Genomic DNA, 113,596 nt, shown 5'->3' with positions numbered 1-113,596 from the left:
AAGCCCCAGCACCACCCCCGGCAGCACGATCGGCATCATGAAGAATGCCCTGAGCGCGCCGGTGAGACGGCTGGAGGAACGGGTGAGAAACAGCGCCGCCATGGTGCCGAGCAGGGTGGAAATCACGGTGGACACCGCCGCCACGGCAAAGGATACGCCATAGGCCGACAGGAAGGTCGGCGAGGTCAGAAAGGCGATGACCCAGCGCAACGACAGGCCGTGCGGCGGAAAGGTCAGGTAATCGCCCGCATTCAGTCCGGCGAGAATGACGATGATCACCGGAATGAGCAGGATGGCCAGCGTGAAGCCGGAAATGACCTTGAAGGCGAAGGGAATGCCGGTTTCCTCGCGCATCAGCTTCTGCCTCCCGTGCTGAGCATGGCGGCGCGGTGGTAGACGGCCACCGCAATCAGACTGGTGATGAACAGCACGACGGCAATGGCGGCCCCGAACTGCCAGCGACCGGTTTCCGCCACCTGCTGATAGATATGGATGGGCAGCACCATCACTTTCCAGCCGCCCATCAGCGCCGGCACCACGTAAGAGGAAATGGCGAGCGCAAACACCAGCAGCGAACCGGCAAGAATGCCCGGCATCGACATGGGCAACACCACCGACAGGAAGGCGCGCATGCGCGAGGCCCCGAGCGAGCGGGCCGCCTCTTCCAGCGACGGGTGGATGGATTTGATGACGCTGATCAGCGACAGGATCATGAAGGGCAAGGTGATCTGCACCAGCCCGACGATGACGCCGAAGACATTATACATCAGCGGCAGCGGCGTCGAAATCACCCCGAGCCGCAACAAGGTGCCGTTGATCAACCCGTTATCGCCCAGCAACACCATCAGGCCGTAGAGCCGGATGACCATGTCAAGCTGCATGGAGGAAAGAACCAGGATCATCAGCAGCGTATTGCGGCCGGGATTGACGGTCTTGGCGATCACATAGGCCAGCGGATAGCCGAAAAACAGGCTGATGACGGAGACCGTGGCGGCAATGCCGATGGAGCGCAGGATTGCACCATAATACATGTCACGCGTGAAGATGCGGACGAAATTGTCGAAGCTGATCGTGCTGGACAGCGAAATCACACCCGCCACCGACTTGTTGAAGGCCAGCGCAAAGAGCGACACGGTCGGTACCACGAAGAAAATCAGGAAAAACAGGAAGGCGGGCAGCACCAGCCACCAGAAACCGGCATCCGAGAAACGCAGGGCCGCGCCGCCCCGAGAGGCGGCTTTATCGGCACTGGTCTCGATGTTGCGAACCGCCATCGTCACCTTCGTCTCCTTCATTCCGCCGCCACCGACAAGGCCGGGCGCAGCACGTCGTAGCCGATCAACTCCTTTTGCGGCGGAGCCGGAAAGGTGGTCTTGCTCTGGGTAAGACCGGCGCGCACCAGACCGGCGGCGATGTGAATGGCGGTCGGGATCGGATCGACCACCGGAACGTCAATGCCTTCCGCCAGAAGCCCCTGCCGGAGCGCGTCGGCACAGCCCATCAGGCCGGTGCAGCCGAAAAGCAGGGCCTCGGCGCCATTGTCCAGCACGGCGCGGCGCCCCTCCTCCACCAGCCGGGCAGTGGTGGCGGCAAGATCTTCCTCCAGCGCCAGCACGGGAATATCGACGCTGCGGACGGAGGCAAGCTTGGAAGACAGGCCGCACAGGGCTGCGGTGTTTTCAAAGGCAGGAATGAGCCGGCGCATGACGGTGATGACGGAAAACTTGTGTCCGAGCATGGCCGCCATATGCATGCCCGTTTGGCCGGGGCCCATGACCAGCATATCGGTGATTTCCCGGGCGGGCCTGAGACCGGGATCGCCCATGCAATCGATCACCACGGCCTGCACGCCTTCACGCTTTGCCCGCAACACCTGCGCCAACGTGCCGGGGACCGAAACCGCCGCCTCGAATTCGCTTTCGATCGAGCCAGGCCCGGTGGCGATTTCGGCATGGGAGACCAAAAGCCCCGGATGCTCCAGCGCCTTCAGATCGGCAAGCTTGCGAAAGCCCTTGGTGACGATGGGCGAGATGATGCGGACGTGGACATGATCATTTATGGGCATGCTCATAGGGCATAGGCCTCCAACCCCGCTTTCGGCGATACGCGAAGGTGCACCGAGAGTTGTTTTCTTAAAAGCCCCGAGGCGAGTAGTCTCCACCCTCATTTGGATGGGTGGTTTGGGGAGGTTTTCGCTCAACAACCTATCCGAATGGATAGGGATGACTGCGCAAAATCTGATCAAAACAACAGAAAGTCCAAATATTAATCATCAGAAAAATCTTGTAAAGGTTGAAAATCAACACTTTGGCGCGCCAAGACACAAGAGATGCAACTCTCACCATAAGACCCCACCCACCTCACCAAGCAGCAATGGGGAAAATATCGGACTTGATCATCTGTAAATTCTGCCCTGAACGTTCTGTTTTTCAGTACGCAAATGCATTAAGCGACCCAAGAGCATGAGATGCTCCTTATGAAAACATATTAATTTCAATTATTTAATATCACGTCCCTATCCTTTACATATCTTTTTTCGCAGGCACATGCTCACCTTTTAGGCAGCCAGGGAGCCTGCGGAAAACTATTGCAAAAAGCGTGCATTCCATGGCTTCATAAGGGGACGAGTAGAAGCGGTCTGAGAGCTGATCTCTGGACATTGCTCGATGGATTTTCTATCGAAGGATGACCAGATGACTGAAAGAATTGAGGTATTTCCTCCTTTTTCGGTTGAGACGGAACGTCTGGGCTGTTGTCCGGATAAAGGCCGGACAAGGGCTCGGCAATGCCGGAGCGAGGGCTGCATCCATGTCTCGCCCGCCTGCTTCGTCTTGAACAACACTCGAGATTTTGCCTTCAGTCCGTTCTCTCAAACAGAACAGGATAGCACCTGGACATGGCACGCCGTGCCGCCCTTCGCACCCACCCTTGGTTCTGCCGCATCTCTCGCCGGTCGGGTTCGGCCGCCCGGCAAGAGACTGCCTTAAGCTGGAAACCCTGCCCATGACGCTCAGAAAGCTTGCCTTCGGTCTTCTTGCCAGTTTCGCCTTTGCCTCCTCGCCGGTTCTTGCCGCAGACAAGGTCACGTTCCAGCTGGACTGGCTGCCGGGCGGAGACAAGGCACCGATCTATGTCTGTATTCACCATGGCTTCTGCAGCGAAGCCGGGCTGGACGTGTCCATCGCCTCCGGGCGCGGCTCCACGGATGCGATTTCACGGCTGGCTGCCGGGTCCTCGGATATCGGCGTCTCGGATATCGGCGCGCTCATGGCGGCCCGGGCCAATGAAAATGTGAAGGTGACGGCGGTTCTGTCGATCTTCAACAAGGGGCCGCATGCCTTTTACGTGGTCAAGGGCGGCAAGATCGCCAGCGTCAAGGATGTGAAGGGCAAGACCATCGCCACCTCGCCCTTTACCTCTTCCAATGTCTACCTGCCGCTGGTGCTGAAGGATGCCGGCATCGACCCCTCCGAGGTCAAGCTGATCAAGGCCGATCCCGGTGCGCTCGGACCCATGCTGATGACCGGCAATGCCGATGGCATCATTGCCTGGATGACCGATTTCACCCGCTACACCAATCAGGGCAAGCAGGCGGGCAAGGACATCGTGGCGCTGCCCTGGTCGGCGGCGGGGCTTGAGCTTTACTCCGCCTCGCTGATTGCCAGCGACAGCTTCCTCGAAAGCAGGCCGGACGTCGCCAAACGCTTTGTCGCCGCCTACAAGAAGTCGGTGGAATACACCAAGGCCCATCCGAAGGAGGCGAGCGCCGACGTCACAGCCATGGTCAAGGAACTGGGCGCGGAAGATGTCGAAGGCTCCGTCAACGACACGCTGCCGCTGATCTATAATGACGTGACAGCCAAAGATGGCCTCGGTGTCTTCGAACCGGACCGTCTCAAGGAAACCTGGCGGCGCGTCTCGGCGGCGCAGGGGATCGATCCGGCCAAGCTCGATCCGGAAAAGGTGGTGAACCGCAGCTTCATGCCGAAGGAGTAAGCACATGGCTGCTCCTGCCATTCGCTTCAATCGTCTCGGGCAGGTCTTCACCACCCGTTCGGGTCAGACGGAGGCGTTGCGAAATGTGTCCTTCGAGGTGGCTCGGCACGAATTTCTCGCCATTCTCGGTCCCTCCGGCTGCGGAAAATCGACGCTTCTCCGGCTGATTGCCGGTTTGCTGAAACCGAGCTCCGGCGAGGTCGAGGTATTTGGCCTGCCGGTCACCGAGCCGCGGGACGATATCGGCATTGTCTTCCAGAAGCCGACGCTGCTGCCCTGGGCCACCGTCGAGGACAATGTGCTTTTTCCGGCCCGCCACAAGCGCGGGCGGATTGCGCCGGAAGAGCGCGAGGAGGCGCGGCGTCTCCTCGCCATGGTCGGGCTTGAGGGTTTCGAAAAGCGCCTGCCGGATGAGCTTTCCGGCGGCATGCAGCAGCGGGTGGGCATTGCCCGCGCCCTGCTGATGGATCCGGACATCCTGCTGATGGACGAGCCCTTTTCCGCACTCGATGCGCTGACCCGCGAGGTGATGGGGTTCGATCTGCTGCGGATCTTTGCCGAACGTCCCAAGACGGTGGTGTTCATCACCCATTCCGTTTCCGAAGCGGCCCTTCTGGCCGACCGGGTTCTGGTGATGACCGGCCGTCCCGGCAGTGTGCTGACCGATATTCCCGTTCCCGTCGGCCGCCCGCGCGGCCCTGAAACCGCGAAGGACCAGGCGATCCATGAGCTCTCCTCCCATCTCCGCGACCTCCTCCTCCAGCGTCAGGCAGCGTGATCCCATGGGGAAAAAGCCGGACTGGCCATGGCGACGCCTCACCGACTTGCCGGGTCTGGCCGCGCTCTTCTCCGGTATTGCCGCGCTGCTGCTCTGGGAAGCGGCGGTTCGGCTCTTTGCCATTCCCTCCTATCTTCTGCCCGCGCCCTCGGCGATTTTCGATGCCTTTTCCGCCATCGAGGCCAGCCGGTGGATGGGCCATGTCTGGGCAACGCTGCGCGTGGCGCTGATGGGATATGCGCTGTCCATTATCATCGCCATACCGCTCGCCATCCTGCTCATCCGTTCGCCGTTTCTGTCAAAAACGCTTTATCCGCTGCTGGTCGTGGTGCAATCGACGCCCGTGGTGGCGGTTGCGCCGATCATCATCGTCGTGCTGGGGGCGGGAGATGCGCCGCGGGTGGTGATCACCTGTCTCATCACCTTCTTTCCGCTGGTGGTGTCCACCGCCACCGGTCTTGCCGCCACGCCGCCGGAGCTGATCGAACTGTCGCGCAGCCTGCGGGCGCCCGCCTTTCGCGAGATGACGCAAATCCGCCTGCCCTTTGCGGTGCCTTATATTTTCTCGGCACTGAAAATCTCGATCACGCTGGCCGTCATCGGCGCGGTGGTGGCGGAGTTCTGCGCCTCGGAAGCGGGCATCGGCTATTTCATCCAGTTCTCGACCTCGCTGTTCAAACTGCCGCAGGCCTGGGCGGGGCTGATCGTGCTGGCGGCGATGTCGCTCATCCTGTTCCAGCTCGTCGTGCTCGTCCAGCGGCTGTTCTTTCCCTGGAGCCTGCCGAAGCAGACCTAGAGCGCAATCCCGGAGTAGAAGCGGTCTGGTTTTTTAAAACCTGGACATTGCTCCTCAACAGCCGGTTCATCCGGCTTCACCACAGGAGACTGCAATGAACGCTCAGACCTATAACCTTGCAGAACTGAACAAGGAGACCACCATCGGCGGCCTCGGCACGACGGTGGAACGGGAAATCCCGGTGATCGATCTTGCCGATTTCGACACCCGCAAGCTGGAGATCGCCGATCAATTGTGGCACGCCGCCACCGAGATCGGTTTCTTCCAGGTCTTCAATCACGGCATCCCCCAGGAAGAGATCGATATCGCCTTCGATACGGCCTGGCGCTTTTTCGAGCTGCCGGCAGAGGTGAAGGGACAATATCCCATGCCAAAGGGCACCAATGCCGGCTGGGAGTTCAAGGCGCAGGTGCGCCCCTCCACCGGCACGCCGGACAATAAGGAAAGCTACCAGATCACCCGGCCGAACATGGAAAAGCTCTGGCCGAGCGAAGAGGAACTGCCCGGCTTTCAGGACAGGATGCTGCGCTTTGAGCGGATGAACTGGGAACTGGGCATGCGCATCCTCTCCTGCTTCGCGCTGAAAATGGGCTTTGCCGAAGATTTTTTCACCAAGGCGCATGATCCGGCCTCGGACCAGTATCAATCGACACTGCGACTCATCCATTACATGTCGATGGAAGGGGCGAAGCCCGAGGATTTCACCTTCTGGCGGGCAGGCGCCCATTCCGATTTCGATTGCCTGACCATCCTGCACCAGAAGGAAGGCGAAGGCGGCTTGCAGGTGTGCCCGGGCAAGGATGCCAGCACCGGCGCCTGGACGGATGTGCCGCCGAAGAAGGGCTATATCACCTGCAATATCGGCGACATGCTGATGCGCTGGTCGGACGATCAGCTGCAATCCACCCTTCACCGCGTGCGCATGCCGCAGCCCGGCGAATATATGGGCCGCCGCCTGTCGCTGCCCTTCTTCTGCCAGGCCAATCGCGATGCGGTCATGCAGGGGCCGCTCGGCACCTATGAGCCGATCACGGCGGGCGATTATCTGACCATGCGCATCAACGCGAATTTCAATAAAAACAAGATGTAACGTTGATGATACCCACCGGCAATGCCATCGTGGGCGGGGGAAGGCATCCCCCGCTTTCGATGAGGACGACCATGCTGCACGGACGCGCTTTGCGCTATATCGACGAGGTGGCCCGGCAGGGCTCCATCCGCAAGGCGGCCAAGGTGCTGCATGTGGCCCCTTCCGCCATCAACCGGCATATTCTCGATCTGGAGCTGGAACTGGATGCGCCGATCTTCGAACGGCTGCCGCGCGGGCTGAAGCTCACCAGTTCCGGCGAATTGCTGATCGCCCATATTCGCGACACGCTCACCGCCCATGAGCGCATGCGCACCCAGATCAAGGCGCTTCGGGGCTTGAGCCGCGGCGAGGTTGCCGTTGCCACCATGGCGACGCTCGCAGCGGGCCTGCTGGCGGATATCGTTGCGGCCTATCGCGAGGCCATACCGCAGATCAGCCTGTCCGTGGTGGTCAGCGACCGGGCCGGGGTGGCCGATCTTGTCGGCTCCGGCGAGGTGGATCTGGCAATTGCCTATAACCTGCCGGAGGATAGCCGGCTGCAGCGAGCCGGGGAATTTCACCACCGCCTCGGCGCGGTCATGGCGCCCGGCCATCCGCTGGCCGCCCGCAAGACGCTGCGCATTTCCGATTGCCTCGCCTATCCGCTGGTGCTGGCGGACCGGCGGCTGTCGCTGCGCGAGGTGGTGGAGACAATCGCCCCCAGCCGCGCACAATTGCTGCCGGTGGTCGAGACCAATTCCATGGAGCTGATGAAGCAGCTTGCCTATACCGCGCCCCACATCACCTTCCTGAACCGGGTGGATGTGGACCGCGAGCTTCGGGCCGGTGAACTCGCCTTCGTGCCGCTTTCCGGGGCCAATGGTGTGCAGCGGCTGAACATCCTGCACCGGGCCCGCGGCTCGCTCTCACCGGCTGCCAGCCATTTCATCCAGTTTGCCCAGGAGCGACTCAATTTCGTCGATGCCGGGTGATCACGCTTAGGAAAGAGACATGCACCCCGACCTGAATACCCTTATGGCCCGCCACCTGACCGGCCATGGCGTGACCCTGCTTGCCAATGCCCGCATTCCCGCAGCCCTGCTGACACCGGAGGCTTCCACGGGTCTCGCCCTTGACCGGGACGGTTCGGCCCTTGCCGATCTGATGATCGAGGGAAATGTCATCCAGGCCGTGCTGCCGCCGCAAACCGCCATGGCGGAGCGGCGAATCGATTTCGAAGCGCGGCATGTCTGGCCCCTGCTTGTCGATGTCCATGCGCATCTGGACAAGGGCCATATGGTGGATCGCGCGCCTGATTCCGGCGGCACCCATGCCGGGGCACGGGCGGCCACCACGGCAGACCGGCTGCAACACTGGCGGCGCGACGACCTGCTGAACCGGATGGAGTTCGGCCTCGCCACCGCCTATGCCCATGGGGTCGCCGCCATCCGAACCCATCTCGACAGCCATGAGGGTCAGGCAGACACCACCTGGGCGGCCTTTGCGGATATCCGCCAGCGCTGGCAGAACCGAATTGCGCTACAGCCGGTCGGTCTCGTGCCCATCGATGCCTATGCGGCAGACCATGGCCGGGCTCTCGCCGATCTCGTCGCGGAGCATGGCGGGCTGATGGGCGGCGTGACCCGCGCCTCCGGCGGCACGCATGGCGCGGGCCTGGAGGATATCGACGGACTGCTGGACCGGCTCTTTATCCTGGCGAAGGACCGCAATCTCGATATCGACCTGCATGTGGACGAGGCGGCAAAGGCCGATGCTCTGCCGCATGTGGCGCGCGCCACGCTGCGGCATGGTTATGAAGGCCGCGTCACCTGCGGTCATTGCTGCTCGCTGGCGCTTCTGCCAGAGGCGGAGATTGAAGAGATCATCACCCTGATTGCCAAGGCGGGGCTTTCCATCGTCACCCTGCCGACCGTCAATATGTACTTGCAGGACCGCAACCCCGGGCGCACGCCCCGCTGGCGGGGTGTGACCCCCGTGCAGGAATTGCGCGCCGCAGGCGTCACCGTGGCGGTGGCGGGCGATAATTGCCGCGATACATTCTATGCCTATGGCGACCATGACATGCTGGACACCTGGCGGGAGGCGGTGCGCATTCTGCATCTCGACCACCCTTATGCCGATGCGCCTTCCCTGGCCGGTCCCGTTCCGGCCTCCATGATGGGTCTTGCCGCGGGCAGTATTGGCCCGGGCCGCGCCGCCGACCTGATGGTGCTCGACGCCTGGACGATGGGGCAGGTGATCGCGCGGCCGCAGGCCGACCGGGTCATCATCCGCAAGGGCAGGCTGACGGAAGCCGCCCTTCCCTCCTATCGCAGTCTGGCTCTCTGAAAAGCGCTGAGAACTGCTCATATCACAGCCCGTGCGGGAGGTTCCTCAAAGACGACGCAGCCTTGGGATGAGCGCCTGCACATCCCCCCTGATTATCATGGAATGTTCAAGGAAATGAGAGCGAACTGTCACATGGCACTGTTAGCTCGGGTCTCGGCGCTGATCACCGGACAGGATGGTTCTTGAGATCGCGCCGGATCCACGGGCGTCAAATTCCGATCTGAAGGCCGGAAAACAGCGCCTCAACAGTTTCCTTTCGAGCCATGATTGCCGGCGCCTCCCGTGCCGCTGGCACCGTCATGCCCTAACGAGGCCCATGTCATGAAAACCTCTGCTTTGACCTCCTTCGCGGTTGGCCTTGCGTTTGCCGCCGCCTTCGGTGCGGCCCCTGCCCATGCCGAAAAGACCAAGTTTGAATTCTGGTACGGCCTGACCGGCGATCTCGGCGAGCGCGTGCAGGATGCCTGCAAGAAATTCAACGCCTCGCAAAACGATTTCGAGATCCTCTGCGTCTCGCAGGACGGCTACGATACGGTGCTGCAAAACACGATTGCCGCCTATCGCGCCAAGAAGCAGCCGGCCATTACCCAGATCTATGATGCCGGCACGCTGGACATGATGCTGTCCAAGGCCTTCGTTCCCGCCAAGAAGCTGATGGCCGACAACGGCTACAAGATCGACTGGAGCAACTACTTCCCCGGCATCGCCAATTATTACGCCACCGCCTCCGGCGAGCTTCTGTCCTTCCCGTTCAACTCCTCCACCGCCGTGATCTATTACAACATGACGGCGCTGGAAAAGGCCGGCGTGACCGCCAAGCCCGAGACCTGGGAAGACGTGGCCGATGCCGCCCGCAAGCTGAAGGCCGCCGGTTATGACTGCCCGCTGGGCTTCAACTTCGACACCTGGCCGCTGATGGAGCAGTTTTCCGCCATTCACGACCAGCCCATCGCCACGGAAGGCAATGGCTACAAGGGTCTTAACGCCGAACTGGTCGTCAACAAGACGAAGTTCATCGACGAGCTGAAATTCTTCAAGAAGATGCAGGATGACAAGCTCTTCGTCGTCAAGACCAAGCAGCTCGGCATGGACACGGTTCCCGCCTTCACCTCGCAGACCTGCCAGATCATCATGAGCTCGATTGCCGACCACGGCACCGTTGGCAAGACGCTGCCTGCGGATGTGAAGTGGGAAGTGGCCATGCTGCCGACCTTCAAGGGCACAGAGCGCAAGAAGAGCCTCGTGGGCGGCGCTTCGCTCTGGGTCATGGCCGGACGTCCGGAAGCCGAATACAAGGGTGCGGCAGCCTTCCTCAATTTCATCGCCCAGCCGGACATGGTGGAGTGGTGGTCGACGGTCACGGGCTATATCCCGGTGACGAAGACCGGTTTCGAAGCCATGAAGAAGAACGGCTTCTACGACAAGGCCCCCTATAAGGGCCGCGAGATCGCCATCGAAAGCCTGTCGCTGACCGAACCGACCGACAATACGCGCGGCATCCGCCTCGGCAATTTCACCCAGATCCGCAAGGAATATGCCACGGCCTTCGAAGCGATCTTCATGCAGAATGCCGATATCCAGCAGGAAATCGACAAGGCCACCGAACGCTCCAATGCCGGTCTGCGCCGCTTCGAAAAGACCTATGCGGGCGCCAAGCTGAACTGATGCCCTGATCGCATCCGGGGCTTGGCCTTCAAGGCGAGGAGGCTGACCCATCTTCGAGCCTTGTTAGAAGGCCAAGCCCCGGTCTGTTCTTTCATTTTCAGGCAGGACGGCCACGCCGCCTGCACCCGGGATAGAGTCATGGAAAAGCGCACCGCCTATAAAAGCACCTGGCTGCCGCTCCTCTTTGCTTCACCGCAATTGCTGCTGATCTTTCTGTTCTTCTACTGGCCGGTGTTTGCGGTCATCAACTGGGCCTTCACGCTGGAGCCGCCCTTTGGCGGTGCGGCAGAATTCGTAGGGCTTGCCAATTTTCAGGAGGCGCTGGCGGATCCGCTCTACTGGAATTCGGTGGTGATCAGCCTGATCTTTGCGATTGTCGGGCCGTTTTTCGCCATTCTCATCGGCCTTGTGCTGGCGCTGGCCGTGGACCGGCAATTGCCGGGCAGCGGTTTCTTCCGGGTGCTCTACATTCTGCCCTATGCCATTGCCGGTCCTGCCGCTGGCCTTGCCTTTCGCTTCATTCTCTCGCCGGAGCGGGGGCTCGCCGCCTCCCTCAACGCCATCTGGCCGGATCTCTGGAACCCGGCCAAATATGGCGGGCATGCGTTGGCGCTGGTCATCATCATCTTCATCTGGAAATGGGCGGGCTATACCTTCATTTTCCTGCTGGCCGGGCTTCAGGCCGTGCCGCGGGCGCTGACGGAAGCCGCCGCCATGGATGGTTCCGGCCCCATCCGCCGCGCCATCGACATCCAGGTGCCACTGCTCGCCCCCACCCTTTTCTTCCTGCTGGTGACGATGATGACGGAAGGCTTCGTCGGCTCCGACACCTTCGGCATCGTGCACCACACCACCGGCGGCGGGCCGAACCATGGCACCGAGGTCATGGTGTTCCGCATCGTCGATGAAGCCTTCAAGGGCCTGAACTATTCCGGCGCCTCGGCTCAGAGCCTGATCCTGATCGCCCTCATCATGGTCTTCACCTTCATCCAGTTCCGCTTCATCGAGCGGCAGGTTCATTACAAGTGAGGCGGCGATGATCCAGCGTACTCCCTATGCCGACGCCTTCACCTATGTCCTGCTGGTGATCGGTTTCCTGCTTCTGGTCGGCCCGTTCGCGGTGATCATTGCCGGCGCCAGCCAGTCCTTTCACGAGGTGAACAGCGTGCCGTTCAGCTTTATGCCGGGCCGCGAACTCCTGCACAATCTCGCTGCCGCCTGGACGCGGGGCAATCTGAAAGATGCCATGGTCAACAGCCTGATCATGGCCTCGCTGGTGACGGTGGGCAAGGTGGCGCTTTCGGCCTGCACGGCCTTTGCCATCGTGTTCTTTCGCTCGCCGCTCCGGCACCTGTTCTTCTGGAGCGTGTTCATTACGCTGATGCTGCCGCTGGAAGTGCGCGTCGTCTCCACCTATGCGGTGGCCGCCGATATGATGCATCCCTTCAGCCTGCTGATCCACGCGATCTCCGGCATCGATATCGGCATAGAGTGGAACCTGCTCAACTCCTATGCGGGGCTGACCCTGCCGCTGGTTGCCACCGCCACCGGCACCTTTCTCTACCGGCAGTTTTTCATGACGCTGCCCGCCGAGCTTTCGGAGGCCGCCCGCATGGATGGCGCGGGGCCGGTGCGTTTCTTCATCGACATGCTGCTGCCTCTGTCGCGCACCAACATGCTGGCGCTGACCACCATCATGTTCGTCTATGGCTGGAACCAGTATCTCTGGCCGCTGCTGATGGTCACCGACCCGTCCTACAAGACGGTGATGATGTCGCTGACATCGCTGCTTCCCGCCGATAATGGCACGCCGGACTGGAACGTGACCCTCGCCGGTTCGCTGATCATCATGCTGCCGCCACTCATCGTGGTCGGCGTCTTGCAGCGCTGGTTCGTGCGCGGCCTGATTTCCACTGAAAAATAAGGGGCTTCCCATGGCACAGATCGATATTCGCCAGGCGCGCAAATCCTATGGCAAGACCGAAACGCTGCACGGGATCGACCTTGTCTTTCCCTCGGGGGATTTCGTCGTCATTCTCGGCCCTTCGGGCTGCGGCAAATCCACGCTGCTGCGGATGATTGCCGGGCTGGAAGATATCACCAGCGGCGACATTGCCATTGGCGGCAAGGTGGTGAACCGGCTGGAGCCGCGCGAACGCGGCTGCGCGATGGTTTTCCAGAATTACGCGCTCTACCCGCATATGACCGTTGCCGGCAATATCGGCTATGCGCTGAAGGTGGCGGGCGTGCCGAAAGCCGAGCGTCTGCGGCGGATCGAGGAAACGGCAAAGATCGTCGGCCTTTCCGACTATCTCGAACGCAAGCCCGCCGCCCTGTCCGGCGGCCAGCGCCAGCGCGTGGCCATGGCCCGCGCCATTATTCGCGAACCGCAGGTCTTCCTCTTCGACGAGCCGCTCTCCAACCTCGACGCCAAGCTGCGCGTGGTGATGCGCGCCGAAATCCGCCGGCTGCATCAGCGGCTCTCCGCCACCTCGATTTTCGTGACGCATGACCAGGTGGAGGCCATGACGCTGGCCGACCGGCTGGTGGTGATGAACAAGGGGCGCGTGGAGCAGGTCGGCCAGCCTCTGGAGGTCTATCACCGTCCCGCCAGCACCTTCGTCGCCTCCTTCCTCGGCTCGCCCGCCATGAACCTGTTCGAGGCGAGCATTCATCCCGATACCGCCAGCATGAGCATCGGCAGCCAGAGCGTGCCGCTGTCGCGGGAACTGGCCTTCCGGCTCGGTCGCCGTGAGGTGATTGCCGGGATCCGCCCGGAACATTGCGTCGTCTCGAAGGACAGCGCCGGACTTCCCGCCCTGGTGGATTTCGTCGAGGAGCTCGGCTCCGGCCGCGTCGTGCATGCACAGGCAGGCGGCAATGCCTTCGCCACCGTTATCGATAAACCCGTCTCCGTCCGGCCCGGAGAATGGATCGACATCCACATGCCCATCACCGACCTGCATTTCTTCGATCCCGCAAGCGGCCAGCGCATCGCCATCGACGAGCCTGCCCCGCAGGCCGATGTCTTGCGTGGTCCGGTCGCAACGCCTGCCTGATCCCTCTCATCTCAAGGCGACATCGCCAATCTTCAAGGAGCCCCCTATGACCGAGATCATTTCCGCCATCGGCTTTTGCAACGCCACCGGCCTCGGTGACGGTTCGACGCTCGACGCCTCGCTGCGTCGTATTGCCGATACTGGCGCCGATGCCTGCGAAATCGGCATTTACGGCGAGGAAATCATTGCCGGTGGCCGGATCATCGAAGACCGGACCCAGCGCGTTGCCGAGACCGTCAAGTCTTACGGTTTCAAGCGTCTGTCCCTGCACGGCCAGATCAGCTCGAACTTCATGGACCGGCGACATCTCTCCCATCAGAAGAAGGTGGTCCGCGCCATGCTCGAGCTCTGCAACCGGCTCGGCGCCGGCGTTCTGGTGCATCACAGCGGCAGCGCCCAGCCGGAAGACGGGGTCACGGGTGCCGACCTCGACAGGATGGAGCGCGAAGCCCTGTTCGAAATGGCGGACATCGCCAAGGGCTATGGCACGCGGATCGTGCTGGAAAACATCTTCACCACCGAGCCCGGCCAATACCGCCAGACCCCCCGCCAGGTGGCGGAGACGGTGAAGGCCGTTGGCCATGACAATCTGGTGGCGCTGATCGATTTCAGCCATGCCTATATCGAATCCACCTTCAAGGGTCTGGATTTTCGCGACGAATTGCGCGCCATGGCCCCGGTGACCGGCCATCTGCATGTGCATGACAGCTTCGGCCAGCCCGACACCATGGTTCATTATTTCCACCGCGCCGAGGCGACCGCGCTCGGCCTTGGCGACCTGCATCTGCCGATCGGCTGGGGCGACATTGCCTGGGAGGAGATCTTTTCCGAACTGACCTTCCTGCCGGACACGACGCTGATCATGGAAATTTCCTCCGAGCGCTTCGCCGACCAGCAGCCCGCCTGCCTGGAACGCGCCCGGCACCTGGCATCGCTGGTTAACCAGCGCCACAAGATCGCCGCGGAATAAAGCGCGTGATTTTATGTCCGGCGGCAGACCTCCTTGCCGCCGGAATGCGTCTCAGAATCCCCCTTTCCAAGTCCGGCCCGAGGGTGCAAATCTGCACCGTATCAAAACTGTGCTGCAGGCCGGAGTGCGAACGTGCGAATCCTTCTTGTCGAGGATGACAATATTCTGGGGTCTTCGCTGAAGAAGGCCTTCGAGAAACATGCCTATGGCGTCGACTGGTTCCGGGACGGCGAAGCCGGGCTGGAGGCGACGCGTGACAATGCCTATGACGCGCTGATCCTCGATGTAAATCTGCCGAAGATGAACGGTTTCGACGTCGTTCGCGCCCTGAGGGGACGCGGCGACCGGCTGCCGATCCTGATGCTGACGGCGCTGGACAGCGTCAAGAACCGTGTCGAGGGACTGGACGAAGGCGCCGACGACTATCTGGTCAAGCCCTTCGATCTCGATGAATTGCTGGCCCGCATCCGCGCGCTGGTGCGCCGCCGCGACGGGCGGGCCGCCACCGTGCTGACATGCGGCCCCGTGGAGCTGGACCCCTCCGCCATGGTGGTGCGCCATCACGGGCAGCAATTGCACATGCCGGCCAAGGAATTTCATCTGCTCCGGGTGCTGATGGAACGCAGCGGCCGCTATGTCACCAAGAACGACATCGAATATGCGCTTTATGACACCGACTCCGTCAAGGAGAGCAATACGGTGGAGGTGGCGGTCTATAACCTGCGCAAGAAGCTGGGCTCGGAATTCATCAAGTCGATCCGCGGCGTCGGCTATATGATCGAGCGCTAACCCATGACCCTCAGCCAGCGGCTTTTCTTGAGAATCCTGCCGACGCTGATGATCACCATCGCGATCATCGGTCTTTTTGCCTATCGCAGCGCCACCCGCGAGATCAACAATATCTACGATGCGGAGCTGATCAACGACGCCAATACGCTCTGGGTGCTGCTGCAGCAGCCGCTGGAACGGCGGCATGACCGTCCCACCGTGCAGGTGCCGGATCTCGATTTCAACATGGAAAACCAGCTTGCCCTCAACGAGGACGCCGACGATTACGCCGATGCGCATTCCTTCCGCGTCTGGCGCGGAACGGAACTGGCCTTTGTCAGCAGCAATGCCTTTTCCAAGGACGTGGCGCGCTTCAAGGTCGGCTTTTCCAATTATCGCGACAGCAAGGATATCTGGCGGGTCTATTCCCTGCCCATCCCCAATACCGATATCGTCATCGAAGTGGCGGAAAATGTCAGCCTGCGCGATAATCTGGTCGCCAATATTCTTCTCAACCTGTTCCTGCCGCTGATCATTCTCATCCCCGCCATTGCCGGGCTGATCTGGATCGTCATCCACAACGGCCTCAGCCATATCCGCGAACTGGTGCGGCAGATCCGCTCGCGCAGCCCCGATGACCTGACCCCGATCTCGCGCGACAACCTGCCCCGGGATCTGATACCGCTTGCCGCCTCGCTCAATCAGTTTCTCGATAAGCTGCAATTGTCGCTGACACTGGAACGGCGGTTTTCCGATCTGGCGGCGCATCAGTTGCGCACCCCGCAGGCCGGCATCAAGCTTTTGCTGCAAATGCTGGAAAAGGCCGATAGCGAGGAGGAGCGGCGCGGGTTGATCGCCGATCTGGTGGCCAGCAATGAGCGCGCCATGCATCTGATCGAGCAGATGCTCAATCTGGCGCGGGTCAGCCATCAGGCGCTGCGCCTGGAAGAGATCAACCTTTCCAACCTCGCGGCGTCAGCCATCGCCGATCTCGGAACACTGCTGACCAGCCGTCACTTCCAGGTGGAGCTGGAAGCCGAAGACGAGGAAGCGATGATCCAGTCCGACAGCATGCTGCTTCGGATGCTGATCGACAATCTCCTCGACAATGCGGTGAAATATTCCCCCGATGGTGGCCGCCTGCTGTTGTCCGTGGTGCAGGCGGGGGCGAACTGGCGGCTGTCGATTTGCGATGAAGGACCCGGCATTGCGCCCGAACATCGCCAGGCCGTGTTCCAGCAATTCCACCGGCTCGACATGGACCAGCAGGGCACCGGCCTTGGCCTTGCCATCGTTGCCGGGATTGCCGACCGCCTCTCGATCGCAATTGAGCTCGGCACCTCGCCCTGGGGCAAGGGGCTGAGGGTGGATCTGACGATCCCACTGAGGGCGACGGGCGGTGTGGAGCATTGAAAACATTTATAATTCAGAACAATTATTATGATATCCGGATTTTTCCGGCCTGTTTTCCGATAAAAATGCGATAATTCATTTTCGCTTCATCTTCGCCTAATCTAGCCATCAGCCGGCAGGACTAAACCCTTCGTCAACGCAACGAGGGAGCCTGCCGATGAAGGCGTTCTGTGATTTTGACGGCACGATTTCCACCGAGGACGTGACCGATCTGGTGCTGGACCGCTTCGCCCTGCCGCAATGGCACGAGGTGGAAGCGCGCTGGGAACAGGGCGAGATCAACTCCCGCGACTGCATGAAGGCGCAGGTCCGTCTCATCCGCGCCACGCTTGACGACCTGTCGGATTTTCTCGACGGCATCGCCATCGACCGTGAGTTCAAGGCATTCAAGCAGTTCTGCGACCGCAAGGGCATCAGCGTCACGGTGGTCAGCGACGGTGTCGATTATTTCATCCGCCGCATTCTCGCCAATCACGGCATTCTGGACGTCGAGATCATCGCCAATCGGATGATCCGCACCGTCGAAGGCGATAACGAGCGTTTCGATCTTGCCTTTCCCCATGCCGCCGAGGGCTGCATGCCCGCCTCCGGCGTGTGCAAGTGCCGGGTCATCGGCGCCCATCACGGCCCGCATATCTATGTCGGCGACGGGCGCAGCGATTTCTGCGTCTCCCACAATGCGGAACTGGTGTTCGCAAAGGCCAAGCTTGTCGCCTACTGCGAGGAAAACCGCATTCCCTTCATCCCCTATTCCGGCTTTGCCGACGTGCTTTCCGCCGTCGACGGGCTGATCCGCAAGATGCCTGCCCCGCTTAAAACCCGCGCGGCGACAAAAACTGCCTGAGAAAGAGGAAACACATGGCTGCCATGCTCAAGCTTGCCGATACACCGGCACAGACCAGCGAGGATGAACTGCGCGCCCTGGAGCAGACCTACTGCTCCCACGGCGATACGGTTCACTACACGGAAAACCCGAAATTCTTCGAGCGCTGCGAAGGCTCCTTCGTCTTTGACAAGACCGAGACGCCGTTTCTCGACCTGCAAATGTGGTATTCCGCCGTCAATTTCGGCTATCGCAACGAGCGTCTGAACGATGCCGCGCATCGCCAGCTCGACCGGCTGCCACAGGTGGCCTCGCAATATCTGCACCGCGAGAAGGTGGAACTGGCGGCGCTGATCGCGCGTGATGCCGAAGCCAAGTTCGGCCACAAGGGCCGGGTGCATTTCAATGTCGGCGGCTCGCAGGCCATCGAGGATTCGCTGAAGCTTGTGCGCAATTTCACCGGCGGCAAGAGCCTGATGTTCGCCTTCGAGGGCGGCTATCATGGCCGTACGCTGGGCGCCACCTCCATCACCTCGTCCTACCGTTACCGCCGCCGCTACGGCCATTTCGGCGAACGCGCGCAGTTCATCGAATTCCCCTATCACTTCCGCGGCCCCAAGGGCATGTCCAAGGAAGAATACGGCCATTATTGCGTGCAGAAATTCGCCCGTCTGTTCGAGAGCGAATATAATGGTGTCTGGGATCCCAAGGCCGGCAAGTCGGAATATGCCGCCTTCTATATCGAGCCGATCCAGGGAACCGGCGGCTATGTCATTCCGCCGATGAACTTCTTCAGTGAACTGAAGAAGGTTCTGGACGATCATGGCATCCTGCTGGTGGTCGATGAAATCCAGATGGGCGTCTACCGCACCGGCAAGCTGTGGTCGATCGAGCATTTCGGCGTCTCGCCGGATGTGCTGGTCTTCGGCAAGGCCATCACCAATGGCCTCAACCCGCTTTCCGGCATCTGGGCGCGCGAAGAGATGATCAATCCGACCATCTTCCCGCCCGGCTCCACCCACTCCACCTTCGCCTCGAACCCGATGGGCACGGCGGTGGCGCTGGAAACCATGAAAATGGTGAGCGAAGCAGATTTCGGCGCCAGCATCATGGACAAGGGCGCCCGCTTCCTGGACGGCCTGAAGGAGCTGCAGAAGCGGCATCCGATCGTCGGCGATGTCGATGGCCTGGGCCTCGCGCTGCGCATGGAAATCTGCAAGCCCGACGGCTTCACCCCGGACAAGGCCACGCTCGACTGGATGTCGGACGAGGGCATGAAGGGCGACATGATCGTCGACGGCCAGACCTATGGCCTGGTGCTGGATGTCGGCGGCTACCACAAGAACGTCATCACGCTCGCTCCGAACCTGATGATCACCAACAGCGAAATCGATCTGGCGCTTGCCCTGCTCGACCAGCTTCTGACCCGCGCTGAACGGAGATAAACCCGTGCAACTCCTTCTTCTTCATCTCGATGATGCGTTGGAGTTGCAACCGGAATTCGTGCGCTCCTGCATGATGGCGGGCGCGCACGAAATCCATGAAAAACAGAGCGGGCGCGCGATCCGCCTCTGGGGCAAGGACGCCACGCTCAGTGCCCTGCATTGCAATCTCACCCGCAGCCGGGCGCTGTCGCGCGGCAAGCCCCGGCTGGTCTTCATGGGCTCGGGAGATTTCCACCATGTCTCGGCGCTGCTGCTCTCGGTGGCGCTGGAAGATTATAAAGGTCCGGTGACGGTCATCCATATCGACAACCATCCTGACTGGGTGCATTTCTCGGATGGCCTTCATTGCGGTTCCTGGGTCAACCGGGCTCTCGATCATGGTCAGGTGGCCCGCGTCATCACCCTTGGCGTCTGCAGCGACGATCTCGTTTCGCCGGAGCGCAAGGGCGCCAATCTGGATCTTCTGCGAGACGACCGCCTTCAGCTCTACCCCTACCGCCACGCCCCCAGCCGGGTGAAAGCCCATTACGGCGCGGGCGCCAGCTACGAGCAGAAGGCGGGCAGCCTGCATTGGCGCTGCATCAGCGAGATGGGCGAGTATAACTTCATCGACCGGCTGCTCGCTTCCATCGAAACGCCTGCGGTCTACATCACCGTCGACAAGGATGTGCTGGCGCGCAGCGATGCGCTGACCAACTGGGACCAGGGCATGATGCAATTGCCCTACGTGCTGAGCCTGATCAGCGAGATCGGCGCCCGCCACCGCATCATCGGCGCCGATGTCACCGGTGATTATTCCCGCCCCGATTATAGCGGCTCCCTTCTGACGCGGGCGCTGAAGCACGGGGAAATCCTGCTCGACCAACCGCTTGCCGCCCCGGACCGGGAAGAGACCCGCAATATCAACAGCGCCGCCAATCATGCGCTGCTCGACGTGCTGGCGGAGAACATGCAATGACGCCCGAACCCTTGAGTCTTTCCCTGCTGGCGCTGATCGCCTTCTGCGTCGCGACCGAAACCGGCCGGGAGATCTGTTTCAAGCAGGCGGCCACGGGCCAGACCGGCTGGCAGGCCATTTTTTCTCCGGTGACGGCGCTCGGCATTTTCTTCTGGTTTGTCGAGCTTTTGGCCTGGAGCCGGGTGCTGAGCCTCGTGCCCCTCTCGCTTGCCTTTCCCATCATGGCGTTGAGCTATGTCTCCATCGCCATGGCGGGCACCCTTCTTTTCAAGGAAAGCATCAACCTTCGCCACGCCCTCGGCATCTTCCTGGTGACGGCAGGCGTGGTGTGTGTCGGAGTGACCGGATCATGAAACTTTTTGCCCATACGAAATGGGATGCCGTTCCCGTTCTTTCTGCCTTTGCGCATCTGGCCTTCAATATCTATCTGATCGCCGGTTTCGAGAGCCGCCCCCTATGGCTCTCGGCAGCGCTGGGCGCGATCTATGCGATTTCCATTTCCTGGAACATCAACAGCATTTCGCATAATTTCATCCACACGCCCTATTTCAGCTATCGCTGGATGAATTACGGCTTCAGCCTGCTGGAATCCCTGGCCATCGGCTTTTCCCAGACCTATTACCACTGGGTGCATATGCGCCATCATTCCGGTAATAGCGACCGCCCGAATGAGAAGGGCGAGACCATAGACCCGCTGTCGATCTACAAGCACGGCAAGAATGGTGAGCCGGAAAATGTCTGGTCCTACACCTTCCTCAGCTTTTTCCGCGACGACATCGGCGATATTCACCGCGCCATCGCCAAGCGGCGGCCCTTCGTGGCAGCCTGGGGCCGTTTCGAACTCATCGCTTTTCTCGTGCTTGTGGCCGGTGCGCTGGTCTATGACTGGAAGGCGCTGCTGTTCTTCGTGCCCTTCTACTATCTCGGCAACTGCCTCTCCTCCCTCAACGGCTATTATGAACATCTGCACGGCGATCCGGACGAGCCGATTGCCTGGGGTGTCAGCAGCTACAAGCGCTTCTATAACTGGCTGTGGTTCCAGAACGGCTATCACGCCGAACATCACTATCGCCCCAAGACCCATTGGACCGAGCTTCACGCCCTGCATGAACGCATTCAGGAAGAGCAGAAGGCCTCCGGCACCCATGTGATCAGCACCTGCCATGCGCTCGGCTTCATGGCCAAGGAAAACTGGCAGTCGGGCATCAAGGACGGCAATCCCCATGAAGCTTGACAGGCTGGCCTTTCACACCGAAGGCACGAACGGGCTGGGCGTGCTGTTGATCCATGGCCTGACGGGCGCGCCTGCCGAAATGCGTCTGGTGGCCCGCCAGTTCGCCAAGCGTGGTTTCAGCGTCTACGCGCCCTTGCTGGCAGGCCATGGCAAGGATGCGGCCACATTGCGCCGCACCCGCTGGCAAGACTGGCTGGACAGCGTGGAAGAGGCTGCCGCCGATTTCCGCGCCGAGGTGAAGGACGTCTTTACCGCCGGTATTTGCGCCGGCGGCAAGCTGGGGCTGATGGCCGCAGACCGGCGGCCTGACCTGGTGAAGGCGGCGGCCCTTTATTCGCCCTGCTTTCACTATGACGGCTGGAACATCCCGCGCCACTACGCACTGATGGCGCGCCAGATCCGCTGGCTGTCGAAAATCCCCTTCATGGACCGGCTGAATTTCCAGGAAACCGCCTCCATGGGCATCAAGGACGAGCGGATCCGCAAAATGGTCTCGTCCATGAGCAATGAGGGGGTTCTGGAAAGCTTTCCCGGCCGGGGGCTGGTGGAAATGGAAAAGCTGGCGCGGGCGTTGAAAGCCCGTCTGCCAGCGCTGAAAACGCCGACGCTGATCGTGCATTCGCGCGAAGACGACGTCAGCAGCCCCGAACATGCCCGCTACATCGCCGAGCATCTGGGCGGGGAAAAGCAATTGCACTGGCTGACGGACAGCTACCACATGATCCATGTCGACCGGCAGCACCGGCAGGTGGCCGATCTGACCGCTGATTTTTTCGAGAAACACCATGCTGATGACCGCTCCTGACCGACATCCGCTTGTGCCCGCAACGCCGACCGCCATGCCTGCGGACGCCGTCTTTCGTGGCGAGGTGGTCTCCTCCCTGACCCGCATTGGCCGGGCGGACTGGGATGCCTGTTTCCCCGGAGAACCGGAAGCCTATGATTATTTGCTCAGTGTCGAAAAGGCGGGCATTGCCGGTTTTGAATGGTGCTATGCCGTTGTCCGCAGCGGCGACCGGCTTGTGGCGGCCATGCCAGGCTTTCTCTCGCAATATGCGCTGGAGACAACGCTGGACCCGGGGCGGCTGCGCGATGTAATCGGTCGCATACGGCACATCTGGCCGAAATTCCTCACCTTCCCGCTCGCCTGCCTTGGCTCGCCCTGCACGGAAACCGGCAGTCCGGGCTTTCATCCCGACGTGCCGGAGGCATTAAGACCGGCGGCCTTCGAAACACTGCTGACCGCTTTCGAAGCTTTTGCGCGTCAGCGCAAATCCGTGCTGGGAGCGCTCAAGGATGTTCCACAGCCGCTGGACCCGCGCCTGGCCGAGATCATCGCCGCCCATGGCTATGCGGAACTTGGCGGCATGCCGACGGCCTGGATGGACATCGATTTTGCTTCGATGGAGGACTATTTCGCCCGCCTTTCCGCTGGCACGCGCAAGGACATGCGCCGGAAGCTGAAGGTGCGCGACAAGGTGCGGGTGGAAATTTGCAGCGATGCCGGTGCGCTCCTGCCCCGGATCATGGAGCTTTACCATGATACCCGTACCCGCAGCGAATGGCAGTTCGAGGAACTGACGCCCGCTTACTTCGAGGGCATCCTGAAGAACATGCCGGGCCGGTCCTTCTGCACGCTGTATTTCGTGGATGACCAGCTTCTGGCCGCCAATCTGATGGTTCATGACGGCGCGGTGCTGGTGGACAAGTTTTTCTGCATGGATGCGGAAAAGGGCCGTCCCTACAATCTCTATTATCTGAGCTGGTTCACCAATATCGAGTACTGCCTGACCCATGGTCTGAAGCGCTATCAGAGCGGCCAGGCCTATTACCGCAACAAGGTGCGGCTGGGCAGCCAGCTGACCGCCAATGCCATGTATTTCCGGCACTCGAATGCGCTGGTGCAGCGTCTTTTGCAAAGGGTCGCTCCCTATCTTGCCGCCGACGATACGGACGGAACTGCAGCATGAGGGTCATGCATCTCACCTGGACGGCCATTCCGGCGCTGAACGTTCTGCAGCAAGTCTTCCTGAAATACAGCGCCGCAGCGGCCCCGGCATCCGATGGCGCGTCCTGGCTGATGCAGGTGTTGGGTTCGCCATGGTTCCTGGCGGCAATTGCGGCTGAGGCGGCCTGTTTTCTCGTCTGGATGACGGTGCTGTCGGAGCTTGATCTTGCCAAGGCCTTTCCGCTGTCCGCGATCAGCTATGTGCTGGTCATGGCAGCGGCCTGGCTGCTGTTCGGCGAGCGGGTGCTGCCTCTGCAAATCCTCGGCAGCGGCCTGATCCTCGCCGGGATTTTCTGCATCGCCACCGCAGGCCGGAAGGCTTAATCACCTGATTTGGCTGAATTCCGCTTTTCTCGAGACAATGCTCTCTGGCATTCAAAAACTGATCTGGAACGCCTTGGTCAGGCCGATGCCGAAGCTCATCTGATTGGCGCTGCCGGCCTGGGTGATCGGGCTATCGGCGGCATCCCCGACCAGCCGGTCGAGACGGCCATAGAATTGCACCGTCCAGTCACTGCTGATCTTGTAGGACGCCGAGGCCGCAACGCCGACGGATTGAAGACCGGCATCCGGCGTGAAGGCGGCAAGCTGCCCGCTGGCGGCAGATTCACTCTGGCTCACTCCGAAATAGCTGCGCATATAGGTGCCGTCGGCGAAGGATAGGCGCGGACCGAGAGAGAAGACCCATTTGTCGCCTGCGGTGGTGAAGTAATCCGTTCCGAGATCGACCTCCAGGCCCGTTCCGTTGCTGATGGCCTGACGCACCTCGACGCGCGCGCGCCAGACATTGGGAATGAACCAGTAATTGGCGAAAATACCGGCGTCGAAGCCGTTCTTGATCTCTTTCAGGCCCTTCAGGCTTTCGGAATCGCGCGCACTTCTGCTGTCGCGAAGGCTTACCACGGGGCCGATACTGAAACCCCGCCAGTCGAAAAGGCTGAAATCGAAATTGTCGTCGGCAGGCGAATATTCCTCGGGCTCACCCATTCTGCGCCAGTCGAAGGATGGCATGGCGGACAGATTGTTATGCGCGGCCCCAGGATAGCTTGCGCCGTAATTGAGATTGGCGCCAAGGGTGACAATGCCGGTGATTTTATTCGAAGATGACGCCCCATCGTCGTCTGCCTGAGCGTTCCCCACGAAAACCAGCAGAGCGGCGGATGCAAGCCATGCCACCGCCCCAGCGCTCCCGAGAGAACTGCGCCTGCCTGTGAGCGATTGCATCATGCCAGCCACGCAGAACTCCAATCGCTGCCGCCTTTTCATACCCTTATAGGCGATAGCGGCAGCGACCAAAAGTGCGCAAATGCGACAGGGTTAAATTCATCAACACCCATCAGCCAAGTTTGTGATAGGCACCGCCCTGATAGACGAGGGAGCGGCCACCCGTGAGGCGGATGGCATGAACCTTGCCGATCACGATCACATGGCTGTGGCGCTCGATGGCCTCTTCCACCGAGCAGTCGATGGCGGCGACAGCATCGTCCAGCAAGGGTGCACCGGTCACCGCACGGCTCCAGGCGAAGCCGCGATAACGCTCGGCGCCCTTCAGTCCGCCAACGCCCGCGAACTGGTTTGCCAACGCCTCATGGGAGGGACCGAGAATATTGACGCCGAAAAAGCCTGACTTTTCCAGCACAGGCCAAGTGGAAGACGTGCGATTAAGAGAAACCAGCATGCGTGGCGGATCGACCGAAAGTGCGGTGGCGGAGGTGACAGTCGCTCCGGTGCGGGCCTCGCCCTCACCCGTCGTGATAATGCTGACGCCGCCAGCCAGCGTGCGAAGCGCAAGTTTCAGGCTTTCAGCATCGCCGGGACGATCCTCGAATTCCGGCTTGTGATCGGCGGCCTTGAAGACCTCTCGGGCGAATTGTGTGGTCATCGCTATCATTCCTGTTCGGGTCTTGATGAATGTCAGGATAACAACGCTGAAAACCGCTCTCCAGATTACTGTTTCTTTTATCTATAGTTTTTGTAGAAATTTAAGCTCCCGGCAAGGCTCTCACCGCTTTGCTTTGCCAACACCGCGCCCACCTGATCGGCAACCAGCACGGCATGCTCGGTCACCTGCGGCAGGCCCATCAATTCGCCGAAGGTGCCACGCGCCAGCGGTCCTGCAATGAAAAAGCTGGGAACAATCTCTCCTTTTGCATCAATGGCGCGGGCCGTCAGATCGCAGGCGATGCCGAGACCCGTGCCGCAAAGGGTGAGCACCCCGTCCGCCGCCAGTGTCTCCAGAAAAGGCTGGGATTGCAGCACCCGGCCATGGGCAGGCCCGGTAGTGACGACGATGCGGTCCACGATCAGTTCGGAAACACCGCTGCCCTTTTGCGTGAGCGTGACGGTAAAGCCCTCTTTTGACGGTACGACGTTGCGAAGGGCTGCGGCACGAATAGACAAGACATTGTCGGCGATGGCATCGTCCAGCGCCTTTTCCACCTGCGGCGCGATCCGGAACCGATGCGCATCCCAGAAGGGCCGCGCAAAGCGCACGATTCGGCGGCGCTCCGGCAGCGGCAGCGCCTGCCAGATGGCAAAACCTTGCTGGCGCACGGCATCCAGCACGGCATGCCAGCCAATGCCCTGTTCTGCCGCCTCCCGCAGGCTCCTGCGAATACGGTGCAACAGGTGCGAGGCGCGGCGGGAGGGCGTGCTTGCAAAATCACCGAAGGGATCCTGCGCCACCGCCGGATGGCCGCGCGAGCGCAGACCACGCCGGGAGATCGCGGTGAGCTTGCCCCGATGGCCCCGGCTCCGCAGCGAGGCGATGACATCCGCCGCCGTCAGACCATTGCCAACAATCAGCACCCTTTCGTCGGTCCCGATCCCGTCGAGTGCGCCCTCGCGGGTGACATCGGTGATCAGGCGTGGGTCATCGCCCAGGGCCTTCAAGGGTCGTGGCAGATCGGGCGCGGGATGGGTGGCGGCCAGGACAACAATATCCGCCCGAAGCGCCGGGCCAAAGCCATCTTCGACCAGCCAGCCATCATCCAGCCGGGCAATCTCCCTGACCTTTGCCCGGCGATGCTCGATGGCACCGGAGGCGAGAAAGGGTTCAAGAACCGTGCGGGCATAGGTCCCGAACAGGCTGCGGGCGGGATAGGGCTGACCATCGGCTCCCAAAAGGTGCGGATCCGCTTGCGCTGCGGGGTGGGCCATGGTGAAGCGCAGGAAGCTTTCCGGGTCATCGGGGTCTATGGACATGCGCCCCGCCGGAACATTGACGCGATGGGCCGGATCTTTCGCGCTATAGGCAAGCCCCGCGCCCAACGTCTCCCGAGGCTCGAAGATAACGACCCTTGCCGCATCGCCATGCCGCTTCAGCAGATGAAAGGCAAATGCCGCTCCACTGAAACCGCCGCCGATGACTGCCACCACCGGCTTTTCTTCCCTGACAGGCATGCTGCTCTCCACCCTTGCATGGCATTTTGGACTGACGGCCACAGTCTTCTCCGCCGCAGGGGAGAGGTCAATATTCTCTATAAAATTACTATTCTTTTTGCGGCGCAGGATGCAGATATTTTCACTCGTGAAGCGCCGCCCCAGAGAAATCTCCTCCGCCAAGGGCCTGCGCAGTGCAAAACATCGTGCCGGAAACCGTTCTTCACGCAGGCGCACATTCTCATGTCCGACAATGAAAATAATCTACGGATTCTCTCAGATTTAGGTGGCTTTTCCTTAGTTTTCCGCGTCTTAACCCTCATATTGAGTATCCGGAAAAGACGATGAATGGCGTCATGCCGATGTTGAATAGCAGCCTATCTTTCGGTTTCTGTAAAAACAAAGATTTAGAGCGTTTCAATGTTTCCGTGAAGCAATGAAACGCTCTAGGGAGACAGTAGAATGGTCCAAACCCTGATCCTGCCCGGTCTGAACGGCTCCAGCGATGCCCATTGGCAACGGATCTGGGCAAGCGAGCGGCCTGACTGCAAGGTGCTGGAACAGAGCGAATGGGCCTGCCCTTCCCTGCCGGACTGGAAACGGCGCCTGGAAACCGAGCTTGCCGCCAGCCGCGAGGATGTCATTCTTCTGGCGCACAGCCTCGGCTGTATTCTCGCGGCGAGCCTGGCGCTTTCGCCGCTCGCCGCAAGGGTCCGGGCAGCGGTGCTGGTCGCACCCTGTGATATTGTGGAGGTGGAAAGACTTCATCCCTGTTGCGTACAGCTTGATCAGGTGCCCTTGGAAACCCTGCCCTTCGAAACCCTGATCGTGGGCAGTCTGAATGATCCCTATATGAACGTGCCATCGCTCTATCGCCATGGCGAAAAATGGGGAGCGAGCATCCGGGTGATTGGCCATGCCGGTCACATCAATGTGGCCAGCGGTTATGGCCGCTGGGTGGAAGGCTACCGGATTTTCGACCATTTCCTTGAAGATGCGCGCAATGATCGCCGGCGGGCCGTTTCAGTTCACACCAGGGCCGGAAGGGCGCCCGAAGCGGCGCGCTACAGCGAAACCCTTCTGGACTGACAGACGACTGATACGAAGAGACATTGAAGATGACTCTTCGTATTCCCTTTTCGAATATCTCAAGCCATTGACGCATTTGAGATATTCGAAATCTCTTCAAGGCGAGGATGCGTCAGCATCTTCGAGCCTTGTTATGAAAGACATTCTCAGCTTTCAAGCCAGCGCCGCCCTGAGGCGGTGAGATGCGCATGAATGGCGGCCTGCGCTGCTAGCGGATCGCGCACTTCCAACGCTGCCAGGATCGCCTCATGCTCGGCGAGCGCCATGGACCAGGTCTCGGGGGTTTCGAAGCGGCCGCGAATCCGGTCCGACATCGGGCTGTGCCGCTCATCGAACAGATTGGCGACGATCTCCGCCAGCACGGCATTGCCCGCCTGTTCGGCAATGGTCAGATGAAATTGCCGGTCCTGTTCGATCGGCTTGCGGCCCGCGCCGATTTCCACCCGTATGGTTTGGAGAATGTCCCTCAACGCTTCCAGCACGGTATCCGTCATGGCGGCAGTGGCGCGAAGAATGACCGCGCTTTCGATCACCGCCCGCGCCTGCATGAGTTCGGTGGGACTTTCTCCTAGAGAGGGTTCGTGCTTCATAGAAGCACGAACCCTCTCTAGCTCTTTGCTGTTACGTGTTTCCTGACGGAAAACCGGTTCCCACTTTTCCTGGAAACTCTTTTCGTTGTTACGGGCTTCCGGACGGAAAACCGGTTCCCACTTTTCCTGAAAACCCTCTGGCGACCGCGCCTCGATGGTAGGCCGCCCCGCCGCCAGCACATAGATGCCTGAGCCGATGCGGATCTCAATGCTTCCTTCGATTTCAAGCGCAATCAGCGCCTCACGCAGCGATGGTCGCGACACGCCCAGCATCTGCGCCAGATCCCGCTCCGCGGGCAGACGGCTGCCGGGCGGGTATTGGCCATTTTGAATCAACTGCCGAACCTGATCGGCAATCTGTTGATAAAGGCGTCTCGGCAAGGTCATGGTGGTCAGGCCAATTTAGGAAAAGCAGTGATTTTGTCCAGTTTAAACCTGAAAATTCGGCAATAACAAGCTTTTTGAAAAAATTGGCTTGACCAATATTCATCGCTCGGCCTAGCTTGCCCCTCGAAAGCCGGGGAGGCTTTTCGCGAGGAGGAGATCGCGATGGGAGGAATGCCGCAGGCGGCGGGCGGGGCAAAGGCCCCGGTTCCGTTGCTGAAGCTGGAGAATGTCTCCAAGGAATTTCCGGGCGTGAAGGCGCTTTCCGGCGTCAGTTTCGACCTGAGGCCCGGCGAGGTCCATGCGGTCTGCGGCGAAAACGGCGCGGGCAAATCGACATTGATGAAGATCATCAGCGGCGTCTACCAGCCGGATGGCGGCGCGATCCTGCTGAATGGCGAGCCGGTTCATTTTACCTCGACGCTGCAATCGGAAGCGGCGGGCATTGCCATCATCCATCAGGAACTCAATCTCGTCCCGCATCTGACGGTGGCGGAAAACATCTATCTGGCGCGCGAGCCACGGCGCGGCTTTCTCCTGGACCGGCGCAGGCTCCTGGCCGATGCCAGGCGCTGCCTTGACCGGTTGGGGGTGGACATCGATCCCGGTGCGCAGGTCCGCACGCTGTCGGTCGCCCAATGCCAGATGGTGGAGATTGCCAAGGCGCTGTCGCTGAATGCCCGCGTGCTGATCATGGATGAACCAACCTCGTCGCTGACCGAGCAGGAGGCACAGCTTCTCTTCAAGGTCATCCGCGACCTGAAGGCGGAAGGCACCGGCATCATCTATATCTCCCACCGGCTGGACGAGATGGCCGAGATCGTGGATCGGGTTACGGTGTTGCGCGATGGCCGCTACATTTCCACCGATGATTTCGCCCACATCACCATCGACCGGATCGTGGCGCAGATGGTGGGCCGCGCGCTGCAGGAGAAATTTCCCGAACCCACCCGCAAGCCCAGTGAAGAGGTGATCTTTTCGGTCTCGGGGCTCACCCGTCGCGGTGTCTTTGCCGATATCGGCTTTGAGATCCGGCGAGGCGAAATCCTCGGCTTTGCCGGACTGATGGGGGCTGGCCGCACCGAAGTGGCGCGGGCGATTTTCGGCGCCGACCCGCGCGAAAGCGGCAGCATCACGCTTGAAGGCCGCGAATTGGCCATCACCGATCCGCAAAGCGCCATCGAAGCCGGTCTTGCCTATCTTTCGGAAGACCGCAAGGCTGAGGGGCTGGCGGTGAAGATGCCGGTGGACGCCAATCTTGTCATGGCGCGGATGCCTGCGGTCAGCAACGGGCTCGGCATCATCGACCGGCAGCGCCATCAGGCGGTGAGCCAGCATTATGTCGATCTTCTCAACATCCGCACGCCCAGCCTCAGGCAGCCGGTTCGGCTGCTGTCGGGCGGCAATCAGCAGAAGATCATCATCGGCAAATGGCTGTTTCGTGAACCGCGCATCATGTTTTTCGACGAGCCGACGCGCGGCATCGATGTCGGCGCGAAATTCGCGATCTATCAGATCATGGATGAACTGGCGGCCAAGGGCATCGGTATCGTGCTCATCAGCTCCGAACTGCCGGAAATCCTCGGCATGACCGACCGGATTGCGGTGTTTCATGAGGGCCGGATCACCGCGACGCTGACAACCCGGGAAAGCTCGCAGGAAGACATCATGCTGTATGCGTCCGGCCGCCGCCGGCGCGGCGAACAGGGAGCCGATCATGGCTGACATCACCACGGGCAAACCCGCGCCGGAGGGCAGAGGAGCAGGACGGCTCAGCGACCGCCAGAAGGACCTGATCCAGAAATTCGCCGCCTTCGGAAGCCTTATTCTGCTGGCTGCGGTGTTTTCCTTCACCAGCAGCGCCTTCCTGACGGTCAATAACGGCATGACCATCGCGTTGCAGGTCACCTCCATCGCGCTGCTCGGCATCGGGGCCACCTATGTTATCATCACCGGCGGCATCGATCTGTCGGTGGGTTCCGTGCTGGCGCTGGCGGGGGTCGTTGCGGCCCTTGCCGTGAAGGAGCTTGACCTGCCGGTCTCGCTTGCCATGCTGCTCGGCATTCTCACGGGATCGCTCTGTGGTCTCATCAACGGCATCATCGTCACGCAATTGCGGCTTCCGCCCTTCATCGCAACGCTCGGCATGATGCTGATTGCCCGGGGCGTGGCCTTGCAGATCACCGGGGCGCGAGCCGTTTCGGGCCTCGGAGAAGCCTTTGGCGTGCTCGGCAACGGCTCGCTGTTCAGGGTCGAATCCATCGATGACCAAGGCTTTCCCGTCGTCAGCTTTCCCGGAATTCCCTATCCGGTGGTGCTGATGATCGTGATTGCGCTGATCGCCGCCTTCGTGCTCAATCGCACGGTGCTTGGCCGCTACATTTATGCCATCGGCTCGAATGGCGAAGCCGCACGGTTATCCGGCGTCAATGTTGCCCGCGTTACGGTCTTTACCTATGTGGTTTCCGGCACGCTGGCCGGGCTGACCGGCTGCGTGCTGATGTCCCGCCTCGTCACCGCCCAGCCAAACGAGGGCGTGGCCTATGAACTGGATGCCATTGCCAGCGCGGTGATCGGCGGCACGTCGCTGATCGGCGGCGTCGGCACGATCTCCGGCACCGCCATCGGCGCCTTCGTGATCGGCATCCTGCGCAATGGCCTCAACATGAACGGCGTCTCCGCCTTCACCCAACAGATCATCATCGGTCTCGTCATTCTGGTCACCGTCTGGATCGACCAGTTGCGCAACCGTCGCTAGAGCATTTTCAGGAAAAGTGGGAACCGGTTTTCCGCCCGGAAATGCGTAAAAACGAAAAGTTAGAGCGCCGATCTGATTCAATCAGATCGAAGAGTGCTCTGAACACCATCGGGAAGAGAGGAGACTTCCCCCGCCACGGACCCCGGCAGTGTCCGAACGATAAAGGAGGAGAGCATGCGTAAACTGGCATTGGCTTTGATGGCATCGGCAATGGCCCTTGCAGGAGCATCGGCGGCATCGGCGGGCGAGATTGCCGTCATCGTCAAAACGGTAAATTCCACCTTCTGGCAGAATGTGCAGAAGGGCGCGGATGCGGCCATCGGCAAGCAGAAGGGTCATAGCATGACCTTCCAGGGCCCAGCCGCCGAATCCGCCATTGCCGATCAAGTGAACATGGTGGAAAACGCCGTGAACCGGAAGGTCGACGCCATTCTGCTTGCGCCGTCCGATCCCGATGCGCTGGTGCCGGCGGTGAAGAAGGCCTGGGAGGCGCGCATCCCGGTGGTGATCATCGATTCCATGCTGGCGAAGGATGCGGAGAAATACTACCAGTCCTTCCTGGCCACCGATAACCGCAAGGCAGGCGAACTTGCCGCCAAGGCGCTGATCGACAAGGTCGGCACGGAAGGCAAGATTGCCGTCATGTCCTATGTGGCGGGCGCTGGTTCGGAAATCGGCCGTGTCGGCGGCTTTACCGATTACATCAAGGCCCATTCCAAGCTGCAGATCGTCGGCCCCTATTATTCGCAGTCCCAGATGGCGACCGCGCTGAACCAGACCACCGACGTGCTGGCCGCCAATGGCGATCTCAAGGGCATTTTCGGCGCGAATGAGCCGACAGCGATCGGCATGGGCCGCGCCATCAAGCAATCCGGCAAGGCCGGGAAAATCGTGGCGGTCGGCTTTGACGGCAATCAGGACCTGCAGGAATTCGTGAAGGACGGCACGCTGGAAGCAACCGTCGTGCAGGGCTCCTACCAGATGGGCGAAAAGGGCATCGAAACCCTCCTGAAGATCCTGAACAAGGAAAAGGTGGAGAAGTTCGTGGATACCGGCGTGGTGGTCGTCACCAAGCAGAATATCGACAAACCGGAAGCCAAAAACGTTCTTTACTGATTTGGAAAGCGCACGGTGGCGGCAGTTGCCGTGCGCATCCCAGGACATTTGACCGGACGGAAAATACCATGAAGGCCACACACAGGCGCAGACTGCGCAATCGCGACCTTTCCCTGACCGTGATGGGGCTTGGCTGCGCGCAAATGGGCAATCTCTATCGCTGGACCAGCCAGGAGGAGGCCCAGGGCGCGTTCGATGCGGCCTGGGAAGGCGGCATCCGCCTCTTCGATACCGCGCCCTTTTACGGCTATACCCGCTCCGAGCGGCGGCTGGGCACGATGATCACGGAAAAGCCGCGTGAGGAGTATGTGGTCTCCACCAAGGTCGGGCGGATCATGGTGCCGGATGACACGGTGGGCGCCGAGGAAGACAGCTTCGTGGCGCCCCTGCCCTTCCGCCCCGTCTACGATTACAGCCATGACGCGATCCTGCGCTCTTTTGAAGCAAGCCGTCAGCGGCTCGGCGTCTTCAGCCCTGATATTCTCTATGTCCACGACATCGGCCGCATGACCCATGGCGAGCGGCACGACCACTATTGGGCGCAACTGACCACCGGCGGCGGCTTCAAGGCACTGGGCGAATTGCGGGCGGCGGGTCTGGTCAAGGCCGTCGGTCTCGGCGTCAATGAATGGCAGGCGGTGTCGGAGGCGATGGATGTCTTCGATATCGATATCGCCATGCTGGCAGGCCGCTACACCCTGCTGGAACAGGACAGTCTGCCGCTGCTCGATCGCGCTGAAAAGGCAGGCGTCGGCATCGTGATTGCCGGGGCGTTCAACTCCGGCCTGCTGGCGGGAAACCGCAAGTTCAATTATGCGGATGCGCCCCAGCCCATGCTGGCCAAGGTGGCCGCCATCGAGACCGCCTGTACTGAGGCCGGCATTTCGCTGCAAGCGGCAGCGCTTGCCTTTCCGCTCCTGCATCCCGCCGTCGTCAGCGTCGTTTCCGGCGCGCGCACTGCGCAGCAGATCCGCGCCAATATCGGCTGGTTCGAGGAGGAAATTCCATCCTCCGTCTGGCAGGCCCTGAAAGAGCAGGGCATCATCGCCGCCGACGCACCGACGTCGTTTACAGCATCTGATGAGGTTGAACATGAGCAACACGCTTGAAGGCCGGATCGCGGTCGTGACGGCCGCAGGCCAGGGGATCGGCAGGGCCAGTGCGCTTGCCTTTGCCAAAGCCGGAGCCACCGTCTGGGCCACGGACATCAATGAAGAGACGCTGGCAAGCCTTTCCGGTGAGGCGGCGATCCACACGGCAAGGCTGGACGTAACGGACAAGGATGCGGTCTCCGCCTTCTTTGCCGCCACGGGTCGGGTCGATATTCTCTTTAATTGCGCGGGCGTGGTGCATGGCGGCACCGTGCTCGACGTAACGGAAAAGGATCTGAATTTCGCCTTCGACCTCAATGTCCGGGCGATGATCCACACGATCCAGGCAGCACTTCCCGGCATGCTGGAGCACAATGACGGGGCGATCATCAATATGTCCTCCGTCGCCTCCTCGGTGAAAGGCGTGCCCAATCGCTGCGCCTACAGCCTGACCAAGGCGGCCGTGATCGGCCTGACGAAATCCGTGGCCGCCGATTATGTCACCCGGGGCATTCGCTGCAACGCCATCTGCCCCGGTACGGTGGAAAGCCCTTCGCTGGAAGGGCGCATGCGCGCCCAGGGCAATTACGAGGAAGCGCGCGCCGCCTTCATCGCCCGCCAGCCCATGGGCAGGCTGGGCACGGCGGAGGAGATTGCCGATCTTGCCGTGCATCTGGCAGGCGCCACCTATACCACCGGCCAAGCCTATGCCATCGATGGCGGCTGGTCGATCTGATGACCTGATGGCGCTGCCATTTTTCCCGCAAGCGACATTGCTTTGAAAGGATAATTCCATGAAATTTCTTCGCCATGGTCCCGCAGGGGCCGAAAAGCCCGGCCTGCTGGCCGCAGACGGCACGATCCGCGATCTCTCCGGCCATGTGGCCGATCTTTCGGGGGCCGCCCTTTCACCGGAGGCGCTGGCAAAGCTTGGCGCGCTGGACGTGGACAGCCTGCCGGTGGTGAATGCCGCAACCCGGCTCGGCCCCTGCGTGGCGGGCACCGGCAAGTTCATCTGCATTGGCCTCAACTATTCCGACCATGCCGCGGAAACCGGCGCCACCGTGCCGCCGGAGCCGGTGATCTTCATGAAGGCAACGTCGGCCATCGTCGGGCCGAACGATGACGTTCTGATCCCGCGTGGCTCGGAAAAGACCGATTGGGAAGTGGAGCTCGCCATCGTCATCGGCAAGACGGCGAAATATGTCTCGGAAGCCGAGGCGCTGGACTATGTGGCAGGCTATTGCGTCAGCCATGACGTCTCCGAACGTGCATTCCAGACGGAGCGCTCCGGGCAGTGGACCAAGGGCAAGTCCTGCGACACCTTCGGCCCCATCGGCCCATGGCTGGTCACGAAGGACGAGATTGCCGATCCGCAAAACCTTGGCATGTGGCTGAAGGTCAATGGCCAGACCATGCAGGACGGCTCTTCCAGGACCATGGTCTATGGCGTGGCCTTCCTGGTGTCCTATCTCTCGCAATTCATGTCGCTGCATCCCGGCGATGTCATTTCCACCGGCACCCCGCCCGGCGTCGGCATGGGGTTGAAGCCGCCGCGCTATCTGAAGGACGGCGATGTGGTGGAACTGGGCATCGAAGGCCTCGGCACCCAGAAACAGACCTTCCGCGCTGACCGCTGAGACGAGAGCATTTCCAGGAAAAGCGGATCCCGGTTTTCCCTCCGGAAATTCTTGAACACAGAGAGTTAAAGCGCGTCCGGTCAACACCGTTTGCACAGCACAGGACGCAAAGCCTTCTTGGCTTTGCCGCCCCCTCATCCGGCCGCCGCCACCTTCTCCCCGCAGGGGAGAAGGTCCCGGCAGAGGGATGAGGGGGTGGCGGCACAGAAAAACCTGCGCGTCCTGTCCTGCACACCCATTCACCGGACGCGAAACCGGTTCCCACTTTGGCTGGGATTGCTTGAGGATAGAGCCATGACCCGCATCACCGATCTGACCGTCCATGACCTGCGTTTTCCCACCTCGGCAAGCCTGGATGGGTCGGACGCCATGAACCCCGATCCGGATTATTCCGCAGCCTATGTGATCCTCAACACGGACAGGCCGGGTCTTGCGGGCCATGGCCTCACCTTCACCATCGGGCGCGGCAACGATATCTGCTGCATGGCCATCGAAGCGCTCAGGCATCTGGTGGTGGGCGTGGATCTATCGGACATTCGCGCAGCCCCAGGCGCCTTCTGGCGCAAGCTGACCGGCGACAGCCAGTTGCGCTGGATCGGCCCCGACAAGGGCGCCATGCATCTGGCCACGGGTGCCGTGGTCAATGCGCTTTGGGATGCCATGGCCAAGGAAGCGGGCCTGCCGGTGTGGAAATTCATTGCCACCATGACGCCGGAGGAGATCGCCGATATCGTCGATTACCGCTATCTCACCGACGCGCTGACGCGGGACGAGGCGGTGGCACTGCTGACCAGGGCGGAAGCGGGCCGCGCCGAGCGCATCGCCACTCTGGAGCAGGAGGGCTATCCCTGCTACACCACCTCGGCGGGCTGGCTGGGCTATAACGACGCCAAGCTGCGGCGGCTGGCCGGTGAGGCAGTGGAACAGGGCTTCAACCACATCAAGATGAAGGTTGGCCGCGACCTTCAGGACGATATCCGCCGCCTGACCATTGCTCGCGAGGTGATCGGCCCGGATCGCTACCTGATGGTGGATGCCAATCAGGTCTGGGAGGTGAGCGAAGCGATCGACTGGATGAAGGCCCTTTCCTTCTGCAAGCCCTTCTTCATCGAGGAACCGACCAGCCCGGATGATGTGGCGGGCCATCGCAAGATCCGCGAGGCGATTGCCCCGATCAAGGTGGCAACCGGCGAGATGTGCCAGAACCGCATCATGTTCAAGCAATTCATCGTCGAAGGCGCCATCGATATCGTGCAGATCGATGCCTGCCGTATGGGCGGTCTCAACGAGGTGCTGGCGGTGCTGCTGCTGGCTGCCAAATATGGCAAGCCCGTCTGGCCGCATGCCGGGGGTGTCGGGCTTTGCGAATATGTGCAGCACCTGTCGATGATCGATTACATCGCCATTTCCGGCACGCGCGAGGGCCGCGTCATCGAATATGTCGATCATCTGCACGAGCATTTTCTCGATCCCTGCGTGATCGAAAACGCTGCCTATATGCCGCCTTCGCGCCCCGGCTTTTCCATCGAGATGAAACCGGCCTCCATCGAAACCTATGAATTCCAGGCAGGGGGCTGAGGATGAAGGCGCTTCTGTGCAGAGAACCGGGGGAATTGGCGCTGGTGGAACGGCCCGTGCCGGAGCGGCGTCAGGATGAGGTGCTGGTGCGCATCCGCCATGTGGGCATTTGCGGCACAGATTTTCACATCTATGCGGGCAACCAGCCCTTTCTCACCTATCCGCGCGTCATGGGCCACGAGCTTTCCGGCACGGTGGAAGAGGCCCCGCAAGGCAGTGCGCTGAAGCGGGGCGATCCGGTCTATATACAACCCTATCTGGCCTGCGGCGAATGCCGCGCCTGCGGCAAGGGGCTGACCAATGCCTGCCAGAGAATAGAGGTGCTGGGCGTGCACCGCGATGGCGGCATGGCGGACTATCTTGCCGTGCCGGAACGCAATGTGCTGCCCACCGGCGACATTGCGCTGATCGATGCGGCGATGATCGAGTTTCTTGCCATCGGCGCGCATGGCATCCGGCGCGGCGCGATCCGGCAAGGCGAGCGCGTATTGGTAACGGGCGCAGGCCCCATCGGCATGGCGGCCATCATCTTCGCCAAAGCGCGGGGCGCGGTGGTAACGGTCATGGATACCCGCCGCGACCGCCTGACCTTCAGCCTCGACCATTTGCAGGCCGATGAAGGCCTGCTGGCCGGCCCCGCCGCCGAAGCCGAGATCGCAAGGCTCACCGGCGGCGACGGCTTCGACATCGTCATCGACGCCACCGGCAATGCCGCCGCCATCGAACACGGCTTCCGCTTTCTGGGGCATGGCAGCCGCTACCTGCTGCTCTCCGTGGTGCGGCAGGACATTACCTTCTCCGACCCGGAATTTCACAAGCGCGAAGCCACGCTCCTTGCCAGCCGCAACGCCCAGCCCGAGGATTTTCAGGAGGTCATCCGTCAGATGCAGGCCGGCAAGGTCCCCACCCGGGCGCTGAACACCCACCAGGGCTCGCTCTCCGACGGGCCGGCCCTGTTCAAGGACTGGTCCCGCCCGGAAGCAGGCGTGATCAAGGGGATTTTGGAGCTGTGAGGGAAGCCCCGCGTGTGCGGGGAACACGTTGCCAGACGCATATGTCGGTCATTGTGGAGCGAGTGCCACTTTCGAAATCACGTCCAGAGAGTCCCGTGGGCGAGGTTGTCAAACCAAGTAGTTACCCTTATATTGGGATCAGATTAAATGTTTCAGAGCCAGACTAACCGGCGCACTCTATAATCCAGTTCAATAGATGAATGGGTCCAGATTGTGAGAGCTGTCTTGCCGTTTTGAGTGACCGCGCCTCATGACGACCATTAACGACTCGTTTCCGACAGTCGAACATGCGCAAAACAGATTCACGTTCGAACACCTTGTGCCGACATCCATATTCCTTGCTGGGCAGGGGGCTGGAGGGGCCGACATCAATATACGCATTTCCTATCAGACGCACGTATTCTCTCGGCGGCATGAAGGAGGATCCACTGCCTTTGCCTTGCAAGATGAGGCAGGACTTTTAAGGCAGTTTTGCGAGGAGCGTTACAAAAAATCTCTGACGCTTCCAGATATCTGCAAGAGGATGGTTGAGCATAATTACCTAACGTGGGAGTCTCTCGACAAAAATAAGGCAAGCAACCTTGCCGTTTCTGGCCCTGTCCTGACCTCTGGCCTTAATGATCTTGTTGTTTATTACCTTTTTCCGAGCAGGTCTGACGAACACAATGTCGAATTGGTGGTCAAAAGCGCCTATCAGAAAGAAATCGATTTCAACCACATCAAACGAAGGTATAACGTCCGCCAACTCATTAAAAAGGCTCACTTCCAACAAATAAGGGTGCCTTAGAAACAAAAAAGGCTCCCGACAGGAGCCTTTCCCATGGCGTTTCCGCCGAACGAGTGTGCCTTACCGTGGTGTACCGACCTCTAAGGGTGCACTTGCAACAGCGACCTTTCGGAAGCCTCGTTGTCTGCTGCTAAAAGCTATATAACTCGGCACGACGACTATTTCAAGACCAGTTCAGCCCCGCGTGTGCGGGGAACACCGAAGGGCGCTTCGGAACGGCTGGCGAACAGACGGTTCAGCCCCGCATGTGCGGGGAACACGGGTTATCTCGATCCCATACCCTTGCGCCTCACGGTTCAGCCCCGCATGTGCGGGGAACACCGGCACGGACTATCAAGGATGTCGGTGAAGAACGGTTCAGCCCCGCATGTGCGGGGAACACCCGCACGGCATGGCCTTTGCAAGCTCAGTCAGCGGTTCAGCCCCGCATGTGCGGGGAACACTCTTCCTCCCAACATATTGAAAAACATCATCATCTTCAATGTTCAAAAAACCTACCGAATTTTCGGTCGCAAAAAGCCCGGCTATGCGGGTCCGGGGGGTGGAAGGAAACGAGGCGGAAGCCGTCGAAATCGACGGGGACGCGGCGGTTGGCGCCGACGGTTTCGAAGGTGAAGCCCGCGTCGTTGGGGCTGGAATGGATCAGCACCGCATTGCCCTCACCAATGGCCGTCTTCACTTCGTCCCAGATCTTTTCGCGGGTGCGTTTGCCGTAATTGCCGACATAGATCCCGGCGCGCACTTCCAGAAGCCAGACGGCCAGGCGTCCGCGCAGGCGGGGCGGGGCATTTTCCACCACGATGGTCATCATCTTCCCTACCCCCTGTGACCGAGATCGCCGGAGGGCGGGCCATCGTCGAATTGCGGCGGCTGGGCGTCTTCGGGCGGCGCAGGCGGCGCTTCGCCTGCAGCGGCCAGCACGTCTTCGATGGCGGGGATGATCTTGCCCAGAAGCCCGCTGGCGCGGAAAACATCGCGGCAGGCGCGGCGCACCGCCCGGTCCGGCGGTTCTTCCAGCCTACCCTTTGCCGCCTTGCCGGCAATCTCGAAGGCCACCGGCACCACGGTTTCAAACTTGAAGAGATCGGCAATGTCATAGACGAAGGAGAGCGGCCTGCCCGTGTGCAGGAAGCCGATGGCGGGCGCATAGCCCGCCGCCAGCACCGCCGCTTCCGAAAGCCCGTGCAGGCAGGCGGTGGCGGCGGAAAGGCAGCGGTTGGGAATATCGGAAGCCTCCCAATCGCTGCGGTCATAGGCGCGGCGGTTCCATTCCACGCCGTGCCGTTCGGCCAGCAATTCATACATCTTGCGCACCCGCACGCCTTCGATGCCGCGCAACTGGTCGATGGAGCGGCGGGCGGGCGCTTCCTCGCCAAAGCGCAGTTCGAACATGCGGCGCACCACCTTGAGGCGGCTTGCCTCATCCAGCGCCAGCCGCGCCTGATAGAGCAACCGGTCGGCGCGAGCGCCGCCCGGCTGGCCGGAGGCGTAAAGCCGCACCCCCGCCTCCCCCACCCAGACCAGCAGCGTGCCCGCCCGCGCCGCCAAGGCGGCAGCGGCATGGCTGATGCGCGTGCCGGGCTCCAGCATCAGGCAGGCAAAACCGCCCACCGGGATGTGCGTGCGGATGCCGGTCTTGTCCACCACGACGAAAGCGCCGTCGATCACATCGATCTGCCCATATTCGATGAACAGGATGGAGGATCGCTCCTTCATCGGGATCGGCGCAGGCGGCGTGAGCCCCGGCATGCCGCCTTTCTGTCCCCCTGCCATGTCAGGCGCGCCGCAGAAGCATCAGTCCGTGGCCGAAGGCCCGCGCCCGCCCGAAGCCGCTGACCACCCGCGCCAGAAAGGCCTCCGGCTCTTCCACCCTCAGCACGCCGGAAAAATCGAGCCGGCTATGCACGGCGCGCTTTCGCCCGCGTTTGTCCATGCGGCGGCGATTTTCCGGATCGACGTCGAACTGTTCATAGCCGTCAATGGCCACGCCGTCGGGATCGGGCAGGCTGAAGCCGGATTTTTCAGCCTGCCGCGATAGCCAGGCAAGACCCTGCTCGCGGATCAGCCGTGGCCGCGCCTCGGCCCGTTCTGCGGCCGGAATGGCATGCAGCGCCCGCATCACCACATCATGCCTGCGGGTCTTGCGCTTGCCGTTCTCATCCTCCGAGGTCTGAACGGAGGGGTTGGCGCGCAGGGAAAAGCCCAGGCGGTCTCCTGCTTTCAACACCGGCGCGAAGGGCTTGGTGTCGAGGGTGAAGAGCCCCATCCGGTCTTCCGGCGCCTCGCGGGAGAGAATGATGAAGCCATCCTGCCCCGGACGCTGACCGGGCACGTCCATCTCGCGATAGAGAAAGGGGCGCTCGGTTGCGGTTTCAGAAAACAGCGTCCAGACGAGGCGGTGCGACAAGGCCATGCGCCGGTCCTGTTCGCCGGGAAAGAGGATCGGTCCCAGCCGCCGGAAATCGGCGGAAAGGCGCGCTCGCGTCAGATAAAACGAGCTCATGCCGCTGCCCCCGCTGTTTCAGGCGCGTGAAACACCCCGACCACCTCCTGCCGCAGGGCAAATTGCCAGCTTTGGCGCGAGCCCGTCAGGTCACGGCGCGTCTCGGTGTGAAGCCGGGTGATGGCACCCCAGCTTTCTTGCGGAAATTCGGCATCCAGCGCCACGTCGCGGCCGGGTTGCAGGCACGGCAATCCGGCCTGTTCCAGAGGCCCGGCCAAGTTGGCGTCATAGGTTGCGAACCCCTCGCTCACCGTCTCGGCGCTCACGGCGCGGGCGGCGAGCGGCGCGGAAAACGGGCAGGAGCGGCGTCCGGCAAACAGCGGAAAGGCGGGCCGGTTCAGCGCTTCGGCGAGCGCCTGCGGTCTGACGGTGAGCGCGGGTTTTGGCCAGATCAGCACGGTAAAGGCGACGTCCATCCAGTAATCCCGCCGCGAGACGATAGTGCCGAGCAGATCCTTGTCCGCCAGCTCCTGCCGCCGGGTGGCAAACGAGCGCTTGCGGCTTTGCGGCGGTGTCTGGGCGGTGTGAAAATCGGCCAGCGGCGGCCCGATGCGGTCGCTGCGCACCGCCATCAGAAAGCCTTGCGCCAGCACGGGTACGGCGGGGTCGTCACGGGTGAGGCCAAGGGCTGCGGCCAGAAGCCCGGCGATGCCGGAATGGGACGGACGCCGCCAACTGCCGCGCCGTTCCCCCACTTGCAGGTCGCCGAAGGCGGCCAGCGCCGCCTCCATGCGAAAGACGACAAGCTCAGCCATGGCTCATGCCTTTCCATCCGTCACGAAGGCGATGATTTCGGCGAGCGAGCCCTGACCGGTTTCGAAATCCATGATCGCATGCGTCATGTCGCCTTCGCCGTAAGCCTTGGCAAACTTGCCGCGCAGATCCAGCAATGCGGTCACCGAGGCTTGCAAGGCATCTTCGGCCTTGACGGGCCGGGCAAAGGCACCGGCCAGCGTGCGCGGCTGTTCGCTGCCCTTTTCCGCCAGAATGAAGGCGGCGCGGCCATGGGCGGCAAAACTGTTCTGCTTGCCGCCGGGCAGCACCTTGGCTGCCGCCTCCGTCAGCGCGGCCACGGCGGAAGCGGCTAGGGCCTCGTCCCCGCCCAGATTTTTCACCAGCTGGTTCTTGTCGATGCAGAGATAGAGATAGAAGACGCCGGAGCCATAACCGGCATTGCCGACAAAACCCGCGCCCGCATCTTCCTCGCCCCGGTTCAGGTCATCGACGGCGGTGTAATAATCATCCTCCACCACGACACGGTGGGTGGTGATGGCATGGGCCACCTGCACCGCCGCCTCGCGGTTGAAATCCGGATTATCGGCCAGCATGCGGCCAAACATGGCGATATCCACCGCCGTATCGGCGCGCTTCAGCACGTCCTGCGGAAATTTCTTCTCGTCCACCGCCTCGCCAGCGGCCAGCTTGTCCGCCAGTTGGAACGCCGCCTGCTTCTCCTCGGGCGAGATGAAAGCGAGCTGGCGGGTGTATAGCGCCTTCTTCTCGTCCTTTTCATCCTCCGCCTTGCCGAAAACGGTGATGACCTTGCGGGTCACCTCCTGCGCCTTTTCGGCAGCAATGCCCTGGTCCAGCAGATGTTTCTGCACCTCCTCGCCAAAGCGGCGGGTGCGGCTGCCGAGATGGCCGGCCATGGCCGTTTCGAACACGGTGGAGGTGCGCCAGGCGCGCTTGAGGCTTTGCGAAGACAGGCGAAGGCGCGGCTCGCCGCCGACAATCGCCGTCTTCGGCGCGCCGGTATCGTCACGGTTCAGGTTTGCGGGCGGCACGAAGGTGAGAAGATGCAGTTGCAGAAAGGTCGTCATGATAAAAGTCCCCGAAAGAAGTCATTACGTGGCGGCGGCGGGTGCGGCCATGCCAGCCTGGAAATAGTCGAAGGCGAAGCGGGTGCGGGTGGCATCCTCGTCCCAGGTCAGCATCAACAGGGCCAGGCTGCGCAGATCGGCGCGATGATCGTTGAGCGCCACGGCGCGGCGAAAATCGCGCACGATCTCCTCATCACCCCGCGCCTGCAGCAATTGCCGGAACCGCAGCGGATGCAGAGCAGGCGTCTCGCCCGCGCCCAGCGATGCACCGAAGGCGCGGTATTGGCCCGGCTCCCCCCGCTCTTCCTCCCGCACATGCGCCAGCACCAGCGCCACGCGCAGCGTCAAGGCCAGGCGTTTTTCGCGGAAATCGCCGCCCTCCCAGAGCCGCCGGTAAAGCGCATGCACGGCGGCAATCCGCGCGGCCTCGGCAAAGCCCGCCCGGCGCAGGCGCGCCAGCGAGGCGCGGTCTTCCTTGCTCTCCCCATGCCCGTGAAGATCACGCCACCATTCGGCGGCGATCCCCGCCCGGGCAGCGGCGGTCATTTTCTCTGTCTCCGTCACTTGCGGCCTCCTTTTGCCGTCCGCTTCGGTTCCGGGGCCATCAGGCCCAGGCTCTTATAGAGGGATTTGCCGGATGGCCCCGCCCCATGAAGGGCAGAGGCCAGCAGGCTTCGCGCCAGCACCAGCGCGCGCATGGCGTTGAGATCGTTGGCATTGACCATCACCGCATCCGCCCGCACATGGCGGTCGAAGATCGCAAGGGCTGCGGGGCGCAAGGTGTTTTCCAGCCATTCCGAGGCCAGAGAGGCGGCGGTTTCGGTGTCTTCCTCGGCCTCGTGACGGGCTTCGAACCGGGCGACGGCACTGGCCAGAAGCGCAAAAAACGCCCCTTCCGTCTCGGCCCAGAAGCTTTCGCGGATGACGTCCAGCTCCGCGCCATCGCCGCCTCGTGCGGCCTTCATCTGCGAGAGCATCAGCCGGGAAACCTCCGAGGCCGCCTCGACAAGGGCGGCCACCAGCCCTTCCAGCCGCGTCTGCTTTTGCTGGCTGGAGCAGAAAAACAGCGGCATTTCGGCCTCCACGAAGCCGCGCGCCTTCATATTGTCCATGTCGTAACCGCAAAGCCTGAGCCGCGTCTGCCCCTTGATGCGCGCCCCGGCCACGCGCACGCATTGCGCCGGTTCCCGCGTGCCATCGGCCCTGGACTGGGTGAAATTCGGCCAGTTGCGATAGGAAATGCTACCCGGCTGCGGATGCACAGGCAGGGGTTCGCTGCCCGGCTTGACGCGGTAAAACGGCGTGAGCGGATGCGGCACCGCCTGATAATTCACCCCATAGGGTCGGGTGCGGTAGCTGCGCAAAATGACGTCATCGACAATGCCCGTCAGCGCGCAGGGCAGGCCATCCCTGTTCGGTTCGAAATCCAGCCGGATCCGGCGTGGCATGCCCCAGAAGCATTGGGCGGGGTGCATATCGTTGAAGGTGGTTTCGACGCCGCCCTTGTCGGAGATGCGGGTGGGACCCAGCCAGGGAAATGTCTTTTGCGGCTTATCCAGCGGAGCCCCCACGGCATCCATGTCGAACAGCGGCACGACATTCAGCCACAACAGATGCCACAGCGTTTGCCGCCCGGCATCCGCCTGCGGCGGCAGAACCAGCGTGGTGAGCGGCCCGCCGCCGCGAAGCCCGGTGCGATGCCCCGCCCCGCCGGAGGGCGCAAAGCTTTGCAGCGCATAAAGCGCAATGGCCGCGGCCTTGCGCGACAGGACGGTGACCCCGCCCCGCTTGACGAAGAGATCGGCATTGTTCTTCTCGGTATTGGCGCCCGGCTGCTCGATCAAGAGGCCCGAAACCGGGGAGGTTTCTGTGCCGAGATCGCCGCCATCCTGCAGGAAACGCGGCCCCTCGCCATCGAGATCGAAGGCCCGCTCGAAAGCGGCAAACCCCTCCGCCAGCACCTGCGGCGAAGGCGGCGCATTCCACCAGCGCGCCCACGCGGAATTGCCCTCAGGACAAAAGACGGTGGTCAGCAGGCCGACCAGAAACTCCATCCCCGCCGCCCGAAAATCCGCCCGCGGCCAGGCCAGATCGACAATCGCATCCCCGCCGATCCCCTCCGTCAAACCGGCAGGCGCAATCTCCCTCATACGGCCACAGGCCGTCACCACGGGAATCCACGGATCCCGCAACAGATTGAACACAGACATGAAAAGAACCCCACGCGACAAAGAGAATTTGCCGCCCCAAAAAATTACGCGGTAGGAACTGCGTAAACGCTCATTCCCTGCTGGCCGAAGGACGTTCGCGGAGCTTTTGCAAAGGCCGAGCGTTCATCAGACAAGAGATTAAACTCAAATATTCAACCATAACGAATAGGTAGAAAAACCTCCTCAGGTTGTCAATTTCAACGAAAGACAACTCTCTGCGTTTTTCAGGTTCTTTTGGGTTTCTCAAAAGAAAAATGCCGCAGTCCAGGTAAGAGGGAACTGCGGCCAGCATGCAAAAAATTGAATATTTTTAAGTTTAAGATCTGCGCATGGATCAGGCTGAACCTGACCGAAGGCCGCGTTCCGCGACCTTCGATTCCGGCGGAACGTCTTCTGTTACGCCCGGTAGCGCAGTTTCTGCGGGACGGCCCTTGTGCCCTCTGCCACAGCAGCAGGCTGAGACCTGCCGGTGCTGAAACGGCCCACCAGGGTGAAGAGGCCATCGGCCTCCTGGGCCAGCGAATGGCTGGCGGCGGTGGACTGTTCCACCATGGCGGCGTTCTGCTGGGTGCCCTGATCCATCTGCGAAACCGCGAGATTGATTTCCTTGATACCGATGGATTGCTCGCGCGAGGCTTCGACGATGGACGTGACGTTGACGCTGATATCCTTGACCTGCGCCACGATGCGGCTCAGCGCTTCACCGGTTTCGCCAACCAGATTGACCCCGTTGGCAACATGCTCGCCGGATTTGGCGATCAGGGTCTTGATATCCTTGGCGGCGCTGGCGGAGCGTTGCGCCAGTTCGCGCACTTCCTGCGCCACCACGGCAAAGCCCTTGCCGGCCTCACCGGCGCGCGCGGCCTCCACCCCGGCATTCAGCGCCAGAAGGTTGGTCTGGAAGGCGATTTCGTCAATCACGCCGATGATGTTGGAAATCTCGCTGGACGAGGCTTCGATGGCGTTCATGGCGGCGATGGCGCGAGTTACCACCGTGCCGGAATGCTCGGCATTGTCGCGGGTGGCATTGACCAGACGTCCGGCCTCTTCGGCGCGGCGGCTGGTATCGGCGACGGTGGTGGTGATCTGCTCCAGCGCCGCTGCGGTTTCCTCCACCGAGGCCGCCTGCTGCTCGGTGCGCTTGGCAAGGTCATCGGCAGCGCTTCTGATCTGGCTGGAGCCGGCGGCGATGGCCTGGGCATTGCCGCTGACGGCGATGATCGTATCTTCAAGCCGCTCGATTGCACCGTTGAAATCGACGCGGATCTTGTCCAGACGAGCGGCGAAGCCATCCTTGATGCGGTAATTCAGGCGGCCATCCGCCAGCGCGCCAAGGCCGCTGGCCAGCGTATCGACGGCAAACTGAACCTCTGCCGCCTCTTCCGCCTGACGGCGCTCCCGCTCCAGCCGCTCCTGCTCGGAGAGGGAACGATTGGCTTCGGCTTCGGCCGCGAGCCGCAGCCTTTCCTGCGCATTGCTGCGGAAGACGGCGACGGAGCGGACCATATCACCGATTTCGCTCTCATCCGGCGTGACATCCAGCGCGGCATCGGCCTGCCCGGCGGCAAGCTGCCGCATGGTGCCGACGATGCGGCTGACCGGGCGGGTGATGGACCGGGTGACGATGCTGGCGAGAAGGGCCACGAGCGCCAGCACCCCGAGGGAAACCAGCAGCGACAGGATCAGCCCGTTCTGCTCGGCCTCAGCCTTCGCGGAGGCAAAGGCGGTGAGATCCGCGCCGGTCTTGTCCTCCACCGTTTTCAGGGCATTGATGCGGTTGGTGGTGGCCTTGTACCAGTCCTCGCCCTTTACATCGGCCAGCGAGCCGCCAAAGGGGCTTTTCAGCGCCACGGCGCGCTGGCTTTCCACCAGCCTGCCGGCATCGCCCGTCAATGCATCCTGCAGGGCAGCCCGCTGCTCTGCCGTCGCATAGCTGTTGAAATTCGCGAAATAGGTGGACTGCATGGCCCCGAACCGCACGAACTGCTGATAGCTCTCGGGGCTGAACGCGCCGGTGGTAAAGGCTGCGGTGCCAATTGTCCGCTCCTGGCCTGCCCGCTCCTTGCCCTGCAACAGCGAGGAATAGGCGACGATGCGGTTTGAAATCTGGCTGTCGGTGGCCAGCGTGCTCATGGAATCGATCAGCTTGATCAGGCTGGCGATGGTATCGGCAAAATAGGCTGCGACATCCGGCACGGTGGCCTTGAGCGAGGAAACGTCATTTCGCATGGCCTGCAGCCTATCCAGCCTGGCCTGGGCCTGAAGCGCAAGTTCCGTCAGGGCCGGGCCGCCGAGGCTGGCATTGGTGCTCAGGTGCAGTTTTGCAAAATTCTGGATCGCGGCATCCGTAAGAGCGCGCTGCTTTTCCAGAAGCGGGCCGAACTCGCCCTGCCCCTTGGCGCCGATGAAACCGGCGGAAGCGCCACGCTCCTTCTGCACCTCATGCACCAGCCCGCCGATAACCGGCGCCATGGCCGAGACTTCCGCCACCGATTGCGCCTGCGATGCCATTTCCAGACGCTTGACATTGTCCTGCAAAACCGCCCCCACCAAAGCAAGGCTTGGAATGGCCGCCACGATGACAATGCGGGTGCTGATTTTCATATTGCCAATAAGACTCAACGCAATTCTCACTTCCTGAAATTCTGCCAGCAACCCCGGACACTGCGTTGAGGTTTGACAAATGATAACGCGAACATCAGCCATAGGGGCCAACCGGTTGAGATTTGATTAGCGTGATTATAAAATAAGCAGATATCTGCATAAAAAATCAGCAATCTTAGCGGGCGTGATGAGGAGGCATGCACGCCGGAAGGTGAGCGGCGTGGACGGTTTTGAGCCTGGGCACGCTGTTCTGGGGAAGGTGTGCGCGGTGGCTCAGGATTTAGCCCCGCAGATGCGGGGAACACGAAAACCCGGTACTCCCAGCGGTCAAAATGACCGGTTCAGCCCCGCGTATGCGGGGAACACTCTTCCAGATAACATACTGAAAGATATCGTCTTCTTCAATTGTCAAAAAACCTACCGATTTTTCGGTGTCGATTTCGCTGCTTCTGCTGGGTTGGCAGAAGGAGGCGGTGAAGGTTAGTGGAATTCGTTCAGGGCGTGGCGGGCAAGCCGGTTTGGGGGAAAGTCAGGCCGGTTTCACAGTCGTAACGGGCTTCGATCTCCTGGCCTTTCGGGGTTTTCAGCAGTAGACGGGCTTCGGGCTGATCCTTTGCGGGGAGGACGGGCAGAAGCACGGCGCGTTCCCAGTCTGCCCAGGTGCTTTCCATGTGCAGGGCGGCCTGTTCGATCTCCGGCGGGTAGGCGCCACGGGCATTGGCCCTGCCGCTGGCGAGCGAGACTTCCGAGAGCGCCCAAAGACGTTCCACGTCCTGCCGGGTCTGATCGGGGGCGAGGTTACCGGCCCAGGGCTCAAGCGTTTCGCCGGTCCAGCGGGCCAGGCGGAAGATCGTTCTTTCCGGGCCAAGCCGGGTTGGAATGCGGACCTCGGCGTGCCAGAGGCTGCTTGAGGCGCCGTAGCCCTTCTTGCGGTCCAACACGTTGAAGCGGCCGAGCGAGGTGTCGGCCTGGCTTTCGCCTTCAGCCACGCGGCGGCGGCCTTCCAGGCCCTTTGGGCTGTCGTCCAGCGCGCCTTCGCTATAGACCTGTTCCACCAGATGGCGCACGCCCTCCGGCGAGCGGATTTCGCCGGTCTTGAACAGCACGCGTGCCGATTTCCAGATCAGCGCGTGGTTGGCATAGACATAGGAGGTGCCGGGCAGGCTGCCGGAGAGCCATTGCGGCCCGGCCTCCTCCACCGGCAGCGGCGAGACCACCAGCATCTGCCGCTGCTGAAGCGGGCGCGTGGGACGGGCGTGCCGCCACAGGCGGCCTGCGCGCTGGATCAGCATATCGATGGGCGCGATGTCACTCACCAGAAGGTCGAAATCGAGATCCAGCGATTGTTCGATGACCTGCATGGCCACCAGCACCCGCCCCCGGCGCTGCTCAGGCGTGGAGCCGCGACCGAAAAGGGCCATGGCGCGGGCCTCCCTGGCCTGCCGGTCAGCCATGGCGAAACGGGCGTGAAACACCTCCGCCGCCAAGCCCATGGCCTGCAAGCTGCGGCAGGCTTCCAAAGCGTCATCCACGGTATTGCGCACCCAGGCCACCGCTGCGCCCTGCTCCGCCGCTTTGGCGATGGCGGCATAGGCCGCCGCCGGGTCTTCCAGCCTGCGCACCGCCACAGACCGGCAGAGATCGGCCCGCGCCGCCACATCCGAGGTCCGCGCCGCGCCCGAGGCCGTCACCATGCTGCAGAGCGGATAATGCGGCAGCGGCGATGCGGGTGATGGCGCAAGCTTTCCCCGCATGCCGCAGCCAAGGCGCCAGGCGGTGACCAGCCGGGTGCGGATCACCTCCGGCAAGGTGGCGGAAAGTGCAATGACGGAACCGCCATTGGCGGCCTGGAATTCCACCAGCCGCGCCAGTTCCACACCCTCATAGGCGTCATAACTGTGCACTTCATCGATGATCAGCATTTTGCGGGAAAGACCAAGCTGGCGCAGCGCCGCGAATTTTGCGGGCAGCACGGCCAGAAAGGCCTGATCGACAGTGCCCGCCCCGGCATCGGCAAAAAAGGCGCGGCGGCGATCGCTGGCAATCCATTGGGCGCAGACGGCCTCAGCCGCATCGTCATCCTCATAGGCCGGGGCTGCCGCCTCCATGGGCAAAACGCTGCCGCCAAACCCCTCATGCAGATGCGCCGCGCCGTGGGAGAGCGCCAGCGAGGGCTGTTCCAAGCGGTGAAACAGCCGCCGGTATACCGCGCCCAGCCGCTGATACATGGCATTGGCGGTGGCCATGGTGGGCAGTGCCACGTAGATGCCATCCGCCGCCCCGGCCAGCATCAACCGATGCGCCAGGATGAGGGCGGATTCTGTCTTGCCGCCGCCGGTGATGTCCTCGATCATGGTGAAACAGGCTTCACCGCGCTCCGGCAGTTCGATTGTTTCCATCAGCGCCTGCATGGCGGCAGGCGGAAAATCGAGCCCGGTCAGCGCGTGAAAGCCGGTCGCTTCGTTCAACCGCTTGCGACCAAGACCCGCCGCCGCCAGCGCCTGCCGGGCGCGCGGCACGGCAAAATCCTGCCAATATGCCGCAAGGGAATGGATGGGCGGGATGAAGGTGAAATGATGCTGGTCCGAGCCGATCCAATCCGCCAGATTGATGAAGCCCGCCAATTGCCAGGAGAGCGCGCTGGCCTCAACATCATCCAACTCGCCTTCGAGCATAAAAGCGCCTGCAAGCGGCAAGGCCTCCCGCGCAAAGGCCTCTGCTGCCGTTAGCGCCGCCCGGCCAATATGGTCGGCATGGACAAATTCCAGACCGCCCACGTCTACCGGGCGTCCGTGGTGCCCGCCAACGGCATGGAGGATGACCGGCATGGCATGTTCATCGATGCCGGGCGCCAGCGCCTTCAGCAGGGGCGCAAGCGGCCCTTTGTTCAGCATCCACAAGCCGGTGAACGTATGATCGCCGGGCGGGGCATCCTGCCCCGGACGCCGCAGCGTGGCGGGAAACAGCGCCGGCACCTTGAACTGAAAGCCGCGCGCGAATTTGCCGATATCATGCAGCAATGCCAGCGCCACGATGAAACGGCCTGCTGCCTGGCTATCCCCTGCCCCGGCAAGCCGCCGGACCAGATTGGGAAACAGCGGCAGCAGGCCTTGGGCCACCGCCGCCACATCCAGCGAATGATAGGCCAGCGGGTGCCAGCCGATCTCGTCTTCGCCCTGTTCCGCGCCGGGCTCATCACCCGGCGCAAGGGTTTTACGCCGGGCCTTGCCCCAGAATTGCAAAAAATCCGGCACCGCCGTCATCATCACGCCCCACGCTCACGACAGCACCCTATGAGCACAGGAAATGCGGCAATACAACCTAGTCTTCGAAGCTTTCCTTGGTATCGGCCTTGCCCTTGACCCAATAGCCCGCGGCTTTCAGCCAGGGGCGCGGATGCTGGCGCTCCTCCAGAAAATGCGCGCGAATGGCCTTGGTCACGGCCCCTTCCGCCGCGATCCACACGAAGGTGCCGGGCTGAAGCGGCAGATTTTTGAGCGCTGCCAGAAAGGGAGCGGCATCGGTGGGATCGCTTCGATGCAGCCATTGGGCGGTCAGCGTGGCTTTCGTCTCGAAGGATTGTTCATCGGCAGGTCCGGGCACGGCAATCACGGTGGTCACGGGCGTGCCGGGCGGCAATTCCTCCAGCCTGCGGCCAATGGCAGGCAGCGCGGTTTCATCGCCCACCAGCAACCAGGCCGGAACCGGCCCGGCAATGACCGCCGAGCCACGCGGGCCGCCGATTTGAATTTTATCCCCGGGGCGGGCCTGCACGGCCCATTCCGTGGCCGGCCCGGCATCATGCACGGCAAAATCCAGCAGAAGACGGCCCGTTTCCGGCTCATAGCGACGCGGCGTATATTCCCGCATCACCATCTCGCCCGTCGCATCCGGCACGAAGATCTTGATATGGTCATCAGGGGAAGCAGAGACGAAGCCCTGCAATTCCTCGCCGCCCAGCGCCAGACGGATCATGTTCGGGGTCAATCGCTCGGTGGACAGCACGGTCAACTGGCGGCGGCGCAATTCATGACGCACGCGCTCGATGCGCGGCGGCTCCAACGTGGCCACGGTCTCGGCCACACTCGTTTCGGTTTTCATCTCGTGTTTTATCCTGTTCGTTGAAATCTGCCGGGCGGCCTCCCGCAGGATCGCGGCAATCTGCTCGATCTCCTGCGGCGTGACGTCCGGTCCGCGTACACTGCTGCGCAAGGCGGCTTTCACCTCATCCATGGCCTGAATGATCGGCGGCGGCGCATTATGCCGACCGCCAAGCTTGCGCCCCTTTGCCCGCAGACAGTGCACGGTGGCGTGATTGGCAGAGAGAAAAGCCTCCCCCTCCGGGGTGATGGCATAGCTCTTGCGCGCGCCCTCCCCCACGACGGGCCGGGCAAATCCCTGATCCCGCAGCCAGGCAAGCGTGGGATACAACACGCCCGGACTGGGGCTGTACCCCCCGCCAAAACAGGCCGATACCGCCTGAATCAACTCATAACCATGGCTGGGACGCTCCGCGATGAGCGCAAGGATCAACAGCCGCAACTCCCCATAATCCAAAGGCCGGCCACGAGGGCGACCCCTGTGCTCGCGATCCGGGTGGGTGTCTTGGCGGTGAGGCGGGGCGTGTTCATCTTCTGTCATGGCGGGAAAGATAGATTCCGATAGATCGGAAATCAAGATATATCGGGATTTTATTTGGGGGAGGAGGGAAGGCCCCGCTTATGCGGGGAACACAGGTAGATTGCCTGATCGTTTTCGATCCCGATCGGTTCAGCCCCGCGTGTGCGGGGAACACTCGGTTCCGCCCGCCGTAGCCTGCTTTGTCAGCGGTTCAGCCCCGCGTATGCGGGGAACACGCGCGGTAAGCTGCGGACACGTCCTGCAAGCTCGGTTCAGCCCCGCGTATGCGGGGAACACCCGAATGGACGCGTGCCTCAACCGTGGCATGGCGGTTCAGCCCCGCGTATGCGGGGAACACTCTTCCAGATAACATACTGAATGATCTTGCTTTATTCAATCTTCAAAAAACCTACCGATTTTTCGGTAGCGCCGTGGGCGAGAGCCTCGGGCTATTGAAGGCTGAATTTGGGGGTTTGTCAGCCCCTTGATTTGAGGGGCTGACGATCGGGTTTGGGCTGTTTCAGGTTGTTGGAGGCGGCGCGTGCGAAGGCAGGCGCCTCACGAGGAGGCGTGCTGCGGCTTGCCCTTGCGCTTGGTGGAGGCCATGTCGTGCAGTTCTTTCTCACTCATGGACTTCACCATGGATCGGGAGGCGCCCTTGAGGTCGCTCTTTTTGATCTCACCACGCTTGGCGGCAAGCGCGGCACCGGCGGCCATCTGCTGGGCTTTGGATTTGGCGGGCATGGCGGAACCTCGTTTCTGTTGCACCGTGTTTCTGCAAAACCGGCAGGATCGCTCGAAGTTCCGTCAGGTGCAGACGGGGATCAGGGCTGGTAGCAAGGTTCAGCCAGCCCCTGAAAGGGAAGCGTGACGGCGAAAAGATCGCCGCCGCCCACGCCTTCGCGCCGCAGCGAGGTGATATAGGCGGTGCTCAGATCCGCGCCGCCAAAGCAGAGATTGGTGGGGTTCGGCACATCGACTTCGATTACCGCATCGATCCGCCCCTCGGGCGTCAGGCGCAGCAGGCGGCCGGAATCGCTGGCGGCGATCCAGTAGCAGCCGTCACTGTCCATGGCCGCGCCATCGGGACGACCGCCCAGCAGGGCGTGATCGGCAAAGGGCTGGCCGTTGCTGCACGCGCCGGTCTCGGGATCGAAATCGTAGCGGGTGACATGGACGTTGGAGATATGGGAATCCGACACATAAAGACGCCGCCCGTCCGGGCTCCAGGCAAGGCCGTTCTGCACGCGAAACGCCCCGCCCCGCACCACCACCTGCCCCTCCTGGCCTATGCTGAAGAGCGCGCCCCATTGATCCGCCTCGGCAGGCGTGGGTGATATGCTGCCCGCCCAGAACCGCCCCTGCCGGTCACAGGCGCCGTCATTCATCCGCCAGCCGGGGGGCAGATCGGGACCGGCGCCGAAGGTAAAGAGGGCCTGTTCTTCCTCAAGGGCAAGATGGGCAAAGCCTTTTTCCGTCGCGGCAATAAAGCCGCCGCCGTCGCTGATGGCGAAAGCGCCAACCTTGACGGAAAGCGCCCATGACCGCAGATGGCCATACGCCACATCCAAGCGAAAGAGCCGCTTTTCGGGAATATCGACCCAGTAGACGCAGTTTTCCCGCGCCGACCAGACGGGGCATTCGGCAATGGTGCAGCCGGGACTGGCAATGCGCTCCGCCTTGAAGGTGGCTGTCATTCGCTACGGACTCCGAACTCTTTGTTTTCACGCATTTCCGGAGAAAAACCGGTTCCCGCTTTTCGGTCCGATGCTCTAACCACGCAGGATGCGCCGCTCGCTTGCCCTGTCGAAGATCAGAAGTTTATCGGCATCGGGCGCAAGGCCAAAACCATCGCCTTCACGCATCAGGCTGCGCTGTTTGGAGGAGATCAGCATCTTGCCCACGGGCGAATGGCAGATGACCGTGGTATCGGAGCCGGTGGTTTCGATGGCGTGAACCTTTGCGGGCAAGGCGCCGGGCGCATCGCTGCCCACCGTTTGCAAATGCTCAGGGCGAATGCCCAGATAGACTTCGCGGTTGCTTTCGATGCGATAGCCTTCCGGCAGGGGCATGACGATGCTTCCCTCGGCCAGATGCAGGGTGCGGCCTTCGCCACCCACCCGCGCGGCCAGCATGTTGATGGCGGGCGAGCCGATGAAGCCTGCGACGAAAACACTGTCCGGCTGATCGTAGAGATCGAGCGGGGTGCCCGTCTGCTCCACCCGGCCATCCCGCAGCACGACGATCTTCTGGCCCATGGTCATGGCCTCCACCTGATCATGGGTGACATAGACCGAGGTGGTGCCGATGCGCTTGTGCAATTCGCGGATTTCGCCGCGCACCTGGTTGCGCAGCTTGGCGTCGAGATTGGACAGCGGTTCATCGAACAGGAAGACGGCGGGATCGCGGACAATGGCGCGCCCCATGGCCACGCGTTGGCGCTGACCGCCCGAAAGCTCCTTCGGCAGGCGGTCCAGAAGCGCTTCCAGTCCCAGCATCTCTGCCACGCGATCGATTTTCTGGCGGATCTCCTCCTTGGGCCGGCGCTTGAGCCGCAACGCAAAGCTCATATTCTCCCGCACCGTCATTTGCGGATAGAGCGCGTAGCTCTGGAAGACCATGGCGATGTCGCGCTCCTTGGCCTCAAGATCGGTGACATCGCGCGCACCGATCAGAATGTCACCTTCGTCGATGGTTTCCAATCCGGCGATGATGCGCAGCAGCGTCGATTTGCCGGAACCGCTCGGCCCGATCAGCACGCAAAATTCGCCCTCATCGATTTCGATCGAGACATCCTTGATGACATCGACGGCTCCAAACGATTTGGAGACCCCTTTCAACGATACAGCGCCCATTTTTTTCCTCTCGGATTGACGAAAACCGCTTCGCGATTGGGTTGCGGCAGTCCTCATCCCTTGACGGCACCGGACATGATGCCGCGATTGAACTGTTTCTGAAGCAGCAGATAGAAGATGATCGGCGGCGCCATGGCCAGGAGCGTGGCGGCCACGAAAATGTTCGGCGTGATCGTCTCATCCACCCGCAGCATGCCCAGCATGACCGGCATGGTGAAGAGGCCCTTGTCATCCACCACGATCAGCGGCAGCAGATACTGGTCCCAGATCATGATGAAGCCGAAGATCACCACCGTACCCAGCGCCGGGCGCACCAGCGGCAGCACCACATGCGCGAAGATCTGCCACTCATTGGCACCGTCGATGCGGGCGGCCTCTTCCAGTTCCTTCGGCACGGCGCGCATGAACTCCGTGAGCATGAAGATGGAAAAGGCCCAGCCGACCACCGGCAGGATCATCGCCGCATAGGTATTGTAGATCGAAGCATCCACTACCGGAAACCGCGTCTGCACCACCAGATAGAGCGGAATGGAAATGATCTCCTCCGGCAACATCATGGTGCTGAGCACCAGCAGGCTGACGATGGCCGCCCCGCGAAACTTCTTGCGCGCCAGCGCATAGGCCGCAAGCGCGCTGACCATCACCTGCAGCACCGTGCCGATGAGGGAAACGACCATGGAATTCATCAGATAGCGCCAGACCTGCATATCGATCAGCGCCGAGCGGAAATTGGCAAGAGTCGGCTGCACCGGAAAGAGCAGCAATTGCCCGGGCTTCAGCACCAGCCCGCTGAAGGCGGTGACGATCACACCCCAGAAGGGGCCGACAAAGACAGCGACCACCACGATGTAAAGAAGCAGACGGGCAAGGCGAAGAGCGAAAGAGGGACGCATGCGGACGCCTCCTTACGAGGATAGCCGTGACTTGATCAGCGTATGGATCAAGGTCAGCAGGATCGTGAACAACAGAAGCAGAAGCGACACGGCAGAGGCATAGCCGTAATCCAGGTTCTGGAAGCCGGTCTTGTAGATCTGCGTCATGATGGTTTCCGTCGAGCCCGCAGGGCCGCCGCCGGTGGTGGCGTAGACCTCCGCAAAGACGCGAAAGCCGCGGATGAAGGACAGCATGATGACGACGGAAATCGAAGGGATAATACCCGGCAACGTCACATGCCAGAGCTTGCGCAGCCAGCTTGCGCCATCGACATTGGCGGCGTCGTAAAGCTCGCGATTGATCCCGGCAATACCAGCCACGAAGATCACCATGTCATAGGGCGTACTCTTCCAGATTTCCATCAGGATCAGCACCCCGAGCGCCTGATTCGGATCGGTGAGGAAGCCTTGCGGCGCGATGCCGAAAAGACCGATCACTTCGTTGACGGCACCATAATGAGCGGAATTGAAGAGAATGCGCCAGATCTCCGCGATAATGGCCGCACTGGTGATGGCCGGCAGAAACATCGCCGTGCGCAGGATCCGCAGATGCCGTGCCTGCCCTTCCAGCGCCAGCGCCAGCAGAAAGGCCAGCGTCGAGGCTGCAGCCGTCGACACCAGCACGTAAATCAGCGTGTGCAGCACCGCGTTGCGCAGATCGGGATCGGTAAAGGCAAGCGCGAAATTGTCGAGCCCCACCCATTCGCTCTCACCATAGAACTGCACCTTGTAGAAGGACATGGTGAGCCCGGAGAGCATGGGATAGAACTTGAACCAGGAAAAGATCAGCAGCGCCGGCATGAGAAACAGCCAGGGCATCAGCGCCCGGCCCCATTTGACCGGACGCCGCCTGACGCGCTTGCCACTTCTGACACCCGTACTGGATGACGCCATCGTATTTTCCCGATGAAGGCTGCTCGTTTCCGACATGACAACCTCTTGTTTCTAGAGCCCTTTCGATCTGAATGAATCAGATCGGCGCTCTAGCCCTTTGTTTCTGCGCATTTCCGGACGGGAAACCGGTTTCCACTTTCCCTGGAAATGCTCCAACAGGCGACCGCAGGGCGCTCGATTGCTGATGATCTTCGCGGCAGAAGGAGACGGGCGGAGAACCGTCGGCTCCCCACCCGCAGCCCCGATTATTCGGCAAGCGCCTTCTGCTTGGTCAGCTCAGCCGCAACGGTTTCATCGATCTTCTTCAGCTCGGCCGGAATATCGGCATTGCAATTGGAGAGGATCTTGTTGAAGCCCTCAGCCGTCGCCATGCGGATCGGCGTCCAGTTCGGCACCGGCGGCACATAATGCGAATGCTTGTCGAAGACCTCCTTGAAGGTCTCCCAGCGCGGATCCTTGCGGATGGCGTTGACATCGACATTCTTGTTGATCGGCAGACGCACCAGCGGCGTATGGCCAGACCCTTCGGCCATGCCGATTTCCTGGCCCTGCGGCGAGATGAAGAAGGAGATGAATTTTTCCGCCGCTTCGCGATGCTTGGTGCCTGCCATAATGTAGGCGCTCGTGCCTTCGGCAAGGGCGGCCACACCACCCGGACCTGCCGGCGGCGGCAGAACCTCGATCACATTCTTGCCCGGCTGCTCGTCCAGCTGCGCAATGTGATAGGGGCCGGTGAGAAAGATACCGGTCTGGCCAGAGCGGAAGGTGGGCAGCGCATCGCCCGTGGTGGCGTTGATGGCGCCGGGCTGCACCAGACCTTCGCAGAAGAGCGAGCGCACGAAACCAAGCGCATCGGCACCGGCCTTGTTGGCAAGGTCAGGCTTGAAGCCGCCGTTTTCCTGCTTGAGATAATCGCCACCGGCTTCCCAGATGAAATTGCTCATGAACCAGCTGGCATAGCCACGCACGGTGGAAGCGGGGATGGTCATGCCAAACGTATCGGCCTTGCCATTGCCATCCGGATCGTTTTTCGTGAAGGCCTCTGCAAGCTTGCGCAGGTCATCCCAGGTCTTGGGCTGCGGCAGGCCGAGCTTTTCGCGCCAGTCCTTGCGCACGAAAAGCGCAAAGGCCTGAGCCGAAACCGGCACGGCATAGAATTTGCCATCCGCACCCTTGGCGCTTTCCCAGGCAGCGGGCACCACCTGATCGCTGCCTTCGATCTTGGCCGGGTCGATCTGCTGGATGATGCCCATTTTCAGCATCTGGCCCAGCGCGGAGTCATCGTTGACGACGATATCCGGCAGATCGCGGCCAGCGGCGGCGCGGGCCAGCCGCTGCTCGAAATCCATGCCCGTATTATAGGTTTCCACCTGAATGCCGGTCTTGGCCGTAAAAGCATCCGTCAGGTTCTTCAGGATAACGGCGGACTCATCCGTCTGGCGGGACCAGACCTTGATGGTTTCCGCCAACGCCTGAGACCCCATGATCAGCAGCGCCACGCCAGCGGCAAGCGACGCCTTGATTGTTCTGCGCATTGTCATTCCTCCCTGTCCTTACCCATTGTCATTTTCACCTGAGGCCTGCATCCCCCCGATTTTCGATGCAGGCAAACGGTGTTCAGGCCGCTTTCACGCGCCGGTAAGGCGCGATCAACGCATCCAGCATGTTTTCCTCTTCCCGGCTCAGGTCGCAAAGCGGACTGCGCACCCGGCCAGCGGCGAAACCTTGCAGGCGCACGCCTGCCTTGATGGCCGAAACCGCATAACCCTTGCCGCGATTGCGAATGGCCATGAAAGGATAGAAGAATTCGTTGAGCAAGCGTTCACAGGTGGCACGCTCGCCGGCGCGAAGCGCCCGGTAGAACTCGACCGCCAGCGCCGGTACGAAATTGAACACCGCGGATGAATAGGTGGTGAAGCCAGCACCCAGATAGGCCTCGGCAAACAGTTCCGCCGTCGGCATGCCGCCGAGATACATCAGACGGTCACCCATTTTGGCCGTAACCTGCCGCACCAGCCCGATATCGCCGGTGCCATCCTTGAAGCCGATCAGGTTCGGGCACTCATCACACAAGCGCGCCAGAACATCCGGCAGGATCACCGAATTGTCGCGGTTATACACCATGACACCGATGCCGACTGACTGGCAGACGCGCTTGACATGGGCATAGAGCCCTTCCTGCGGCGCATCGATCAGGTAATGCGGCAGAAGCAGAACACCATCCGCGCCCGCCTTTTCCGCGCCCCTGGCAATCTCCACCGCCACTTCGGTCCCGTAGCCGCAACCGGATACAATGGCCGTTGACCCCGCCGCTTCCTTGGCGGCGCGGACGATCTCGGGCACCTCAGAAGGGGTCAGCGAAAAGAACTCGCCCGTGCCACCTGCCGCAAACAGAACCGGCGCGTCGAAGCCGGAAAGCCACTCGACATGCGCCTGATAGCTCTCCCGGGCGAAAGCGCCGGATGCATCGAAATGCGTGACAGGAAATGACAAGAGGCCTGAACCGAGCGCTTTTTTAATGTCCTCAGGATGCATGCGGTTTTCTCCCCGTCTCAATCATGCGAGGACGCTACCACCGGCGTGGCGGACTTGTCAATAACTTATACTATATCTTCATCAAACTCCTCTGATGAGCAGAGCGATACCGCGACAGACTGCCCCTGAGATGCAGCTTCATGGCCGCCCGCGCCGCGACATCATCCCCATTGGAGATTGCCTCGACAATGGCCGCATGTTCCTGATGAATCTGCGAAAGATAGCTGTGCTGCAAGGCCGGATCGGAACTGTCATTGAGCACGGCACGCGGAATGACACTGCGACCGATCATCGACAGAAATTCCGGAAAACGGGGATTGTTGGTCGCTTCGGCAATGGCCAGATGCAGGGCGAAATCCGCCTCAACCGTCGGCTGGCCCGCCTCGATCAACATGAAAAGGTCGCGATGGCGCGACAGGATCGTCTCTTCCTGCTGCGGCGACCGGCGCTGCGCTGCAAGCGCCGCCGCCTCGATCTCCACCGCAATGCGCAGTTCCAGCAATTCGATGACGGAGGAGACCCGGGCACTGTCAACATTCTGAAATGGCAGGGAAACCGGCGTGGGTAGGGCCAGCACGAAAACCCCCGCCCCCTGGCGCGGCTCGACCAATCCATCCGACTTCAGCGCTGCCACCGCCTCGCGGATCACGGTGCGGCTCACCTCATAGTCCTGCGTCATCTGCGCTTCGCTGGGCAGCCTGTCACCGGGACGAAATTCGCCGGACAGAATTGCGGCACGCAATTTTTCCACCAGTTGCGTTACAAGCGTCGCCTTGCCCTTAGACGGCTGGGAAATCTGTTGTTTTTCGCTTGCCACGCTACCATCCTGTGCTTCGAACTGCGGCAACCTATCATAACAAGGCGTTACCCGCTGGCTGCAACCACAATAATCTCATAGCAGAGCCCGGACATCAAGGACGATCCCGCATGTCATATGATGGGTTGCCGGATAATTGCCCATCCTATATGATCTCTCATCCAATCAGCCCGTATTGGGCGCTCTTTTGGAGATTTTCCGTGCATCGACTTCTCATCACTGGTGCTGCCGGCGGAATTGGCCGTGTCATGCGTGAAAAACTGGCGCCGCTCGCCACCATTCTGCGCCTTTCCGACATCACCGATCTGGGCACTGCCGCCGATCACGAGGAACTGGTGACCTGCGATCTGGGCGACAAAGCCAGCGTGGACCGGCTGGTGGATGGCTGCGACGGCATCGTGCATCTGGGTGGCATGTCCGGGGAAGCGCCGTTTTCGAAGATCATGCATGCCAATATCGCGGGCTGCTATAACCTTTATGAAGCCGCCCGCGCCCATGGCCAGCCGCGCATCCTGCTGGCAAGCTCGCTGCACACGGTGGGCTTCTACCGTCAGGATGAGTATTTCGATGCCACCATTCCGCCGCGCCCGGACGGGCTTTACGGCGTTTCGAAATGCTTCGCCGAAATGATGGCGCAAATGTATTTCGACAAGTTCGGCCAGGAAACCGCCGTGGTGCGCATCGGTTCCTGTTTCGAGCATCCACGCGATCAGCGCATGCTCGCCACCTGGTTTTCCTATGGGGATTTTGCCTCGCTTGCCGAATGCGTCTTCAAGGCGCCGCGCCTTGGCTGCCCGATCATCTGGGGTGTTTCGAACAATGACGCCTGCTGGTGGGACAATCGCAAGGCGAATTTTCTGGGCTGGCGGCCCAAGGACAATGCCGGAGAGTACCGTGCCCATATCGAGGCCACCGTACCGCCGCCGGACCCGAATTCCGCCAGCGCCCTGTATCAGGGTGGTCCGTTTACCGAAAAGCCCATCTACGAGGATGAGTGAAGAAAAAGTCCCCGGATTTGCAGATCCGGGGGCTTTTTTCATGAAATCACGATATTTTGCGGGTTCCAACGCTCCGGCAATGGGTCCGGGCGATCGACCGTGACCTCTTCCATCACCAGACCTGCAACACCCTTGGCGAAAAGGGCAGGCATGCCGCCGGGATAATCGATGAGACCGATAATCCGGCCTTCGGCATCGAAACGCCAGGCATTGACGCGCCCCTTTGCCCCCTCTTCCTCGAAACGGTCGAAGCGATCCGCTTCCGTCGGGCGGATATCATAGGTCAGGCCGGTTCCGAACCGGCCCGGCTGCTGGCGAAGCGCGATCCGGCGAAGCGTCACCTCGGAGATATCGCCAGGCCGTTCGGCCACGAGGTTGATCGCGCCTTCCATCAGGCCACTGATATCCTCCACCACCACATGTCGCACCGTACCGGCAGGCCCCTCTTCCGGTCGCCGGTCCACCGTGTTGATGGTCACGGCCTCACCGGAGCCCCAGAAACCGGCGGGGGTTTCATGACAATCAAGCGTGATGCGGGCAAAGCGAATGTTTTCGACCAGCCCGCCATCACGCGAGAAAATGCCCAGGCCGCGATTGGACTTTTCGATGCGGATATCCTCGAAGACGATGTTGCGGAACGGAGAAAAGCTCTCCGTGCCCAGCTTCAGCGCGCAGGAATGGCTTTCGATGACGCAGTCACGGGCGGTGATCGTGTCGCAAGCCCCGGTCAGGCTGCCATCCGGGCGGCGCGTGGTCTTCAGCACGATGCCGTCATCGGCGGTGCGGAATTCGCACCGCTCGATCAGCACATTGCGGCAGCCATCGATGACAATGCCGTCGGTATTGGGCATGCGGCGATTGTTATCGACATGCACATCCTCGATCTTCACCCCGTCGCAGGCCACGAAATGCATGGTCCAGAGGGGAGCATCATCAATGGAAATGCCCTGGATCGTCAGGTTACGGCACTCTTCGAGCACGATCACCCGGGGGCGCAGCTTGTGCGCCACCAGCGTGCCCATGCCTGCATCCTCTCCATGGGTGAAGGCACCGGCGCCATTGCCGAAAATCCGGCCCTTGCCGATGATCGAGAGGTGTTCGGCGCGCTGAGCCACCAGCATGCCGCGATCGCTTTCCTCGGCGACCACGGACACCGGTGTCTGCGCATAGGCCTCATAGTCGGAAAGGAAGTGAAGCTCGGCGCCCTCCGCCAGTTCCAATATCATATGAGAGCGCAGCCTGAGGCCGCCGCAGCGGTGAATGCCGGGCTCCAGGCGAAGATGCAGCCCCGCCTCCCCCCGGTCGATTTCGGCCTGAAGAACCGCCGTCACCGGATCGGACTGCGGGGCGATGCTGACGCGTTTCGATGCGGTCATGATCGTTTCGACCTTCAATGGCGCGTCTGCAGCAGAGCGGCGATATAGCCGTAGCAATAGGCAAAGGCCACCTGCTGCTGGTTTTCACCGGAAAGCGTCGGCGCATGGTCAGGCATGACCATGTATTTATAGCCCACCTCGCGCAGCACATCGATCACCTTCGGCATGTCGATATCGCCATCATCGGGGAAGCTTTCCCGGAAGGAGTAGCGCTTGCCGACAATATTGCGGAAATGGATGTTCATCAGTTTGCCGCGCTCGCCGAACCAGCGGGTGACGTCTGCCACCTCACCGACATCTTCCAGCATCTCCCCCAGCGTGCCGATGCAGAAATTCAGCCCATGCACCGGGCTTTCATGCATCTGGACAAACCGCTTCATGCCTTCGACCGTGCCGAGAATGCGGGTGACGCCCTTGTAGCCGGGCGGCGTTGCCGGATCATGCGGATGGCAGGCCAGGCGGACATTCGCCGCTTCCGCCACCGGCACCACGCGAGCCAGGAAATAATCCGCCCGCTCCCAGATCGTCTCCTCGGAGAGCACGCCCGCCGGGCCCGGTTCGTTCTGATCGACCAGATCCCAGCGGAAAGCCTCTGCCATATAGCCGCCGCGGCCAGGCTCCATCGGCGTGCGCGGAATACCGATATAATTGAAATTATAGCGCACGGACGGAATGCCGACGGCAGCGCAATTTTCGATCAACCGGCAGATGCCGTCAATCTGCGCATCGCGGTCGGGCCCGGCCAGCATGATGTCCTTGCAGGGTTGGGTATCGACCGGCGAGGAATGCATCGGCAATTGCAGCATGTCCAGCGTCAGGCCAAAACCCTCCACCTTCTCCCGGAACCGCGCCAGCGTCTCCCTGTCCCAGCCTGTCCAGGGGCCGTCCGGATTGGCCGAGACATTGTTGACGCCCAACTGTTTCATGACCCGATAATCATCGTCATGACGCGCTGGAATCTGGGTTCCGATATACATGGATTTCTCCGTCCCTTGAACTTATAATATAAGATATCTTATAGATCGTACAAATTGCGTCAATAGTCATCTCCTCCGTCGGGTGACGCATCGTGTACAGGGAATCCGCCATGGACCTCGTTCTGGAAGCCTACCAATATCGCGTGGTCGTATCCCCGCGCTTCGGCGCCAGCCTCCTTGCGGCGGAATGGCTCGGGGGCGGTGCGCCCTTGCCGATTCTCGAACCTTTGCGGGATCCTGCATCCGGCTTCACGGCAGGGTGTTTTCTGATGGCGCCCTTCGTGAACCGGATCGCCGACGGACGTTTTCATGTTGACGGTGCGCCCTTTGCGATCCCGTTGAACAGGCCGGAACAGTCCATGGCCATTCACGGCTTCTCCCGCGACCGGCGCTGGCAGGTGCTGGAGGCGGATACCGCGCATGCCGTGTTGATCGATCGGGTAGAGAGCGAGGCGCATCCCTGGCGCTACACCGCTCGCTTCGAGGTGGCACTTGCACCGGACGGCATCATGCTGTCCCTTGCCTTGCACAATGACGGGGAGTGGCATTTTCCTTTCGGCATGGGCCTGCATCCCTTTTTTCCGCGAGAAGACGGGGACAAGGTCACGTTTACAGCAGAAGGCTTCCACGCCTCCGATGACCGTGGCCTGCCCACTGGCCCCCGCCAGACCATCTCTCCCGCTCGCCAAAGCCATGATCTGGCTGAGGTGCAGGGACTGGACCGCTGCTTCCTCAATGCGCATGGGTCCGTATCGGTGGAAAAGCCAGCCAGCAATGTCAAAATGGACCTTCGGGCAAGGGGTGCGTTTCGCCATCTGCACCTTTTCGTCCCAGAGCAACGTCCGGTCTTTTGCCTTGAACCGGTTACACACCTGCCGGATGCGATCAATCGACCCTCACTTGGCGCGGATGCCCAGATGACAATTCTCGCCCCGGCGGAGAGCTTGTCTGGCCACCTGCAGCTCTCCATCACCCCATTTCACAAATAGGAAAATAACTTTTTAGCACCCGCTTGACAGAAGAAAGGAATTTTGGTTCGTTTTGTAAATCGGTTTACTAAACCGCTTTACAACGCAAAGAAGCCCGAAAACAGACCACAATCGGGCCGCGCGTGGGAACGAAAGCATTTCCTTCCGGAAATGCACTGGAGAGGTTTTTGAATGGCGCAAACCCGTGCGACCAGCTTGAAGGATGTTGCCCAGGCGGCAGGCGTGTCGGTTGCCACCGTCTCGCGGCTGTTGAACGGCACGCTTGATCTGCCCGCAGACACCAAGGCGCGGATCGACAAGGCCATTCGCGACCTGAATTACGTTCCCAATCCCCATGCCCGGCGTTTGAGCCGGGGCCGCTCCGATACGATCGGCCTTGTGGTACCGGATATTGCCAACCCGTTTTTCGGCATGCTGGTGGCTGCCGTGGAAGAAGAAGCGGACCGGCGCGGCCTTGCGGTGTCGCTGTTTGCGACGCTGAACCGTCCGGGACGCGAACTCTCCTATCTGCGGCTTCTTGCCCGCAATCACGTCGATGGCCTCGTGTTCATCACCAACCATCCCGATACGGAAGAGCTGGCAGACTTGATCAACGCCACCGGCAAGGTGGTGGTGGTGGATGAAGACGTGCAGGGCGCCACCGTGCCGAAACTCTTCTGCGACAATGTGCAGGGCGGACGGCTGGCGGGCGAGCATTTCGCCGATCACGGCCATGCCCGCGTGCTGTATGTCGGCGGCCCCGAACAGATGATCAGTACCGAGCGCCGCTTCACCGGCTTCCGGCAGGCGCTGTCCGCACGGCTGGGCGAGCACCTGATGCTGACGCGCTATTGCGGCGATTACACGGTGGAATTCGGCCGTGCCGCCGCCCGGCGCTTCCTGGACGAGGGGCGCCCCGCCACCGCCATCTTCGCCAGTTCCGACGAAATCGCCATCGGCATGATCGAGGTGCTGCGCACTGAGGGCGTGCGCATTCCGGAGGATGTCTCGATGATCGGCTTCGACGATGTCGGGCCGCTGCATCTCTTTGCACCGCCGCTGACGGCCATTCGCCAGCCGGTGCGCGCCATCGGCAGCCGGGCGCTGTCGCTGCTTTTGGAAACCAATTGGGATGAGAGCCCCTCCGCGCCGGAGGAGCTGATTCCTGTCGAAATCGTCGTGCGGAGCTCCGTTGCGCCGCCGCCGAACCCATAAAGCAACGGGAACCAACAGAGGACGAACGAGAATGACAGTCTTTACACGCAGATATGTTTCCGCAGCACTTGCCGCCACCGTTCTGGCCGGCGTCAGTCTTTCGGCAGGCCTTGCCAGCGCCGCTGAAAAGACCATTGCGCTGGTGCAGATCAACCAGCAGGCGCTGTTCTTCAACCAGATGAACGAGGGCGCCGAAAAGGCCGCCAAGGAAGCGGGCGTCAAGCTGGTGATCTTCAACGCCAACAACGACCCTGCCGCCCAGAACAGCGCTATCGAAACCTATATCCAGCAGAAGGTCGATGGCATTGCCGTCGTCGCCATCGACGTCAACGGCATCATGCCCGCTGTCAAGCAGGCGGCTGCCGCCAATATCCCGGTCGTCGCCATCGACGCCATCCTGCCGGAAGGCCCACAGAAGGCGCAGATCGGCGTGGACAATGCCAAGGCGGGCGCCGACATGGGCAAGTTCTTCCTCGACTACGTCAAATCGGACATGAACGGCAAGGCGAAGATCGGCGTCGTCGGCGCGCTGAATTCCTTCATCCAGAACATCCGCCAGAAGGGCTTTGAAGACACGATCAAGGATAAGCCGGGGATCACCGCCGCCGGCGTGGTCGACGGCCAGAACGTGCAGGATAACGCCCTTTCGGCGGCTGAAAACCTGATCACCGGCAATCCGGACATGACCGCGATCTATGCCACCGGCGAACCGGCCCTGCTGGGCGCTGTCGCTGCCGTCGAAAGCCAGGGCAAGCAGAAGGATATCAAAGTTTTCGGCTGGGATCTGACGAAGCAGGCCATTGCGGGTATCGATGCGGGCTATGTCGCAGGCGTCATCCAGCAGGATCCGTCGGCCATGGGCGCTGCCGCCGTCAAGGCGCTGAAGACCGTTTCCGATGGCGGCAAGGTCGAAAAGACCATTGCCGTGCCGGTCACCATCGTCACCAAGGCGAATGTCGAACCCTACCGGGCGATCTTCAAATGATTTCCGGCGGACAGCACCCAACCGCTGTCACCGGCGCCGGGGGAGACCTTCTCCCCCGGCAACCCGCCGGAGACCAGCGTCAGCCGCGCATTTCGCTCAGAAATATCCGCAAGACCTTCGGTTCGCATCAAGCACTGCGTGGCGTCGATCTCGACATCTATCCGGGCGAGTGCCTCGGCCTTGTCGGCGACAATGCGGCGGGTAAGTCTACGCTTACCAAAGTGATTTCCGGCACCTATATTCCGGATGAAGGCACGATCACCATGGATGGCGAGGCCTTGCGCCTTTCCGGTCCGGCGGACGCCCGCAATCGCCATATCGAAATGGTGTTCCAGGATTTGAGCCTTTGCGACCATATCGACGTGGTCGGCAATCTCTTTCTGGGCCGTGAAATCACCAAGGGGCCGTTTCTCGACCGGCAGACCATGCTGGAAGAAGCGCGCAAGATGCTGGATGCGTTGGAAATCCGCATTCCCCGCCTCACCGCCAAGGTCGAAAAGCTTTCCGGTGGGCAACGCCAGGCGATTGCCATTGCCCGTGCGGCATCCTTCCAGCCGAAGGTGCTGATCATGGACGAACCCACTTCGGCGCTGGCCGTCGCGGAAGTCGAGGCCGTGCTGGCGCTGATCAACCGCGTCAAGGCGAAGGGCGTTTCGGTCATTCTCATCACCCACCGGCTGCAGGATCTGTTTCGCGTCTGTGATCGCATTGCCGTCATGTATGAGGGCACCAAGGTGGCGGAACGGCAGATCAATGAAACGAGCCTGGAAGACCTCGTCAAACTCATCGTGGGAGGCCGCCATTGACCGTCTATACTGAACGCGCCAAGGGCTCGCCGCTGGCGGATTTCATTGCGGAAAACGCCCAGGTTCTCTCCATCGCCGTCTTCTTTCTCGCCTGCATGCTGTTCTTTTCCGTCACCACGGATACGTTTCTGACAGCCGGCAATCTGCTGAACGTCGTACGCCAGGCAGCACCGATCCTGATCGTGTCCATTGCCATGACTCTGGTGATCATCACGGGTGGCATCGATCTTTCGGTCGGCTCCATGGTGGCCCTGATCAATGCCATCGGCGCAATCGGGCTGGCGGCGGGTTATCCCTGGCCGCTGGTGCTGGTCGCCATGCTTGTGCTCGGCGGGGTGCTCGGCCTGTTGCAGGGCTGGTTCATCGCCTATCAGGGCATTCCGGCCTTCATCGTCACGCTTGCCGGTCTGTCCATCCTGCGCGGTGTGGCGCTCTACATCACCCAGGGCTATTCCATCCCGATCCCCGATGCGCCCGGCTTCTTCTTTCTCGGTCGCGGCGATTGGCTGGGCATGCCGGTTCCGGCGCTGATCGGCATCCTGCTCACCATCATCGGCTATGTGGTGATCTCGTCCACCCGCTATGGCCGCCGCGTCGTCGCTGTCGGTTCCAATCTGGAAGCGGCCCGACGGGTTGGCATGCCGGCGAAATGGATCCTCGCCTCCGTCTATCTGGTTGCGGGTGTCTCTTCCGCAATTGCTGGCCTGCTGATTGCCGCCCGTCTCGGCTCCGGCTCTTCCAATGCGGCAGTGGGTTTCGAGTTGCAGGTGGTGGCAGCGGTGGTTCTGGGCGGCACGTCGCTGATGGGCGGTCGCGGCACCATTCTCGGCACCGTCCTCGGCACCATGACGATTGCGGTGATCGGCAACGGGCTGATCCTCATGCATATCTCGCCGTTTTTCACCCAGATCGTCACCGGCGCGATCATCCTTGCCGCCATCTGGCTCAACACCCGCATCTTCACCGCCAATTTCCGCTTTGGCGCCAAGAGAAAGGCCTGATGCCATGGCAAGTGAACTATCAGAAGGCCATGTCCGCTCCGGCAAGGTGATGACCGTGCAAGGCGCAATCCCGGTGGACAAACTGGGCGTGACGCTGATGCACGAGCACATCCTCAACGATTGCCGCTGCTGGTGGCATCAGCCGAAGACACCGGAACGGCAATATCTCGCCGAAGGCTTCGTCTGCATGGAAATCCTCGGCGAATTGCGCCAGGACCCCTTCGTCAACAGGCACAACATCACGCTTGACGATGAGCCGCTGGCGATTGCCGAACTCAAAGCCTTCGCAAGCGAGGGCGGCCATACCGTGGTGGAGCCAACCTGCCAGGGCATTGGCCGAAACCCGAGCGCCTTACAGAGAATTTCCAAGGCATCCGGGCTGAATATCGTGATGGGTGCCGGCTATTACCTCGCCTCCTCCCATCCGGAAAAGGTGGCGGGCCTCACGGTCGATGCGATTGCCGATGAAATCGTGGCGGAGGCCCTGCACGGGGTCGATGGCACCGATATCAAGATCGGCCTGATCGGTGAGATCGGCGTTTCCTCGGACTTCACCGCGGAAGAACAGAAGTCGCTCAGGGGGGCCGCCCAGGCGCAGTTGCGCACCGGCCTGCCGCTGATGGTGCATCTGCCGGGCTGGTTCCGGCTGGGCCATAAGGTGCTGGATATGGTGGCCGAGGAGGGCGCGGACCTGCGCCACACCGTGCTCTGCCACATGAACCCGTCCCATGACGATCTCGCCTATCAGTGCGAACTCGCCAGCCGGGGCGCCTTCATCGAATACGACATGATCGGCATGGATTTCTTCTATGCCGACCAGCAGGTGCAATGCCCGAGCGACGAAGAGGCGGCGCGCGCCATCGTCAAACTGGTGGAACGCGGTCATCTGGACCGCATCCTGCTTTCCCACGACGTCTTCCTGAAGATGATGCTGACGAAGTATGGCGGCAATGGTTACGCCTATATTCTCAAGCATTTCCTGCCGCGCCTGAAGCGGCACGGGCTGGACGACGCCACCCTTCAAACCCTGATGCGGGACAACCCGCGGTCAGTCTTCGAGGCGAAGATCTGACGAGCATATGGACATGAAAGTCATGACGAAAAAAGTTCTCCTCGTCGGCGAAAGCTGGGTCAGCTCCGCCACCCATTACAAAGGCTTCGACCAGTTCGGCAGCGTCACCTTCCATCTGGGGGCGGAGCCGCTGGTCAAGGCGCTCGAAGGCAGCGAATTCGAGCTGACCTATATGACCGCCCATGACGCGGTGGAAAAATTCCCCTTCGACATGGCGGGGCTTGATGCCTATGACGCGATCATCCTCTCGGATATCGGCGCCAACTCCTTACTTTTGCCGCCCGCCGTCTGGCTGCACTCCAAAACCGTGCCGAACCGGCTGAAGCTCATCAAGGCGTGGGTGGAAAAGGGCGGCGGCCTGCTGATGGTCGGCGGCTATTTCTCCTTCCAGGGCATTGACGGCAAGGCCCGCTGGCGGCGCACGCCGGTGGAAGACACACTGCCCGTCACCTGCCTGCCCTGGGATGATCGCGTGGAAATTCCAGAAGGCTCGACCGCCGATATTATCAAGCCGGATCACCCGACTGTCGCGGGCCTGACCGGCGAATGGCCGCTGCTGCTCGGCGTCAACGAAGTCGAGGTGCGCGAGCGCGCCGATGTCCAGGTTGTCGCCCGCCTGCCTCAGGATCAGGGCGGCCATCCGCTGCTCGTGACCGGCAGCTTCGGCAAGGGCCGGACCGCTGCCTGGACCTCGGATATCGGCCCGCACTGGCTGTCGCCCGCCTTCTGCGAGTGGGAGGGCTATGGCAAGCTCTGGAAGAACATTCTGGGCTGGCTGACGGAAAAGGCCTGATCAGCCTACCCTTTCAGGATCGCGGCAAGTTCCGGAACGCTCGGAAAGGCTTGCCGCGTTCCCCGGCGGCTGACGGTGACGGCGGCGGCCTTGGCCGCATCCTCCAGCGCGCGGGCATCCAGTGGGACATTCCGCAACAGCGACGAAGCCAGCGCCGTTCCCATGAAGCAATCGCCTGCGCCGGTCGTATCGATGACGGCGGAGGCGCAAGCGGGAACGGCAACGCTCCCCTCGGAGGTGACGAGCAAAGCGCCTTCGCCGCCGAGGGTCAGGACGATGCGGGAGACACCGGCGGCCACGAGAATGGCGCCAGCTTCGGGGCCTGTCCTGCCGGTCAGCGCTTGCGCTTCACCCTGATTGAGAAAGGCAATGTCGATCAGCGGCCAGAGGCTTGAAAACCAGGGCTGAAGCGGCGACGGGTTGAAGGCGGTGGTCATGCCCTTGCCGCGTGCGGTTTCAAGCGCGGCGCGGGTGGTCTCTTCCGGCAGATTGCCTTGCAGGACCAGCAGATCGCCGGGCTGGCTGACATTGAGTGCCGCCTGCGCCTGTTGCGGGCGGACGCTTGAAGCCGCATCGCGGGTGGTGATGATTGAATTTTCGCCGTCCGGCGTGGTCAGGATGATGGAAAGGTCGCTGGCCGCGCCGTCGATGGAGATGAGGTGCGCAAGCACCGGTTCGGTGGTGAGACTGTCGCGCAGGGTCACGGCCCTGTCGTCCGTGCCGATGGCGGCGATCAGCTGGGTTGAGAGACCGGCGCGCGCCATCACGATCGCCTGATTACAACCCTTGCCGCCGAGATCGCGGGAGGCCTGGGCACCGAAAATGGATTGCCCGGCTTGCGGCAACGCGGCAAGGGAATAGGTTTCGTCGAGTGCGATATTGCCGAGGACAAAGGCGCGCATGCAATGCTTTCGAAAGGACTGATGATGAGTGAGACCATATCCGACAATGCGGCCAATGCCATCGTGGAAATCTTCGGCCGCAGCAAAGCGCTGATCGGCATGGTGCATTGCCCGGCCTTTCCCGGCGCGCCGCGCTATCGTGGGTCGGCGATGGAAACCATCTACGATACCTGCATGCGCGATGCGGAGGCGCTGATCGAAGGCGGCATGCATGGCATCATCATCGAGAACCATGGCGATATTCCCTTTTCGAAGCCGGAGGATATCGGGCCGGAAACCTCGGCCTTCATGAGCGTGGTGACGGATCGTATCGCCCGCGCCATCGGCGTGCCGCTTGGCATCAACGTGCTGGCCAATGCGCCGATCCCGGCCTTTGCCATTGCCATGGCGGGCGGCGCCAAATTCATTCGCGTCAACCAATGGGCCAATGCCTATGTGGCCAATGAAGGCTTCATGGAAGGCAGGGCTGCGGAAGCCATGCGCTACCGTTCGCTCCTTCGCGCCGAGCATATCAAGGTCTTCGCCGACAGCCATGTGAAGCATGGCGCCCATGCGATCACCGCTGACCGGACCATCGAGGAACTGACCCGTGACCTCGCCTTCTTCGACGCCGACGGGGTGATCGCCACGGGCCAGCGCACCGGCAACAGCGCCACCATCGAGGAGATCGAGGAGATCGGTAAGGCGACGCATCTGCCGCTTCTGGTGGGCTCCGGCGTCAACACCGGCAATATCGTCGAGATCCTGAAGCGCACCAGCGGCGTCATCGTCGCCTCCTCGCTGAAAGAAGGCGGCGTCTGGTGGAATCCGGTGGAACTCAGTCGGGTCCGCACCTTCGTGGCCGCGGCGCAACCGGGTTTGGACGCGTGAAAGGCGAGAGAATGACAGAAGGGCTTGCGATCAACGGCGAGAGACTGCTGGAGCGGCTGGACCGCTTTGCAGCCATCGGCGGCACGGACCAGGGCGGCGTCAACCGGCAGGCCCTGACGGTGCTTGATCGTCAATCCCGAACGCTTCTGACAGAGCTTGCACTCAAGCGCGGCTTTTCGGTCTTCCAGGACCCCATTGCCAATCTTTTCCTTCGCCGTGAGGGGAAAAATCCAGACCTGCCGCCGCTTCTGATCGGCAGCCATCTCGACAGTCAGCCCGCAGGCGGTCGTTTTGACGGGGCGCTCGGCACGCTTTCGGCCTTCGAGGTGCTGGAAACCCTGGAGGATCTGGCGATGACCACCGAGCGGGCGGTGGAAGTGGTGGCGTTCACCAATGAGGAAGGTTGCCGCTTCGCCCCCGGCTGCATGGGCTCCATGGCCTTTGCCGAAGGCGCAATCCCGGACCATTGGCGAACCCTCAAGGCCACCGACGGTGCGGACTTTGCGCCGGAGTTGGCTGCGACGCTGCAAAGCCTTCCCGAAGCGCAGTCGCGGCCACTCGGCTTTCCGGTCCATGCTTATCTCGAGGTTCATATCGAACAGGGGCCATCGCTGGAAAGCCAAGGCCTGCCCATCGGCATCGTCACTGGCATTCAGGGCACGCGCTGGCTGGAGGTGACGGTAACGGGTCAAACCGCCCATGCCGGCACCACGGCCCTCACCTATCGGCGCGATCCGATGCGGGCCGTAACTGCGGCACTTGCGGTTCTTTATCAGGAGATCATGCCCGCCGATCCATCCGCGCGCTTCACCGTGGGCCGGATGACACTCTCGCCCGGTGCCACCAATGCCATTCCCGAAAGCGTAAGGCTGACCATCGACCTTCGTCATCCCACGCCGGAGCGGCTGGACGCCATGGAAGCACGGGTGAAAGAGATCTTCGAAGGAGAGGCGCGCGGCGAGGCCTGCAAGGTGATGCTCGCCCGAATTTTCGACATGGCCCCAACACAATTTCCGCCCGCCTTGCTCGAGGTGCTGGATCAGGCCGCAGAAAGCGCCGGCCTTGCCGCACAACACATGCTCTCCGGAGCTTTTCACGATGCGCTATTCATGAACCGGATCGCGCCCGCCGCCATGATCTTCGTGCCCTGCCGGGATGGCCTCAGCCATAACCCGGCAGAACATGTGGAGCCCGAACATTCCATCGCAGGCGCCACCCTGTTGCTTCATGCCGTCAGCCTGCTCGCATGTGTTGAAGCATAAAATGATGCAGCAAATGTAAAGCGCCGATCTGCTTGAAACAGATCGGCGCTTTAACATTTAATTTTGAAGCATAATCTTGTCGATCCTGGTTTCACTCCGCTTTGATTATGCTCTTACTTTTTTTACGCATTTCCGAACGGAAAACCGCAAGCACACTTTTCTCGGGACAATGCTCTAAAACTTCGTCGCGAAGTTCAGCCAGACCGTGTTGCCCTGCGCCCGGTTTTCCGCAACGATGTCATGCTGCCAGGAGGCGCTGACCTGGGTTGCGGGCGTGAAACTGTAGGTGAGCGACGGACCGAGTGCGAAGCCTTTGCCGCGATGGCCGTCCGCAGCGGCCGTGGGGCCGGTATCGTCGGTCAGCTGCTGCAGATAATAGCCGACGGCGCCAACGCGCCATTTGTCGATGTTCCAGCCCACGGCATAATCCAGCACGAATTCCGTACCGGTCTTGTAATCGGTGTCGTTGTTGCGGGTGTTGAAGATAAGGCGCGCCGTGGTGGCCAGTTCCAGCCCCTGCGGGTCGCTATAGTGATAGCCGAGTGTCGGCTGCACGGACCAGTGATTGAGACCGATGCTCGCAACGTCGGATGCGCTGTAATAGCCGGTCGGCATGCCGACATCGATCCCGAAGACAATCGAATTGTAGCGGTCGAGATGCCAGGCAAGACCGATGGTGCCGGTAATATCGGCAATGTTCAGGTTGTTTCCATCGCCGAAGGGAAGGTCCAGATCGAGATGCACGACCGGCACCACCAATTGACCCCAGACCTGGGCCCCGGCGATGTTGATATCCGAGACATAGAGGAGGCGGAACGTATCCGCGATGGAGCGCACCTTGAACTCGAAGGGCTGCTTGTTGCCATCGCCGTCATTCATACGGTCCGAGGTAAAATAGCTGGTTTGAGACAGAAGATAGAAGCCGGAAAAAGGCGGCACACCGCCGGCATAAAATTGCGCCGATCCGGGGGAGTACTGGGTATTGCCGTTTTCCGCCGCATGCAAGCTACTCACCGCCGAGCCCGCCAGCAAGGTGCCGAGCATCAGACATTTCCACGCGTTCCGTAAAATCATTCCATCCTCCTCAGAAAGACATTCGGCGCTGGGCCACTGCCTTGCGCTGTCGATCGGGACGGATATTGAGATGCAAGTCACCACAGGCCGGACATCAATGATGACCACCTTCTTCACCCCCAAAAGGGATCACTGATCTGCCGGATCATAACCATCATTCCCGCAGGGATCGGGCCTGAACCCTCCGCCGACGTCTAAGGATACATAGGCGTGGCCATGACCGCGCCTTTATCTGCACCCTGGAAAGATGATGATGCTCCCTCCTCCATTCCGCCCCGCCGCGTCAACGCCTCCCGAGCACCAGCGAGCCCCTGCTCTGGAGGTACCGGTTGAGTTGACGAATGTAAAATGGGCTTTCAGAATGGTTGATATTCACGGCGTGAATAACAATAGCGAAACCTATATCTAAAAAACCACCTTTAAATTTAGACCGATCGGAGGTTAGAGCATTTCCAGAAAAAGTGCAGTCGCGGTTTTTCGTCCGGAAATGCGTAAAACAAAAGCTTGGAGCATGATTCCTTAAATCGGAGTGGATTTAAGGTGAAAATTATGCAGCAGATTTAAAGTGTTACAGCGTCCTTTGTGCGCTTGATAAAACGCACGGCGCTGTAGTGTCTTCCGAGCAAAATTCTGTCAGTATTTGGCAGAGATTGCTTCATGAAACTGGTTACGCAACCATACAAGGGCGGGATCGCGGGTGCGGTAGCTGTGCCACTGCAGGGACTGTTCCAGATGCGCCAGATCCACGGGCGGCTCCATGATGCGCAGATTTCCGAGCTTTATCATCCGGTCGGCAAGGCTGCGCTGAATGACGGCAATCCGCCTGGTTCCCTCCACCAGAAGCGCCAGCGAAAAGAACGAATAGGAGGTCACTTCCACCTTGAGCGTCAATCCGGCCTGACGGCAGGCCACCTCCGCAAAGCTTTCGCCACCATTGGGCGGCCGCATGACGATATGGCCCGCCTCTGAGAAATCGGCAGGTGCAAGCCGTGCTCCGTTGTCATGGACGGCTGCATCCACCACACAGCATAGTGGATCTCGGATCAGAATTTCCGACGGGTGCTGGGTCGAACAGAAGGGCCGAGGGGCGATGAGTAGGTCCGCCTCGCCACGCTCCAGCAAAAGATGCGGAAAATTCTGCTGGGCGCGGAAATGCATCTGCATGCCGGGCGCCAGCGCCGTGACCCGTTGCAGGAAGGGTGGGATGACCGTTGTCAGCGCATAATCCGAGACGACAAGGTTGATGCTGCGCGTCGCTTCCTCCGGGACAAAGGACGGGGTTGACACCACTGCTGCCTCGATGCGCACCATGATGTCCCGCAGGGGCTGCTGCAAGGATGCGGCCAGTGGCGACAATTCCATCGAACGTCCAACCTGAATGAGCAGTGGATCGTCGAAATAATCCCGTAACCGCCCGAGAGCATTGCTCATTGCCGATTGCGTCATGAACATTTCCGTGGCGGCGCGGCTGACATTCCGCACCCGGATCAGCGTATCCAGCGCCACCAGAAGATTGAGATCGAGATTCTTGAAACGCATGCGGGCTCCTCCCCATTCATCCGATCAATACAAATCATTCATCAAAGCAATTTTGTAAACGGTTTGATTTTCGCTAAGTCTTGAGCCGGGAGGAGATGCCACCGCTGCCGTCAGGCTGTTTTCGGTGAAGGCCTCCTGTTGACCAACGCCCGGACCCATTTCGCGTCCGGCGCGGCGACTGCGAGGAGACCGGATGTTCAAGTATTTTCCAACCAATTACGTTTGGAACCTTTCCGTCAATCTGTCCATCGAGATGGGCGCGCGGATGGGCGAGATCGAAGAAATGTGCGCCCCGCTTCAGGAGGCGGCCAAGGCGCCCGATGCCGCCGGCACGCAGGCCTTCCGCGAAACCTGGATCAAGATGGCCGACAAGCTGGTCTCGCTTGCCGATGAAGACGAAGCCAAAGGCCGACTGATTTCCGCAGGCGACAAGCTGATGCGTGCCGCCAATTACATGCTGACGGCAGAACGCCTGCTGGCCCACGGTTCCGAAGGCCGGGTTGCCCTTTACCAGCGCTTTCTGGCGGCTTTCGAAAAATCCCTGCGCCTGACCGGATCGTCCTGCCGACGCATTGAAATTCCCTATGAAGGCACGCATCTCTCGGCCCTTTACGTGCCCGCCGAAGGTGTCGAAGGGCCACAGCCGCTTCTGGTGCAGGTGAACGGCCTCGACAGCACCAAGGAAATGAAATTCCTGGTCGGCCTACCGGCATGGCTGGCCCAGCGCGGCGTGGCCTCGCTGATCGTCGATCAGCCCGGCACGGGCGAGGCCCTGCGCCTGCAGGGCCTGACGGCCCGCTACGATAGCGAGCACTGGGCAAGCCGTGTAGTGGACTGGCTGGAAGCACGGCCTGAGGTGGATGCCAAACGCATCGGCATGGAGGGCGTTTCGCTTGGCGGATATTACTGTCCGCGCGCCGTGGCCTTCGAGCCACGCTTTGCCTGCGGCGTCGTCTGGGGCGCCAATCACGACTGGCGCGACGTGCAGAAGAAGCGGCTGGCCCGGGAGGGGAATTTTCCAGTCCCGCATTACTGGAGCCATGTGCAATGGGTCTGGGGCGCCAAGGATATCGACAGCTTCATGGAGATCGCCGAAAAGGTTCATCTTCACGGCATTCTCGATCGCATCCGCGTTCCCTTCCTCGTCACCCATGGCGAAAAGGACAGCCAGATCCCGCTGCAATGGGCCCATGCCACCTATGATCAACTGGTCAACAGCCCCCGGCGTGAATTGAAAATCTTCGATGAACGCACCGGTGGCGTGCAGCATTCGAGCTTCGACAATTCCGCCAATGCCGGTGCCTATATCGCAGACTGGGTGGCCGAGGTGCTGGGTGGCCGAACGGCAGTGACCACAGGCTGATCCAGAGCACTTTATGGATTGCGTGTTTCCGGACGGAAAACCGGTTCCCACTTTTCCTGGAAACACGCGGTCGGGAAAATCTTTAATTTCAGGAGTGTCATCATCATGAACATTATCGGCCCGGATTATCTGGTTTTCGGCGTGGACGACGTTGCAGGCTGTTGCGAATATCTCACCGCCTTCGGCCTGAAGCCGGTGGACGTGACCGACAAGGGTGGCCTGTTCGAGACTTTGGACGGCACGGGCGTGATTGTCCGCCACAAATCCGACCCTTCGCTGCCGCCGCCCCTGCCCACCGCCAATATGCTGCGCCAGCAGGTCTATGGCGTGCGCGCCAGGCAAGATCTCGACGCCATCGAGGCGGAACTCTCCAAGGATCGCCGCGTCACGCGGCTTTCCGATGGCTCCATCGAGGTCAAGGACGATCACGGCTTCGAGTTGAAGTTCCAGGTGTCGATCCGCCGCGTGCTCGATATGCCTGCCGAAAAGATCAACGCACCCGGTGCACCGGCCCAGCGCAAGCCGAATGAAATCGGCGTCTGGGAGGAGATGCCGGCCCTGCCGCGCACGCTGAGCCACGTCGTGCTTTTCGTGCCCGATATCGAGATCGCCACGAAGTTCTACTGCGACCGGCTAGGCTTCGTGATCACCGATATCCTGACGGGCGCCGGTCCCTTCCTGCGGCCCAAGGCCAATGACGATCACCATACGCTCTTCTTCATCCGCACGCCGGATTACATGAAGGGTTGCGAACATCTTGCCTTCCACATGGGCGGCCCGACCGAGCTGATGGTGGCAGGCACCCGTTTTGTAAAGAAGGGCTATCAGAGCTTCTGGGGTCCTGGCCGTCACAAATTCGGTTCCAACTGGTTCTGGTACTTCAACAGCCCACTTGGCTGTCATGTCGAATATGACGCTGACATGGACAAGCACGACGATAACTGGGTGGCGCGGGAGGCCCCCAACGGCGCGGAAGCCTCGCAGATCGTTCTCTTTGAAATGCGGGAAAAATGGGCTCCCGGTGGCGGCCCCCCGCCCGGCGCCAAGGGCTGAATCACAAGAAACACAGCGAGTGGGGTGCGGGAGGAGGTACGGCCATGACGCAATCGTCAGCGGAAATATCGTCGGATTCCAAGGGCAGGGCGCCATCCCCGCCTCAGCCGCAGATGCAGGGCCGGACCCTGCTCTGCCATACCCTCGATATCGGCGAGGGCGAAGCCAAAGGCTTCGGCCCCATCGACGGCGGACGGCGCAAGATCATCCTGGTCCGGCGGGATGGCATGCTGCACGCCTGGCTCGACGCCTGCCCGCACTACAGCACAGGCACGCCCATGGCCTGGAAGACCGACGCCTATCTGAATGGCGAGAAGACCCATCTCACCTGCCATTCCCATCACGCCCTGTTCGATATGGCAACAGGGGAATGTGTTCTCGGCCCGTGCCTCGGGCAATCACTGACACCTGTCACTATCACCATGGACGATGACGGCCAGATCTTCGTCGTTCATGCCGCAAGGGAGGAATAACATATGCATTCGGGGGTAAAGAGCATCCTGATCGTTGGCGGCGGCTTTTCAGGCATGACAGCGGCGTTGCAATTGTCCCGGCAGGGCTTCGAGGTCGATCTCGTCGAAATGGATGCCGGGTGGCGCTCCTATGGCGCGGGCATCAGCCTGCACGGCTCGACGCTGCGCGTCATCGACCAGTTGGGTCTCCTGGACCGCTTTATGGAAGAGGGCTATGCCAGCGATGGCGTCGATATTCGCGGGCCGAACGATGCCGTTCTCGTGACGCTACCGACACCGCGCGTGGCGGGGCCGAACATTCCCGGCGGTGGCGGCATCATGCGCCCGGCGCTGGCCCGCATCCTTTCGGATGCCGTCAGAGCCTCCACCACAACGGTCCGGCTGGGCACGACCTTCAGCGAGCTGAAGGTAGACGAAACCGGCGTGGATGTTCATTTCACGGACGGCAGCCAGAAACGATACGATCTGGTGATCGGAGCGGACGGGCTCTACTCCGCGGTGCGGGCCACGGTATTTCCCGATGCGCCGAAGCCGCGCTTTATCGGCCAGTCCGTCTGGCGCGCCGTACTGCCCATTCCCGAAGAGATCGGCACCATTACCATGTGGATGGGCCCAAAGCTGAAAGTGGGCCTGAACGGCGTCGGCAAGGGCCAGGCCTATCTCTTCCTGACAGAAGACCGTCCCACCAATGATTTCGTTTCGCCGGACAGCTTCGTGGAGACATTGCGCGAGCTGCTGATGCGCTTTTCATCGCCGATCATCCGCAGGATTGCCAGCGAACTCTCGGAGCAGCACCAGATCATCTACCGTCCGCTGGAACAGATGCTGCTGCCGCGCCCCTGGTCGCGCGGGCCGGTCGTGCTCATTGGTGACGCTGTGCATGCCACCACCCCGCATCTGGCGGCAGGCGCCTGTATCGGCATCGAGGATGCCATGGTGCTGGCGGAAGAACTGGCAGACGGTGAAACGCTGCAAGGGGCACTCAACGCCTTCGAGAGCCGGCGCTGGGAGCGCTGCCGCATGGTGGTGGAAAATTCCGGACGGCTGGCGGATATCGAGATCCACGACGGCAGCCGCGAAGAACATGCTGCAATCATGCGGACATCGATGAAGACGCTGACGGAGGCGATCTAGAGCATTTGCAGGAAAAGTGGAAACCATTTTCAGTAACGGTTTCACGGCACTGGCAAGGGCATGGCAGCAGAGGAGTGCTGCACCTGTCCGATGACTTTCATGGAGGAGAAGCGGAGATGTCAGCCAAGGAATTTCATATGACGGGGGCTGCGGCATTGGTCATAGCCCATTGTGCGGGCATGCTCGATCTGGTGGCGCTACCGGTCTGGGTGGGTGCGCTGGTGGAGCGGTTCGGCTTCAGCCCGCAACAGGCGGGCATGATGGCCACCCTTTTCCTGCTGGGGGCTGTCGCAGCCAGCGCCTTTGCCGCACCGCTCTTTGCGCGGCTCAATCAAAAGGCGCTGGCTGTTCTGGGCTTTGCTGTCGCATCGGCAACATTTCTCGCCGCCTCCACCCAGACCAGCCTGACGATGCTGTCGCTGCTTCATCTCGTCGCCGGTATCTCCGTGGGCATCGCTCTCTCCATGGTCCATGGCACCATGGGGCATGCCGCCAATCCGCACCGGCTGTTTGCCGCCGCCGGCATGGCGCTCGGTCTTTTCGGCATCGTGCTGCTGGCAGCCATTCCGCAATTGCTGATCCTGCGGGGCGGCCCGGTTCTCTTCCAGGTGTTTGCAGGCGTCATGGCGATTGCGGCCATCAGTTCGGCGCTGTTGTTCCGCAATCCGCCACGGCAGGTGGAACATGCACGCACGCCTTTCAGCCGGGCCACCTGGTACACGATTTTCGGCATCAGCATCATGACCTTCAATCAATCCATGGTGTTTTCCTTTGTGGAAGTCATCGGCAAGGCGCGCGGTTTTGAACCCTCCAATGTGCTGGCCGTGCTGATTGCCCTTGGCTTTGTAAACTTTCTGGTGCCCGCTCCGCTGGCGACCTTTCTGCAGACGCGTGTATCGGCGCCGCTGATGGCGCAGATAGGCCCGGGAATCCAGGCGGTGCTTGCCGTGATCGTCACCTCGGCCACGGTCTTTCCGCTCTGGGCACCGGCAGCGGCTGTGTTCGTGGCCGTGCAGATCTTCACCCACACCTTCGTCTTCGGCCTTCTGGCAAAACTCGATCCAACGGGCCGCGCCGCTGCCGCCACCCCGGCCATGCTGATGGTGGGTGCGGCTCTCGCCCCGATCATCGGCGGCGCGCTCGGCCAGAATTTCGGCTTCGCGGCACTCGGCGCAACGGCAGTTGCGGTCAGCATCGTCTCCATCGGCTTTTTCACCAAGGCGAAAGCGGAAAGCACGGCTTTCACGCCATCGCTGGCATCCTGAGCGACAGCACTAAACCATCGAAAAACGGCTGGCCATCCAGCCGTCATCTTCAATGCCTGTTTCACGTCCTTTCCCGAAGCGGACCCGCTTCGGTAGACCATGAGGAAACCATGAAATTTGCCAGTTACCATGACGGAAGCCGGGACGGTCAATTGTGGATCGTCTCGCGAGATCTGAAATCCGCCGTCCCCGCCACCGGCATCGCTACCAGTCTGATCGAGGCTGTCGAACAGTGGGATGCGGTCGCGTCCCGTCTACAAGTGCTTTATGATCGTCTGAACGCCGGTGACGAGCCCTTTGCCACCCGGTTCGAGCCCGAGCGCTGCCTGGCGCCGCTGCCGCGCGCGCCGCAATGGCTGGACGCATCGGCCTTTCTCAACCACGGGCGGCTGATGGACAAGGCCTTCAACATAGAGCCCAATCCGGATTTCGAGACCGTACCGCTGATCTATCAGGGCGCTAGCGATGATTTTCGCGGTCCGCTGGCCGATGTCGCGTTTCCGGACGAGGCCATGCAGATCGACATGGAAGGAGAGTTCGGCATCGTTCTTTCCGAAGTGCCGATGGGCACGACGGTAGACGAGGCGCTCACCCATGTCCGCCTTCTCGTGCAGATCAATGACTGGTCGCTGCGCGCCTTCGGCCCCCGCGAGATGCGGGCCGGTTTCGGCTTCCTGCAGGCAAAGCCGTCAACGGCCTTTGCCCCCGTGGCCATCACGCCGGACGAGCTTGGCCCCCATTGGGCGAATGGCCGCGTCGGACTGCGGCTGCATGTCAGCATCAACGGTCGCGAGGTGGGCCGTGCCCATGGAAACGAGATGCATTTTTCCTTTGCGCAACTGATCGCTCATGGCGCCCATACCCGTCGCCTTTCTGCGGGAACCATCCTTGGCTCCGGCACCGTTTCCAACGCGGATCGGGCCGCAGGCTCTTCCTGTATTGCGGAAATCCGGGTCATTGAAATTCTGGATGAAGGTGCACCGCGCACCCCTTTCCTGCACTGGGGCGACCGGGTGCGCATGGAAGCCCGCCTGCCCGATGGGACAACCCCTTTCGGCAGCATCGATCAGGCCGTGGTCAAGGCCTGACAGTCCGTCCAAGAATCGCGCAGGCACACGCCACCGGACCCGGCACCAGGGTGCATTACTGATTATGGAGAAAGCATTGAAGATCATCGACTTGTCCGTCGCCATCGAAAACGACGTGCCAGCAGATCCGCCGGGCCTTGGGCCGCGCATCAGCTACACCAGCCATCAGGAGGGCACGGAAGAGGTTCTGCGCTTCTTCCCCGGTCTCGACATTGCCAAGGTGCCGGGCGGCGAAGGCTGGGCGGTGGAGCAATTGCAACTGACGGCGCATGCCGGAACGCATCTCGATGCGCCCTGGCATTTCGCCTCGACCATGAATGGCGGTGAACGGGCCTGGACCATCGATGAGGTGCCGCTGGACTGGTGCATCCGGCCCGGCGTCAAGCTGGACCTGCGCCATCTGCCGGATGGGCATGTGGCAACGGCAGCGGAGGTGGAGGCGGCTGTGAAGGCCACGGGCCACACCCTTCAGCCCTACGACATCGTTCTGATCAATACCGCTGCCGGGGAAGCCTATGGCCGGCCGGACTATCTGGGCCGTGGCTGCGGCATCGGCCGCGAGGCAACCCATTGGCTGATGGCTCAGGGCGTTCACATTGCCGGCACCGATGCCTGGTCCTGGGATGCCCCCTTCCCCGTAACCGCAAAGCGCTTTGCCGAAACCGGCGATGCCATGCTGATCTGGGAAGGACACAAGGCTGCCCGCGAAGGGATCTTCCTGCACATGGAGAAGCTGACGCGGCTGGCAGAACTACCCCCGTCCGGCTTCACCGTCTCCTGTCTGCCGGTCAAAATCAAAGGCGGTTCCGCAGGCTGGTGCCGCGCCATTGCTATTTTCAATTAGATCAGGTTTTCCGTCCGAAAATGCAAAAAAGAGCGTTTCAGCCTTTGCGTTGAAGGCTGAAACGCTTTTTCTGCAAGATCAGCCTTCCTGGGCGATCGGATTGCGCAGAATGCCGAGCTTGTCGATCTCAACCTCGACAATATCACCCGGTTTCATCCAGAGCGGCGGCGTACGCTTGGCGCCGACGCCCCCCGGCGTGCCGCTGACGATGACATCACCGGCTTCCAGCCGCGTAAAGGTGGAGCAATATTCGATCTGCCGGGCGATATCGAAAATCATCTGGCTGAAGGTCGCATCCTGCACCACCACCCCGTTGAGACGGGTTTGCAGCCTTAGGTCATCGAGGGGGCCAAGTTCGTCCGGGGTCATCATCCAGGGACCGAAAGCGCCGGTATCCATGAAATTCTTGCCCGGGGTAAACTGGTGGGTGTGGCGCTGGAAATCCCGGATGCTGCCGTCATTGTAGCAGGCATAGCCCGCGACATGGCTCATCGCGTCTTCGCGAGAGATATGGCGGCCCGGCTTGCCGATGATCACCGCCAGTTCGCCTTCATAGTCCAGTTCCGTGGAGACATTCGGGCGGATGATGGGCTTGAGATGGCCGGTCTGCGTATTGGCATATCGGGCAAAGATGGTCGGATGCTCGACCTCGGCGCGCCCTGTTTCCTTGCGGTGCATTTCGTAGTTCAGGCCGATGCAGAGGATCTTGTCGGGGTTCGGAAGGACAGGCAGCCATTCCACCTCGGCAATGGGCGTCGAGGCTGCCGTTTTGCAGGCCTCGGCCACGCCATCGAAACCGGCGGCAACCGCCGCCTTCAGGTCTGGATAACGGGACGCCAGCACCGCGCCTGTATCCAGGAAGAGATCGCCCTCAACGACGCCCCAGGTGGGGCGTCCGGCAAGGCTGACGGTTGAAAGTCTCATGGGTGTACTCCTGTCGGGTTGGAAGGGCGAGCGGTTATGCCCGCCGGGGTTCTCGTGCATTTCCAGGAAAACTGCCGGTGTGCAGCCCGGCAAAGCGCTGGATGGTGCGGTCCGGGAAGATCAGCGCGAAGGCCGAGATGGCGCCGATAATCAGGATGGCGGCGGTAAACAGCATCGCATTGGCATAGCCGGTCGCGGCATGATCTGGCCCGGCTGCCTGCACGATGGAGCCGGTAATGGCATTGGAAACGAGGGCGGACGCGGCATTGGCGGAATAGATGACGACGATCAGGCGGCCGCGCTGCACCGCAGGCGCGATAGCGCCCAGCGTGATGGGACCGTAAATCGTTGTCAGGCTGGGCGCGGCAAAGGCAATGGCAACTGAGGCCAGTTGCAGCGGACCGCTGACATACACCGACGCGATGAGGGCCACGCCCGCCACCAGCAGCGCCCAACCGGAGGCGTTGCCGAGAGCGGCACGCTTGCTTGCGCCATTGCGCAACATGCGCTGGGCAACCCAGGAGCCGAGAATGAGCAGCGGCGACTGGAAAACATAGATGGCCGAGATGATCGAGCCGGTTTGGCCCTGCGAATAGCCAAGTCCCTGCTGCAGGAAGGGCGGCAGCCAGGTGGCCGACATGCCGACGATATAATAGGACATGGTGGACATGATGATCACGCCGATCACCGTCGGATCGAGCCAGAGGCTGCGGGCCGGAACCGGCTTGTCTTCCATCGGTGCGCTGGCCTTTTCTGCACGGACATTGTCCGTATTGACCTTGTCGTCATGGCCGGCATAGGGGCCTTCGCCGCCCACCAGCAGCCAGGCGAGGATCCAGACCAGACCGATAAGGCCGCAGAACAGGAAGCCCGACCGCCAGCCATACTGAATGATCACATAGGTGAGGATCGGGCCGCCAGCGAGCAGGCCAACGCTGATGCCCTGCAAGACGATGGCATTGGGCACGCTGCGCTTTTCCGGGCTGAACCAGTTGTGGCAGGCATGCAGCGCCGTCGGCAGGCCCGGCCCCTCGCCAAGCCCCAGAAGAATGCGGCAGAGCACCAGCACCGTCACGGAACTGGTGAAGTAAATCGGGATCTGCGTGAGCGACCAGATAAGGGCAAGGACCACCAGGATCCACTTCACCGGCACACGGCCAATGACGAACAGGCCGACCAGCACCCCGGACAGGGAAAACAGCAGAAAGAAACTGCTGCCGATCAGGCCGAATTGCTGCGGGGTGAGGCTCAGATCCCGCATGATCGGCACGGCGGAAAGACCGAAGACCAGCTTGTCGAAAAAGTTCAGAGTCTGAAACAGAAAGAGCATGATCAGCACGGCGTAGGGGCGCCAGGGGCTGACTGTCGGCAAGGCTGTTCTCTCGGTCATGTTTTCCTCCCGAAAACCGATTGAATGCGACTTGAGCCTTTCCATATTGCATGGAAAGGCGGAAACTCAGGCCAGTTGGCGCTTCAGATCGGCAACAAGCCCGGCCAGCGCCGCAGCATCCGGAGCCGCTCCGAAAACGTAATGATCGGGCCGGACGATGACGGCGGATGCGGCATGACGATCGAACCACGACGCCAGCACGCCATCCTTTTCCCGCAAATCCGCCCGCGCCACCTCTGCAGCGGCAGGCGCAACGGCCTGCACCGTCACGCCGTCGAGCACGGCAGCGGCTTCCGCCAGGGCAGCAGCATCGGGCTTGCGGGCATCGAGGATCACCCGGAAACCTGTTCCGATCACCTTGTCGAGCAGGCGCTCTCTGCCCTCTTCCACGATGACGGGCTGGGGGAAGAGCAGGCCCCGCGCGGCAACGCCTTCTCCCGCGATCAGCCCCTGTTGCAGGGGTGGAACGATATCCTGGCGGGTCGTGGTCTGCGGCTCGCCGCCGCCTTCGGCCAGGATACGGGCATCGCGGGCGGCGGCGGCATCGGGATCGCGCTCGCAGATGGTTTCGCCGATGGCCTTGATCTTTCCGGTCAGCGTCTGGACATGGCGCTTGCGCTCGACGGTATAGCTGTCGAGCAGCTGGTCGGACGATTGCCCGCGCAGGACCCTGTCCAGTTTCCAGATCAGGTTGGTGACATCCCTGAGGCCCTGGCACATCCCCTGGCCGATGAAAGGCGGCTGCTGATGGGCCGCATCGCCGGCGATGAAGACGCGGCCACGCCGCCAATCATCTGCCACGAGGGCGTGGAAACGATAGGCAGCGGCCCGCCAGAGTTCCCCATCCTGCGGCGTCATCCACCGCGACAGAAGGGCCCAGACCTGTTCCGGCTTTTCCATTTCGCGGGGATTTTCCCCCGGCAGAAGCATGATTTCCCAGCGGCGGTGGTTCTTCGGCCCCATGATGTAGCTGGCGGGACGGGCAGGATCGCAGAACTGCGCGGAGGTCTGCGGCAGTCGATCGAGATGGTCCTCGTTGACCAGCACATCGATCACCAGCCAGGGCTCATCGAAAATCAGGTCTTCCAGCCGGATTCCCGTAAGTTGTCTGAGCGTACTGGAAGCACCGTCACAGCCGATGACGTAGCGGGCCTTCACCACGCGGGTCTGTCCCTCGGCATTTTTGAGGGTCACGGCAACGGCGTCACCCAGGTCCTCAAGCGCGATGGCTTCCGTGCCCAGTTCCACCGTCACACAGTCGAAGCTCTCGGCATGCGCACGGATGGCGGCCTCCACCGGCGGCTGGGTGAAGACCATGCTCGGCGTGTAGCCGAGCGGATAGGGCGGAGAAACCATGTCGATGCGCCGGATCAACTGACCTTTGGCGCCGTAATGCTGGGAGGCGGTGAAGGGCGCCACATGCGGCAGCACAGCCTCGGCAATGCCCATATTGTCGAAATGGCGCAGGATCTCATGATCGATGGCAATGGCGCGCGGCTTGTCGTAAATGCCGGGCAGCCGGTCCACCACCAGGGTCGAATGCCCCTGCGCGCCCAGCATGGACGCCGCGACAGCCCCGGCCGGACCGAAACCGATCACAGCAACATCATACCATTCCGCCTGATTGTCTTGATTGCTCACGGAAAGCCTCTGAAGTTTGGGCGGGAAAGCGCAAAGCGCCGTCCCGATGAATAAGATTTCTGGCGTTGCTCGCCCTCAGAACCGGGCAAAGCCGATAGCAAGCTGCGCCTTTTTACAGGCCTCGCTCTTCGGCGGGGCAATGCCCCAGTGATCGGTACGGCCGGGCGGCCAGACCCATTCCTCCGGCCCCTTGACGCGGTAGCTGTCATCGACCTGCAAAACCTCTGCCGTATACTCGATCACAACGCCTGCCGGATCGACGAAATAGGCGAAGACATTGTCTCCCGGCCCGTGACGGCCCACGCCCCAGCCAATGGGCGTTCCCGCATCCACCACCCGGCCAGAGCCCCGCATGACGGATTCGAGATCGGGCATCAGGAAGGCAATGTGGTTCAGGCCATTGACCGGCGCTTCCGCCAGCACCACGGCATGATGGTCGTCATTGCACCGCAGGAAGGCCATGAGCTTGGACCGGTCCGTCAGCACAAAGCCCAGCACGTCGCGGTAAAAACCCGTCAGCCCCTCGATGTCCGAGGAGTTGATATTGACATGCGCCAGCCGGAGGGGCCGATTGGCAACGGCGGCACCCTGTTTGCGCAGGTCGTTCCACACGAATTCCAGCACGGCACCCTGCGGTTCACGCACGACGAAACGCTCGCCGCCCGAGGGCGCATCGGCGGGACCGAGCGGTCGCACCAGCGCGCAGCCTGCGGCAAGCGCTCTTTCCAGCAAGCCTTCCAGCGCCGCGCGCGAGGCCGCGCGGAAGGTTGTCTTGCGAAGTTCCGCCTTGTCGCCAGCCTTCAGTTCAAGCACATGAAAATCATCGCCCGTGGCGGCCAGAAACACCTTGCCACCCGCCTCAGCAGCGACCTCCAGCCCCCAGACGCTGGTATAGAACGCTACGGCGCCGGCAAGATCTGGCGTCGAAAGCTCGACGCTGCGCAGCGCAATGACTGGAAAATCGCTCATCACTTCACCTCCTCAACCGCCAGGAATGCAAGGGCATTGCCAAAGGCCAGCCGCTCACGCAGCTCATGATCCTCGAAAGCCTCGCCAATGCGCCCCAGCGGGTCGTCATCGCGGAAATTGAAAGGAAAATCCGTGCCGATCATCACCCGTTCGGGACCGAAGACCTCCACAACACGCCGAAGCGTGGCTTGGTCAAACACCAGACTATCGGCATAAAGCCGCCGGGCGGAAACGGAGGGCGGCTCATCGAGACTGTCCCGCAGCGCGGGGAAAACCGCATAGCCCTGCTCAAGCCGGGGCAGGAGCGAGGCAAAACTGCCGCCGCCATGGCTGAAGGCAATGCGCAGGCCCGGATAATGCTTGAGAAGATTGCCGGTAATGACCGAGGCCGCCGCCAGCCCCACATCCGTGGGATAGGCCAGCACCTGCTGCAGCGGCGCGGGTCCGACCAGCCGGTCCATGCCCGCCGGGCGCACGGCGTGAACGAAGACGGCGGCACCCAGCGCCTCCGCCTCCGCAAAGAAAGGATGGAAGCGCGGATCGCCAATAACGGCGCCATTGATATTGCTGCCGATTTCCACGCCCTTGAAGCCGAGCTCCAAAACAGCCCGCCTGAGTTCGGAAATGGCAAGGTCCACATCCTGGAGCGGCACACCGCCAAGGCCCACGAATCGCCCCTGCCCTTCGGCCACCAGATCGGCGATCACATCATTGACATGGCGGGAAAGATCATGGCCCGCCGCAGCCGGCAGCCAATAGCCGAACAGTTCCGGCATCGGCGACAGCGCCTGCAGGCGAATACCGGCACGATCCATCGCTTCCAGACGGCGCTCGGCCACCCAGCAGGCATCGCTGATGGTGCGATAGGGCTTTTCATCGATGACGACAGTGGCATGGCAAGCCTCAGCCGGCGTCATGGACGGCCAGCCTTTCAGCGCGCCGCCACCCGGCGGCTGGGGAAAGCGCGATGGCACCACATGGCAGTGCACATCCACACCCACACAGCCGCAGGCCTGTCGACCCCCCCGAATTCTAGTGGTGTCTTTTTCCATCAGCTCCTCCTGATCCTTTGGTAATATACATAATTCACGTCGTAAAGCAAAAATTTATAAATTTTATTGACAGCGGCGCTGTTGTATAAGAAAGCAGCGACAGGAAACAGGACGACGATGGATACCCAGCTCTTGACCCGAGGGGCAGAAACGCCAGCCACATTGGCAACGAGCATTTATGAGCGTTTGAAAGCCGATATCCTCTCGGCGCAGCTTGAACCGGGCCAGAAGCTGCAATTGCGCTTTCTCACCGAACGCTATGAAACCGGCCAGACACCCCTGCGCGAGGCGCTGAACCGGCTGACCACGGAAGATCTGGTGGTGGGCAAGGAGCAGCGCGGCTTTTTCGTAAAAGCGATCAGCCGCGAGGAATTGCACGAACTGACCCGCACCCGCTGCTGGGTGGAAGGGCTGGCGCTGAAGGAATCGATCGCCAATACCACGGCGGCCTGGGAAGAGGCGCTGCTGGTGGCCCATCACCGGCTGGAGCGAACGCCGCGCTCGCTCAACCCGGAACAGTTCGAGGACAATCCGGAATGGGAAAAGCTGCATCGCATTTTTCATGCGCTGCTGATCGGCAATTGCCGCTCACGCCCGCTGATCGGCTTTTGCGAGCAATTGGCCGACCGGCTCTATCGCTACCGGGCGCTTTCCATCCGCAAGGCCTTCCGCAGCCGCAAGGTTTCGAACGAACATGCCGAGATCCTGAAAACGGTTCTGAACCGGCAGACGGAAGAGGCGGTCACGCTTTTGCAGCGTCACTATGAAAGAACCGCCGAGATCATCGCCAATGATCTCGGCGCAACGGAAACCCAGGGATTTGCGTAGGGCAGCGGCGGATTCAGACTGCTACGCTCGGCTTCATGCCGGAAAGGCACACTCGCCTGACCTATGGGTCCCCAAGATGGGCCGGAGGGTCGTGTTATGTCGGCCAATATTTTTCGATGTAGCGGTTCATTTCCGACAGCATGAATTTGCCCGAGTGGTCTGCCTTGTCTTCCCACGCGAAAACGCAGGCTGTCATGATGCCGTCAAATCCGATTTCGGCGAGTGTACCGAAGAAGTCATCCCACGGCACCTCCCCCTGCCCGATGTTGAGGTGCTGGTGCACGCGCGCCTGCGTACCGGGTGGGTTCAGGATGTAGCGCAAGCCGGAACTTGCCTTGTGATTGAAGGTATCGCCAACATGTACGTGAGCGAGGACATCCTTTGCCTCCCGCAGCATCGCCCTGGTGTCCTCACCGAAATAGAACGTATGAGGCGCGCAGTAGAGAAACCTGACATTTTTCGAATTGACCGTCCGGATGATGTCGAGCGCAGGCTGCAAGGTTTCGCACCAGTCCTCGGGATGGGGCTCGATATTGAGCTGGATGTTTTCCCGCTCGAAAATCGGCACCAGTTCTTCCATGGAACGCCACCAGGCGTCCTCACAGGCTTCAATCATCGAGCCGGTATGGCAGCAGTAGCAGCCGCCCTTGTCCGGGTGCGGGCCGCGGCCAAATTCGGAGTTCATTGTATCGACTTCCATTTCAACGGCGATCTCGATTGCACGCCTCCAGTGCTTGACCGCAGCCTGCCGCTCGCCCTCATCGTTCGAGGCCCAGCGGTACATCGGCAGTATCGAGGCAATCTTCACGTTCTCCGCCGCCAACGCCTTCTTGAACTGCTTCATCCGCTGCGGAAACACGCGAGGCGCCTTGAACCACTCGAGAAAATCGGCGCGCGGGCTCATCTCGATCCAGTCGTAGCCAAGTTCCCGCACCTTGCGCGGCAGATCCTCAAGGCTCAGGTGTCGGTGCATGAAGGGGTCTAGGGCGATACGCATGTCTGCCTCCGGGCGAACAGTAGATTGACGTTGAGTTGATGACGGTGCTGTGGAGGCTAAGGGCCAGGGAGGTCTGGCCCGTAGCCTGAGGCAAACTACAGGCGTAAGGCGGACGCCTGTCTGGCAAGTTGCCCCGGCCGGACAACATAAGGAGCTCCTGCTGGCGCACCTTTTTGAGCTGGGGCAGGATCCTGCGTTTGCAGCCTGCCTCAGAGTCGGTCAGACATAATCGACCCAGACCCCGCCAAGATCGGCCGAGCGCACACAGTTTTCGACCCAGCGAACGCCTTCCACGCCCGCGTGAAGATCGGGATACCGAAGATTTGCGAGACGACCCTCGTCATTCTCATTGCGCGCGTCCATAGCGATGGCAAACCGGTCGTAAAGATTGGCCCATGCCTCAAAAAGGCCTTCCGGATGGCCAGCGCCGATCCGGTCGTCGGCAAGCGCCTTGGCATGCAAATAGCCCATGCCGCGCTCCAGAATCCGTACCGGCTCGCCCTGAACCTCCAGCCGCAGCTGGTTTGGCTGCTCGTCCCACCATTCGATGGAGGCCTTCGCGCCGACAATGCGCACCTTCTGCCCGTGCATCGAACCGGCATTGATCGCACTCGACCACACGGTGCCAAAGGCGCCATTATCATATTCCATCAGCGTCATGGCATTGTCTTCCAACGGCGCACGGGTCTTGACGAAGCTCTGACGGGCGCAAAGAAGGCGCTTGATGCGCAGCTCCGGCAAAATGACCTCCGAAATATAAAGGGGGTGCGTTCCAATATCGCCAAGCACATAGCTTGGGCCTGCAAATTTTGGGTCCACGCGCCAGCGTGTCGCCGGGTTCTGAAGCTCGACGGCCTCGTTGTGGAAACCGTGGGCGAACTGGAGGTTTACCAGACGGATTTCACCCAGTTCCCCAGCCGCGACAAGCTCGCGAGCATGCTCGATCACCTGATGGCCGCTATAGCCGTAAGTCACACCGACAATACGCCCGCGCTCAGCCGCAATGCGCTCAAGATCTTCAGCCTCGGCCACGGTGAAGCACAGCGGCTTTTCGCACACAACGTGAAGCCCGCTTTCCAGCGCGGCCTTGGTGATCTCGTAATGGGTGTTATTGGGCGTTGCGATCGATACCGCCTCGATCCCATCCGGGCGCTTTGCCTCCCCGGCAAAAAGGGTTCGCCAGTCGGCATAGCACCGCGACGGGTCGAGCCCCAGTTCGATACCGAAGGCGCGGCCGCGTTCGGCATCGATGTCGAACGCTCCGGCAACCAGCTCGAAATAACGGTCACGAAGGGCAGCGCAACGGTGAATGTAACCGATCTGGCTGCCTCGGCCGCCGCCAACCATGGCCCAGCGAAGAGGTCGTTTCGTCTGACGAGTCCCGTAAATCATGAAAATCTTGTCCTGAAGGGTTAGAAGCCAGCGGTTTTGAGATAGTCCCGGCTGAGTTTCACATCCGCGAGGCTACCTGCTGCGTTACGTGGATCCCGTTCCTGCTCCACCGTGATGAAGCCTTCATAGCCCAGCTCATCCAGCAGCCTGCGAATGGCCGGATAGTCGATGCACCCATTGCCGATCGGGCACATGACGCCCTGCGCGCACGCTTCGAAGAAGCGGATGCGCTCACCCATCACGCGTTCGAAAACCGCCTTGTCGATGTCCTTGAATTGAATGTAATCGAGCCGGTCGGCATATTTTCTCAAGGTTTCAACCGGATCCATGCCGGCATACAAGGTATGCCCGGTGTCCAGACAAAAGCCCGCGACATGCTGAGGAATATCTGCCGCGACACGGGCAATCTCGTCTTCGAACTCGATATAACCGCCGGCATGCGGGTGAATGGTGGCGCGAACGCCATATTTGTCACGGGCAAGCGTGGAGATCGCCCGGATATTGTCCATCATGCCCGCCCAGGCCCTGTCATCAAGACGGGGAGCACGATCACTATGGCCAGCGGCAAAATCGCGTTCGTCATGCCCCCAATCCATCACCGTCAGATAGGGAGCCGCAAAGCGCTGGCCAGCAGTTGCGGGAGGCTTTGGCAAGCGTGTCATCAACGCGCAAATCTCATCCACCTGCTGCAACAGGTTATCGCGATTTTCCCGATCGACCAGGTCATTGAAGATCGTGCCCGCAACAATGTAGAGGCCCCGGCTTGTCAAAGCGTGTGAAACCACGTCGATGTCCAGCGGCACATACCCATATGGCCCAAGTTCCATGCCGCCATATCCGGCAGCCTTGACCTCGTCGAAGACCAACTCCCACGACGGGAGATCTGGATTGCGCACGTCATCGACCCCCCAACAGCAAGGCGCTGTGGTGACTGTAATACTCATTCTATCGTGATCCTTCCCTCGCGTCGCTCACAGGGTGGGCGACCCTCCTTGACCCAAAGGTGTAACCACAAAGAGCCGGTTTACAAACTTGGATTTTGATGGGATTCCATCAAGCGGAGCATGGAGGAACAAATGATTGCACGAAAGGTGAGCATTGCGGATGTCGCCAAGGCAGCCGGTGTCTCAACCGCAACGGTGGATCGGGTCCTGAACAATCGTGGCGGAGTCCGCACGGACAAGGAGGACCTCGTGCTGGCTGCTGCACGCGCCCTCGGCATTGACCGAGCGCTGGACCGCCCTCCCTCCCGGACATTGCGGATCGCGGTCCTCATACAGCCTCCGGTGAACCCTTTTCATGCGGCGCTGCGGGAAGGCATCGACCTTGCCTCCCGAATGTATGCTCCTCTGAATATGCAGTTCTTCGTTCACCACATCGATCCGCGGAAACCCGCTGCCATCGCAGCCGCCATCCGCGACTGTCGCTCCTATAACGGCCTGATTATCACGAGCCCCGACGATATCCGCGTTCGAGAAGCCGTCGCAATTCTGTCTCAAAAAATTCCAGTGGTCACTCTTGCCACAGACCTGAGCGACTGCGGACGAGCCGCCTATGTGGGGCCGGATGACCAGCAGGCAGGCCGGGTGGCAGGAGATCTCATGGGCCTGTTTTTGGGGGCCGAAGGCGGCCGGGTGGTGATGGTAACCGGTTCCCGTGACATCGCCGGGCACAGGGAAAGAGAAGCCGGGTTTCGGACCATCATCGCCGAACGTTATCCGAAGTGTAGTCTCGCCTCCGTTCTGGAGACGGGCGAGGATCAGGAGGAAGCAGGTCGGGTGGTGGAAATTGCTTTCAAAGACGACCCGGTATTGCGGGGCATCTATCACTTGTCAGCCGGTGCAATGCCCATTGTCGGCGCCCTCCAACGTCTCGGCAGAATTGACGATACGGTTATGATTACCCATGAACTCACCCCAAACCGGCGTGCCCTGCTCAAGTCACGCAAGATAAGCGCCGTGATCGACCAAAGGCCGCTGCTGGAAGCGCGCCTTGCGGTGGAAACTATCGCAAAATTCTTAGGGAGATTGCCAGGGAATGCGGCATCGACATCGACAGACATTCAAATATTTTTGGCCGAAAATGCTTAAATGCATGCACTAAAGCAAGAAGAACGAGACGCGCATCTCCGCTTTCCACTTCTATAGCACCTATACGATTAGCTCCCCGTAAATTGGTCATGATCGGGCATGTGTTGCTGTACGAACCCTGTCATGGTGCTATCGCGGGCATTTTTCACCCTGGGCTATTTTGATGCCGTATCCGCTCGCGTCACATTAAAATGTCACTTTAGGCGTACCCAAAGGCATTTACGATTTGGGGAGTGTAAAAGTGGTATTCTCACCTCCCAAAAACAGAGAACACGTCCGGTGACCAAAATTTCACCGGACGTGTTCTCTGTTTTGTTTCTACGCTTTTCCTGGGACAATGCTCTAATAGGCAACCCCGACTTGCGCTCTGTGACGCGTCGGATGCTCAATCTCGTCAAGCACAGCACGGGCGTAATCGATACCGCTGATCGCCGATCTGCCGTTCTCGTCAAAGAGCGCAACTTCATCACCAATGCGATAGTGCCCCAGATCCTCTCCCGGCTGCCAGGCTGAGAATTCCATGGCCGGCGAGACGAACAGCCAGTCCACGCCAGTGGTATCGGCCAGCAGATTATTCAAAACGTCGAGATTTTCCAGCGCCTCTGCAACGACCTCGGCCGGGACATCCGGTGGAAAGCTCTCACCTTCCAACATGCGCGGCGCACCGGCTTCCCGCCGCAGGCATGAGAACCCTCCGACCAGAACGAGACGCGCACCTGAAGCTGCGGCCTTGCTTGCAAGCGCGGCATAGACATTGGCGAGTTTGCCCTTGTTGGAACCACGCGGGGAAAACGCGCCCACAATGACATCAGCGTCAGCAATTGTCGTGCCCGCGTCCTCGATACTCGCTGTCACATAGTTCACATTCGGGATCGGTTCGGACGGAAGCGATCGGCTGATCGACGTGACGACATGTCCGCGCTTTACAGCTTCGCGCGCAATTGCCGAACCGGCATATCCCGTGCCGCCGATCACGGTGATCTTCCTGGGTTTACTCATGAAATGACTCCTGTTTGATCTGTATGAAAGTCGTGAGAAGCAGCTATGGCTTTTGCCTTTCAGATGCCGCTAAACTGCTTCGAGATCACCCATCTCGCCTGAATGGAAGCGCTGGTAGGCGCTGCGAATTCCGCTCAAGTCGTTCATGATGAACGGTCCATCAGCGACAACAGGCTCGTTCAATGCTGGCCCCGAAAGGACAAGGACATGAGCGATCCCGCCCCGCGCGCTGAGGTGCACCTCTCCGGCGCCAGAAAGGGCGATCGCGGTCTCTGTCGACAGATCATGGATTTTGCCGTCGATCTCGACACTCAGTTCGCCATCGAGCACGTATATGACTGTGTTGTCCCCTGAATGAATTGGGTAGGAAACACGGTCGAGCACAAACGCCTCAAGGATTGAGTAGGGTTCTACTGGTTTGATCAAGGACAACACATTTCCGAAACAGCCAACCAAAACACGGATGCGGTCTCCAGCCGGATTGCGCCACTCGGGAACCCGATCGGACAGCATGTACATCGTCTTCGGTTCCGCGAGCTTATTGCGCATGGAGAGGTTGACGTAGATCTGGGCGCCGTGAATTTCCGCACCGCGCACGGCTGGCACCTCCTGATGCAGCGCTCCACGGCCAGCCTGCAACCAGACAATGCCGCCAGGGCCGATCTCGACATCATTCCCGAGTGAGTCACGGCTTCGGAGCGAAGCCGGGGAATCTTCAAACACATAGGTTATTGCCGAGAAACCCGCGTGGGGATGGGGCCCGAAGGGCTGACCGGAGACGCGAAAATTGTCAAGGAGCGCAAGTGGCGACGAAAGGCCATGCATCCGCTCGAGGCCGATGGTATGAACCGAAAATATGTTACCTTTGCCGTGGCTGCGGGCATGAATAATGTCGGAAACACGGATGACCATGAAGAAACTCCTTCGCGACTGACCTCTCTATGCCGCATTGCTTCCCATCTAAAAACCCTATATTTAAAGATGGAAACCATAGGATATAACGATAGATGATCGACGGGTTTTCACTCGATCAGCTGCGGACGTTTGTGGCTGCAGCTGATTCTGGCAGTTTTTCTTCCGCCGGTCGTCAACTCGGACGGGCGCAGTCGGTGGTGAGCCAAACGATTGCTAATCTTGAAAATCTGATCGGCGTGACCTTATTCGATCGAAACGGTCGCTATCCGGCGCTAACCGAGCACGGTCGTGCCCTGCTTGAGCAAGCGCGTGGTGTCACTGGCGCAGTGGATCAGTTCAAGGCCCGGGCGCGGGGATTGGCGGGCGGCCTTGAACCGGAGCTGAGCGTCGTGATCAACGTGCTGTTTCCCACCCGGGTGCTGACGCAAGCTGTTGCAAACTTCCAAAGGCGCTTTCCGGATACACAATTGCGCATTTCGGTCGAAGGGCTCAGCGCCGTTCTTGAACTCGTTATGGACGGTACATGCACCTTTGGTATTCGCGGGCCGATTGGCGGCACCTGCCCGGACCTGAGCAGTGAATATCTGCTGCAGGTCGGATATCAGATGGTGGCAGCACCCAATCATCCGCTTGCCGATTACGTCGGGCCCATTCCGACCAAGGTCCTCGCGCAACATGTGCAGCTTGTTTTATCCGACCGCTCAAAGCTCGCGGAGGAGAAGGATTTTCGGGTTTTTTCACCCAAGACCTGGCGACTTTACGACTTGGCTGCCAAGCATGCACTGTTAAAGGCAGGACTGGGCTGGGGAGGCATGCCAGTGGACATCATCCGCGATGAACTTGAGCGCGGCGTGTTGGTCCCGCTCGAGATTGCCGACATGACCGTTGCCTCCAATATCACCATGTCTGCCACCTATAGAACTGACACCCCGCCTGGGCCAGCGGGGCGAGGGCTCATCGAGGAGCTCGTCAAGGCATCGTCTGAGCTTTGATCCTGAGCAAAGTGTCGTCGCGGCTTTCCGTCCGGAAATGCTTTAAAAAAAAAGCTTAAAGCTCACAGCGCCGTGCGCCATATATGGCGCACGGCGCTGTAGGTGTTAACTCCCGGCGATGAGACCGGCAGCCTCAATGCCTGCCAGCGCGCAGACCTCGTCATTGTCGCCGACATCGCCGGAAATGCCGATGGCCCCGATCACCTCGCGATGTGCGTCAAGGATCAGAACGCCGCCCGGCGAAGGCACCATGCGCCCGCCGCTGACATCGCCCAGCATGGAAAAGAAGGTCGGAAATTTTTCAGACCGCTTGGCGAGTTCACGCGAGCCGAAACCCATGCCAAGCGACCCCCAGGCCTTGCCGAAGGCAATTTCGAAACGAACGATACCGGCACCGTCCTCGCGCTTATAGGCAATCAGATGACCACCGGCATCCAGCACGGCCACGGCAAGCGGGGCGAGGTTGCGCTCGCGCCCTTCGGCAAGGGCGGCGTCGATGATGAGCGTGGCCTGGTTCAGGGTAAGACGTGTCACAACTGACCTCATGAAAATACGGTTTACAGAAACATCGCGATGATATCGCGCGGCGTCTTCGGGCGCGGCACCTTGAAATCCACAGTCAGCAGATCGATAGCCTGCGGTCGCGACAGGCAGGTGTCAAGCCAGGCTTTCAGCGCGGGCCAGGCGGACATGTTCAGCTCGGCAATCAGCGCCATATGCATGACGGATGCGACATTGATATCCGCCACGCTGAACCGCTCGCCGAGGATGAAGGGCTGCCGCTCCAGATGCGCATTCAGCACACCCCAGGGACGTGCCAGTTTCCACAGCGCCAGTTCCAGTTCTTCATCGCTCGGGTCTGCGGGGGTGAACAGGGTGCGAATGGCAGCGGCCATGAGAAGCGGCTTTTCCACCTCGGCCATCACCCAGAGCGACCATTGGGTGACCAGCGCCTCTTCCTCGGCCGTTTGAGGACCGAGCACACCGCCATATTTTTTGGCAAGGTAGAGGTTGATCGCCAGCGATTCGAACAGGCTGAAACCCTCATCCACCAGAGTCGGGCATTTGCCGTTCGGGTTGAGCGCGAGAAATTCCGGCGGCTTCGGCTGTCCCGGAAGAAAGGCAAGTTTCTCCAGCGAAAACTCGATTTCAAGCTCCTTCAGCATCCAGCTGCAGCGATTAGCGCGGGTTTTGGCGGGGTCGCCATACAATGTAATCACGGTGTTCCTCCCATGGCCTCCTTTCGGAGGCTGACCTGTGATGCAGCAAATGCCACCAGACAGGGCGGCATTTGCGAGGGCAAAAGAGCGTGGATCAAAGACGGTCCGAGGCAAGCCCGCTGCCCGGCACCCAGATGCCGTGGAAACCTTCATGCACCCGGCAGGGGAACTTGACGATTGCCACTGGCCCCTTGGAGAGATTGCGGGCATCGAGAATGACGAGGTCGGTGCGGTTTTCCGCCCGGCGTCCCACCATGGTCATCAGCCAGCCATCGCCTTCCTCGGCATCGGGACTGCGCGGCACGAAGCAGGGCTCTTCCGGCGAGGCATCAGGGCCGGCGTAGAAGAGATCGATCTTGCCGGTATGCTCGTCGAAATGGCCGAGGCAGGTAAAGGGCGGGCCTTTCGGTCCCGGCTGCAGCATGGGCCAGCTTTCCGGATGGTTGGTGCCGAACCAATAGTGGCGCGTGCGCCGCATGGCAAAGCGCCCGTCCACCACCGGCATTTCGCCGATGTGATTGATGAAGCGCTCCACCTTCACCGCGCTTTCCGGGCTCGACAGATCGACAATCCAGCGCTCGCCGAAGGGCGGCATTTCATGCGCATGCGGATCATGGATGTCGGGGAACTGGCTGAGCCAGCCGGAAGCGGTGACGAAATGGTCGAGCACCAGCCGGCTTCCGTCATCCCAGGCATTGAACGTGTGGGTCTGCATGGCAATCTTCGGCGCGGTGTACCAGCGAATGGCAGACACGCCCTGATCGCGCGGTATGACGGCGATATAGGTGTTCTTGTGGCTGTCCCAATGCCAGTAGGGCTCGCCGTTCTTCACCCGCTCCCAATCGCAGACCATCGGGCAGATGACGAAGGCGATGAAATTGCGGGAAACGAGGAAGTCGTGCACCATGGAGCAATAGGGAGCCTTGAAGCGCTCGGTGCTCTTGAACTCGCCCTCCTTGTCGATGACATAGACTTCGATCTCGTCGCTGGCGACACCCTCGCAGTTATAGGCAAAGGCAATGCAATCGCCGGTGACCGGGTCGATTTTCGGGTGAGCGGTAAAGGTGCGGCTCTTAAGCTGTCCGCCGAAATCGCTTTCGCCCCTGGTGGTGAGATCGTTGGGATCCAGCTCATAGGGCCGGCCCGCTTCCTTCAGCGCATAGAGCTTGCCGTGATGCCACAGCACGGAAGTATTGGCGGTGTTGGCATCCTCGCCGGCCACCTCGGGCGAGTCGGTGAAGGGATTGCGGTAAGCCCCGAACAGCGCCTTGCGGGCGGCCCGCTCCAGCTCGAACTTGCGGGTACGGACATAGCGCATGGTCAGATCGGCATGGCCGTTCTGGATCCGCACGGAATGCACCATGCCATCGCCGTTCAGAAAGATGTCCTTGCCGTGCAGCGGCGGATAGGCGTGATCGGCGCTGTTGCGGATATACATGCCCTCCAGCTCGTGCGGAATGCGGCCGATCACTTCGAGGTCATGCACCTCGCCCTCGATGCGCACCGGCGCCGCATAGCCGGTAAAGACGATGTCCTGCGGAAATTGCAGGCCCGGCGGCACATTGAAACGTTCATTCATCGGAAGACTCCTTTTCAGGTTAAGCGTCGAATTAGGCGGTCGCCAGCACAGGCCGAAGCGCATCACGGGCCAGTTTGCGGCGGGCAATCGCAAGAAAAGTCACGGCCAGGGTGGCGATGGCGAACACCGCCCAGCCAAGTCCGCCATAGCCGACATTGGCAACGATGACGCCGCCAAGCGCCGGGCCGATGGCCGAGCCGGACATCATCATCGCAGGCGTCGCGGCCACGGCTCTGCCCGTTCGGTCCACCTTCGACAGAAAGCCGAACAGGAAGGTATGAGTAAAAATGACGACAGAGACATAGGCCATTGCCGGTGCTGCATAGACCGGGAAGACCGTGGCATGGGTAATGCACATGGCCAGCACCGTCTGGAGAACCGGCCCCGCCAGCCCGACACCCAGTGGCGGCAGGCGCTTTTGCAGAAGGGCAGCAAGGGCGCCGGGAATGAGGTTGATGAAACCCATGACGACCAGAACGAACTGCACGGTATCGCCGCTGAAGCCCCTGGCGTCGCCAATGCGTTCGACGAAGGAAAATACCGTGGCCTGGGCAAGCGCCAGGCAGACGATGGCGCCGATGATCAACCAGGCAATGCCCGACAGAGGTTCCGCCGAAAGAGCACGCGGTGCATGCGAGGCGTCACCGGCAGCTGACTTTTCCACCGAGGGAAAGAACAGCAGCGACACGAGCGCCGCAAAGCCCATGGTCAACGCAAAGGCCAGAAACAGCACCGATCCCCCGGCTGCGGCCACCGCCCCCGGAAGAACGGCGAACATGACGATGGCCAGCAAGCCCATGGCCACATTGACGATGCCGAACAGCCGATGCGGATTGGAGGTGCGTCCGATGGACCCGTGGGTCACGGAGAGCGCGCCGCCTGCGCCCATCCCTGCAACCGCGTGCAGAATGAGCAAAAACGAAAAGCTGTCAGCCGAGGCGGGCAGGCGGGACGCAACAAAGAAAGCAACGGTTGCCAACGCAAATCCACCGGCGGCAAACAACCGATGCGGCAGCCGGGTAAACATGGGCGCAAACACCGAACTGGACGCGACAGCCGCAGCCAGAAACGCCGTGACCGTCAACCCGGCCTGCGGCGCCCCGAGACCGTAGAACTTCATGAGGGTGCCGATCCATAAGGGAAGGGCCGCCAGATCGATCATTCCGGCCATATGACAGACGCTGAGGGCTGCATGACCGGTGAAGCTGTTGAGTTTCGACATTTTCTCCTCCCGAGAAAACAGGTGCAGGAAAACCCTGCCGGGGATTTGCCGGGGCCGGCGGTGGGAGGGCGACGCTTTGCCCGTGCCACCTTTTCGCCGGCCCCGGCCTGATCAGAAATTCATGGTCAGCGTACCGACCAGCGCCTGATTCCAGCGCTCGCCGCGCAGGCCCTCATGGCGCGTATAGGAAATCTCGAAGCGCTGGCCCTTGCCAAACATGATCGAGGCGCCCGCGCCGAAAACCGCGTAATTCGGCTCGTAGACAACGGAATCGAGATCGTTGACATATTCCCGCTCGAAACCGACGAGCACATTGGGCGACCAGTGGCCGGGCGCGGTTTCCTTTTCCAGGCGCAGATGCGCCCAGGCCGTGCCGTAGTCTTCCCTGGGACCGACCACGCCGGAGGACACCACACCGAAGTTATTGGCCGTGGCCTCCAGGAAACTCCGCTCGAACTGAATGCCCAGCACCGGATGGAAAACCCAGCCCTCTGGCACGAGAGCGATATCGTCATGGCGATATTGGCCGATCAGTTCGGCCTGGGTGTAGAGATGATCATCGCCCTGATTGTGCCGCATGGTGACGCCCGGCCCGGCGGCAATGCTGAGATCGGTCTGGCCCCAGCTATATTCGGCACGGGCGGCAATGCCCCAATGGGTGGAGAACTCGCTCAACACATCGCCGCGAACCCCGCCTGCGAACCGTTTCACCGACCCTGCCCCTTCGATGTCCAGATAGGTCTGTTCATAGAGCCCGCCAATCGCGACCATGGTCTGCGGGTTGAGAAAGCGCAGATATTGAAGATCAAGGCGTCCGGTTCCGCCATCCAGCTCCACCGGATAGTTCGCACCGTTTGAAAACGTCCCGCGCAAACCGAGACGGATCATCGATTCCTGATCCGGCAGCATGAAAAGAAAGTTGGTGGGAACAATCGTGTCGGTCGTTCCATCCTTGTAATCGCTCTTCGGGCGGCCGGAGGCGGCAGCATCGGAAACCGTATTGCGCCCCTGACCGACGCGCCATTGCACCGACCCGAACTGATCGCTGTCGAAATAAGACCGCAGCAGCCCCGCCTGCCCGAGATTGTTTTCCGCCGCAAGGGCCGGTGGCAGGTATTGACCCTGTGGACCCGCGTCAGCGATGGCCGCATCCGCAGCCAACGCGCCCGCTGTCCAAACCCAAGGCGTCAAAAAGCCGGCGGCCGTGACGGCCACCCAACAGTGTCGTTTCATGATCCCCTCCCGAATAGGCAGATCGGGTTGGCCAACGGCCCCCGCAGTGCCCAGATCTGTGTGTCTGCAAGTTCTGACGCAGGCAGCTATCGGTGCCTGCCGAACATGCGGGGCAAAACGCCTCCATCCGCGTTTGCCACGGGGATAGAATTAACAATGGTCAACCAAATGAAAATCAGATTGTATTCATGCCAATCATCGATAGGATTAATAGCTGGAGACGGAGGAGGCGCCGATGCGGCTGGACCGGTTTGATCTCAACCTTCTGGTCGTGCTCGATGTGCTGCTGGAGGAGCGCAACGTCACGCGGGCCAGTGAGCGGCTGCATATCGGCCAATCGGCCACAAGCGCCGCCCTTTCGCGGCTCAGGGATTATTTCGAGGATGCGCTTCTGGTGCAGGTGGGACGGCGCCTGGAACTGACGCCGCTGGCCCAGACGCTGATCGGCCCGGTGCGCGAGACGCTGAACCATGCCCGCACCACCATGGCGCTGAAGGCGAGCTTCGATCCGACGACCGCCAACCGGCGCTTCACCGTGCACGCCTCGGATCACATGGTAGAGACCCTGTTTGCCACGGTGGTGCGAAACCTTGTCACCGCTGCACCGGGCATCCGGCTGGATCTCAGACGTCCACCAAAGCAGGTGGTGGAAGTGTTCGACCGCGGCAATATCGATATTCTGGTCATTCCCGAGCAATACGCAGCACGGCTGCAGCATCCGCAGACGCTGCTTTTCAGCGACGACCAGGTCTGCCTGGGCTGCAAGGAAAACTTCAAGGAGCAGGAGACCCTCAGCATGGAGGACTACCTTGCCCTTGGCCATGTAGCGGTGCGGTTCGGCGAAGACAGCAGCATCGCCTTCGAGGACTGGTTCCTGCCGCGCTATGGTCAGCAGCGGCGGGTGGAATGCACGGTGGAATATTTCGGAGCAGTTCCGCATCTGCTTCTGGGCACGCGCCGCCTCGCAACCTTGCACCGCAGCGTCGCCAACCGCATCGCCGGACAATTTCCGCTGAAAGTCTTCGACGCGCCTTTCACGATGCAGCCACTGAAAGAGGTGATCGTCTGGCCGAAATATCTCGATTCAGATCCTTGCCATCAATGGCTGCGGAGCGAGATTATCAATACCTTGAAAATACACAGGCCAACGGCGTGAACCTTGAGATATTGCAGGGCATGCACGTAGATATCAGCCTTATCGCCCTGCCCGGCCAAAACCTTCCAGAGATTGCAGCAGGCGGTTGAACCGGTCCCCCTGCAGCATGACGTGCTCGCGCAGCCTCTCGGCAGCCGCCCCCTCGTCGCGGGCGAGAACGGCGGCGACAATCGCCTCGTGTTCGGCGAAAGACGCCTTGATACGTTCCGGCGCGCGCAATTGCAGCCGCCGGTAAGGACGGGCGCGCCGCTGCATTTCCGTAAGCTGCTCCAGAAGATAGCTGTTGCCGGCAGCGGCATAGAGCGCCTTGTGAAAGCCCTCATTGGCGCGGTAATAGGCATCCGGATCATCGACATCACGACAGGCCTCATGCGCCGACAGCAATTGCTGGATCTGGAAGGGTGTGGCGCGGCGCGCGGCAAACAGTCCGCACAGCGCTTCCAGTTCGGAAATAAACTCGAACATCTCGCACAGGCTTTGCGGTGAGATCGGCGTGACCACCCAGCCCTTGCGCGGCACCTTCTCGATGATGCGCATGGTTTCCAAGCGGATCAGCGCCTCGCGGATCGGCGTGCGGGAGACCTCGAACACCTTTGCCAGGTCCACTTCGTCCAGCCGCGTTCCCGGCGGGTAAGCGCCCGTAACGATCCTTTCCTCAATGGCTTCCAGCAATTGATCGGAAAGCGGCAGGCTTGTCGTTTTCATGTCCATCGGTGTGATCCACATCCCTCTCCAGACGAGCATTACCGGCAGCTTGACAAGCTGTCCAATTTTTTGTCTGTATACATAAAATCCTTTATGAATACATATAAGCTTTTTTGCATTCAAAATTCCGGTGACATGGGAGGAGCAGGAATGATTGCAAGTGCATGGAAAAACCGGTGCGGGCCGGGGGAGGTCCGCCTATGGTGATTTTTGGGACGGCCCTTCTGGCAGCCTGCTATCTGGCGGGCATTGCCATCGGTGAGGGCATTGCCGTGTTGATCGGCGTGAAAGCCAATGTCGGCGGGGTGGGCATCGCCATGATGCTGCTGATCGCCGCCATTCATAAAATGCAGAAGCTCGGCTTCTATGTGCCGGAGACGGCCAGGGGCGTGACCTTCTGGGCTTCGATGTATATCCCCGTCGTGGTCGCCATGGCCTCCACGCAGAATGTCATCGTCGCGGTCCGCTCCGGCCCGCTGGCCATTCTGGCGGCAGTGCTGACCTTCAGCGTCTGCTTCTTCTTCGTCGGCGTCATCAACCGGATCATCGAACGGAGCAATCCCGACGCCGATCCGCTGGCCGCCACCCATGATACCGTCAAGGGACAGTGAGGAGCGGCGATGTTTCATCTTCTGGAAAAGACCATTCTCGAAGGCCAGCTCGTCACAGCCTTTGCCTTTATCGGCCTGGTGATCTGGATCTCCAATCTCCTGGGCAAGCATCTGACGGGCGGGCGCGTGGCAGGCTCGGCCATTGCGGTGCTGGCCGGACTGGCGCTGGCCTGGCTGGGGGGGTCGATCACCGGCAAGGCCAAAGGCCTGGCCGATATTGCCGAATTCGGCGGCCTGGCGCTGATGGGCGGCGCGATGATGCGGGATTTCACCATTGTCGCCACCGCCAGCGAAGTGCATGTGGATGAGGCGAAAAAGGCCGGATGGCTGGGCTTCATCGCCCTGCTGCTCGGCACCGTCCTGCCCTTTGTTGTCGGGGTTTCGGTAGCCTTTGCCTTCGGCTACCGCGACCCGGTGGCGCTGACGACGATTGGCGCGGGTGCCGTTACCTATATCGTCGGGCCGGTTACGGGGGCGGCCATCGGCGCGTCCTCCGATGTGATTGCGCTATCCATCGCCACCGGCGTGGTGAAGGCGATCCTGGTCATGGTCTTCACCTCGGTCTTTGCCGGGCCGATGCGGCTCAACAATCCGCAGGCGGCCATGGTGTTCGGCGGACTGGCCGGCACCGTCAGCGGTGTCAGTGCCGGGCTTGCAGCCACCGATCGCCGTCTCGTGCCCTATGGGGCGCTGGTCGCCACCTTTCACACCGGCTTTGGCTGCCTGCTAGGGCCTTCCATTCTCTTTCTCGCCGTGAAAGCCATGTTCGGCTGAACGTTCAGACAAAGGAAAACACGATGCGCGACTGGAACAGTCAGGCCAAAAACCGGGAGGCGCGGCTTGCCCGCGCCGCCCCCTTCGTCCGGGGCAAGGTTTTCGAAGCCGACAGGACGGGGGATCTGCTGAGTGCCGTTCTCGAGCCGGGCGACCGGGTCTGCATTGAAGGCAACAATCAGAAACAGGCGGATTTTCTGGCCGGGCGGCTCGCGAACCTCGATCCCGCCAAGGTGCATGACCTGCATATCGTGCAATCGGTCCTGGCCCTGCCCGCCCATCTCGACGTGTTCGAACGCGGCATTGCCAGCAGGCTGGATTTTTCCTTTTCGGGACCGCAGGCAGGCCGTCTTGCCCGCCTTCTCGGCAATGGCCAGCTCAGGATCGGCGCGATCCATACCTATCTCGAACTTTTCGGGCGCTACTTTACCGATCTCACGCCGCGCGTCAGCCTGGTCTGCGCCCAGGCGGCCGACCGCGCCGGCAATCTCTACACCGGCGGCAATACCGAGGACACGCCGGTGATCGTCGAGGCCACCGCCTTTCGGCAGGGCATTGTCATTGCCCAGGTCAACGAAATCGTCGACACCGTTCCGCGCGTCGATATTCCGGCGGATTGGGTGGATTTCGTGGTCCAGAGCCCGAAGCCGCATTATATCGAGCCGCTGTTTACCCGCGATCCGGCGCAGATTTCCGAAATCCAGGTGCTGATGGCGATGATGGCCATCAAGGGCATCTATGCCGAATATGAGGTGAAGCGTCTCAATCACGGCATAGGCTTCGACACCGCCGCCATCGAGCTTCTTCTGCCGACCTATGCCGAAAGCCTTGGGTTGAAGGGCAAGATCGCCACCCATTGGGCCCTCAACCCGCATCCGGCGCTTATTCCCGCCATCGAGGCGGGCTTTGTCGAAAGCGTTCACAGCTTCGGCTCGGAACTCGGCATGGAGCCCTATATCCGCGCACGTTCCGATGTGTTCTTCACCGGGCGCGATGGCTCGATGCGCTCCAATCGGGCGCTCTCGCAGACGGCCGGACTCTATGCCTGTGACATGTTCATCGGCTCCACCCTGCAGATCGATCTGCAGGGCAACAGTTCGACGGCCACCCTCGGCCGGATCGCGGGCTTTGGCGGTGCGCCGAACATGGGCTCCGATGCCAGAGGCCGCCGCCACGGCTCCACCACCTGGCTGAAGGCGGGACGCGAGGCCTTGGACGGCGGCATGCCGCGTGGCCGCAAGCTGGTCGTGCAGATGGTGGAAACCTTCCGCGAACACATGGCCCCGGCCTTCGTGGAGGAACTCGATGCCTGGAAGCTGGCGGAAAGCGCCGGCCTCGACCTGCCGCCGGTGATGATTTACGGCGATGACGTCACCCATATCGTCACGGAGGAAGGCATTGCCAACCTTCTGCTCTGCCGCACGCCGGAGGAGCGCGAACAGGCCATTCGCGGCGTGGCGGGCTATACGCCGGTTGGCCTTGGCCGCGACCGGCGGATGGTCGAAAACCTGCGCGACCGGGGCATTATTCGCCGCGCCGCCGATCTGGGCGTCGATGTGTCGCTGGCCACGCGCGATCTTCTGGCGGCGCGCTCGATGAAGGATCTCGTGCGCGCCTCGCACGGGCTTTACAATCCCCCGGCCCGTTTCCGAAACTGGTGAGCGAAGACATGGAAAAACTCGAATTCTCCTTTTCCGGCGGCACGGCCCTTGCCGCCCGTAACCGCCCCATCCTCTCCGGTGTGCTGGGATCGGGCAATCTCGAAGTGCTGATCGAGCCCGCCGATCTCGCCGGCCAATGCGCCGTGGAGATCGAGACCGCCGCCGTCGGCTTCGGACGGATCTGGCAGGCGGTGCTGACCGATGTGTTCGAGCGCTGGAAGATCGGCGATATCCGGATTTCGATCAACGACGCCGGCGCCACGCCTGCCGTTGTGGCGCTGCGCCTCGATCAGGCGCTGAAAGCCTATAGTGGCCGGGAGATGAAGCCATGAGCACAAGCTGGTACGAAGCCACCGCCCGCGAGCGGATCGATGGATTGATCGATCAGGGCAGTTTTCATGAATTTCTGCCGCCTGAAGCGCGGTGCACCAGCCCGCATCTGAGCGCGCTTGGCTCACCCGCCGCCTTCGATGACGGCGTGGTGGTTGGACGGGGTAAGCTTGCGGGAAAAACCGTGCTGATCGCCGCGCAGGAAGGGGCCTTCATGGGCGGCGCGGTTGGCGAGGTGCATGGCGCCAAGATCACCGGCGTGATGGAACGCGCCCTCATCGAGCGCCCGGCAGGCGTGCTGCTGCTGCTTGAATCCGGCGGTGTGCGCCTGCATGAGGCCAATGCCGGGCTGATTGCAGTTTCGGAAATCATGCGCGCCCTGCTGGATCTCAGGGCCGCAGGCATTCCGGCCATCGTGCTGGATGGCGGGCGCTTCGGCGTTTTCGGAGGCATGGGCATTGCTACGCGGCTCTCATCCGCCGTGGTCATCTCGGAGGAAGGGCGGCTTGGCCTTTCCGGCCCGGAAGTGATTGAAACCACCATGGGCGTGGAGGAATTCGACGCCTCCGACAAGGCGCTGGTCTGGCGCACCGTGGGCGGCAAGCACCGGTACATCCTGGGCGAGGCAACGGCCTTCGTCAGCGATGACATTCAGGCCTTCCGGGAAAAGGCCGCCGCCCTGCTCGAACCGGTGAGCCCGATGGGTCTGGAAGAGATCGAGGCGGAACACGGCTTTCTCGCCACACGGCTGGAGCGGTTCGGCAGCCTGCGGGATGCCGAGGAGATCTGGACCAGTCTTGGCATAGAGCCTGCGAGCGCCATTCCCCTTCTCGAAACCGAGGCCTTTCTGGAAGCCGTTGCAGGAAAGAGGATTACACCATGAGCGTGGACGATGTGTTCGACAGGCTGTTTCCGCAAGGCCATGAGATCGGTCATGAAGGCGCGTTTTTCACCGGGCGCGGCAGGCTTGGCACAGGCACCGTGACGGTGATCGGCACCCGCGACAAAGCGGCCATCGGCATCGATCTTGCCATGCGCATGGCGCGGGAAATCATCGCCGTGATGAAAACCAGACCCGGCGAGCCCCTGCTGCTGATGGTCGATACCTCCGGCCAGAAAATGAGCCGTCGCGATGAACTGCTGGGCCTCAACGGCTATATCGCCCATCTCGCCAAATGCCTGGATGTGGCAAGACGCCGGGGGCACCGGATCATCGGCCTCGTCTACGGCGAAGCGGTGAGCGCGGGGTTTCTGTCGACCAGCCTGCTGGCCGATCAATGCTATGCGCTGGAACAGGCCGAGGTGCGGGTGATGAACCTGCCCGCCATGTCGCGGGTGACCAAGATCCCGGTGGAGCGGCTGGAGGAACTCTCCCGCGACAGCGCCGTGTTTGCACCCGGCGTCGAAAACTATGTGGCGATGGGGGCCGTGCGGGCGCTGTGGACCGGCGATCTCTCGCAACACCTGAAGGAGGCGCTTGCCCTGAAAGACGATCCGCTTGTGGACCGCCGCCGTGCCGATGGCGCCGAGCGCGGCGGCAGACGGCTGGCCCATGCCATTTCTGCACGGGTGCGTGACGATGCGGCCTGAACGGCACCGCTTCGTCATCCTGGACAAAGACTGGCGGCAGTTTTCTCCGGACTTCGCCGCCTGCCTGCATCGGGACGAGTCACGTCAGCATCTCGCGGGCTGGATCGATGGCGGTGGACCGCTGGTCGTTGCGTCCTCCCATCCCACCGATGCCGAAGGCACGGTGCGGCTGGGTCTCGCCACCCCGGACAAGCAGAGGCTGGGGCTGACCATTGCAACGGAGGCGATCCACGATCTTCTACCGGCCCTGACGCTGGCGGAGGCGCGGGCGGCGGCACCTGAGGCGTGGCAGCCCCGCCTTTCCGCCATCCTCGCACTGGCCGAGGATCATGGCTTCGAACTGGGCCTGTTCGGGTCGCTGGCCTGGCAAACTCACACCGGCAGAACCTATCTGCATCCGGCCTCCGATCTCGATCTGCTGATCCGCTTTGCATCGAGAAACCGGCACGAGAATGCCCTGAGGGCTCTCCTGTCGCTGGATGGTCAGCCGCGTCTCGATGGCGAGGTGCTTCTTTGTGATGGAGGGGCGGTCAATCTGCGCGAACTGGCGACGAATGCCGCGGAACTGATGGAAAAACGGCATGGCGGCCCCCGTCTCGTGCCGCGGGATGAGGTCCTGGGCCGATTGGGAGGGCGTGAATGACGGTGCTCGCCAGCAACGACCCGGCAGGCTTTGACGCGGCGCCTGCGGAGAAGCTTGCTTCCAATGCAGGCCATGCCGCCTTTTGCAGCTTTCTGGGACGGCTCGCCATTCGCGCGCTTTATCACGAGGTCGCGCTTTACCCGAAGCCGGGGCTGGTCAGCCCGGTGGATAACGGGTCGCATCGTGACATGACCATGGAAACCTTCATGCGCAGCCTCTTTGCCCTGCGCGGTTACTTCCCGGCTGTCGCGGCGGCAGGCGCCCAATTCCGCCCTCTGCAGGACATGCAGCGGCTGGGGATCGAAGCCGAGGCGCGGATGATGGCGGCAACGGGCGGCATCAACACCCATCGCGGCGCGATCTTCAATCTCGGCCTCATCGCCGCCGCCGCTGCCCATCGGCAGGCCCGGGGCAAGACATTGGAGGCAGACGCGGTGTGTCACGAGATCGCGGCTCTTTGGGGGGCCGAGATCCTCGCCTCGCGTCCACCTCTGAACCAGTCGAACGGTTTGAAGGCTGTGGCCAACCATGGCGGTACCGGCGCGCGCGAGCAGGCGGCAACGGCCTATCCGGTTCTGCGGCAAGCGGCCCTGCCCGCCTACCGGCAGGCGCTCTCTGAAGGCCGCACGGCCACGGAAGCGAGCCTTCAGGCGCTGTTTGCCATCATGGCGGTGTTGAACGACACCAACATCCTGCATCGGGCGGGCGCTGAGGGACTTGCTGTCGTGCAGCAGGAAAGCCGTGCCTTTCTGGCCTGCGGTGGCATAATGGCCCGGAATGGACGGGAGCGCGCCATCGCGCTTCACCGCCAGTTTTGCGAGAGGCGGATTTCGCCTGGTGGTGCTGCCGATCTTCTCTCCTGTACGCTTTTCCTGCACGGGCTGGAGTGTTTCAAGGGAAAGTGGGAACCGGTTTTCCGTCCGGGAACGCGGAAAAACCCTCTGGAGACCTCATGACGCTTGCCATTCTCTGCCCAGGACAAAGCGCTCAAGGCGCCGGCATGCTGGAGATGCTGAAGGACGAACCGGAAGCGCGGGCGGTGTTCGAGAGTTTTGCCGCTATCATCGGCGAACGCATGGAGACCGTTCTCGCCCGCCCGGAGCGGCTGCACGACAACGCCGTGGCGCAGCCGGTTCTCTGCGCCACGGCGCTTGCCAGCTTCGCGGTGATGCAGGCCCGCCTGCCCGAGCCGCCAGCCGTCATTGCCGGCTACAGCATTGGCGAACTGGCAGCGTATGGCTGCGCCGGAGCCCTCGCCCCGGCGGAGATCATTCGCCTTGCCCGGGCGCGTGCCCGCGCCATGGATGCGGCCTTCGAAGACGAGGCCGGAATGGTGGCGGTGCGCGGCCTGCTGGAGGCGAGGCTTGCACCGATCTGCGATGCCCATCATGCCCATATCGCGATCCGCAACGGCGAAGATCGTTTCGTGGTCGCCGGGCGCAGCGCCGATATCGCCCATGTCGGGGAAGAGGCAAAACAGGCTGGCGCGCATGTGACCGCCCTTGCCGTCAAGATCGCCTCACACACGCCGCTGATGGCCCCCGCCGCCGATGTTTTCCGCAGCGCCTTGTCGGCTGCGCCCTTTCGCCCGCCGGACATCCCCGTGATTGCCGGGATCAATGGTGCCCTCGTCCGAGACCGCGCGAGCGCAATCGAAACCCTGACGGCACAGCTTTTCACGCCGCTCGACTGGGCGGCCTGTATGGCGGCGTTACGGGAAAACGGTTGTCATATCGCCTTCGAACTTCTTCCCGGCAACGATCTTTCGGCCATGCTGCGCCATCAGGAGCCTGCGCTTGCGTGCCGGGCGCTTGCCGATTTCCGAAGTGCGGAAGGGGCTGGAGCCTGGCTGGCGCGGCAAATGTGATACGAAGCGTCATTGAAGATGACGCGCTCCTCCTTTGTGGAGACCGCACATGTCTTGAAACCGGAGAGGCCGCAAAACACCCGGTGAATTCCGCAGGGTTCTCCGCTTGACAGAATTTTGAACTAACTGGTACATACATTACAGACGTGATGTTCGCTGAAGGAGCGGCGAGCATTGGGGCAAGGCGCGACGGACACATTTTCGGTTCCACCGCACGGCCCGCAATCAGGAGGAAAGACCGGCACCGGTCCGGCACGGCCCGTTTCACGGGTCTGGAGGGAGCATGGCGTACAATCTCGATTTCTCGGTGGTGATCGATCGATTGCCCGAACTTCTGATCGCCTGTGCGGCGACGATCGGTCTTGCCATTGCCGGCATGGCGCTGGCAACGGTGATTGGCGTGCTTGGTGTCATTGCGCGGCGCTCGACGATCAAGCCACTGCGGGCGGCGGTGATTGCCTTCGTGGAAATCATCCGCAACACGCCCTTCCTGGTGCAGATTTTCTTCGTTTTCTTTGCTCTGCCGCAGATCGGCCTTCGGCTCAACCCGACGGCAACGGCGATCATCGCCCTGGCGCTGAATGGCGGCGCCTATGCCATCGAGATCATTCGCGGCGGCGTGGATGCCATTCCGAAAGGCCAGGTCGAAGCGGGTCTCGCACTTGGGCTGCACAAGGCACAGATTTTCCGCCACATCATCCTGAAGCCTGCCTTGCGCACTGTCTATCCCTCCTTGACCAGCCAGTTCATCATGCTGACGCTGACGACCTCGGTCTGCACCTCCATCGCAGCCTTCGAACTGACATCGGTGGCGCAGAAGATCGAGGCGGATACCTTCCGCTCCTTCGAGGTCTATTTCTCCATCACCCTGCTTTATCTGGTGATTTCCGGGCTGATGATGGGGGTCTTCGGGCTGATCTCCCGCCTTTCCTTCAACTATCCGGTCAAGTGAGGGCGCATCCATGGCATCGATTGGTCCCAACGAGATCTTCTTTCTGCTGCAAGGCCTGAAATGGACGGTGGCGCTGACCCTGATCGGCTTTATCGGCGGCGGCGTCTTCGGCCTGCTGGTAGCGCTGGCGCGCACCGCCGACCATAAGCTGGCACGGCGGATCACCGCTGGCTACATCGCCGTTTTCCAGGGCACGCCGCTCCTGATGCAGCTTTTCGTAGTCTATTACGGCGTGGCGCTGATCGGGCTCGATATCGA

The 113,596-nt window shown here is 61.2% G+C and carries 109 protein-coding genes and 1 CRISPR repeat array (2 of these 110 running past the window's edge); of the genes, 63 read left to right on the top strand and 46 right to left on the bottom strand.

Annotation, left to right across the window (positions count from 1 at the left end; all coding sequences use genetic code 11):
- The 3 genes in view from QO005_RS10415 to QO005_RS10405 are tightly spaced (each overlapping or abutting the next) and all read right to left on the bottom strand, a layout consistent with a single transcriptional unit that may run on beyond the window.
- Positions 1-354 carry the 5' portion of an ABC transporter permease gene (locus QO005_RS10415; RefSeq protein ID WP_307157954.1) on the bottom strand. Its footprint begins 450 nt before the window's first position, so 354 of the gene's 804 nt are visible here — the first part of the coding sequence; the start codon lies at positions 352-354; the stop codon falls past the left edge of the window.
- Positions 354-1,295, bottom strand: coding sequence for an ABC transporter permease (locus tag QO005_RS10410; RefSeq protein WP_307157953.1), 942 nt, complete (start codon positions 1,293-1,295; stop codon positions 354-356). Before QO005_RS10410 ends, QO005_RS10415 begins: the two co-directional genes overlap by 1 nt.
- Positions 1,292-2,071 (bottom strand): aspartate/glutamate racemase family protein, encoded by a 780-nt coding sequence (locus QO005_RS10405; RefSeq protein WP_307157952.1) that lies wholly within the window; start codon positions 2,069-2,071, stop codon positions 1,292-1,294. The genes QO005_RS10410 and QO005_RS10405 overlap by 4 nt, the downstream gene beginning before the upstream one ends.
- A gap of 932 nt (positions 2,072-3,003) precedes the next feature.
- Between QO005_RS10405 and QO005_RS10400 the strand changes: the two genes are divergently transcribed.
- From QO005_RS10400 to QO005_RS10300, 21 genes are all read left to right on the top strand, one after another.
- A complete protein-coding gene (locus QO005_RS10400) occupies positions 3,004-3,996 on the top strand; it encodes an ABC transporter substrate-binding protein (protein WP_307157951.1) in 993 nt (330 codons plus the stop codon).
- A gap of 4 nt (positions 3,997-4,000) precedes the next feature.
- Positions 4,001-4,774, top strand: coding sequence for an ABC transporter ATP-binding protein (locus tag QO005_RS10395; RefSeq protein ID WP_307157950.1), 774 nt, complete (start codon positions 4,001-4,003; stop codon positions 4,772-4,774).
- Positions 4,722-5,570 carry an ABC transporter permease gene (locus tag QO005_RS10390; RefSeq protein WP_370878042.1) on the top strand — a complete coding sequence of 283 codons (849 nt, stop codon included), beginning with the start codon at positions 4,722-4,724 and terminating at the stop codon, positions 5,568-5,570. Before QO005_RS10395 ends, QO005_RS10390 begins: the two co-directional genes overlap by 53 nt.
- Before the next feature lie 94 nt (positions 5,571-5,664).
- Complete coding sequence (locus tag QO005_RS10385) at positions 5,665-6,660, top strand: isopenicillin N synthase family dioxygenase (protein WP_307157949.1); 996 nt, start codon at positions 5,665-5,667, stop codon at positions 6,658-6,660.
- A gap of 71 nt (positions 6,661-6,731) precedes the next feature.
- On the top strand, positions 6,732-7,631 hold the full coding sequence (locus QO005_RS10380) for a LysR family transcriptional regulator (protein ID WP_307157948.1): 900 nt from the start codon (positions 6,732-6,734) through the stop codon (positions 7,629-7,631).
- A gap of 19 nt (positions 7,632-7,650) precedes the next feature.
- On the top strand, positions 7,651-8,988 hold the full coding sequence (locus QO005_RS10375) for a cytosine deaminase (RefSeq protein ID WP_307157947.1): 1,338 nt from the start codon (positions 7,651-7,653) through the stop codon (positions 8,986-8,988).
- Between the two features lie 321 nt (positions 8,989-9,309).
- Positions 9,310-10,653 (top strand): extracellular solute-binding protein, encoded by a 1,344-nt coding sequence (locus tag QO005_RS10370; protein WP_307157946.1) that lies wholly within the window; start codon positions 9,310-9,312, stop codon positions 10,651-10,653.
- A 138-nt stretch (positions 10,654-10,791) separates the two neighbouring features.
- Complete coding sequence (locus QO005_RS10365; RefSeq protein ID WP_307157945.1) at positions 10,792-11,682, top strand: carbohydrate ABC transporter permease; 891 nt, start codon at positions 10,792-10,794, stop codon at positions 11,680-11,682.
- A 7-nt stretch (positions 11,683-11,689) separates the two neighbouring features.
- Positions 11,690-12,577, top strand: coding sequence for an ABC transporter permease subunit (locus tag QO005_RS10360; protein WP_307157944.1), 888 nt, complete (start codon positions 11,690-11,692; stop codon positions 12,575-12,577).
- A gap of 10 nt (positions 12,578-12,587) precedes the next feature.
- The gene (ugpC, locus tag QO005_RS10355; protein ID WP_307157943.1) at positions 12,588-13,712 is read left to right on the top strand and encodes a sn-glycerol-3-phosphate ABC transporter ATP-binding protein UgpC; all 1,125 of its coding nucleotides are present in this window, start codon (positions 12,588-12,590) and stop codon (positions 13,710-13,712) included.
- A 46-nt stretch (positions 13,713-13,758) separates the two neighbouring features.
- A complete protein-coding gene (locus tag QO005_RS10350) occupies positions 13,759-14,682 on the top strand; it encodes a sugar phosphate isomerase/epimerase family protein (RefSeq protein ID WP_307157942.1) in 924 nt (307 codons plus the stop codon).
- 132 nt (positions 14,683-14,814) lie between these two features.
- A complete protein-coding gene (locus tag QO005_RS10345; RefSeq protein ID WP_307157941.1) occupies positions 14,815-15,471 on the top strand; it encodes a response regulator transcription factor in 657 nt (218 codons plus the stop codon).
- Positions 15,472-15,474: 3 nt separating this feature from the next.
- Positions 15,475-16,863 carry an ATP-binding protein gene (locus QO005_RS10340; RefSeq protein ID WP_307157939.1) on the top strand — a complete coding sequence of 463 codons (1,389 nt, stop codon included), beginning with the start codon at positions 15,475-15,477 and terminating at the stop codon, positions 16,861-16,863.
- A gap of 157 nt (positions 16,864-17,020) precedes the next feature.
- Positions 17,021-17,707: an MtnX-like HAD-IB family phosphatase gene (locus QO005_RS10335; protein ID WP_307157938.1), complete on the top strand. Its 687-nt coding sequence runs from the start codon at positions 17,021-17,023 to the stop codon at positions 17,705-17,707.
- Positions 17,708-17,721: 14 nt separating this feature from the next.
- Positions 17,722-19,131: an aspartate aminotransferase family protein gene (locus QO005_RS10330; protein ID WP_307157937.1), complete on the top strand. Its 1,410-nt coding sequence runs from the start codon at positions 17,722-17,724 to the stop codon at positions 19,129-19,131.
- Between the two features lie 4 nt (positions 19,132-19,135).
- Positions 19,136-20,089: an arginase family protein gene (locus QO005_RS10325; protein ID WP_307157936.1), complete on the top strand. Its 954-nt coding sequence runs from the start codon at positions 19,136-19,138 to the stop codon at positions 20,087-20,089.
- Positions 20,086-20,442 carry a DMT family transporter gene (locus QO005_RS10320; protein WP_307157935.1) on the top strand — a complete coding sequence of 119 codons (357 nt, stop codon included), beginning with the start codon at positions 20,086-20,088 and terminating at the stop codon, positions 20,440-20,442. The genes QO005_RS10325 and QO005_RS10320 overlap by 4 nt, the downstream gene beginning before the upstream one ends.
- Positions 20,439-21,323: a fatty acid desaturase family protein gene (locus tag QO005_RS10315; RefSeq protein WP_307157934.1), complete on the top strand. Its 885-nt coding sequence runs from the start codon at positions 20,439-20,441 to the stop codon at positions 21,321-21,323. Before QO005_RS10320 ends, QO005_RS10315 begins: the two co-directional genes overlap by 4 nt.
- Entirely contained in the window at positions 21,313-22,128 is an 816-nt protein-coding gene (locus QO005_RS10310; protein ID WP_307157933.1) for an alpha/beta hydrolase, read from the top strand. The genes QO005_RS10315 and QO005_RS10310 overlap by 11 nt, the downstream gene beginning before the upstream one ends.
- On the top strand, positions 22,109-23,293 hold the full coding sequence (locus QO005_RS10305; protein WP_370878041.1) for a GNAT family N-acetyltransferase: 1,185 nt from the start codon (positions 22,109-22,111) through the stop codon (positions 23,291-23,293). Before QO005_RS10310 ends, QO005_RS10305 begins: the two co-directional genes overlap by 20 nt.
- Positions 23,290-23,655: an EamA family transporter gene (locus QO005_RS10300; RefSeq protein ID WP_307157932.1), complete on the top strand. Its 366-nt coding sequence runs from the start codon at positions 23,290-23,292 to the stop codon at positions 23,653-23,655. The genes QO005_RS10305 and QO005_RS10300 overlap by 4 nt, the downstream gene beginning before the upstream one ends.
- A gap of 51 nt (positions 23,656-23,706) precedes the next feature.
- Here QO005_RS10300 and QO005_RS10295 read toward each other — a convergent pair whose 3' ends face one another.
- The 3 genes from QO005_RS10295 to QO005_RS10285 form a co-directional block, all read right to left on the bottom strand.
- Positions 23,707-24,507, bottom strand: coding sequence for a MipA/OmpV family protein (locus QO005_RS10295; RefSeq protein WP_307157931.1), 801 nt, complete (start codon positions 24,505-24,507; stop codon positions 23,707-23,709).
- A gap of 160 nt (positions 24,508-24,667) precedes the next feature.
- Positions 24,668-25,213, bottom strand: a complete 546-nt coding sequence (locus QO005_RS10290; protein ID WP_307157930.1) for a flavin reductase family protein — start codon at positions 25,211-25,213, stop codon at positions 24,668-24,670.
- 77 nt (positions 25,214-25,290) lie between these two features.
- Entirely contained in the window at positions 25,291-26,733 is a 1,443-nt protein-coding gene (locus QO005_RS10285; RefSeq protein WP_307157929.1) for an FAD/NAD(P)-binding protein, read from the bottom strand.
- A gap of 441 nt (positions 26,734-27,174) precedes the next feature.
- Here QO005_RS10285 and QO005_RS10280 point away from each other — a divergent pair, with 441 nt between their 5' ends.
- Positions 27,175-27,801 carry an alpha/beta hydrolase gene (locus QO005_RS10280; protein ID WP_307157928.1) on the top strand — a complete coding sequence of 209 codons (627 nt, stop codon included), beginning with the start codon at positions 27,175-27,177 and terminating at the stop codon, positions 27,799-27,801.
- A 146-nt stretch (positions 27,802-27,947) separates the two neighbouring features.
- Here the strand turns inward: QO005_RS10280 and QO005_RS10275 are convergent, their stop codons facing one another.
- Entirely contained in the window at positions 27,948-28,778 is an 831-nt protein-coding gene (locus QO005_RS10275; RefSeq protein WP_307157927.1) for a FadR/GntR family transcriptional regulator, read from the bottom strand.
- Positions 28,779-28,940: 162 nt separating this feature from the next.
- Between QO005_RS10275 and QO005_RS10270 the strand changes: the two genes are divergently transcribed.
- The 9 genes from QO005_RS10270 to QO005_RS10230 all read left to right on the top strand — a co-directional run bounded on the left by QO005_RS10270 (position 28,941) and on the right by QO005_RS10230 (position 38,758).
- Positions 28,941-30,500, top strand: a complete 1,560-nt coding sequence (locus QO005_RS10270; protein ID WP_307157926.1) for a sugar ABC transporter ATP-binding protein — start codon at positions 28,941-28,943, stop codon at positions 30,498-30,500.
- Positions 30,493-31,533, top strand: a complete 1,041-nt coding sequence (locus QO005_RS10265) for an ABC transporter permease (protein WP_307157925.1) — start codon at positions 30,493-30,495, stop codon at positions 31,531-31,533. Before QO005_RS10270 ends, QO005_RS10265 begins: the two co-directional genes overlap by 8 nt.
- A 174-nt stretch (positions 31,534-31,707) precedes the next feature.
- Positions 31,708-32,649: an ABC transporter substrate-binding protein gene (locus QO005_RS10260; RefSeq protein ID WP_307157924.1), complete on the top strand. Its 942-nt coding sequence runs from the start codon at positions 31,708-31,710 to the stop codon at positions 32,647-32,649.
- A gap of 68 nt (positions 32,650-32,717) precedes the next feature.
- On the top strand, positions 32,718-33,758 hold the full coding sequence (locus QO005_RS10255) for an aldo/keto reductase (protein WP_307157923.1): 1,041 nt from the start codon (positions 32,718-32,720) through the stop codon (positions 33,756-33,758).
- Entirely contained in the window at positions 33,742-34,476 is a 735-nt protein-coding gene (locus QO005_RS10250) for an SDR family oxidoreductase (protein ID WP_307157922.1), read from the top strand. Before QO005_RS10255 ends, QO005_RS10250 begins: the two co-directional genes overlap by 17 nt.
- Positions 34,477-34,534: 58 nt before the next feature.
- The gene (locus tag QO005_RS10245) at positions 34,535-35,380 is read left to right on the top strand and encodes a fumarylacetoacetate hydrolase family protein (protein WP_307157920.1); all 846 of its coding nucleotides are present in this window, start codon (positions 34,535-34,537) and stop codon (positions 35,378-35,380) included.
- Between the two features lie 294 nt (positions 35,381-35,674).
- Positions 35,675-36,958, top strand: a complete 1,284-nt coding sequence (locus tag QO005_RS10240) for an L-fuconate dehydratase (protein WP_307157919.1) — start codon at positions 35,675-35,677, stop codon at positions 36,956-36,958.
- 2 nt (positions 36,959-36,960) lie between these two features.
- Positions 36,961-37,971, top strand: coding sequence for a zinc-binding alcohol dehydrogenase family protein (locus tag QO005_RS10235; protein WP_307157918.1), 1,011 nt, complete (start codon positions 36,961-36,963; stop codon positions 37,969-37,971).
- A 250-nt stretch (positions 37,972-38,221) separates the two neighbouring features.
- The gene (locus QO005_RS10230) at positions 38,222-38,758 is read left to right on the top strand and encodes a YjaZ family protein (RefSeq protein WP_307157917.1); all 537 of its coding nucleotides are present in this window, start codon (positions 38,222-38,224) and stop codon (positions 38,756-38,758) included.
- A gap of 170 nt (positions 38,759-38,928) precedes the next feature.
- A CRISPR array of direct repeats spans positions 38,929-39,201; the repeat unit is 29 nt; unit sequence CGGTTCAGCCCCGCATGTGCGGGGAACAC.
- A gap of 35 nt (positions 39,202-39,236) precedes the next feature.
- Here the strand turns inward: QO005_RS10230 and cas2e are convergent.
- From cas2e to QO005_RS10140, 18 genes are all read right to left on the bottom strand, one after another.
- Positions 39,237-39,569 carry a type I-E CRISPR-associated endoribonuclease Cas2e gene (gene cas2e / locus QO005_RS10225; RefSeq protein ID WP_307157916.1) on the bottom strand — a complete coding sequence of 111 codons (333 nt, stop codon included), beginning with the start codon at positions 39,567-39,569 and terminating at the stop codon, positions 39,237-39,239.
- A gap of 5 nt (positions 39,570-39,574) precedes the next feature.
- Positions 39,575-40,531, bottom strand: a complete 957-nt coding sequence (gene cas1e, locus QO005_RS10220) for a type I-E CRISPR-associated endonuclease Cas1e (RefSeq protein ID WP_307157915.1) — start codon at positions 40,529-40,531, stop codon at positions 39,575-39,577.
- 1 nt (position 40,532) lies between these two features.
- The gene (gene cas6e / locus QO005_RS10215; protein ID WP_307157914.1) at positions 40,533-41,261 is read right to left on the bottom strand and encodes a type I-E CRISPR-associated protein Cas6/Cse3/CasE; all 729 of its coding nucleotides are present in this window, start codon (positions 41,259-41,261) and stop codon (positions 40,533-40,535) included.
- Positions 41,258-42,016 carry a type I-E CRISPR-associated protein Cas5/CasD gene (gene cas5e, locus QO005_RS10210; protein ID WP_307157913.1) on the bottom strand — a complete coding sequence of 253 codons (759 nt, stop codon included), beginning with the start codon at positions 42,014-42,016 and terminating at the stop codon, positions 41,258-41,260. The genes cas6e and cas5e overlap by 4 nt, the downstream gene beginning before the upstream one ends.
- 3 nt (positions 42,017-42,019) lie before the next feature.
- Positions 42,020-43,081, bottom strand: coding sequence for a type I-E CRISPR-associated protein Cas7/Cse4/CasC (gene cas7e / locus QO005_RS10205; RefSeq protein WP_307157911.1), 1,062 nt, complete (start codon positions 43,079-43,081; stop codon positions 42,020-42,022).
- Positions 43,082-43,105: 24 nt separating this feature from the next.
- Positions 43,106-43,645, bottom strand: a complete 540-nt coding sequence (gene casB / locus QO005_RS10200; protein WP_307157910.1) for a type I-E CRISPR-associated protein Cse2/CasB — start codon at positions 43,643-43,645, stop codon at positions 43,106-43,108.
- Positions 43,642-45,291: a type I-E CRISPR-associated protein Cse1/CasA gene (casA, locus tag QO005_RS10195; RefSeq protein WP_307157909.1), complete on the bottom strand. Its 1,650-nt coding sequence runs from the start codon at positions 45,289-45,291 to the stop codon at positions 43,642-43,644. Before casA ends, casB begins: the two co-directional genes overlap by 4 nt.
- Before the next feature lie 396 nt (positions 45,292-45,687).
- Complete coding sequence (locus QO005_RS10190) at positions 45,688-47,895, bottom strand: methyl-accepting chemotaxis protein (RefSeq protein WP_307157908.1); 2,208 nt, start codon at positions 47,893-47,895, stop codon at positions 45,688-45,690.
- A 494-nt stretch (positions 47,896-48,389) separates the two neighbouring features.
- Positions 48,390-51,161: a CRISPR-associated helicase Cas3' gene (gene cas3 / locus QO005_RS10185; RefSeq protein ID WP_307158074.1), complete on the bottom strand. Its 2,772-nt coding sequence runs from the start codon at positions 51,159-51,161 to the stop codon at positions 48,390-48,392.
- A 55-nt stretch (positions 51,162-51,216) separates the two neighbouring features.
- Positions 51,217-52,428: an SIP domain-containing protein gene (locus QO005_RS10180; RefSeq protein WP_307157907.1), complete on the bottom strand. Its 1,212-nt coding sequence runs from the start codon at positions 52,426-52,428 to the stop codon at positions 51,217-51,219.
- 645 nt (positions 52,429-53,073) lie between these two features.
- Positions 53,074-53,259 carry a DUF3008 family protein gene (locus QO005_RS10175; RefSeq protein ID WP_307157906.1) on the bottom strand — a complete coding sequence of 62 codons (186 nt, stop codon included), beginning with the start codon at positions 53,257-53,259 and terminating at the stop codon, positions 53,074-53,076.
- 80 nt (positions 53,260-53,339) lie between these two features.
- Positions 53,340-54,212: an SMP-30/gluconolactonase/LRE family protein gene (locus QO005_RS10170; protein WP_307157905.1), complete on the bottom strand. Its 873-nt coding sequence runs from the start codon at positions 54,210-54,212 to the stop codon at positions 53,340-53,342.
- Between the two features lie 75 nt (positions 54,213-54,287).
- Positions 54,288-55,370: an ABC transporter ATP-binding protein gene (locus QO005_RS10165; RefSeq protein WP_307157904.1), complete on the bottom strand. Its 1,083-nt coding sequence runs from the start codon at positions 55,368-55,370 to the stop codon at positions 54,288-54,290.
- 53 nt (positions 55,371-55,423) lie between these two features.
- Entirely contained in the window at positions 55,424-56,263 is an 840-nt protein-coding gene (locus QO005_RS10160) for a carbohydrate ABC transporter permease (RefSeq protein WP_307157903.1), read from the bottom strand.
- Positions 56,264-56,275: 12 nt separating this feature from the next.
- A complete protein-coding gene (locus tag QO005_RS10155; RefSeq protein ID WP_307157902.1) occupies positions 56,276-57,196 on the bottom strand; it encodes a carbohydrate ABC transporter permease in 921 nt (306 codons plus the stop codon).
- A gap of 245 nt (positions 57,197-57,441) precedes the next feature.
- Positions 57,442-58,731 (bottom strand): ABC transporter substrate-binding protein, encoded by a 1,290-nt coding sequence (locus tag QO005_RS10150; protein ID WP_307157901.1) that lies wholly within the window; start codon positions 58,729-58,731, stop codon positions 57,442-57,444.
- 82 nt (positions 58,732-58,813) lie between these two features.
- A complete protein-coding gene (gene kdgD / locus QO005_RS10145) occupies positions 58,814-59,731 on the bottom strand; it encodes a 5-dehydro-4-deoxyglucarate dehydratase (protein WP_307157900.1) in 918 nt (305 codons plus the stop codon).
- A 70-nt stretch (positions 59,732-59,801) separates the two neighbouring features.
- Positions 59,802-60,548 (bottom strand): FadR/GntR family transcriptional regulator, encoded by a 747-nt coding sequence (locus tag QO005_RS10140; protein WP_307157899.1) that lies wholly within the window; start codon positions 60,546-60,548, stop codon positions 59,802-59,804.
- Between the two features lie 200 nt (positions 60,549-60,748).
- Here QO005_RS10140 and QO005_RS10135 point away from each other — a divergent pair, with 200 nt between their 5' ends.
- Positions 60,749-61,546: an NAD-dependent epimerase/dehydratase family protein gene (locus QO005_RS10135; RefSeq protein WP_307157898.1), complete on the top strand. Its 798-nt coding sequence runs from the start codon at positions 60,749-60,751 to the stop codon at positions 61,544-61,546.
- Between the two features lie 38 nt (positions 61,547-61,584).
- On the opposite strand, the gene pglB is transcribed toward QO005_RS10135, so the two are convergent.
- Entirely contained in the window at positions 61,585-62,922 is a 1,338-nt protein-coding gene (gene pglB, locus QO005_RS10130) for a polygalacturonase PglB (RefSeq protein WP_307157897.1), read from the bottom strand.
- Positions 62,923-62,936: 14 nt separating this feature from the next.
- The gene (locus QO005_RS10125; protein ID WP_307157896.1) at positions 62,937-63,899 is read right to left on the bottom strand and encodes a mannonate dehydratase; all 963 of its coding nucleotides are present in this window, start codon (positions 63,897-63,899) and stop codon (positions 62,937-62,939) included.
- 110 nt (positions 63,900-64,009) lie between these two features.
- On the opposite strand from QO005_RS10125, the gene QO005_RS10120 reads away from it, so the two are divergent.
- The 7 genes from QO005_RS10120 to QO005_RS10090 all read left to right on the top strand — a co-directional run bounded on the left by QO005_RS10120 (position 64,010) and on the right by QO005_RS10090 (position 70,739).
- Positions 64,010-64,888 carry an aldose epimerase family protein gene (locus QO005_RS10120; protein WP_307157895.1) on the top strand — a complete coding sequence of 293 codons (879 nt, stop codon included), beginning with the start codon at positions 64,010-64,012 and terminating at the stop codon, positions 64,886-64,888.
- A 171-nt stretch (positions 64,889-65,059) separates the two neighbouring features.
- Complete coding sequence (locus QO005_RS10115; RefSeq protein ID WP_307157894.1) at positions 65,060-66,082, top strand: LacI family DNA-binding transcriptional regulator; 1,023 nt, start codon at positions 65,060-65,062, stop codon at positions 66,080-66,082.
- Between the two features lie 31 nt (positions 66,083-66,113).
- Positions 66,114-67,067, top strand: coding sequence for an ABC transporter substrate-binding protein (locus QO005_RS10110; protein ID WP_307157893.1), 954 nt, complete (start codon positions 66,114-66,116; stop codon positions 67,065-67,067).
- Positions 67,064-67,873 carry an ATP-binding cassette domain-containing protein gene (locus tag QO005_RS10105; protein WP_307157892.1) on the top strand — a complete coding sequence of 270 codons (810 nt, stop codon included), beginning with the start codon at positions 67,064-67,066 and terminating at the stop codon, positions 67,871-67,873. The genes QO005_RS10110 and QO005_RS10105 overlap by 4 nt, the downstream gene beginning before the upstream one ends.
- Positions 67,870-68,874 (top strand): ABC transporter permease, encoded by a 1,005-nt coding sequence (locus QO005_RS10100; protein WP_307157891.1) that lies wholly within the window; start codon positions 67,870-67,872, stop codon positions 68,872-68,874. Before QO005_RS10105 ends, QO005_RS10100 begins: the two co-directional genes overlap by 4 nt.
- 4 nt (positions 68,875-68,878) lie before the next feature.
- Positions 68,879-69,946 carry a phosphotriesterase family protein gene (locus QO005_RS10095; protein WP_307157890.1) on the top strand — a complete coding sequence of 356 codons (1,068 nt, stop codon included), beginning with the start codon at positions 68,879-68,881 and terminating at the stop codon, positions 69,944-69,946.
- Between the two features lie 22 nt (positions 69,947-69,968).
- Positions 69,969-70,739, top strand: coding sequence for a glutamine amidotransferase (locus QO005_RS10090; protein ID WP_307157889.1), 771 nt, complete (start codon positions 69,969-69,971; stop codon positions 70,737-70,739).
- Positions 70,740-70,744: 5 nt separating this feature from the next.
- On the opposite strand, the gene QO005_RS10085 is transcribed toward QO005_RS10090, so the two are convergent.
- A complete protein-coding gene (locus QO005_RS10085; protein WP_307157888.1) occupies positions 70,745-71,641 on the bottom strand; it encodes a ribokinase in 897 nt (298 codons plus the stop codon).
- A 24-nt stretch (positions 71,642-71,665) separates the two neighbouring features.
- Between QO005_RS10085 and QO005_RS10080 the strand changes: the two genes are divergently transcribed.
- Complete coding sequence (locus tag QO005_RS10080; RefSeq protein WP_307157887.1) at positions 71,666-72,511, top strand: BtpA/SgcQ family protein; 846 nt, start codon at positions 71,666-71,668, stop codon at positions 72,509-72,511.
- Positions 72,512-72,522: 11 nt separating this feature from the next.
- Complete coding sequence (locus tag QO005_RS10075; RefSeq protein ID WP_307157886.1) at positions 72,523-73,773, top strand: Zn-dependent hydrolase; 1,251 nt, start codon at positions 72,523-72,525, stop codon at positions 73,771-73,773.
- A 174-nt stretch (positions 73,774-73,947) separates the two neighbouring features.
- Here QO005_RS10075 and QO005_RS10070 read toward each other — a convergent pair whose 3' ends face one another.
- Entirely contained in the window at positions 73,948-74,817 is an 870-nt protein-coding gene (locus tag QO005_RS10070) for a SphA family protein (protein WP_307157885.1), read from the bottom strand.
- A 663-nt stretch (positions 74,818-75,480) separates the two neighbouring features.
- Positions 75,481-76,386: a LysR substrate-binding domain-containing protein gene (locus tag QO005_RS10065; protein ID WP_307157884.1), complete on the bottom strand. Its 906-nt coding sequence runs from the start codon at positions 76,384-76,386 to the stop codon at positions 75,481-75,483.
- A gap of 193 nt (positions 76,387-76,579) precedes the next feature.
- On the opposite strand from QO005_RS10065, the gene QO005_RS10060 reads away from it, so the two are divergent.
- The 7 genes from QO005_RS10060 (at position 76,580) to QO005_RS10030 (ending at position 83,606) form a co-directional block, all read left to right on the top strand.
- Positions 76,580-77,749 (top strand): alpha/beta hydrolase family protein, encoded by a 1,170-nt coding sequence (locus tag QO005_RS10060; RefSeq protein WP_307157883.1) that lies wholly within the window; start codon positions 76,580-76,582, stop codon positions 77,747-77,749.
- A 105-nt stretch (positions 77,750-77,854) separates the two neighbouring features.
- Positions 77,855-78,802: a VOC family protein gene (locus QO005_RS10055; protein WP_307157882.1), complete on the top strand. Its 948-nt coding sequence runs from the start codon at positions 77,855-77,857 to the stop codon at positions 78,800-78,802.
- Positions 78,803-78,846: 44 nt separating this feature from the next.
- Positions 78,847-79,275: a Rieske (2Fe-2S) protein gene (locus QO005_RS10050; protein WP_307157881.1), complete on the top strand. Its 429-nt coding sequence runs from the start codon at positions 78,847-78,849 to the stop codon at positions 79,273-79,275.
- 3 nt (positions 79,276-79,278) lie between these two features.
- Positions 79,279-80,409, top strand: coding sequence for an FAD-dependent oxidoreductase (locus QO005_RS10045; RefSeq protein ID WP_307157880.1), 1,131 nt, complete (start codon positions 79,279-79,281; stop codon positions 80,407-80,409).
- A 116-nt stretch (positions 80,410-80,525) separates the two neighbouring features.
- Entirely contained in the window at positions 80,526-81,674 is a 1,149-nt protein-coding gene (locus QO005_RS10040) for an MFS transporter (protein WP_307157879.1), read from the top strand.
- A 110-nt stretch (positions 81,675-81,784) separates the two neighbouring features.
- A complete protein-coding gene (locus QO005_RS10035; RefSeq protein ID WP_307157878.1) occupies positions 81,785-82,762 on the top strand; it encodes a fumarylacetoacetate hydrolase family protein in 978 nt (325 codons plus the stop codon).
- 64 nt (positions 82,763-82,826) lie between these two features.
- Positions 82,827-83,606 carry a cyclase family protein gene (locus QO005_RS10030; protein WP_307157877.1) on the top strand — a complete coding sequence of 260 codons (780 nt, stop codon included), beginning with the start codon at positions 82,827-82,829 and terminating at the stop codon, positions 83,604-83,606.
- 78 nt (positions 83,607-83,684) lie between these two features.
- Here the strand turns inward: QO005_RS10030 and QO005_RS10025 are convergent, their stop codons facing one another.
- The 5 genes from QO005_RS10025 to QO005_RS10005 all read right to left on the bottom strand — a co-directional run bounded on the left by QO005_RS10025 (position 83,685) and on the right by QO005_RS10005 (position 89,582).
- On the bottom strand, positions 83,685-84,530 hold the full coding sequence (locus QO005_RS10025; protein ID WP_307157876.1) for a fumarylacetoacetate hydrolase family protein: 846 nt from the start codon (positions 84,528-84,530) through the stop codon (positions 83,685-83,687).
- 34 nt (positions 84,531-84,564) lie between these two features.
- Positions 84,565-85,920: an MFS transporter gene (locus tag QO005_RS10020; protein WP_307157875.1), complete on the bottom strand. Its 1,356-nt coding sequence runs from the start codon at positions 85,918-85,920 to the stop codon at positions 84,565-84,567.
- A 66-nt stretch (positions 85,921-85,986) separates the two neighbouring features.
- Positions 85,987-87,561, bottom strand: coding sequence for a bifunctional 3-(3-hydroxy-phenyl)propionate/3-hydroxycinnamic acid hydroxylase (locus QO005_RS10015; protein WP_307157874.1), 1,575 nt, complete (start codon positions 87,559-87,561; stop codon positions 85,987-85,989).
- Positions 87,562-87,636: 75 nt separating this feature from the next.
- A complete protein-coding gene (locus QO005_RS10010) occupies positions 87,637-88,530 on the bottom strand; it encodes a VOC family protein (protein ID WP_307157873.1) in 894 nt (297 codons plus the stop codon).
- Positions 88,530-89,582, bottom strand: coding sequence for an amidohydrolase family protein (locus tag QO005_RS10005; protein WP_307157872.1), 1,053 nt, complete (start codon positions 89,580-89,582; stop codon positions 88,530-88,532). Before QO005_RS10005 ends, QO005_RS10010 begins: the two co-directional genes overlap by 1 nt.
- 117 nt (positions 89,583-89,699) lie before the next feature.
- On the opposite strand from QO005_RS10005, the gene QO005_RS10000 reads away from it, so the two are divergent.
- Entirely contained in the window at positions 89,700-90,410 is a 711-nt protein-coding gene (locus QO005_RS10000; protein ID WP_307157871.1) for a GntR family transcriptional regulator, read from the top strand.
- A gap of 94 nt (positions 90,411-90,504) precedes the next feature.
- Here QO005_RS10000 and QO005_RS09995 read toward each other — a convergent pair whose 3' ends face one another.
- The 3 genes from QO005_RS09995 to QO005_RS09985 form a co-directional block, all read right to left on the bottom strand.
- The gene (locus QO005_RS09995) at positions 90,505-91,407 is read right to left on the bottom strand and encodes a sugar phosphate isomerase/epimerase family protein (protein ID WP_307157870.1); all 903 of its coding nucleotides are present in this window, start codon (positions 91,405-91,407) and stop codon (positions 90,505-90,507) included.
- 219 nt (positions 91,408-91,626) lie between these two features.
- Complete coding sequence (locus tag QO005_RS09990; protein ID WP_307157869.1) at positions 91,627-92,799, bottom strand: Gfo/Idh/MocA family protein; 1,173 nt, start codon at positions 92,797-92,799, stop codon at positions 91,627-91,629.
- Between the two features lie 20 nt (positions 92,800-92,819).
- Positions 92,820-93,743: a sugar phosphate isomerase/epimerase family protein gene (locus QO005_RS09985; RefSeq protein ID WP_307157868.1), complete on the bottom strand. Its 924-nt coding sequence runs from the start codon at positions 93,741-93,743 to the stop codon at positions 92,820-92,822.
- 132 nt (positions 93,744-93,875) lie between these two features.
- On the opposite strand from QO005_RS09985, the gene QO005_RS09980 reads away from it, so the two are divergent.
- Positions 93,876-94,889: a LacI family DNA-binding transcriptional regulator gene (locus QO005_RS09980; protein WP_307157867.1), complete on the top strand. Its 1,014-nt coding sequence runs from the start codon at positions 93,876-93,878 to the stop codon at positions 94,887-94,889.
- Between the two features lie 342 nt (positions 94,890-95,231).
- On the opposite strand, the gene QO005_RS09975 is transcribed toward QO005_RS09980, so the two are convergent.
- A complete protein-coding gene (locus QO005_RS09975; protein ID WP_307157866.1) occupies positions 95,232-95,888 on the bottom strand; it encodes an NAD(P)-dependent oxidoreductase in 657 nt (218 codons plus the stop codon).
- A 69-nt stretch (positions 95,889-95,957) separates the two neighbouring features.
- Positions 95,958-96,800 carry a pirin family protein gene (locus tag QO005_RS09970; RefSeq protein WP_307157865.1) on the bottom strand — a complete coding sequence of 281 codons (843 nt, stop codon included), beginning with the start codon at positions 96,798-96,800 and terminating at the stop codon, positions 95,958-95,960.
- 95 nt (positions 96,801-96,895) lie between these two features.
- Here QO005_RS09970 and QO005_RS09965 point away from each other — a divergent pair, with 95 nt between their 5' ends.
- Positions 96,896-97,795: a LysR family transcriptional regulator gene (locus QO005_RS09965; RefSeq protein WP_307157864.1), complete on the top strand. Its 900-nt coding sequence runs from the start codon at positions 96,896-96,898 to the stop codon at positions 97,793-97,795.
- 105 nt (positions 97,796-97,900) lie between these two features.
- Here QO005_RS09965 and QO005_RS09960 read toward each other — a convergent pair whose 3' ends face one another.
- The 5 genes from QO005_RS09960 to QO005_RS09940 form a co-directional block, all read right to left on the bottom strand.
- Complete coding sequence (locus QO005_RS09960) at positions 97,901-98,329, bottom strand: GlcG/HbpS family heme-binding protein (protein ID WP_307157863.1); 429 nt, start codon at positions 98,327-98,329, stop codon at positions 97,901-97,903.
- Positions 98,330-98,352: 23 nt separating this feature from the next.
- On the bottom strand, positions 98,353-99,015 hold the full coding sequence (locus QO005_RS09955) for a glutathione S-transferase family protein (protein WP_307157862.1): 663 nt from the start codon (positions 99,013-99,015) through the stop codon (positions 98,353-98,355).
- Positions 99,016-99,109: 94 nt separating this feature from the next.
- Positions 99,110-100,594, bottom strand: coding sequence for a carotenoid oxygenase family protein (locus tag QO005_RS09950; RefSeq protein ID WP_307157861.1), 1,485 nt, complete (start codon positions 100,592-100,594; stop codon positions 99,110-99,112).
- Between the two features lie 31 nt (positions 100,595-100,625).
- On the bottom strand, positions 100,626-101,816 hold the full coding sequence (locus QO005_RS09945; protein WP_307157860.1) for an MFS transporter: 1,191 nt from the start codon (positions 101,814-101,816) through the stop codon (positions 100,626-100,628).
- 111 nt (positions 101,817-101,927) lie between these two features.
- Positions 101,928-103,049 carry a hypothetical protein gene (locus tag QO005_RS09940; RefSeq protein WP_307157859.1) on the bottom strand — a complete coding sequence of 374 codons (1,122 nt, stop codon included), beginning with the start codon at positions 103,047-103,049 and terminating at the stop codon, positions 101,928-101,930.
- A gap of 235 nt (positions 103,050-103,284) precedes the next feature.
- Between QO005_RS09940 and QO005_RS09935 the strand changes: the two genes are divergently transcribed.
- On the top strand, positions 103,285-104,205 hold the full coding sequence (locus tag QO005_RS09935; RefSeq protein WP_307157858.1) for a LysR family transcriptional regulator: 921 nt from the start codon (positions 103,285-103,287) through the stop codon (positions 104,203-104,205).
- Positions 104,206-104,244: 39 nt separating this feature from the next.
- Here QO005_RS09935 and QO005_RS09930 read toward each other — a convergent pair whose 3' ends face one another.
- Positions 104,245-104,916: a GntR family transcriptional regulator gene (locus QO005_RS09930; RefSeq protein WP_307157857.1), complete on the bottom strand. Its 672-nt coding sequence runs from the start codon at positions 104,914-104,916 to the stop codon at positions 104,245-104,247.
- Positions 104,917-105,110: 194 nt separating this feature from the next.
- Here QO005_RS09930 and madL point away from each other — a divergent pair, with 194 nt between their 5' ends.
- The 11 genes from madL to QO005_RS09875 form a co-directional block, all read left to right on the top strand.
- Entirely contained in the window at positions 105,111-105,521 is a 411-nt protein-coding gene (gene madL, locus QO005_RS09925) for a malonate transporter subunit MadL (protein ID WP_307157856.1), read from the top strand.
- 9 nt (positions 105,522-105,530) lie between these two features.
- Positions 105,531-106,295, top strand: a complete 765-nt coding sequence (madM, locus tag QO005_RS09920) for a malonate transporter subunit MadM (RefSeq protein WP_307157855.1) — start codon at positions 105,531-105,533, stop codon at positions 106,293-106,295.
- Positions 106,296-106,318: 23 nt separating this feature from the next.
- Complete coding sequence (mdcA, locus tag QO005_RS09915) at positions 106,319-107,956, top strand: malonate decarboxylase subunit alpha (protein WP_307157854.1); 1,638 nt, start codon at positions 106,319-106,321, stop codon at positions 107,954-107,956.
- A gap of 8 nt (positions 107,957-107,964) precedes the next feature.
- Positions 107,965-108,288 carry a malonate decarboxylase acyl carrier protein gene (gene mdcC, locus QO005_RS09910; protein WP_307157853.1) on the top strand — a complete coding sequence of 108 codons (324 nt, stop codon included), beginning with the start codon at positions 107,965-107,967 and terminating at the stop codon, positions 108,286-108,288.
- Positions 108,285-109,169 (top strand): biotin-independent malonate decarboxylase subunit beta, encoded by an 885-nt coding sequence (locus tag QO005_RS09905; protein WP_307157852.1) that lies wholly within the window; start codon positions 108,285-108,287, stop codon positions 109,167-109,169. Before mdcC ends, QO005_RS09905 begins: the two co-directional genes overlap by 4 nt.
- Positions 109,166-109,876: a biotin-independent malonate decarboxylase subunit gamma gene (gene mdcE, locus QO005_RS09900; protein ID WP_307157851.1), complete on the top strand. Its 711-nt coding sequence runs from the start codon at positions 109,166-109,168 to the stop codon at positions 109,874-109,876. Before QO005_RS09905 ends, mdcE begins: the two co-directional genes overlap by 4 nt.
- On the top strand, positions 109,866-110,519 hold the full coding sequence (mdcG, locus tag QO005_RS09895; RefSeq protein ID WP_307157850.1) for a malonate decarboxylase holo-[acyl-carrier-protein] synthase: 654 nt from the start codon (positions 109,866-109,868) through the stop codon (positions 110,517-110,519). Before mdcE ends, mdcG begins: the two co-directional genes overlap by 11 nt.
- Positions 110,516-111,475 (top strand): triphosphoribosyl-dephospho-CoA synthase MdcB, encoded by a 960-nt coding sequence (gene mdcB / locus QO005_RS09890; RefSeq protein WP_307157849.1) that lies wholly within the window; start codon positions 110,516-110,518, stop codon positions 111,473-111,475. The genes mdcG and mdcB overlap by 4 nt, the downstream gene beginning before the upstream one ends.
- Positions 111,472-112,386, top strand: a complete 915-nt coding sequence (locus tag QO005_RS09885) for an ACP S-malonyltransferase (protein WP_307157848.1) — start codon at positions 111,472-111,474, stop codon at positions 112,384-112,386. Before mdcB ends, QO005_RS09885 begins: the two co-directional genes overlap by 4 nt.
- A gap of 283 nt (positions 112,387-112,669) precedes the next feature.
- Positions 112,670-113,338 (top strand): amino acid ABC transporter permease, encoded by a 669-nt coding sequence (locus QO005_RS09880; protein ID WP_307157847.1) that lies wholly within the window; start codon positions 112,670-112,672, stop codon positions 113,336-113,338.
- A gap of 10 nt (positions 113,339-113,348) precedes the next feature.
- A protein-coding gene (locus tag QO005_RS09875) for an amino acid ABC transporter permease (protein WP_307157846.1) crosses the window boundary here: on the top strand, positions 113,349-113,596 show its beginning. It continues 403 nt past the right edge of the window; 248 of the gene's 651 nt are visible here — the first part of the coding sequence; it begins with the start codon at positions 113,349-113,351; its stop codon lies beyond the right edge, outside the window.

Origin of the sequence: Allorhizobium paknamense (genome assembly GCF_030815125.1) — a bacterium.
Taxonomy (GTDB): Bacteria; Pseudomonadota; Alphaproteobacteria; order Rhizobiales; family Rhizobiaceae; genus Allorhizobium; species Allorhizobium paknamense.
Note: the sequence above shows the minus strand (reverse complement) of the source record. Positions and strands in the feature narration are given on the sequence as shown.

Coding starts and splice junctions, on each gene's coding strand:
- QO005_RS09965 (WP_307157864.1), top strand. CDS start 96,896: ATGATCGACGGGTTTTCACTCGATCAGCTGCGGACGTTTGTGGCTGCA.
- QO005_RS10230 (WP_307157917.1), top strand. CDS start 38,222: ATGACGACCATTAACGACTCGTTTCCGACAGTCGAACATGCGCAAAAC.
- QO005_RS10070 (WP_307157885.1), bottom strand. CDS start 74,817: ATGCTCGGCACCTTGCTGGCGGGCTCGGCGGTGAGTAGCTTGCATGCG.
- QO005_RS10235 (WP_307157918.1), top strand. CDS start 36,961: ATGAAGGCGCTTCTGTGCAGAGAACCGGGGGAATTGGCGCTGGTGGAA.
- QO005_RS10115 (WP_307157894.1), top strand. CDS start 65,060: ATGGCGCAAACCCGTGCGACCAGCTTGAAGGATGTTGCCCAGGCGGCA.
- QO005_RS10330 (WP_307157937.1), top strand. CDS start 17,722: ATGGCTGCCATGCTCAAGCTTGCCGATACACCGGCACAGACCAGCGAG.
- QO005_RS10170 (WP_307157905.1), bottom strand. CDS start 54,212: ATGACAGCCACCTTCAAGGCGGAGCGCATTGCCAGTCCCGGCTGCACC.
- QO005_RS10190 (WP_307157908.1), bottom strand. CDS start 47,895: ATGAAAATCAGCACCCGCATTGTCATCGTGGCGGCCATTCCAAGCCTT.
- casA (WP_307157909.1), bottom strand. CDS start 45,291: ATGTCTGTGTTCAATCTGTTGCGGGATCCGTGGATTCCCGTGGTGACG.
- QO005_RS10280 (WP_307157928.1), top strand. CDS start 27,175: ATGGTCCAAACCCTGATCCTGCCCGGTCTGAACGGCTCCAGCGATGCC.
- QO005_RS10375 (WP_307157947.1), top strand. CDS start 7,651: ATGCACCCCGACCTGAATACCCTTATGGCCCGCCACCTGACCGGCCAT.
- QO005_RS10385 (WP_307157949.1), top strand. CDS start 5,665: ATGAACGCTCAGACCTATAACCTTGCAGAACTGAACAAGGAGACCACC.
- QO005_RS09950 (WP_307157861.1), bottom strand. CDS start 100,594: ATGAATGAACGTTTCAATGTGCCGCCGGGCCTGCAATTTCCGCAGGAC.
- QO005_RS10055 (WP_307157882.1), top strand. CDS start 77,855: ATGAACATTATCGGCCCGGATTATCTGGTTTTCGGCGTGGACGACGTT.
- QO005_RS10275 (WP_307157927.1), bottom strand. CDS start 28,778: ATGACCTTGCCGAGACGCCTTTATCAACAGATTGCCGATCAGGTTCGG.
- QO005_RS10155 (WP_307157902.1), bottom strand. CDS start 57,196: ATGGCGTCATCCAGTACGGGTGTCAGAAGTGGCAAGCGCGTCAGGCGG.
- QO005_RS10035 (WP_307157878.1), top strand. CDS start 81,785: ATGAAATTTGCCAGTTACCATGACGGAAGCCGGGACGGTCAATTGTGG.
- QO005_RS10080 (WP_307157887.1), top strand. CDS start 71,666: ATGAGTGAGACCATATCCGACAATGCGGCCAATGCCATCGTGGAAATC.
- QO005_RS09990 (WP_307157869.1), bottom strand. CDS start 92,799: ATGATTTACGGGACTCGTCAGACGAAACGACCTCTTCGCTGGGCCATG.
- QO005_RS10090 (WP_307157889.1), top strand. CDS start 69,969: ATGACGAAAAAAGTTCTCCTCGTCGGCGAAAGCTGGGTCAGCTCCGCC.
- cas6e (WP_307157914.1), bottom strand. CDS start 41,261: ATGAGCTCGTTTTATCTGACGCGAGCGCGCCTTTCCGCCGATTTCCGG.
- QO005_RS10395 (WP_307157950.1), top strand. CDS start 4,001: ATGGCTGCTCCTGCCATTCGCTTCAATCGTCTCGGGCAGGTCTTCACC.
- QO005_RS10380 (WP_307157948.1), top strand. CDS start 6,732: ATGCTGCACGGACGCGCTTTGCGCTATATCGACGAGGTGGCCCGGCAG.
- QO005_RS09975 (WP_307157866.1), bottom strand. CDS start 95,888: ATGAGTAAACCCAGGAAGATCACCGTGATCGGCGGCACGGGATATGCC.
- QO005_RS10165 (WP_307157904.1), bottom strand. CDS start 55,370: ATGGGCGCTGTATCGTTGAAAGGGGTCTCCAAATCGTTTGGAGCCGTC.
- QO005_RS10075 (WP_307157886.1), top strand. CDS start 72,523: ATGACAGAAGGGCTTGCGATCAACGGCGAGAGACTGCTGGAGCGGCTG.
- cas3 (WP_307158074.1), bottom strand. CDS start 51,161: ATGATGACGGCGGTGCCGGATTTTTTGCAATTCTGGGGCAAGGCCCGG.
- QO005_RS10405 (WP_307157952.1), bottom strand. CDS start 2,071: ATGAGCATGCCCATAAATGATCATGTCCACGTCCGCATCATCTCGCCC.
- madM (WP_307157855.1), top strand. CDS start 105,531: ATGTTTCATCTTCTGGAAAAGACCATTCTCGAAGGCCAGCTCGTCACA.
- QO005_RS10305 (WP_370878041.1), top strand. CDS start 22,109: ATGCTGATGACCGCTCCTGACCGACATCCGCTTGTGCCCGCAACGCCG.
- QO005_RS10085 (WP_307157888.1), bottom strand. CDS start 71,641: ATGCGCGCCTTTGTCCTCGGCAATATCGCACTCGACGAAACCTATTCC.
- QO005_RS10410 (WP_307157953.1), bottom strand. CDS start 1,295: ATGAAGGAGACGAAGGTGACGATGGCGGTTCGCAACATCGAGACCAGT.
- QO005_RS09905 (WP_307157852.1), top strand. CDS start 108,285: ATGAGCACAAGCTGGTACGAAGCCACCGCCCGCGAGCGGATCGATGGA.
- QO005_RS10030 (WP_307157877.1), top strand. CDS start 82,827: ATGGAGAAAGCATTGAAGATCATCGACTTGTCCGTCGCCATCGAAAAC.
- QO005_RS09940 (WP_307157859.1), bottom strand. CDS start 103,049: ATGAAACGACACTGTTGGGTGGCCGTCACGGCCGCCGGCTTTTTGACG.
- QO005_RS10245 (WP_307157920.1), top strand. CDS start 34,535: ATGAAATTTCTTCGCCATGGTCCCGCAGGGGCCGAAAAGCCCGGCCTG.
- QO005_RS10025 (WP_307157876.1), bottom strand. CDS start 84,530: ATGAGACTTTCAACCGTCAGCCTTGCCGGACGCCCCACCTGGGGCGTC.
- kdgD (WP_307157900.1), bottom strand. CDS start 59,731: ATGCATCCTGAGGACATTAAAAAAGCGCTCGGTTCAGGCCTCTTGTCA.
- madL (WP_307157856.1), top strand. CDS start 105,111: ATGGTGATTTTTGGGACGGCCCTTCTGGCAGCCTGCTATCTGGCGGGC.
- QO005_RS10020 (WP_307157875.1), bottom strand. CDS start 85,920: ATGACCGAGAGAACAGCCTTGCCGACAGTCAGCCCCTGGCGCCCCTAC.
- cas2e (WP_307157916.1), bottom strand. CDS start 39,569: ATGATGACCATCGTGGTGGAAAATGCCCCGCCCCGCCTGCGCGGACGC.
- QO005_RS09880 (WP_307157847.1), top strand. CDS start 112,670: ATGGCGTACAATCTCGATTTCTCGGTGGTGATCGATCGATTGCCCGAA.
- QO005_RS10285 (WP_307157929.1), bottom strand. CDS start 26,733: ATGCCTGTCAGGGAAGAAAAGCCGGTGGTGGCAGTCATCGGCGGCGGT.
- QO005_RS10290 (WP_307157930.1), bottom strand. CDS start 25,213: ATGACCACACAATTCGCCCGAGAGGTCTTCAAGGCCGCCGATCACAAG.
- QO005_RS09980 (WP_307157867.1), top strand. CDS start 93,876: ATGATTGCACGAAAGGTGAGCATTGCGGATGTCGCCAAGGCAGCCGGT.
- QO005_RS10400 (WP_307157951.1), top strand. CDS start 3,004: ATGACGCTCAGAAAGCTTGCCTTCGGTCTTCTTGCCAGTTTCGCCTTT.
- mdcE (WP_307157851.1), top strand. CDS start 109,166: ATGAGCGTGGACGATGTGTTCGACAGGCTGTTTCCGCAAGGCCATGAG.
- QO005_RS10040 (WP_307157879.1), top strand. CDS start 80,526: ATGTCAGCCAAGGAATTTCATATGACGGGGGCTGCGGCATTGGTCATA.
- QO005_RS10250 (WP_307157922.1), top strand. CDS start 33,742: ATGAGCAACACGCTTGAAGGCCGGATCGCGGTCGTGACGGCCGCAGGC.
- cas7e (WP_307157911.1), bottom strand. CDS start 43,081: ATGACGACCTTTCTGCAACTGCATCTTCTCACCTTCGTGCCGCCCGCA.
- QO005_RS10310 (WP_307157933.1), top strand. CDS start 21,313: ATGAAGCTTGACAGGCTGGCCTTTCACACCGAAGGCACGAACGGGCTG.
- QO005_RS10255 (WP_307157923.1), top strand. CDS start 32,718: ATGAAGGCCACACACAGGCGCAGACTGCGCAATCGCGACCTTTCCCTG.
- QO005_RS10340 (WP_307157939.1), top strand. CDS start 15,475: ATGACCCTCAGCCAGCGGCTTTTCTTGAGAATCCTGCCGACGCTGATG.
- QO005_RS10110 (WP_307157893.1), top strand. CDS start 66,114: ATGACAGTCTTTACACGCAGATATGTTTCCGCAGCACTTGCCGCCACC.
- mdcG (WP_307157850.1), top strand. CDS start 109,866: ATGCGGCCTGAACGGCACCGCTTCGTCATCCTGGACAAAGACTGGCGG.
- cas1e (WP_307157915.1), bottom strand. CDS start 40,531: ATGGCAGGGGGACAGAAAGGCGGCATGCCGGGGCTCACGCCGCCTGCG.
- QO005_RS10105 (WP_307157892.1), top strand. CDS start 67,064: ATGATTTCCGGCGGACAGCACCCAACCGCTGTCACCGGCGCCGGGGGA.
- QO005_RS10370 (WP_307157946.1), top strand. CDS start 9,310: ATGAAAACCTCTGCTTTGACCTCCTTCGCGGTTGGCCTTGCGTTTGCC.
- QO005_RS10260 (WP_307157924.1), top strand. CDS start 31,708: ATGCGTAAACTGGCATTGGCTTTGATGGCATCGGCAATGGCCCTTGCA.
- QO005_RS09995 (WP_307157870.1), bottom strand. CDS start 91,407: ATGCGTATCGCCCTAGACCCCTTCATGCACCGACACCTGAGCCTTGAG.
- QO005_RS10270 (WP_307157926.1), top strand. CDS start 28,941: ATGGGAGGAATGCCGCAGGCGGCGGGCGGGGCAAAGGCCCCGGTTCCG.
- QO005_RS10050 (WP_307157881.1), top strand. CDS start 78,847: ATGACGCAATCGTCAGCGGAAATATCGTCGGATTCCAAGGGCAGGGCG.
- QO005_RS10045 (WP_307157880.1), top strand. CDS start 79,279: ATGCATTCGGGGGTAAAGAGCATCCTGATCGTTGGCGGCGGCTTTTCA.
- ugpC (WP_307157943.1), top strand. CDS start 12,588: ATGGCACAGATCGATATTCGCCAGGCGCGCAAATCCTATGGCAAGACC.
- QO005_RS10150 (WP_307157901.1), bottom strand. CDS start 58,731: ATGCGCAGAACAATCAAGGCGTCGCTTGCCGCTGGCGTGGCGCTGCTG.
- QO005_RS09935 (WP_307157858.1), top strand. CDS start 103,285: ATGCGGCTGGACCGGTTTGATCTCAACCTTCTGGTCGTGCTCGATGTG.
- QO005_RS10010 (WP_307157873.1), bottom strand. CDS start 88,530: ATGAGCGATTTTCCAGTCATTGCGCTGCGCAGCGTCGAGCTTTCGACG.
- QO005_RS10005 (WP_307157872.1), bottom strand. CDS start 89,582: ATGGAAAAAGACACCACTAGAATTCGGGGGGGTCGACAGGCCTGCGGC.
- QO005_RS10240 (WP_307157919.1), top strand. CDS start 35,675: ATGACCCGCATCACCGATCTGACCGTCCATGACCTGCGTTTTCCCACC.
- mdcC (WP_307157853.1), top strand. CDS start 107,965: ATGGAAAAACTCGAATTCTCCTTTTCCGGCGGCACGGCCCTTGCCGCC.
- QO005_RS10390 (WP_370878042.1), top strand. CDS start 4,722: ATGAGCTCTCCTCCCATCTCCGCGACCTCCTCCTCCAGCGTCAGGCAG.
- QO005_RS09985 (WP_307157868.1), bottom strand. CDS start 93,743: ATGAGTATTACAGTCACCACAGCGCCTTGCTGTTGGGGGGTCGATGAC.
- QO005_RS10160 (WP_307157903.1), bottom strand. CDS start 56,263: ATGCGTCCCTCTTTCGCTCTTCGCCTTGCCCGTCTGCTTCTTTACATC.
- QO005_RS10365 (WP_307157945.1), top strand. CDS start 10,792: ATGGAAAAGCGCACCGCCTATAAAAGCACCTGGCTGCCGCTCCTCTTT.
- QO005_RS10320 (WP_307157935.1), top strand. CDS start 20,086: ATGACGCCCGAACCCTTGAGTCTTTCCCTGCTGGCGCTGATCGCCTTC.
- QO005_RS10360 (WP_307157944.1), top strand. CDS start 11,690: ATGATCCAGCGTACTCCCTATGCCGACGCCTTCACCTATGTCCTGCTG.
- QO005_RS10335 (WP_307157938.1), top strand. CDS start 17,021: ATGAAGGCGTTCTGTGATTTTGACGGCACGATTTCCACCGAGGACGTG.
- cas5e (WP_307157913.1), bottom strand. CDS start 42,016: ATGGCTGAGCTTGTCGTCTTTCGCATGGAGGCGGCGCTGGCCGCCTTC.
- QO005_RS09930 (WP_307157857.1), bottom strand. CDS start 104,916: ATGGACATGAAAACGACAAGCCTGCCGCTTTCCGATCAATTGCTGGAA.
- pglB (WP_307157897.1), bottom strand. CDS start 62,922: ATGACCGCATCGAAACGCGTCAGCATCGCCCCGCAGTCCGATCCGGTG.
- QO005_RS10315 (WP_307157934.1), top strand. CDS start 20,439: ATGAAACTTTTTGCCCATACGAAATGGGATGCCGTTCCCGTTCTTTCT.
- QO005_RS10120 (WP_307157895.1), top strand. CDS start 64,010: ATGGACCTCGTTCTGGAAGCCTACCAATATCGCGTGGTCGTATCCCCG.
- mdcA (WP_307157854.1), top strand. CDS start 106,319: ATGCGCGACTGGAACAGTCAGGCCAAAAACCGGGAGGCGCGGCTTGCC.
- QO005_RS09885 (WP_307157848.1), top strand. CDS start 111,472: ATGACGCTTGCCATTCTCTGCCCAGGACAAAGCGCTCAAGGCGCCGGC.
- QO005_RS10175 (WP_307157906.1), bottom strand. CDS start 53,259: ATGCCCGCCAAATCCAAAGCCCAGCAGATGGCCGCCGGTGCCGCGCTT.
- mdcB (WP_307157849.1), top strand. CDS start 110,516: ATGACGGTGCTCGCCAGCAACGACCCGGCAGGCTTTGACGCGGCGCCT.
- QO005_RS10300 (WP_307157932.1), top strand. CDS start 23,290: ATGAGGGTCATGCATCTCACCTGGACGGCCATTCCGGCGCTGAACGTT.
- QO005_RS10065 (WP_307157884.1), bottom strand. CDS start 76,386: ATGCGTTTCAAGAATCTCGATCTCAATCTTCTGGTGGCGCTGGATACG.
- QO005_RS10000 (WP_307157871.1), top strand. CDS start 89,700: ATGGATACCCAGCTCTTGACCCGAGGGGCAGAAACGCCAGCCACATTG.
- QO005_RS09970 (WP_307157865.1), bottom strand. CDS start 96,800: ATGGTCATCCGTGTTTCCGACATTATTCATGCCCGCAGCCACGGCAAA.
- QO005_RS10125 (WP_307157896.1), bottom strand. CDS start 63,899: ATGTATATCGGAACCCAGATTCCAGCGCGTCATGACGATGATTATCGG.
- QO005_RS10060 (WP_307157883.1), top strand. CDS start 76,580: ATGTTCAAGTATTTTCCAACCAATTACGTTTGGAACCTTTCCGTCAAT.
- QO005_RS09945 (WP_307157860.1), bottom strand. CDS start 101,816: ATGTCGAAACTCAACAGCTTCACCGGTCATGCAGCCCTCAGCGTCTGT.
- QO005_RS10350 (WP_307157942.1), top strand. CDS start 13,759: ATGACCGAGATCATTTCCGCCATCGGCTTTTGCAACGCCACCGGCCTC.
- QO005_RS10265 (WP_307157925.1), top strand. CDS start 30,493: ATGGCTGACATCACCACGGGCAAACCCGCGCCGGAGGGCAGAGGAGCA.
- QO005_RS10095 (WP_307157890.1), top strand. CDS start 68,879: ATGGCAAGTGAACTATCAGAAGGCCATGTCCGCTCCGGCAAGGTGATG.